This is a genomic window from Bryocella sp., assembly GCF_058498515.1.
Window position 1 is genome coordinate 1 of record NZ_JBMHYI010000020.1, and the last position, 107,014, is coordinate 107,014.

Genomic DNA, 107,014 nt, shown 5'->3' on the forward strand with positions numbered 1-107,014 from the left:
GAGTTCCGCAAGGCCATCGCCGAAGATCCGAAGCTGCCCGGCGTCCACTACGCGCTCGCGGTCGCGCTGCTCGCCACCTCGGGCAACTCCAAGCTAGCTGAAGCCGAGACCGAACTGCGCAAGGAGATCGCGGATAGTCCCAAAGATGCGGCATCCTACGCTGCTCTTGGGCATCTCCTCGCCACCAACAGCCAGTCTCCTGCCGACCTCACCGAAGCGGAGACCGATCTCAAGCGCGCGACTCAACTCGATCCGACGAATCCTGATGCGTTCCTGTACCTCGGCCAGTTCTACTCCGAGCAGAAGCGTGTGCCCGAAGCCGAGGCCTCGCTTCGCCAGTCGATTGCTCTTACTATGGATGTCTCTCGTAATGCTTTCCAGGTCCAGAAGGCTCACTACCTACTTGGCCGCTTGCTTATGCAGTCAGGCGACAAGGCCGCCGCCGACCAGCAGATTGCCACGTCGCAGGCCTTGATGGAGCAGAGCCGAAGCCGCGATCAGAGTCGCCTGACCGACTACCTGCAGGAGAAGAAGCAGGCGGGGATGGGCTCTGATCTCGCACCCTCGATGCAGCGGGACCCGGCCAAACCTCCCGCCGAGCACAAGTCAGCCGCGGCTGTAGAGGCATTTGAAAAGCAGATCACGCCCGCGGTCGCCGATAGCTACAACAACCTCGGCGCGATCGCTGCGAGCCAGCATAACTACTCCGCCGCTCTCACGTACTTCGCTCGCGCCGCCGAGTGGCAGCCATCGCTGCCTGGGCTTGACTTCAACTGGGGTCGCGCTGCCTTCGAGGCTGGTGCCTACACGCAAGCCATTGGACCGCTCTCTCGCTTCCTCAAGGCCAATCCGAAAGAAGAGGGAGCTCGTCGCGTCCTCGGGCTCAGCCAGTTCCTGGCGCATGATTACTCCGCGGCCCGCGCCACACTCGCGCCCTTCGCGAACAGCGCTGACGAGGCACCACAGCTTCAGTTTGCCTATGCCGACTCGCTGCTGAAGACGGGGGATCCGAACGAGGCCATCTCACGTCTCGAAGCGCTCGCTAAGACGAACCCCGCGCTGCCCGATCTCTCTGCCGCGCTGGCGGAGGCTCACGCCGCCGCCCAGACGAGTACGCATAACTAACCACTAGATTTGGGAGAAGACGTCGCGGAAGTCGTAGATGCCGGTGTGTGTGCTCAGCCACTCGGCCGCCCGAACCGCACCTTCTGCAAACGCACGGCGGCTGAAGGCTTCGTGCTTCAACGTCAGTCGGTCTGCATCCGAGGTCGCGACCAGGATGTGGAGACCGGTCTCGTCGCCTTCACGGCTGGCGGTGATGGGAACCGCCGTGCTGGTGGAGCGCTCGATCGCCTGGCCGATGCTGATGGCGGTGCCGGATGGCGCATCGACCTTCGAGGCATGGTGGGTTTCGGAGATCTCGAACGTGTAGCCAGCGTCCTTCAGGGTAGAGCCCATCTCGGAGGCGAGGCGCAGCATCACCTGCACTCCGACGGAGAAGTTGGTGCCATACAGCAGGCCAGCGCCGCGCCGTTCCGCGAGCTGTCGCATGTCGTCTAGCTTGTCGTACCAGCCGGTGGTGCCAATCACCATCTTCGCGCCGGTGGCGAGGCATGCGCGCATGTTCTGCACGACTGCTTCGGGCGCGGTGAAGTCGATGACAACGTCGAAGCCTGCCACGAACGGTGCGGTCAGGCCCGCGGCATCCTTGTTTTCCTTCGCGTCGAGTACGTGCACACTGTGGCCGTGTTCGGCCGCGACCTGTGCGACCAACTTGCCAGTCTTCCCGACGCCTAAAACTAGAACTCGCATGATCTCTCTTTCTCGTACGCCTTAGACAATAGATGCAGCGGGCGCCGCGACAATGTCGAAGACATTCTCGTCGGGTTCAGCGAAGAACACCTGGTGCAGCGAACGTACAGCCTCATCAACATCTTCTTCGTCGATCATGAAGCTCATGTTGATCTCGCTTGCACCCTGCGAGATCATCCGCACGTTGACGTGGCTAATCGCGGAGAACACCCGGCCAGCGATGCCGTTATGACCGCGAATATCCTCGCCGACGAGACAGACGAGAGCCTTGCGGCCTTCGTACTTTACGTCGGCGATCTTGCCGAGCTCGGCGCAGATCGCGGGCAGCTGCTCGTTCGAATCGACAGTGAGCGAGATGCTGACCTCGGAGGTGGAAACCATGTCGATGGCGCACTTGTACTTGTCGAATACGTCGAAGACGGACTTGAGGTAACCGTGCGACATGAGCATACGGCTCGCGACGATGTCGATGATGGTGAGTCGCTTCTTCGCGGCGATGCTCTTGAAGGGCGACCGGCAGTGCGGAGCCATCGCCTCGATCTTGGTGCCTTCGTTGGACGGGTTGCGAGAGTTCAGCACATAGACCGGGATCGACTTCTGCACGGCCGGCAGGATCGTGGCGGGGTGCAGGACCTTCGCGCCGAAGTAGGCGAGTTCCGCCGCCTCTTCGAAGCTGATGGTTTTTACACGCAGGGCCTCGGGAACGATGCGCGGATCGGTCGTCATGATGCCGTTGACGTCAGTCCAGATCTCGATGGCTCCGGCATAGAGACCGCCGCCGACCAGCGCTGCGGTGTAGTCGCTGCCGCCGCGTCCGAGCGTGGTGGTGATGCCAGCGGCGTTTGAACCGATGAAGCCGCCGAGGACGGGCGTCTTGCCGTTTTGGACGAGCGGCAGAATGTGCTCGTGAAGCCTGGCTTCGATGGCCTCTTCGTTCGGCGCTGCCTTGCCGTAGTTGGAGTCCGTGATGATGCAGGTCCTAGCATCAACGTGCGCGCCTTCGAGGCCGAACTCATGGAAGCAGGCCGCGACCATGCGGCTCGACAGGCGCTCGCCGAAGCTGACGACGAGATCGTTGGTGCGTGGCGTCAACTCGCCGACGGCGGCGATGCCGCGGAGCAGGTCGTCGAGCGCGTCAAAGTCCTGGTGGAGCTTCGCGGCAAGCTGCATCAGGCGCTCGCCAGTGACGAGCTGGGTTGCGGTCGACAGGTGGCGCTCGCGTAGCTTGACGGCGAGACCAATGGCGCCTACGCGGTCGTTGTTTCCGGCTGCGGCTGCTGCGGCGAGAAGCTGGTCGGTGACCTTCGCCATCGCGGAGACCACGACGACGGGCTTGAGCTTGCGCTCGCGGCGTCCGGCGACGATCGATGCAGTGCGCTTGATGGCGGCTGCGTCTTCAACGCTGGTACCGCCGAACTTCATGACTACGATGTGCGGGCGTCCCGCGTGAACGGCTCCGCTGATGTCGACGTCTACGCTCATGCGTTGCCTGCCAGGACTGCCTTCTGGGCAGCCCAATTCTTCCAGTCGAGTTTGCCGAGCATGGCGAGGATCTCCGCGTTGAGGACGGCCGCGCCAGCGGCGCCTCGGATGGTGTTGTGGCTGAGGACGACGAACTTCCAATCGAAGAGCGAGCAGGGGCGCAGGCGGCCGACCGTGGTGGTCATACCGGCTCCGCGAAGCTTATCGAGCCTGGGCTGAGGGCGGTCGATCTCGTGCGCGTACTCGATCGGCTGATCGGGCGCGGAGGGCAGCGAGTGGCCTTCGTGGATGCCTCGGAGCGGGGCGAACTCGGACCATGCGGCGAGGATCTCCTCGTGCGTGGCGGGCTTTGAGAACTTCACGCTGACACACTCGGTGTGACCGTCTTCGACCGCAACGCGGTTGCAGTGGGCGCTGAGCTTGAGGTCGGCGAAGGTGACGTGATCGCCGGAGAAGGTGCCGAGGAGTTTGGCGCATTCTTCCTGCAGCTTTTCCTCTTCGTTCTTGATGAAGGGGACGACGTTGCCGAGGATGTCGAGCGAGGCGACGCCGGGATAACCGGCTCCGCTGACGGCCTGCATGGTGCTGACGAAGAGCTTTTCGATGCCGAAGCGCTCGTGCAGGGGCGCGAGGGCGAGGACGAGGCCGATGGCGCAGCAGTTGGGGTTGGTGACGATGTAACCACCAGACTCCTTCCGCCAGGACTGGCGCTCGATGAGATTGAGGTGCTCGGCGTTCACCTCGGGGATGACGAGGGGGACGTCACTCGTCATGCGGAAGGCGCTGGAGTTCGAGATGACGGCGCAGCCCGCTGCCGCGAACTTGGGTTCGAGTTCGTAGGCGACTGCGGCGTCGAGGGCCGCGATGATGATCTTCGGCAGATCGCCTTCGGGAGTGCCTTCGGGGACGTTCGGCATCAGCGTCATGTGGGCGATGCGTTCCGGAAGAGGAGTGTCGAGCTTCCAGCGGCAGGCATCGTGGTAGTGTTTGCCTGCGCTGCGATCGCTGGCTGCGAGCCATGTGATCTCAAACCAGGGGTGATTGCTGAGCATCTGAATCAATCGCTGGCCGACCATGCCGGTCGCACCTAAAACTCCTACTTTTCGCCGTTCCATCCAAGCTCCTCAGTATCACAACAGGATACCGCGCCGAGGGAGACAGCGTGGTTGCGTTTATAGTCAAGGACACGATGATGGAACCGCTCGAGACCAGTCCTATGCCGACGCGCGCTGCGCTGATCGGGATCAATACGGCGAACAGCTGGCAGGCGGGACCGGTACAGCAGCCGGTGCGCACGGCGTATATTGCGACGAACTCGACGCAGCGGGTGGCGTTCATTTCGTTGCAGAATGCGAAGAATCCACACCAGGTGCTGCACGTGATTACAAGGCCATCGTACTTTCCCGATATGCCTTATGGGCTGGTGGTTGAGCTGCATCTGACGAACGATCTTGCGCCTGGAGAGACGATTTATCTGTCGCTCGCGCAGGCTGGGGCGACGGCTTACTACCCGCCGCAGCCGATCGATGATGCGAAGTAGAGGGGTACCCCTCCCCCCCTTGTTTTCGGTAAAGTATTCAAAACAAATGCTTTATTCGTAAAATATTGAAACGAAAGGACTTAGTCTGTTCTGAGGCTTAAGCCTCCGCGATACCCAGGTGTCAAAACGAGACCTGGGGCACCCAAAGTGTGCTGCAGCCAGTCTCCTGGGACTCTGCTAGAGGAAGAGTTTCGGAGCTTTTCTTTTCCACTGCTTCTATTTTATCGGATCGGACAGGGTGGATAGGACAAGTTATTAATCGTCGTAAATAGTTGATTAGAAATAGGATACGGGATTTTTGGAGATGAGAACCCCTTGACAAAAATTTCCACAGTCAGGGCTGGCGTTAGTTGGCGGTGGGCTTGTCGATGTGGTCGACGATCATGACCTGGACGTTTGCCTTGGCGACGTCCATCTTCAGGCCGAGCTGCTCCTGAAGGGCAGTGTAGAGGCTAGGCAATGGGTTGGGGTCGTTGGGATCGGGCGTCGGGATGTGGACGCCGAAGGAGCTGAACTGGGACTGGTCGGGCGTCCAGCTGAGGTTGAAGTCGTAGCGGTCGGTTAGTCCGGTGTGGTCCACGACGGGCTTGTCCATGACGGCCTCCTGCATGCCGTGACAGAAGTCCTTCATGGTTGAGTTGGTCACCATGAGTTTGCCGAGGCCGCGGAAGATGAAGTTCCCGGGTGAGCCTGGCTGGTCGGAGGTGAGGGTGAGCTTCGGGGTTCCCCTGGCGACGGTGAGGACGTAGGCTGTCATCTCGCGTTCCTCGTTGTGGAACTTCAGGCCAAAGCGCTCGACGAGCGCGTCCTGGAGGAGGATGCGCATCTGCTGGATGTTGGGCTGGCCTTCGATGTCCGGCACGCCCGCGACGTCGTACTTCTCTTCCATCCAAGGGGGTGCGTTGAGGATCTCCTTGGTTTGCAGCGAATAGGCGAAGGTAATGAGGTCATTCACCGTGGTGTTGATGGTCATGACCTGGCGTCCGCGGATGGTGAAGAGCTTTCCGGGAGTGTTTGGATTGCTGGGTTTGACGGTGACCACGTCGAACTTAGGCTTTGCGTTGGCCGGCATGGACTTGGGCGGCTCCGGGATGGCCCACGCATTTTCTGCCGTGGGACGCGTCAGGTTGAGTGGATGGGTCTGGCCGTTCTGGGTTGCGTTGCCGACGATGGCGGTGTGATCGGCGTTCAACGTTCCCGCGTAGGTGACATCGAGGGACTTGATGGTGAAAGCGACGTTCAGCTTATCCTCGGTGACCGAGGAGACGGTGATGGGTCCGCCGCCCTGGTCGATGCTGTACATCACGGCCCTGTATGCGCCGGCGTCGTCTTTCGAGATTTTGAGGATGGTCCGAAGGCCTTTCCCGACCTCCAGGGTGCCCTGCCAGTTGCCGGTGAGATCGGGCGCCTGCGCATGCAGCACCCCGATCGCGAACAACAGGATTGCGATAAGTCGAAGTGCGGCGGCTTTCATGCGTGGATTTTCCTTTTGTGAGGTGCGCCCAAGGTATTACGGCCCTGGGTGAATGGCAAGATTAAAGCGTTGTACTGGACTGATTGCTTTGCGGTAGGACCGCTTCAGGAACTTTCCTACGGCCGCGAGATGTTCTGGTAAAGTCTGCACATGCTTCGGAGACTCCTCTTTGCCGCTCTTGTTTTCTGCGCTTCCACCGTCCATGCCCAGACGCCTGCCGCTCAGCCTGCGAACGAAGGAATCTGGGAGGGATACGACGGCGAGTGGCGGTATGTTTCGCGGCTCTTGATCTCGATTGCGGATGCGATTCCGGCGGAGAAATATGGTTGGCGGCCGGCGCCGGGTGTGCGGTCGGTGAGCGAGGTGATCATGCATATCGCGCAGGCGAACTTTTACCTGCTCAGCGTGACCGGGCCGAAGATGCCGCACGCGCTCGAAGGGGATGATGTGGAGAAGAGGATTGTGTCAAAGCCGGAGGTGATGGCCTACCTGCGGCAGTCGCTCGATGCGGTGAAGAGGGCGCGAGCGGCGCTGAAGCCCGGCGAACTGCAGCGCAAGGTAAAGATTCAAGGGACGGCCGCGGACGTTGACGGGATGTATCTGCGGATCATCTGCCATGACAACGAGCATATGGGGCAGTTGATTGCGTATGCGCGGGAGAACGGGATTGTGCCGCCGTGGTCGGCGGGTGTGGTGCTGCCGAAGTAGCGATTGCGGCGGGTTAGGGTGCGTGGTAGTTTGAATTTGATTTCGGAAGAGTTCCCTATGGATGTACAACGATACCGCCGGCTTCACGTTGCGCTGAGTCTGTCGTTGTTTGTCGCGTGGATGACGAGTCGGTGGTCGGGGACGATGGTGAGCGGACTGTCGGCGTTCGCGGGTCTGTTGATCTTTTCGAGTCTCGTCCTCTTTCTTGTTAGCTCGTCGTCGGCGCTTCATGAGGCGATTGTTGCGAGTCTGAGTGGGCTCACGGGGGTGCTCTTTGCGCCCGGATCGTACCGCCAGGTCGCGAGACGCGTTGTCGCTGCCGGTCTGCCAACTCCTACGCTGGTTCTACCTTTCCGCTTTCAGCTTCCCCCGCCGGATTATCTAAGCTAGAGCGGCTTGCCTTTTGCTGTTGTGCAGCTACAGCAGCAGATCCCCTGCCGGGGTGACAAAAGGCTTGTGTCCTGACGGGCGGCGCGACGGGCTTATGCCGTCTGCGTAGCTCGTGGGGAGCTGATGACTTACAGCACATTGAGGATGCGTTGCGCGGCCAGTGATTGGCTGCGTGCGATGCGTGCTGCAATGGCGCGGAGATTTGCGATGGCTGAGTTTAGGAAACCAGAGTTGGGAAGTTCAAATAGCAGTCGGTGGTTGGTTCTGTTGATGGTGTTGTTGGCTCTCGCGTTCTTTGGTCCTAGGCCGATCGTGAAGTTGAACGGTAGTGCCTTCTTCCATACGGAGGCGGCGAAGGCACAGGTCGCGCGAGAGCCAGGCGCTGTCGGGCGTGGGTCTATGAATGTCTTCGAGGAGAAGCTGTTTGTTGTGCTTGCGTTCGTTCAGTCGCGCCTGGCTGCGCGAGGTGAGGGCTCGTGGGGTTGGGCAATTGTGTTGCTGACGGCTGGGGTCAACGGGCTGCTGCTGCCGTTGCGCATCATCAGTATGCGGAGCGGGGTGAAGATGCAGCGGATTCAGCCGGCGATTGGCGTGATCAGGGAGCGGTACAAGGGCGTGCCGCTTACGGATTCGCGCCGCGGCCAGATGTCGGCTGAGATTGCGCAGGTGCAGAAGGAGAGCGGGGTGAATCCTTGGGGCGGGTGTCTGCCTTTGCTGGTGCAGATGCCTCTGCTGTTTGCGTTCTTCGGGATGCTGCGCAAGGCGCCTGCGCTGCATGGTGCGGAGTGGTTATGGCTGCATGATTTGTCGGCGGCCGATCCATATCATGTACTGCCGGTGCTGATGGGAGTTTCGCAGCTGATGGTGCAGTGGATGACGCCTTCGCCGGGGGTGGACGCGAGGCAGCAGAAGGTGATGGCGTGCCTGACGACGATTGGGTTCGGGTATGTGAGTTGGCATTACGCGTCGGGGTTGGCGCTGTATGCGCTGACAGGTAGCGTCCTCTCGCTTGCAACGCAGGGGGTGATGAGCCGGTTCGTTCTGGGCGGGGCTGCGGAGGGGCATCACAACTGAAAGGCAAGGTGAAGGACCGCGAGAAGCGGAGCTGGGTTCGAGTGTAGGGACCCAGGTCTCAAAGGCGAGACCTGGGGCACCCAACCCCGGCGCCCGGCCACCCAGGCGAAGTGGCGTGCCGGCGGCAGACTACCGTTTTCCCGAGGCGTCGTAATCGGTGGATATCGTGGCATTTGCTTCATCTTCCCCTTTGGAGCTGCTACGACTTTTAGAAGGTAAAGCGGCCGCCGATGGTGGGTGCGAAGTTGCTGTTGTGGAGGTAGGGAACGCCGGGGCCGTGGGGGATGGCGATGGCCGCGCCTCCGTAGACGAAGGAGTAGGCGAGGCCGACGAAGGCATCGAAATGCCGGGTGAAGTGATGGTCGGAGTAGAGGGAGCCTTCGTTGAGGGCGCCAGCGCAGGAGGCGCGGAATCCGGCTGTGGCGGAGCAGGTCTGCGGAGAACGGAAGTCGTTCTGCAACTGCTCGTACCAGGCAAAGGTAATGTCGGTCTTGGCGTCGTAGGAGTACTTGACGCCGGTCCACCAGATGCGGAGGATCTTTTCGGTGTCGAGATTGTTGTCTTCGACGCCGCTCATGAAGTAGCCGCCCTGGTCGGAGGCTCCGACGCCGAGGGGGTCGTGCGGGTTGTTCTGCCAGATGTACTCGAAGCCGCCGTAGACCTTGAACTGGTCGCCGGTGTACTTGGCGGAGGCGAGGAAGGCGTTGTTGTCGGTGACGATGCCGTAGAGGGTGTCGTCGGTGGAGATGAGGTTGGCGCCGGTGATGGGGTGCTCGTTTACGCTGTCGGTGGTGTTCTGGTAGGAGGCTGAGGGCGCGGCGCTTTGGGCGCCAAGGAGTGGATTGAGGACGCTGATGGCCTGGTTGTAGTGCTGGTAGAGGAGGTCGCCGGAGAGGCGTTTGTTGTTTGCGCCGATGCCGCCGCCGTAGGCATTGTTGTGCGCGGTTTCAGGCGTGCAGGTGGCGGCGGTCCAAGTTGCGGAGGCGGAGAAGCAGCCGCCGTTGCCGTCGGCGAGCTTGTACATGGCGGAGAGACGGGCGTGGCCGTATTCAACTTTGTACTTGACGGCGTCGTCCCAGCGGCTGTCTTCGGTGTCTCCGCCGCCGGCCATGGTGCCGTTGTAGCCGATGTAGGAGAAGGCATAGCTGCCGCTGGCGGGGTCGTATTGCAGCATGATATCGGTGCCGAGGGAGCGCTGGCGGCCGAAGGTGAGGGTGCCGAAGCGGTCGGACGAGACACCGCCGTAGTACTCGTCGTTGAGCGGCTGACCGGCGCGTGCGCCGTCGATGGCCTCGGAGTAGCTGCTGCGGGGAAGGCCGTTGTTGATGATGTCGGTTTTTGAGGCGTTGGCGAGGAGGCCGGACTGCGGATTGATGCCGGTGGAGGCGTTGAAGACGGCGTACCAGCCGGGCGTGAACTCGATCTTGCCGCGGACGCCGAACCCTGTCTGCTGCAGATTGTTGGGGGCTACGACGAAGCGAGCTTGATAGCCGTTGCGGTTGACGAGCGATTCGCCCTCGTAGTTGTAGCCGTTTTCGGGAAGGCCGTGGCTGACCCAGCCGAGGCCGACGTCGTACGCGCCGTAGAGGGTGATGCCGTGCCAGGTGAGCGGGTCGGGGCCGGTGGGTGCGGTCGCGGGCTCGCTGGTCTGGGGCTGGGCAGGGGATTGCAGGAAGTGCGGTGTGGCGGTGAAGGTGTAGGGGATGGCCGCGGGTGGGTTTGTGGTTGCGACGGGTACGTCGGGGAGTGCGGTGGTGCTTGGGTCGGGGATGGCGCCGGAGTGGCTCGCCGGGGTCTGGGCGCAGATCGGAATGGCACCGATCGCAAGCCAGAGAAGAGATAACTTTGCCTGGTTCACACTACCTCCAAAGGAGAGCTGTTTTTTCGTCTGTTTTTTTGAACTGGGAATTTTTCTACGATTCTATGCGGATCAGCATATCGAATTTTTCGGATGTTGCGATAGATGCAAGATCGGTGGTTGGGTCCCTGGTTTGTTTCGCGACGCGCGTGTCTTGCCTCGCCGGTGCATGGGCGAGGGCCGCGATCGGCTTGAGGTCAGGCGGGTGTGGCAGGTCTGGCGTTTGCCCGAGCATCGTGGGGAGAAAGGGAGAAAGTTCCGAGGCGGTCCTTCCTCGTCGGGGTCGTGCGACTGCGGCTCTTGCGGTAAAGCTCCAAGAGCCTTCGCTCAGGATGACGGTTTATGGGCGGCCGATGAGGGGATCACGCGATGGCTGTGGCCTCTCCTACACCTGAGAGGCCAGAGACCGGCGTCACGAAACTGCGCCAGGACTATTCGTTGCGCAGGGCGTTCATGGGATCGACGCGCGAGGCACGGCGCGCGGGGAGCCAGCTTGCGAGGAGCGCGATGGCGGCGATGGCGAGGGTGATGGAGGCGAAGACGGTGGGATCGTCGGGGCGGACCTGGTAGAGGAGGTTGGCGCTGCCATGCGCGCGAGGCCGAACGCCAGCACGAGCCCTACACAGATGCCGATGGCGGTGAGTTGGCCGGCACGGCCGAGGATCATGCGCAGGACGTCTTCGCGGCGGGCGCCGAGGGCGAGGCGCACACCGATCTCGCGCGTGCGTTCGCCGACGAGGTTCTCCATGGCGCCGAAGATGCCGATGGCGGCGAGCAGAAGCGCAAGGAAGGCGTCGAAGGCGAGGGTGCCGGAGATGTAGAAGAGGCCGGTGAGTTGGAGGTGCAGGAACTGCGCGTAGGTCTGGACGCGATCGAGTGGGAGTGTGGGATCGAGGGTGGCGAGGGCCTTGCGGGCTGCGGGCGCGAGGGTGGAGGGGTCGCCGGCGGCGATGATGGAGTAGTTCATGCTGCTTTGCGGAAGCTGGGCTGCGCTCATGTAGACGGCGGCGGGGTGAGACCGCTCCCAGAGCTCGTACGAGGTCTCGTCGACGATGCCGACGATGGTGAGCCACGGGGTCTGGTTCTGGCCGGGACCGCCTATGCGAATGCGGTGTCCGAGCGGGCTTTCCTGGGGGAAGTAGCGTGTGGCGAATTGGCTGCTGATAACGGCTACGGGTTCGGATTGGAGGGTGTCGCTGGCGGTGAAGGTGCGGCCGCCGTTGGGTAGGAGGGGGATGTGGAGGGTGTTGAAGTAGGCGTTGCTAACGGTGATCCGCAAGGCGTTTGGCTCTTTGCCGGGGATGAGGGCGCGGCCTTCGATCTGCGCCTGGTCGAGCCAGCCATCGTCGCTGTAGGGGAGGGTTGAGGTGGCGGAGGCCTGCTCGACACCGGGGAGGGTGCGGAGGCGGGCGAGGCTCTGCGTGTACCAGGCGGCTTGTTTTTCGGGCGTGTCGTAACGGGCCTCCGGTAGGTGGACGTTGAAGGTGAGCATGCGGTTGGGCTGGTAGCGGTCGCCGAGGTGCAGCATGCCGAGCATGCCCTTGCACATGAGCGACGTCCCGATGACGAGGGCGACGGCGAGCGAGATCTGCGAGACGGCGAGGATGTTTCTGAGGCGGCTGGTGCGGATGGAGCCCGAGACGGAGCGGGAGCCGGCTTTGAGTTGATCCGTGAGGTTGACGCGGAGAGCTTCGAGCGACGGGGCGAGGCCGGAGACTAGGCCGGCGATGATCGCGAGGAAGAGGCTGATCGCGAGGGCTCGGCCGTTGAGCGAGATGTTGGACCAGCCGGCGACGAGGCGGGCGACTTGATCCGGCATGGTGACCTTGCTGATGTGCATCTGCAGCACGGCGAAGAGCAGGCCGCCAGAGCCGCCGAGCATTGCGACGATTAGGCTCTCCGTGAGGAGCTGTCGCAGGAGGCGCCAGCGGCTGGCGCCGAGGGCGATGCGCAGGGCGACCTCCGGCCGGCGGGCGAGGCCGCGCGCGAACTGCAGGTTGGCGACGTTTGCGCAGACGACCATGAGAACGAGGAAGGTTGCGCCCTGGCTCAGAGCGAAGAAGAGCGGGGTGAGATCGCCGTTGACGCCTTGCAGTAGCGTCTCCACTTTGATGGAGGAGTTCTCGTTGGTGGCTGGGTAGGCGTGGGCGAGGCGGTCGGCGATGAGGTTGAGCTCGGCCTGGGCCTGCGTGAGGGTGACGCCCGGGCGCAGGCGTCCGAGGACGAGGAAGTTGTGCTCGGTGCGGTTGGTGAGCTGCGCGGGGAGGGGTGCGAGGGGGAGAAAGAAGTCGGTGGTGGCGGGGTACTGCGTGGTCTTTGGCATGATGCCGATGACGGTGTAGGGCTGCTGGTTGAGCTCGAGCTTGCGGCCGAGGATGGCGGGGTCGCTGTTGAGGTGCGACTTCCAGAAGCTATAGCTGAGGACGGCGACGTTGTTGCGGCCGGATTGGGCGTCGGTTGCGTTGAAGACGCGGCCGAGGAAGGCTTCGGAGCGCAGGACTGTGAAGAAGGAGGGGGAGGCGTAGATGGCTTGTACGCGCGTGGGGTCGCCGGCTCCGGTCATGCTAAGGTCGGCGTTGGTGCGGACGGCGAGCTGCTCGAAGGAGTGGCTTTGACGCTGCCAGTCTTCGAAGTTGGCGAGCGCGGCGGGGCGTGCGACGCCGTCGGCACGCTTCTCGTAGATGGTGACGACGTGATCGAGATCCGGGATTGCGAGCGGCCGCAGGACGACGGCGTCCATCATGCTGAACGAGGCGGTGTTGGCGCCGATGCCGATCGCGAGCGTGAGGACGGCGGTGAGGGTGAAGCCGGGGGATTTCCGCAGCTGGCGGAGAGCGTAGCGAAGATCTTGCAGGAAGGTCGACATGCGTGGAGTCCCTCGTGTGTGCCGCCAGCGTTGCGTCCTTAAGTATTGCCGTTATGTAAGCACGTTGCGGACCGAAAGGCACAAGCGCAGATCTTGATGGAACGGAGTTTCTGCTGGCTGGGATGCTGATCTTGCTGTCCACCGGCGACGATTGGTGTCCGCAACTGGACGCTGCCTAGAGGAGCTTACCTCTGCGGCAACGATGTTCTGCTCTAACGCATGGCGCCCCGACTAGGATGAGGAGGGTAGATTCCGAGGGAGGAAGGCGAGTGCGATGTCGGAGAAGACGCTGAGTTTCTATGACTCGATGGCCGAGTGCTACCACCTGATCTTTGAAGATTGGGACCGGTCGATTCAGCGCCAGGCGGGGATCTTGAACGCGGTGATGGCGCGGGAGCTGCCCGGCCCGCAGCTGAGGATTTTGGACTGCGCGTGCGGTATTGGCACCCAGGCGCTGGGGCTCGCGGCTTCGGGACACCGAGTGGTTGGATCCGATTTGAGCGCGGCGGAGGTGACGAGGGCGCGAAGAGAGGCTCGGGAACGTGGGCTGGTGATTGAGTTTTATGTCTCGGATATGACGGATCTGCGTGAGATTCCCGAAAGCGGATTCGACGTCGTGGCAGCGTTCGACAATGCCTTGCCTCACCTTAGCCCGGCGGAGCTGAGCTCAGCGGTGGGTGCGATGGCGGGGAGGCTAAGGCCGGGTGGACTGTTTATGGCGAGTATCCGCGACTATGACTTGCTCGTTGAGCAAAGACCCGCGATGCAGGAACCCGCCTTTTTCGGCGAAGCTGGGAGCCGCAGAATCGTCCACCAGGTGTGGGACTGGAAAGAAGCTGCGGGATATACACTCCACCTCTACCTGACCGTGGAAGAGGAAGGAAGCTGGGCCACACGGCATTTTGTGTCGGAGTATCGCGCCTTGAAACGGCAGGAACTGACTGTAGCGCTGCGCGCGGCGGGATTTGCAGAGCCCGTGTGGCTTATGCCTGCGGAGAGTGGTTACTACCAGCCTCTTGTCCTCGCGAGACGCCCGTGATCAGTCCGACGAGCTACTGGGCGGCGAAGGTGAAGCTGGCTTTGGCGGTGCCGGTGGCGGGAACGGCGAGAGGGATGTCCTTTTCGCCGAGCTTTTCGTGGACGGCGGCGAGGACGTAGTCTCCTGCGGGCATGCCGGTGATGGTGAAGTGACCCTGGGCATCTGAGACGGCGAAGAAGGGGGTGGGCGCGACGTTGATGAAGGCGTTCATCCAGGGATGGTTGTTGCAGCGGACGGGCATCATGAGCTCGGGTTTCATGAACTGCTTCGTGACGGGAATGCCGCGGGGGCCTTGGGAGATGTCAATGGGTTGATTGCCGACGGTCGTGGGCATGGTGTGGATGTTGTGCATGGTGATGTCGGAGTTCATGAACTGGACGGAGCCGCCCTGGACGACGCCGATGACGTGCGGGATGTACTGGCAGCCCTTCTGGTCGAGCACGACGGGTGCGGCGACGACGCCGGATTGCATGGCGGCGGGTGGGCCGCTCTTGACGTAGACGAAGACGTTGGCGAGATGGCCGTTGTTGACGACGTACTGCTCGGTGTAGACGGGGCCGGTGGATGGGCCCATGGCGCAGGCGGGGTCCATGGTGGTGTCGATGAGGACCTTGGCGGGCGGCTTGCCGGTGAAGTCGACGGTGCCGGTGACGGTGGACTGGCCGACGGGGACGGAGGTGCGCGGGGACTCGGCGCTGTTGGGGACGGCAGCCTTGTCGATGGATTCGGCGGAGTGGGTGGCGGAGTCGGCTTTGCAGCCAAAGAGGAGGGTCAGGGTGGTGAGGAGGATAAGGGAGCGGGGGGTCATTGGGACTCCTTGGGTGGGAGCTTGATGGCTGTTGGCTTGGAAGCTCTAGTGAGAAAGCCTGAGTGTTAGTGCCGGGCTAAAGGGCTTCGGGCTCCTTCGACTGCGGCACTTGCCGATGAAGCTGGCAAGTGCCTTCGCTCAGGATGACGGGGTGTTGTGGGGATGCAACTTTCGAAAGCTTTGACTTCGTGAGTTGAGAGTTTCGAGTTCGCCAGTTCAGAGTCAGGCCAGGGCGTTGATGATGGCTGCGGCGAAGGCTGTTGTGCCACTGGTGCCGCCTACGTCCTTGGTGAGGGTTTTGCCTTCCGTGTAGACCTGTTCGAGGGCCTTCTGGATGAGCTCGGCGGTGGCGGTTTCGTCCAGGTGATGGAGCATCAGGACCGCGCTTTGGAGGAGTGCGGTTGGGTTGGCGAGGTCCTTGCCAGCGATGTCCGGAGCGGAGCCGTGGACGGCTTCGAAGATTGCGGCTTTGACGCCGAGGTTCGCGCCGGGAACGAGGCCGAGGCCGCCGACGAAGGCGGAGCAGAGGTCGGAGAGGATGTCGCCGTAGAGGTTGGAGGTGAGGAGGATGTCGTACTGGTAGGGGTTCATGACGAGCTGCATGCAGGTGTTGTCGACGATGTGCTCTTTGTACTCGATCTCGGGGTATTCGGCGGCGACCTTGCGCGCGCACTCGAGGAAGAGGCCGTCGGTGAGCTTCATGATGTTCGCTTTGTGGATGGAGTGGATCTTCTTTCGACCGTGCTTGCGGGCGTACTCGAAGGCGGACCGGGCGATGCGGGTGGAGCCTTTTTCGGTGATGATCTTGAGCGACTGCGCGACCCCGGGGACGACCATGACTTCGAGTCCGGCGTAGAGGTCTTCGGTGTTCTCGCGGAAGATGATGAGGTCGACGCCGGGGTAGTTGGTCTTGAGGCCGGGAAGGTTCTTGATCGGGCGGAAGTTGGCGTAGAGGTCGAACTTCTTGCGGAGGGTGACGTTGATCGAGGCGAAGCCTCCGCCGATGGGGGTGGTAACGGGGCCTTTGAGCGCGACCTTGTTGGCTTCGATGGACTCGTAGAGCGCCTTGGGGATGTACTCGCCGGTGGCGGCGAAGGCGTCGGCGCCGGCGTCGTGGCGGTGCCATTCGAAGGTGCAGCCGGTCTTGGCTCCGGCGGCTTCGAGGATCTGCACGACAGCGGAGGAGACTTCGGGGCCGATGCCGTCGCCGGGGATGAGGGTGATCTTGTGGGGCGTTTTCGCGATATCTGACAAAGCTTGGTTATCCTTTCAAGGGCTTGCGGGGTTCTTTGCTGCTGAGCAGCTCTTCGAGTTCGGCTTTGAATTCACGGACGTCTTTGAAGTCGCGGTAGACGCTGGCGAAGCGGATGTAGGCTACGGTATCGATCTGCTTGAGGCGCAACATGATGAGCTCGCCGATGGCCGTGGTCTGGCGTTCGCGTTCGGGGGAGTCGACGACGAAGGCCTCAGTCTCATCCACGATCGCCTGCATCTGCGCGGCGGAGACGTTGCGCTTCTGGCAGGCCTGGAGAAGGCCGTTGAGGATCTTTTGGCGGTCGAAGCGCTCGCGGCGGCCGTCCTTTTTGACGACCATGTAGGGGATTTCATCGATGCGTTCGTAGGTGGTGAAGCGCTTGTTGCAGCGTTCGCACTCGCGCCGGCGCCGGATGGAGTCGGCGTCTTTGCTCTCGCGCGAGTCGACGACACGATCCTGGGCAAAACCACAGTAAGGACACTTCATGCTTTTACTGATTGTACTGCGTACGCCGGGAGCTTCGCGTTGTCCTCCCGTTGGTCGGCACAATCATCTGTGCCGACCAGCGGGAGGAGCGACGCGAAGCCCAAAACAGCACGAAGTGCCGCCCGTCCGGCGTTAGGACGTACTTGTCTCTACTTCTTCTTCGCTCGTAGTCGCCACTTGCCGAAGTGAGATGCCTTCGATTCTTGCGTAGATGAGGCCGAAGGGGATGACGGACATGGACCCGATGAGCCAGACCATGAGGCCGGCGCCGGCGGCGATCTCCGACGGGACGTGGAAGAGCTCGGTGAGCGCGAAGACGTTGCCGGCCCAGGCGCCGCCTCCTCCGGGGATCGGCAGCGCGGAGCCCGCGATGCTGAAGCCCATGAGCACGATGACGGAGCCGACGCTGAGCTCGTGGACGGGCGAGGGAAAGGCGCGCAGGACCAGGACGTAGGTGACGACGATGATGGCCCAGGTGGCAAGCGAGAGGAAGGCGAGTTGCAGGAACTCGGAGAAGCCGGTGATGACGTCGAGGCCCTGGTGGAAGGAGCGGATCTTATCGGCGACGGAGGCTGCCAGGGGCTTCGAGAGTCGGCCGAAGAGCTGTTCGGTGAGTTGCGCGACGTGCTCCCCGGCGAAGCGGACGACGACGACAAAGAGGCCGATGGCGACGGTGAGGCCGGCGATAGTGTAGCCCGCTTTGTGGATGAACGGCAGGGTCTGCAGGCCGGAGGCGAGCAGCAGGTTGAGCGAGAAGATGAGGCCGAAGGCGCCGAGGTCGAAGACGCGTTCGACGGCGACGACTGCGATCTGCGAGGCGAAGGTGAGGCCGGTGCGGCGGGAGACGAGGAGCGGGCGGATGAGCTCGCCGATGCGGCCGAAGATGGCGAGGCCGGTGAAGCCGACGAACTGCGGGCCGACGAGTGCGCGCCAGGAGACCGCAGGGCGTCCGGAGGTGCGGAGGATGGGCTTGAGGAAGACGGCCCAGCGCATGGCGCGCGTGGCGTAGTTTGCCTGGATGAGGAGGGTGGCGAGGAGCAGCAGGCGGAGATCGGCGGTGCGGCAGCTTTGGGCGAAGCCGGCCCAGTCGAAGTGCGAGGTGTGGAGCTTCCAGCCGATGAAGCCGACCAGGACGACAAGCACGAGCCAGGGTGCGACCTTGCGCAGGGTGGGTTTTGCCATGGGTTTATTGAGCCTTGGCGAGCAGATTTGTTTTGGAGCTGGATTTCGCCAGGCGGACGGCTTCGGTTTTGCGGCGGTTGAACTCGCGGATGACGCGGGCGACGTAGGCTCGGGTTTCGCGGAAGGGTGGCACGCCGTGGTACTTGTCGACGGCGCCGGGGCCGGCGTTGTAGGCGGCGAGCGCGAGGGGGATGTTGTCGTGGTAGCGGGTGAGCAGGGCGTCGAGGTAGCGGGTTCCGCCTTCGACGTTGTCGGCGGGGACGAAGGCGTCCCTTACCCCAACCGCTGACGCGGTTGAAGGCATAAGCTGCATGAGGCCCTGGGCGCCGGTGCGCGAGATGGCGTGGGCGCGTCCGCCGGATTCGGCGTGGACGACCGAGGCGAGGAGCGCGGCGTCGATGTTGTGGGTGGCTCCGGCGGCGGAGAGGAGGTGGCCGAGTTCGGCGATGGAGGGCTGGGCGGGGAGAGCGAGGTTCGCCGCGACGGGACCAACACGGGTGGTTGTGGGCGGCGGTGGGTCGGGGACGCTCTCGACGAGCGCTATGGATGCGGGTGCGACGTCGGTGTAGCCGGGGTCAGCGCCGGGGGTGGTGGGTTCGAGATAGAGGCGGACTTTGCCGTCGACTGGCTCGTGCCGCACGCAGTCGAAGGTGGAGCCGTTGTGGAGCGTGATGCGCTCCATGGCGTGGGCGAACGGGGCCGCGAGCGCAAAACTGAGCGCGGTGAAGCCGAGAGTTCGCAGGAAAGGCATTTGCAAAGAGGTTACCAGATGTCCTGCCGGACGGGCCCGCTTGTCGCGCGGGGCGAGCACTTCGTGGGGTGATTGCTTCGCGTGGTCCTCCCTTTGGTCGGAAAAGAGGCTTGTGCCGACCACCGGGAGGACTAACGCGAAGCCCAAGACGGCCCGAAGGGCTCCGGCGGGACATGTGTTTACAGGCTGTTGGACAAGACTGGGGTGGTTTGCGTTAGCAGTTCGATGGCGTCGGCAACGCCGTCTTCGAGGTGGTGCGCGGTGATGTGCCAGCTGCGTGCGGCGGCGATGAGTTTCAGGTCTTCGGGTGCGTTGCCCATCAGGACGGGGTGTCCGGCGATCTCAAGCATGGAGAGGTCGTTCCAGTTGTCGCCGATGGCCATGATCTCGGAGGGGCGGATGTTGCGCGCGGCGGCGAGGCGCAGGAGCGCGGCGCCCTTGGCGCAGCCGGCGGGGAGGATGTCGACGATCGAGAGATCGCGCTCGGGGTACTCGGTGCGGTTGAGGGAGATCTTGATCTCGGGGTTAGGCTGGCTAGCGTGGGTGTCGCCTACAGGCGCAATCCAGGGGTGCGCGATCATGTGGGCTTCGGCGCGGCGCATGCGCTCGACGGTCCCGCAGAGCATCATCTGGATGGGCGCGTCGACGTCGAGGCAGTCTTCGATGGGGCGGACGGTGGCGATGTAGGGTGCGTTCGCGATCATCCACTTGTCGATGGAGGCATGCAGGTCTTCGAGCTCTTCGACGACGAGCGCGCCGCGGGTGTCTTCGCCGTCGAGGCCGACCTTGTCGAAGGTGATGACGAGCGCGTTGCGGAACTCGGCGAGGTGGCCGCAGAGCCAGCGGGCGACGGGTGTCTCCATGTGCATGCGCTCGATGAGCGCGGAGGCGAAGGTGCGGACGACGGCGCCGTTGGAGCTGACGAGGAGGGTTTCGGGGGCGAGCGCGAGCGGGCGCAGGACCTTGAGGGCGTAGGAGTGGCGGCGGCCGGTGGCGATGACGACTTCGATGCCGGCGGCTTGTGCGGCGCGGAGGGCGGCGAGGTTGCGGCGGGAGACCTGGGTTTCGGCGCCGAGCAGCGTGCCGTCGAGGTCGATGGCGATCATGCGGATTGGAGAATCTAGCATCTGTTTGATTCTCTCATCGGCACAAGGCGAAGACTTAACACGGATCAAATGGATTGAACGGATCAACACGGATCTAAGAACAAGATCTTGATTGGATCTGTTCTTATCCGTGTGATCCGGGTTAAGCCGTGGTGAGTTTTTGGCGTGGGGTGAATCCGGTAGCATTGAGGGATGGCACAAATCGCTTATCTGGAATCGGCCCGGTCAAAGAATCGGATGACTGCGGATACGCCGCAGACGCTGGACCCTGCGACGCAGGAGAGCTTGTACGTTCGGTATGACATGGACGCGCTGCGGAAGACGGCGCGGCGCGAGAGCCCGGCGAAGTACGCGGCGGAGTCGGCGCGGTCGCTGGGGATGTGGCGGTATAAGGACGTGCTGCCGGATGTGGAGCCGGTGACGCTGGGCGAGGGTTGGACGCCGATGCTGAAGAGCAAGCGGTACCCGGGGCTTTATATCAAGGAAGAGGGTGCGAATCCTACTGGGAGCTTCAAGGCTCGGGGGCTTGGGCTGGCGGTTTCGATGGCGAAGCACTACGGGTTGAAGCACCTTGCGGTGCCTTCGGCGGGCAATGCGGCGGGAGCGCTGGCGGCGTATGCGGCGGCTGCGGGGATTACCGCGCATCTCTGTATGCCGCAGGATGTGCCGTTTGCGAACTATCTTGAGGGCATTGTGTACGGGGCGGATGTGCACATGGTGGATGGGCTGATCTCGGACTGCGCGCGGATGGTGGGCGAGGAGATCAAGGCGCAGAAGGCGGCGGGCGCGGCGGCGAGTGAGACGTGGTTCGACATCTCGACGCTGAAGGAGCCGTTTCGGGTTGAGGGTAAGAAGACGATGGGGTACGAGCTCGCGGAGCAGCTGGGGTGGGAGTATCCGGATGCGGTGTTCTATCCGACTGGCGGCGGCGTGGGGCTGATCGGGATGTGGAAGGCGTTTGAGGAGATGGAAGAGCTGGGCTGGATTGCGAAGGGCAGCAAGCGGCCGAAGATGTTTGCGCTGCAATCGACCGGCTGCGCGCCGATTGTGACGGCGTATGACGCGGATAAGCCGGCGAGTGAGTTCTTCCAGAATGCTTCGACGTTTGCGGCGGGTTTGCGGGTGCCGAAGCCTTATGGGGATGCGATCATTCTCGACATCGTGCGGGAGTCGGGTGGGCAGGCGATTGCTTCGACCGATGAGGAGATCCTGGCGAGCATTCTGGATTATGCGAAGCACGAGGGAATCTTCCTTTCGCCCGAGGGTGCGGCGGCTACGGCGGCTTATGATCGGCTGATTGCGGCTGGTGAGTTGAAAGCTTCGGATCGGGTGGTGCTGTTCAATACGGGTGCGGGGTTGAAGTATACGGATATGACCGCGGAAGCGATGAAGTTGCGGAGGCCGGGTGGGTTGCCGAAGTCGTTGCCGGTGGGCGGAATTATTACGCCGGTCTAGGGGCGGGCTGCGGCTCAGTCAGGAAGGGACGGGCGGTTGTGGCGGTGCAGAATGCTTCGGGGTCCTTCGACTGCGGCTCTTGCAGTCTCACCGCAAGAGCCTTAGCTCAGGATGACGAGTTTCTTGTTGAGCGTAAATTTATGAGCGAGCGGGTAGTGCAACTCGATATGGCTGGCGCGGGAGCGGCGTTTCGTCGCGAGATGCGGCCGATGCTGCGGATTGCGCTGCCGCTGGTGCTGGCCGAGGTGGGCTGGATGTCGATGGGGCTGGTCGACACGGTGATGGTGGGGCATCTGCCGAATGCGGCGGTGCCTCTGTCTTCCGCGGCGTTGGCGCAGGTGCTCTACAACACGTTTGCGTTTGGCGTAGGCGGGATTTTGCTGGGGTTGGATACGACCATCTCGCAGGCGCACGGTGCGGGGGATTACAAGGCGGCGCATCGGTGGTTGTTCCAGGGCATTTTGCTGGCGGGGGCGATCTCGGTGTTTTTGATTGCGCTGTCGCTGCTTTCGCCTTTGGGGTTCGCGCATCTGCATGCGGATCCGGCGGTGGTTGCGGGAGCGATTCCGACGCTGCGGGCGCTGTCCTGGGGGACGTTTCCGCTGCTGCTTTATTTTGCGCTGCGGAGGCATCTGCAGGCGTTCAACCATGTGCGGATTATTGCGGCGACACTGGTTTCGGCGAACCTGGTGAACGTGCTGTTTGATTGGCTGCTGATCTTTGGGCACCGGTGGGAGCTTGGTGGGCGGGTGGTTGGGTGGAGCGCGATGGGGGTGGTGGGGTCGGGGATTGCAACTTCGCTGGCGCGCGTGTACCAGGCTTTGTTTTTGATCGTGGCGCTGCTGATGGTGGATCGGAAGAGGGAGTACGGGCTGTTGGCGGGGGGGCTTTGGCAGAGCCTGCGGCCACACTGGGCGAGCCTGAAGCGGCTACTGGAGCTGGGCGGGCCTTCGGGGGCGACGATCCTGGTGGAGATTATGATCTTCGCGGTGGTGACGAGCATCATCTCAACGCTCGGGCCGGTGCCTCTGGCGGGGCATGAGATTGCGCTGAACTGTATCTCGTTTACGTTTATGGTGCCGCTGGGGATCTCGGCCGCGGCGAGTGTGAGGGTGGGGCAAGCGATTGGGCGGGGCGCGCCGGTGGAGGCGAAGGCCGCGGGCTGGGCCGCGATTGCGCTCGGCGCGTGCTTTATGACGGTGAGCTGTGGGGTGTTTCTGACGATGCCGCGGGTGATCTCCTCGGCCTTTACGCATGACGCGGGCGTGATTGCGGCGGCGGTGCCGCTGATGCTGGTGGCGGCGATCTTTCAGTTTTGCGATGGGCTGCAGGTGACCGCGATTGGAGCGCTGCGCGGTGCGGGGGATACAAAGTCCGGCCTGATTACGCACCTGTGCAGCTACTGGCTGCTGGGGCTGCCGCTGGGGCTGGTTCTTTGCTTCGGGGAGAAGATGGGGGCGCGCGGTTTGTGGCTGGGGTTGTCGGCGGCGCTGGTGGTTGCTGGGATTGTGCTGCTTTTGCGGTGGAGAGGTAAAGAGATCAAAGCACGCTAATCGCGGGCGGCGACCACGCGGCCTTCGGCAGGACCTCCGTGGGGTATTGGGGCTTCGCGTGGTCCCTCCCGTTGGCCGGGGGGTTATTCGATGTTCGGCTGGAGGGTGGACTTCAAGGCTTGCTCGCCTACTGTTGTTTTGGAGTGCAGGGTGAGGGTGATGGCGGCGGCCAGGATCAGGATGGCTCCGGTGTAGGCGCTCGGGCCCAGGATCTCGCCGAGGGCGAAGACGCCGAGTAAAGAACCGATGAGGGGCTCCATGTTCAGCAGGATGCCGGCCTGCGAGGCCGGAACCTGGGTGAGGCCGTAGTTCCAGAGGAAGGTGGTGGTCGCCGTGCAAAGGACGCCGGCGGCAGCCGAGGCGGCCCACGCCTTCAACGAGATGTGATGGATCGGCGGCAGGCCCCAGCCGATGGGGACGATCACGGCGAGCATGAGGGTTCCGGCGAAGAGGCCGTAGGCAGTGACAACGATGGCGGAGTGCCGCTCCATCAGCTGCTTGTTGAGAAGGATCCAGCCGAGCGCGATGACGAGGGAGACGACGCAGAAGAGGTCGCCGGTGAGCGTGGGATGGCCCGGGGCGGAGAGGTTGTGGCGTCCGCCGAGCGCGATGAGGGCGGCGCCCGAGGTGGAGGCGGCGAGGGCAAGCCAGCCGATCTTGTCCATGCGTTCGTGCGCAAAGAGGGCGGCGCCGACGGCGAGGATGACGGGCATGGTGCCGACCATCAGCGAGGCGTGCGAGACGGTCGTGAGCGAGAGGCCGTAGAACTGTAGGAGGAACTGCAGCGGCACGCCGAGGAAGGAGGCTATGAGGAGCGTGCGCCACTCGCGCGGAGTGAAGCCGGGTTTGTGGGTGACGAGGACGGGGAGCAGGATGAGCGAGGCGAAGAGGAAGCGGTAGAAGACCATGGCGCCGACGCTCATCTCGTTGAGCGCAATGCGGCCGAAGTAGAAGCCGCAGCCCCAGAGGGCGCTGGCGAGGAAGCAGGCGGCGAAGCCGAGGGTGCGGCGTTTTGGCTTATTAGGCATGAGGGTCAGAGACAACGGCTAGTGCGTCCTTGCGCCGGACGGGCGCTACTGCGTAGGCGGGGAGCTTCGCGTTGTTAGGAGCGAAGGTTTGGTGGCCTTCGCTCCGGGGAATTCGCGAGTTCGGAGTAGAGAGTTGAACAGGGGAGAGTGAGTTACCAGACGCGGCAGGAGTTGGTGGGGACCATGGGGGAGCCGACCTTGCAGCTGAAGGCGCCGGCGAATCCGGGCTGGTTGACGATGGGGCCGTTGGAACGGAACTGGTCGGGCGAGTGCGGATCGGTGAGGGCTCCGGTGCGCAGGGACTCGGGGCGATCGTTCGAGCACCAGTTCTGGGCGAAGGCGATGTAGAAGCGTTGCGGGCCGGTATAGCCGTCGATCTTGGCGGTGGTGTCGAGATGCTCCTGCTTGGCGCGGTCGAGATAGGCCATGAAGGCCAGGACGAGGCCGCCGTTATCCGCAGTGTTCTCGCCGAGGGTGAGCTTGCCGTTGACGTGGACGTCGTCGACGGGGACGAACTGGTTGTACTCGTTGACGAGGCAGTCGGTCTTCTTTTCGAAGGCGGCGGTGTCGGTTGGGGTCCACCAGTCGGAGAGATTGCCCTTGGCGTCGAACTTCTTGCCCTCGTCGTCGAAGCCGTGGGTGAGCTCATGGCCGATGACGGCGCCGATGTGGCCGTAGTTTACGGCGAGGTCGGTCTTGGGATCGTAGAAGTTGGGCTGCAGGATGCCGGCGGGAAAGTTGATGTCGTTCATGGAGGGGTCGTAATAGGCGTTGACGGTGGGCGGCGTCATGCCCCATTCGTTGTGGTCGACGGGCTTGCCGATCTTGTTGAGTTGGCGATCGTTTTCGAAGGCGGTGGCGCGCATGGTGTTGGCGACGGCATCGGTCGGGGTGACGGTGAGGGTGGAGTAGTCGCGCCACTTGTCGGGGTAGCCGATCTTGTTGGCGATGGCGTGGAGTTTTTCTTTCGCGCGGAGCTTGGTGGCGGGGCTCATCCAGTCGAGGGTGTCGATGTCCTTGTCCATGGCGTCTTCGATGTCGTGGACCATGACGAGCATTTTGGCCTTGGAGTCGCCGGCGAAGTACTGCTTGACGTAGACCTGGCCGAGCGCCTCGCCGAGCGCGTTGTCGACCTCGCCGGAGCAGCGCTTCCAGCGGGCGCGCTGTTCGGTGGAGCCGCTGAGATCGTGGCCGTAGAACTCGAAGGACGCCTGGTCGAAGGCTTCGGGCAGGTTCTTGGCTTCGGTCGAGATGAGGTGGAAGCGCATGTAGGCGCGGACGGTTTCGATGTCGGTGTCGCGCACGGTGGAGACGAGGGCGGGGATGAACGCGGGGTTGGCGTTGTTGATCTCGGTGACGTGCGGCGCGTGGACGGCGTCCTCGAAGCGGCTGAAGGTGCCCATGGGGAAGTACTTGGTGACTTCGGCGATGGGGACGAGGTGGTAGACCTTGTCGGGATCGCGGCGGTCGGTAACGCTCATGCTGGCCTTGGCGAGTTTGGTCTCGAACTCCATGATGTCGTTGGCGTCGGTTGCGGCCTGCGCGGCGGGGATGCCGCTGAGGGTGAGGATCTTGGTGATGTAGGCCACGTAGTCTTTGCGGAGCTCGATGTCCTTGGCGCCGGTGCGGAGGTAAAAGTCCTTCTCGGGCATGCCGAGGCCGCCCTGGTCGATGGAGGCGATCTGCTTGGAGGCGTCCTTGTAGTCCTGCTGCTCGCCGAAGCCGAAGAGGACGTTGACGCCGATGCGCTGGAGTTTGCCGGTGACAGTGGCGATCTCGAGCTGGTTCATGGTGTCGATCTCGCTAAGCAGAGGCTTGAGGGGCTTGAGGCCGTCGGCGTTGATGGCGGTGGTGTCCATGCAGGCGTGGTAGAAGTCGCCGATCTTCTGAGCGTCCACCGAGCGTCCGGCTCCGCCTGCGGCGGCGGTGTCGAGAATGCCCTGGAGCTCCTGGGTGTTGACGTTGAAGAGGTTGTAGAAGCCGTCGGTGGCGGCCTGGTCAGCGGGGATGGGGTGGTTGGCGGCGTAGTGGCCGCAGGCGAACTTGTAGAAGTCGTTGCAGGGGTTGGCGGAGGGGTCGATCGAGGAGAGATCGAAGCTCGGGGTGGGGGTGTAGGTGGTGGTTGGTTTGGTGCTGGTTGTCTGGGACAAGGCGGCGGTACAAAAGGTCGCAGTGGCGAGGGTTGCGAAACGGAGGCAGGATTTGATTGGGGCGGTCATCGGATTATCCTTCAAGTGGAGAGGCAACGTCGTTGTCTTTGGGGTGATGTAGTCTCTTTGGTTATACCGTCGAAAGTGCCGTTGATGCGAATGCTGTCGATAGCCGGTTGACAGCTTGCAATTTGGGTGGCTAGCGATATAAAAGAGGTGAGCCGGATTGGGCGAGCTGGAGTTTCTGACATCAGACGCTTCAGCCGTAGCTCGACAGCTTGGGCGAGAATTCCTGTTACGCAGCATACGCGGCCATGGTGATGAAGGTTCCGGGGATGAGATACAGGATGAGGGACGTCGGGCTTGTAGGTTTTGGGGCGCGGGTGTGCGCCGGATGGCTTTTAGCGGGGGCCCTCACGGCTACGGCTTTCGGCGGGAGCAAGGGTAAGCCTGATGAGAGACCGGTAGTGATTCCTCTGGATCCGCTTGGGTTTTCGCTCACCTCCCCACACTTTGTTTCGCCGTTGGCGACCAACTTTACGATTCATTTTGTGGACGAAAACCATCTCTTGCTGACGTACACGGCGCGGACGCTGCTGGCTCGTCTGCCGGATCGCCAGGAGGATGACGACGATCGCAACGTTGCGGCGTTGCTGCTTGAACTGCCGAGCGGCAAGGTGCTGGCAAAGACCGAGTGGAGAACGCGGGATCGCGACAAGTTTCTGTGGCCGCTGGGACATGGACGATTCTTGCTGAGGGTGCGGTCGCGCTTGAGTGTGATCGATCCGGTGGGCAACCTGGCGGAGGGTGGGGCCGAGCGGGCGTTTCGCCAAGAAGAGTTTCTGGATGTGAAGCGGAGGATCGGGTACGTGGCGATCTCGCCTGAAAAGGATCTGATGGGGGTGGAGACGCTCTCGCCGAGGCCGAAGGTGAAGGCTGTGGATGCGGACGCAGCCGCGCTGGCCCGGGCAATGGCGGGCACAGGCGACGCCGGCAGTCCGGCGAAGGTGGAGATCGTGGGCGAACCGCGGAGGCCAGCGGTCGAGATCTACTTCTTCCGGCTGAAGATGGAGAACGCACACGGGACCGGGAAGATGCTGGCGCAGTCGGCTGGGATTGTGGGGTCGCCGACGTTGATCAATCTGCCGACGACGGGGGATGGCTACCTGGATATGAAGCGGGAGACGGGGCAGACGTGGGATATCGACTTCGTCTCGCACGCGGGCAAGCGGCTGGAGCTTGCGGCCTACACCACGACCTGTGTACCGCGTCCTTACTTTTTGAGCCGCAGCGAGTTTGTGGCATTTGGATGCCGCGGGGCGGAGGATCGGGCGGAGTTGAGCTACTTCAACCTGAAGGGTGAGGAGCCGTGGCTTTCGGCGCTCGGTGGGCAGCAAGTTTCGCCGGTGATTGTCTCGGCCCCGGAGGCCGGGCGCTTCGCGGTGAGCCGGACGCTGGTGAGTGCGAGTGCGATGGAGCTCGAAAGCCTGACCAGCAGCGACCTGACCGCGCAGGAGATCACCGTGATGCAGAATCACGACGGGCGCCAGTTGCTGAAGGTGCAGGCGTCGCCGATTCAGCGCTCGGGGCAGAACTTCGATCTGTCGCCGGCAGGCTTGCACTTCGCCGTGGTGCGCAATGGAAATATCGAGGTGTATGCGCTGCCGGAGTTAACGGGCGCGGATAAGAAGGCTTTGGAAGAGGTACGCAAGATGGAGCCGGAGCCGAGCGAAGGGCCGATCAAGTTGAACTCCGTCGCGGTGTCGGTGGCTTCGACGGAGCAGGTTGATTCCGAGTCTGCGGGAGGTGCGCCAGCTTCGGCGGCTCCTGCGGCGCAGACAAGGGCGAGCGGGGTGGCGGCGCTGCCGGCTGGGGAGAGCTCGCAGAGCGCGGCGGTGGCGAGCGGAACGACGGCCGTGGGGCAGGTGACGAGCTCGGAGGGGCAGTTGGGCGACACGGAGGGTGCTTCGCGGAAGAAGCCTTCGCTGTATTCGAGCGAGTACCCGAAGGGAGATTCGGACGGGGCTCAGACGGCTAAGCCGCAGTGAATTGGTGCGGCAATGACTGATCTGTCGGTTTTCAGTTGTTAGTTAAAGGCAAAGGCCAGCCTCTTGGGAGGCTGGCACTTTTTGCTACGAACTTTTATGCGGCCTTCTTGGCGAGGATGGCGGTCTTGACGCGCGCATTCAGGCGGGACTTGTAGCGGCTGGCGGTGTTCTTGTGGAGCACACCCTTCTGGACGCTCTTATCGAGGATGGAGGCGGTCTCGGAATAGATCTTGCGCAGGCCTTCTGCGTCGCCCTTGACGATGGCTTCACGGAGCGAGCGGAGGGTTCCACGGAGCTTGGACTTGTTGGCGCGGTTGTTGGCGGTTTTGCCGACTGTCTGACGGGCGCGCTTGAGGGAAGAGATGTGATTTGCCATGAAAGCTCTTTTCTTTGTTGCCCGCTGAGGGCGAAATGGGTGCGGGGGTCAGGATCTTGCGATCCGGGTCGTAAGATCGTGCCAAGCACACACGCTCGCCACACTCCCTGCAAACCCTAAGTCTATGCGAGTCGGGGGCTGGGGTCAAGGAGGGAAGTGGGGTGGAACCAGTTTAGGGCCTGGATTGAGTACCGCGAAATCCTCACTTGACTGCGGTGGGGTGACGTTCTAATCTCGTCGCATCATCGGCACCCGTTTGGTAACCTTCGCCAGCCCGGTCGCAGTCCGAGCACACCGTCCAGGTGATGCTGAGGTAGCGAATGTCGATGCCACGCCTGCGTTCCCCCCTTGCGCAACCTCCAGGAAACAAGTGAATCCAATCTTCAGCGGATTCCCCGGCTTTCAACCCAGCAGCACCCTGACGGAGGTCAGATACCCGATTGACTAAGCGAGCACTGGAAATCACCCCTGGAATCGAACCTTTGTATGGCTCTCGCGATGAGAACCTACGGCTGTTGGAAGATGGACTTCATGTGCAGATCGATCTTCGATCGGACGCAATTCATGTGACCGGCGAAGAAGCTGCAGTGGGTCGAGTCGCGCAGGTGTTTGCGGACTTCGACACGCTGCGGAAGAGCGGCGTGACGCTGCAGAACGGTGAGCTTCACGCCTTGTTGAAGCTGGTGGTGGCCGATCCGAAGAGCACGTTGAAGGGGTTGGTCGAGACGGGCAAGCAGCGTTCCGCGGGCGTCAAGCGGATGGTGCAGCCGCGCAGTGGCAACCAGAAGAAGTATGTGGAGGCGATCGAGGCGAACGATATGACGTTCGGTATCGGGCCTGCGGGTACGGGCAAGACGTACCTGGCGGTGGCGATGGCGGTGTCGGCGCTGATGGCGAAGAAGGTCTCGCGGATTATCCTGGTGCGTCCGGCGGTTGAGGCGGGCGAGCGACTTGGGTTTCTACCGGGCTCGTTGCAGGAGAAGGTCGATCCCTATCTGCGGCCGCTCTATGACGCACTGTATGACCTACTCGATCAGGAGAAAGTCGACAAGCTGCTGGAGCGCAATGTGATCGAAGTTGCGCCGCTTGCGTTTATGCGCGGACGTACGCTGAGCGATGCCTTCATCATCATGGATGAGGCGCAGAACACGACGATGGAGCAGATGAAGATGTTCGTGACGCGTCTCGGGAACAACTCGAAGGCGGTGATCACGGGCGATCTGACGCAGACTGACCTGCCGAATCCGAAGAAGAGCGGCTTGCTGGAGGCACTGACGGTGCTCGATGGGGTGGAAGGGATCAAGTTCTGCCACTTCGAGGATGTCGACGTCGTAAGGCACCACCTGGTGCAGCGGATCGTACGCGCGTATGACAGCCACTCTCGGGCGCAGCAGTTGCCTCTGCCGATTGGCGAAACGACGCTGCCGGATGCTTCGGCGACAGGACGCGGCAGCATGTCGCAGCCGGTTCAGAAACCGCAGTAGGAGTGAGAGCTTGAGCACGGAGGCGGAGCGACAATCGATTACGAGGATCTTCTATCGATTTGTCGCTGCGCTTCTGTGCTTTGGCTTCGTGGTTTACCTCGCTGGTAATTCGACACCGCCGTGCGTTGGCTGCGGACGCGAGCACGGATGGCCCATGGTCTACTACCGTGAGGCTGGGCTCGTGGGCGGTGGCAAGTGGCTTTTGACAGGCCTGATCGGCGATATCGCGATCTGCTGTTTGGTTTCGATGGTGTTTACTTTGCTTTGGAGCATGGTCGCGCAGTATGCCAAGGCCAGGGTGGATGAAGGCTCGCGGTAAGATTGTAGGAGTTGGTTTTTGTTTTGCATTCGTTGCCCTTACCGATGATCAACATCGACCCTCCAAGTAGTTCTCTCGCGCTCGACGCACTTTCTACGATCAGTTCATCTGGACTTGCGCGTTTTGTTAATCGCGCGCGGGCGGCGGTGCGCCTGGACGGTGAGGTCGAGGTGTTGCTGACGTCGGACGCGGAGATCAAGCGGCTGAACAAGGCGTTTCGCGGCAAGAACAAGGCGACCGATGTGTTGAGCTTTCCGGCGCCTGAGGAAGCAGAAGGGCTTGCGGGGGATCTGGCGGTGTCGCTCGATACCGCGGCCCGACAGGCTGCGGAGCATGGGCACGCACTGCGGGACGAGGTACGAATTCTGTTGCTGCATGGGCTGCTGCACCTGGCCGGTGAGGACCACGAGACGGACACGGGAGAGATGGCGGCGCGCGAGCGAGCACTTCGCAAGGAGTTGAAGCTGCCGTTGGGGTTGATCGAGCGGGTTGAGGGTGCGCAGGCGGTCCAACCCAGGGGCAGGAAGCGATGAACGAGCTGATGTGGCTCTCGCTGCCGCTGTTGGCGATTCTGTCGGTTGCGGCTTATGTCGACCGCGTCTACTCGGAGATGGGCAAGTTTCTGGCGCGGGAGTACCAGGACAACATCGACTCGTGGGAGGACAGGGTTGAGCCGCGGTTGAAGCTGGGCAGGGAGTCGATTGCGCAGTCGGCGTCGGTGCTGCGGCAGCTTTCGCTGGCGAGCATTGCCCTGATCGCCGGGGTGCAGTTGATGGGAGAGATTGCGTGGTCGCCGGGTGCGGACTGGCAGAAGGTGCTGGTGACGCTGGCGGAGCTTGCGCTGGTGATCCTGATCTTCGACCGTCTGGTGCCGCAGGTGTTGTTCTCGCGTACGCGCGGACGCTGGGTTTTGCGGATTCGCTGGATGCTGCAGGCTCTTTTCTTCCTGATTCTGCCGATTACGCTGCTGCTTGGGCTGCTGCTTTCGATTGCCGCGCTGGCGGAGCCGGAGGACGCTGAAGAAGAGGAGCATCCGAGCGAGGCGATGGACGCGCTGCTGGAGGCGGGCGAAGAAGAAGGGATCCTAGAAGAGTCGGACCGCGAGTTGGTGCGGTCGGTCGTTGAGTTTGGCGACAAGGTGGTGCGCGAGGTGATGACGCCGCGGCCGGAGATCTTCGCGGTGCCGTACACGCTGACGCTGAAGGAGTTTACGGCGGAGATTGAAGAGCATGTATTTTCGCGGGTGCCGGTGTATCGCGAGACGCTCGATAACATTACGGGCATTGCGTTCGCGCACGATCTGCTGCAGGTGACGGACGAGGACGCGGCGACGAGGACGGTTGCGCAGATTCAGCGGCCGGCTGAGTTCGTGCCCGAGACCAAGATGGTGGCGGAGCTGCTGCGCGAGATGCAGAGCGAAAAGCAGCACATGCGCATGGTGATCGACGAGTACGGCAGCGTCGCGGGCGTCGTGACGATCGAAGATCTGCTGGAGGCGATTGTTGGGAGCATCTCGGACGAGCATGACGAGGTGGAGGCCGACGATGCGCCGGTGCGCGAAGAGAGCGGCGCGTATGTCGTCACCGGGACGTTCGAGGTTTCAAGGCTGCGCGAGCTGTTTGCCGACCAGTTTGTGCCGCGCGAGGACAGTGAAGGCGACGGGGATGAGACCGACGATGCCACGGCCCTGAGACTGCCGGAGCACTATGAATCGACCACGGTGGGTGGGCTGGTGAGCGAGATTGCGGGGCATATCCCGCTGCCGGGTGAGGTGGTCGAAGAGGATGGTCTGCGGCTGGAGGTTCTGGCGAGCACGGATCGCAGGATCGACCGTATACGGGTGAGCCTGGCTGCAGCTGAAGGGTAAGGCATTGTGCTTGCGCACAGGTGGTTAGGTCATGCTCTATGAGCTATGCTCTGTGAGCTATCAGGCTGATGTTGCTCAGTCGAGCTTATTGCTGAGGAGGGTGAAGACGGAGAGTGGGGCGACGGTGGGGGTGTCGATGGACTCGCCCGGGATTTCGTGCAGGTGGCGGCGCATCCTGCGGGAGGCGGAGCGCACGATGAGCGAGATGCCGGTGAGGAAGGCGACCATCATGAGCAGGAGGATGATCCCGAAGTCGACGGGCGGCAGATCGCCCTTGAGGAACTCATAGACGCCACCCGATAGGCCAGCCAGGAGACCGGTGCCGAGGAACAGGATGCGGCGCAACGCGAGTTGACGGATATTCTCCAGGGCTAAGTCTTTCAAAAAGGGAGTTCTGGGAGAGCGGTCGAGCGTGCCTGATGATTTTGGTGTCGGTGGCTTCTATTATGCTTCAACTCAGGTAAGTTGGGCGATGTCTTTTTGAGTTTGATTGCGGCGGCAGAGTTCGCCCTTCCGACGCGCAGGCGCCAAGGGGACTTGGGAAGGACCTTCTTGGGTTTTGGACGGCTTCGCCGTGCGGGACGGCGCATAATCATAGGATGGCTTTTCGTTCAGGATTTGTAAGTATCATCGGGCGCCCGAATGCGGGTAAGTCGACGTTGTTGAATGCGCTGCTCGGACAGAAGCTCGCGATTGTGACGCACAAGCCGCAGACGACGCGTACACGCATCCATGGCGTGCTGGAGATTCCGGCCAAAAAGAAGACCGCCGAGGCTCCGGGGCACCCGGCGGCGCAGTTGGTTTTGGTGGATACGCCGGGGATTCACAAGCCGGATACGCAGCTGGATAAGCGAATGATGCAGGAGGTTCACGACGCTCTCGAGAGCCGCAATGCTGTGCTGTTTATCGTCGATGTGACGCACAAGCTGCCGCGTGCCGAAGGGGACGAGAAGAAGATTACGGGGCGTATGCAGCTTTCGGCCGCGGAGGACGATTTCTCGTTGCAGCTGATCCAGAAGCTCGATTGCCCGGTGATCCTGCTGCTGAACAAGATCGACCAGATCTCGCCGGCGGAGATTATGCCGCTGATCGCGCATTGGGCTTCACTGTACAAGTTTGCCGAGATCATCCCGATCTCGGCGCGGAAGAAGATCAACCTGGAGCTGCTGCTGGATAAGACGGTTGCGCATCTGCCGGAGGGTCAGCGCTACTTCCCGAAGAACCAGTTGACCGATCAGCCGGAGCGTTTTCTGGTTGCCGAGCTGATTCGCGAGAAGATCCTGATGCTGACCGGCGAAGAGGTTCCGTATGCGACGGCTGTCGTGATCGAGAAGTACGAGGAGCCGGCTTCGCTGAAGAAGTTCAAAGATGGGCGGCTGCCGGTGACGAAGATTGCGGCGGCAATCTTCTGCGAGCGGACTGGGCAGAAGGCGATCCTGATCGGCAAGCAGGGCGGCATGTTGAAGGAGATTGGGTCGGCGGCGAGGAAGGATATCGAGTCACTCCTGGGGACGCGGGTGTTCCTGGAACTGTTTGTGAAGGTGCAGGAGGATTGGCGGTCGAAGGCCGGGTTCGTTGAGGACCTGGACTGGCGGCGGCAGATGGAGCAGATGGCAGAGAAGCAGGCTTTGGAAGAGAAGGAGTAAGCGCGCCCTGGCGCCGGGCGGGCGGCACTTCGTGCGGTATTGGACTTCGTGTCACTCCTCCCGTTGGTCGGCACGGGATCGGTGCCGACCAATGGGAGGGCCGCGCGAAGCAATTACGGCACGAAGTGCTCTCCGCGCAGGATGAGCGCGCCTTTAGCTCAGTTCAATCAAGATAGGCGTATGGTCGGAGGGCTTTGTCTGAGCGCGTGGCGTCTTGTCGATGGTACATGCCGTGAGCCGCGCGGCCGCGGCGGATGAGAGCAGGAAGTGGTCGATTCGGATGCCGCGGTTGTGCGCGAAGGCGTCACGGAAGTAATCCCAGAAGGTGAACTGGCCGGGCTCGCGAGGGTGCAGGGCGCGGAAGGCGTCGGTGTAACCAAGTTCCAGGTAGTCTCGGTAGCGCGAACGCGTCTCGGGCTGGAAGAGGGCGTCCTTGATCCAGGACGCGGGCTTGTGGCAGTCGATCTCTTCGGGGATGACGTTGAAGTCGCCGCCGATGATGGTGGGGATCTCGGAGCGCAGCCATGCATGCATTTGGAGCGTGAGGCGGTCCATCCAGGCGAGCTTGTAGTCGAATTTCTCAGTGCCGATCGGGTTGCCGTTGGGCAGGTAGATGTTGACGATGCGCAGGCCGTCGATGATGACTTCGAGAAAGCGCGCGTGGCTGTCGGCTTCGTCGCCGGCGAGGGTGGTCGAGACCGTCTGGATGGGCGTGCGCGAAAGAATAGCGACGCCGTTGTAGGCTTTTTGCGCGACGGCCGCGACCTGGAAGCCAAGGTCCTCGAAGACGGCATTGGGGAACTCGGGGGTTTTGAGTTCCTGGAGCAGCAGCACGTCGGGCGAGTGAGCCTGCAGCCACGTAGTGACGTGGTCGATGCGCGCGCGAATGGAGTTGACGTTCCAGCTTGCGATTAAGATTTTGCTTTCCTCGCTTTCGGCTTGGCAACGGCTTTGGACCGGGCAGGCGCTGCTTTGGTGCGGAAGGTTTTGCGTGCCACGGACTTCGGCTTCGATGATAGCTTCTTTGCGGCGCTCGGGCGGCGTGGCATCTCGATGGCTGCGCGCACGGCTTCGAGGTCTTGCACGTACTCCTCGGCGGGTATGCGCGCGAGAAGCGCCTGGAGTTCCTTCGCGAGCTGGGGCGGCAGCTTGTTGGCGTGCTCCGCGGCGTAAAGCAGGGTGCAGAGTTCGTCCTCGAAGTGGGCGATGGCTCGCACGGTGTGGAGCAAGGTGTGGAGACTATGCGAGAGGTTGGTCTGGGGTGGTGGGGGTGCGGCCTTCGTTGGCATTTAGTTGGCGCTCCTGCGGATTCTCTCCGCGCGTTTGGCTTGCACCATTTTTGATGCAGCGAACGGCGGAACGGAGCACCTATGGAACTGGTGAGGTATTCGATGCGTATGGCTGAGGCATAATGGCTGTTCAGGAGAATCTCATGAAGGCGAAGCTTTGGCTTTGTATGTTGGCGTTAGCGGGAGTGTGCGCGGCGGATGGCGCGGCGCGTGCGGAGACGAACAACTGCGATGGCGCGGGCGAGACCCCCTACGGATTGAAGCCGCAGACGGGTGACGTGGTCGAGCCGCGGCATATGAGCCTGACGCGTGCGTTCGCGGGCACCGGCAAGCTGAGCGTGAATCTCTGCAACGCGGAGGTGCGGCTGGTGAACCGTCCGGACGTGCAGCAATTGGAGATGACGGTGCAGATGGATGGGTCGGACGGGTCACACAACGTTGCGGACTACGTGAAGACCTTCGCGGTGCAGCCCGGAGGCGGCGACGTGCAGATGAAGTTCTCGAAGGCCGTGCGCGCGCGCGTGACGCTGTCGCTGCCGATGAAGCATGGCGAGGACTTTGAGTTCAACCTGGGACACGGCGATCTGACGTTTGTTGCGGGCAATGGAGGCGGCGAGCGGCAGATCAACGTGGGGATGGGCAGCGTGAAGATGCTGGTTGGCGATGCGCCGTATGGATCGATGCAGGTGAATATCGGGTTGGGCTCGCTGCACGACCATCGGCCGGGTGGCAGCGATGGTCATTTCGTGGTGAGCAAGGAGTACCAGTCTAAGGGCGATGGCAGCTTGCAGATTAACGTCGGGATGGGGAGCATGGAGATTCGGCAGGATTGAAGCCTGTCGAGATGCTGGCCTACGTCCCGCCGTTTCGAACTATGGCTTGAAGCTGAGGCCGATCTTTGTATTCACTTCGACTGGTTGTCCGCCCACTAAGGTAGGCTCGTACCTCCACTGGCGGACCGCGTCGAGCGCTGCCGCGGACAGAGAAGCCTCTGGGCTGCTGACGATCTTGGCATCTTTGATCTTGCCATCCTTTCCGATTGTTGCAGCAATGACCACGGCGCCTCCGATTCGAGCTCCCGGGCTGCAAGGGGATAGACAGGTTCTACGCTTCTGATGGGGAGTGGCATCTTGATAACAGGAGAGATCACCATCGTTGGCTGAGCTGGCTCTTTTGCGTCAGCGGCTGGAGTGAACGCGTCATCTTGGGCATCAACATTCTGAGCGGCCGGAGCGATTCGAAGGCTTGCGCAGCCTGGTGTCGCTCTGGTGAGCTAAAGAAGTTGCAGGAGACAAAACGTTATTGCAACAGCGAGATGGCGACGGCGGTGAGGGATTTGACGCCGGTGGCGAGGGTGGGTTCGGGGTCGGGTTCGAAGTGGCTGGTGTGGGGGCCGGGCAAGAGCTTGCCTGCGGTCGTGGCGGCGGCGAAGCGGTCCGGGTACATCGCTCCGAGCCAGAAGTAGACGCTGGGGACGTGGGCTGAGAGGCCGAAGATGCCGACGTCTTCCGAGCCCATGGCGGGCGGATCGGAATAGACGTTCGCTGCGCCTAGCGTCTGCTCAAGGGTGGCGCGGACGCGGGCGGTCATCGCGGGGTCGTTGAAGGTGACCGGGGTGGATTCCGCTTCGTCGACTGTGACGGTGGGGAACTTGTCCTGCGGCAGACCGGCGGAGGTGGCGACGCCTTTGGCCATCTGGGCGAGGCCGTCGAGGATGACCTGGCGGCCTTTATCCGAGAAGGCGCGGGTGGTGAGCTCGAGCTTGACCTCGTTGGGGATGATGTTGCGCTTGGTGCCGCCGTGAATGTCCCCGACGGTAACGACGGCGGGGTCGCGCGGGTCTTCTTCGCGGGAGACGATGGTTTGGATCTGCAGGATGTACTCGGCGGCGAGGACAATGGGGTCGCGGCCAGCGTAGGGATAGGCGCCGTGGCCGCCGATGCCGCGGATGGTGACGTCGACCGAGGTGCTGGAGGCCATAGCCGCCCCGGAGGTGATGCCGACTGTTCCGGCGGCGTGGGCGTTGGTGTCGTGGAGACCAATGACCATGTCGGGCTTGCCGAAGCGGTCGAAGAGGTGGTCGGCGACCATGGCCTTGGCGCCGTCGATGGTCTCTTCGCTGGGTTGTCCGATGAGCATCGCTGTGCCATGCCAGGCTTGCTTGTTGGCGGCAAGCGTGCGGGCTACGCCGATCAGGACGGTGGTGTGTACGTCGTGGCCGCAGGCGTGCATGACGCCGACGTCCTGACCGGCTTTGTTCTTGGTCGTTACGTGCGAGGCGTAGGAGACGCCGGTCTCTTCGATGATGGGCAGCGCGTCCATATCGGCGCGAATGAGCACGGTAGGCCCCGGGCCGTTCTTGAGGATGCCAACGACGCCGAAGGCCTTGGCGCCGTCGGGGTAGAGACCGACGTGATCCGTGACGGTGTAGCCGGCTTTGCGGAGCTCGCCGGCGAGCAGCGCAGAGGTCGCCTCTTCGTTGTGGGAGAGCTCGGGGTGCGCGTGAATCTGCTTGTAGATGGTGAGGAGCGAGGGGAGTTGCTGCTGTTCGTAAGCCGGGATGGCGGCCTTCTGGGCGAGGAGCGGGGTCGTACAGAGTGCGGCGGCAACGCAAAGCTTGAGCATGAGTGGGCGGATCCTCGTTGAGCAGGGATACGCTACGATAACCCGGAAGCTTCAAACGAGGATAGGTCGCCTGAGGAGACTACTTGTCGGCCCAGACGTTGGGCGTTTTATCGATGACTTGCACCAGGCGACTGCTGATCGTCTGGTCGTCGGCGAGTGAGGGGTGCGAGTGGCAGCCGCCGAAGGTGAGGTGATCGATCGGCAGGAAGGTGAGCCGTGCGATGCCCTTGGCGTGGGCTTGCTGGACGACCTTTTGCACCTCCGATTCGATCTCGCCGTTGGCTATCTCGGTTGCCCAGTGGATGATGACCGCGTCGCGGTGGCTTGCGTGAAGAGTCTCGAGGAAGTGGACGTATGTGGTTTCGTAGTCAGTGTGGAGTTCTTCGCGGGTCTTCCACTTCTCGCCGGGATTGAGTGGCGTGGAGAAGTCGTTGGTGCCAAGCGCGATGACGATCACCTGCGGATGCCATGTGGGATCGTTGACCTTGCCGTGCTTGTCGAAGAGGACGTATGGGTAGGCTTCGGGAATGGTGTCTCCAGGGAAGCCGTTGTAGTTGCGCACGATGCCGCGACCTGAGATGGCGTTGACCTGGTAGTCGTCAGCGTAGTGGGCTGCTGTCAGTGCGCCGAAGGCCTGGGTGTCGTCGGTGTTGGCCCAGACTTCGTCGGTTGTGCACTCGTGCTTGGTAGAGAGGTTGCCGTAGCCGACGGTGTGCGAGTCGCCGATGAACTCGATCTGTCGCGAACTCTTGTGGGTGGGGAGCGCGTGTTCGTCAGGAGGGATGGCGAATCCGCCGAAGACGTTCGGGCCGTCCTGGCTTTCGGTCGCGATAAAGACGGCGACCTGGTGTGGACCGCTTTGTAAGTGCGCCAGCCTGTACGTGCCGGCATCAGGCTTCACGAGATCGATCGGCTTCTGACCGTCTACAACCACATGCAGAATCTCGTGACTCTTTCCAATGCGCAGGTAGAGCTGAGAGCCCTGGAACGCCGTCTTGAAGTAGGTGCCGGGCCACTGCGATACGTATTCATAGGGGAAGGCCGGGCTGATTTGTGTTGGGTCTTTCTGCACGCGTCCGCCCAACGTTGCGGGTAGCGATATGAGACCCGCTGGCGCGCTCACCTGCTCGATAAGCGGGGTTTGTGCTTGGGCGGCGACGCAAAGGAGCGCCATGGCAAAGGAGGCTTTCAGAGAAGCAGAGATCATAAATTGGACTATTCCTTGACGCTGACGCCGAGCGTCTTCATCTTGCGGTAGAGGTGCGAGCGCTCGAGTCCGAGGGCTTCGGCGGCGCGGGTGACGTTGCCGTGGCACTCGTCGATCTTTTTGAGGATGTAGTCGCGTTCGTAGGCTTCGCGGGCTTCGAGCAGGGTGGAGAACTCTTCGGGACGCTGGTTCTTGGCGGCTTCGCGGGGCTCGCGGTAGACAAGCATGGGCAGGTGCTTGCGCTCGATGCGCTGGGCCTTGGGGTTGAGGATGATGAGGCGCTCGATCAGGTTGCGCAGCTCGCGCACGTTGCCGGGCCAGTGGTATTGGCGCAGGGCGGTGAGGGCGTCGTCGGCCATCTCGATGCGGGGGCGGCCATACTGCGCGCCGAACTCGGCGAGGAACTCCTTCACCAGCAGCGAGATGTCTTCTCGGCGATCGCGCAGAGGCGGGACGAAGAACGGGATGACGTTGAGGCGATAGAAGAGGTCTTCGCGGAAGTTGCCGCGGGCGATCTCTTCCTCGAGATCCTTGTTGGTTGCGGCGATCACGCGCACATCGACGTGGACGGGGTGCGAGGCGCCGACGGGCAGGAAGCGCTGCTCGTCGAGCGCGCGCAGGACCTTGGCCTGTGTCTTAAGGCTCATGTCGCCGACCTCGTCGAGGAAAAGCGTGCCGCCGTCGGCGCGTTCGAAGGTGCCGCGCTTTTCGCCTGGGACGCCTGTGCCGCCGCCGCCTGGCGCTGCTCCATGGCGATAGCCGAAGAGCTCGGTCTCGATGTAGTCCTCGGGGATGGCGGCGCAGTTGAGCTCAACGAAGACGCGGTCTTTGCGAAGGCTTTGCGCGTGCATGGTGCGGCCGATGAGTTCTTTGCCGGTGCCGGACTCACCGAAGATGAGGACGCGTCCGTTGGTGGGGGCCATGAGGGCGATCTGCTGGCGCAGGGCCTTCATGGGTACGGAGTTGCCGGTGATTGTCCCGTGGCTGGCGAGCTGCCGCTGGAACTCGGCGTTGTCCTCGCGCATCTGGCGCGTGTGCATCGCGTTCTTGACGACGATGAGGGTGCGGGCGAGCGAGAGCGGCTTTTCGAGGAAGTCGTAGGCACCGAGTTTTGTGGCCTTGACCGCAGCTTCGATCGTTCCGTGTCCGCTGATGATGACGACCTCGGGAACGGAGGCGGCGTCCATCTGGCGGATCTCGCTGAGGGCCTCCAGGCCGTCGCGGTCGGGCAGCCAGATGTCGAGCAGGACGACGTCGTAGATGGCATCGGAGAGGAGCGCAAGGGCTTCGGCGGCGGTACCGGCCGAGGTGACGATATAGCCTTCCTCTTCAAGGATGCTCGAGAGGGAGTTGCGAATATCGGATTCATCATCGACGATCAGGACGTGATTCATGAAGGCAGGTGCCAGCTCTCAGTTGTAGGTTGTCTGGGGTTCGACGGCCTGGGGTTCGAGGTCGCCGGCGATGGATGCGGGGCGGAGTTCGACGATGAACTTCGCGCCCGCGGGTTCGTTCTTCTCGGCGCGAATGCTGCCGCCGTGCTCTTGAATGATCTTCGCAGCGATGGCAAGGCCGAGGCCGGTACCGCGCTGCTTGGTCGAAAAGTAGGGTAGGAAGAGGCGCTCGCGCATCTCGTCGGTGAGGCCTGTACCCGTGTCGGCGACGGTGAGTTCGATCATGCCGGAGTCGAGCAGAAGGGTCTCGATGCGCATCTCGCGCAGCAGTGCGTGCTGCATGGCTTCGACCGCGTTGTCGACCAGGTTGCCGAGCGCGCGCTTCATGGATTCAGGATCGACTAGGACGAGGGGAAGGTCGTTTGCCATGCGGCGCACGATGCGAATGCCCTGGGTGCGGCCGGCGAAGAGCGCGAGCGAATTTTCGATGATGGTGTTGAGATCGGCTGGGCGAGGTTGCGCGGTAGGGAACTGCGCGAGCGAGGCGAACTGATCGACCAAGCCGCGCATGCTCTCGACCGAGGTGGAGATGACCTCGGCGCAACGGCGGATGACGGCGATCGAAGGGGACTGGAGCCGGGATTCGGTGAGGGTGTCGTCGAGGCGGTTGATGTGGCGTTCAATCTGTTCGGCCGAAAGCGAGATGGGCGTGAGCGGATTCTTGATCTCGTGCGCGACGCGGCGGGCGACCTCCTTCCAGGCGGATTGCTTCTGGGCGCGGAGGAGTTCGGTGGCGTTCTCAAGCACCAGCACATAGCCGAGGTGCTGGCGGATGCCGGCAGGCGTGTCGTGGACGATGTGACCTTCGAGGAGGGCGACAGTGACGAGTAGGTTGAGCGTCGCGCCGTTTACCGTCATCTCCATCTCGGCCGACGCGGAGCCCATGCGATGGCTGCGGCGCATGATGCGATCGATCGCCTCCATTACCTCTGCGGGGAAGACCTCGGCCATGTTATGGCCGATGAAGGGGCGTTGACCGCCGGGATCGAGCATCTCCGAGAGCGCGCGGTTGGCGAGCGCGATATCTCCTTCGGCGGTGATGGTGGCGACGCCGTTGGGGATGGTTTCGAGCATGGTTTCAAGCTCGCCGCGACGAGCTTCGAGTGTGGCGTTGGCGGCCGAGAGCAAGGCAGTCGAGGCCTCGACCTGGGCGCGGCTGCCTTCAAGATCTTCGGCCATATGGTTGAAGCTGCGAACAAGTTCGCCGAGCTCTTCAGTCGCAGACTCCTGCACACGATGGCCGTAGTTGCCGGCGGCGATCAGTGCCATTGCGTCGGCGAGGGCTTCGACGGGTTTCGTGACCTGCTTGGACAGGTGCAGGGCGAGCCAGGTGGAGGCGAAGAGCGCGACTGCCGTCATCATCAGCAGGAGCAGCATGTAGGTGCTGCGATAGGCACGGCGTCCGCGGTAGAGAGTCCAGTAGTTGTCGGTGGCGGTGCGTAGGCGAGCCATGGTGGCGGACATGCCGTGCGGCAGAGGCACCCCGACGACGACGTTTTCGACGACTCCGCCCGGCTTCGCCGAGGTAGCGAGGCCGAGCGCGTAGTCGGCGCCGGCGAGGGTGAAGATGGGCGAGTCGGCCTGTCGTGCGGTGTTGAGCACAGCGGTGTCGGCTGGATCGGCGGGGTTGATGGGCTCGGTTTGCAGATCTTCGATGGGCCCGGGCTCAGGATCGCTCGGATTCGACGACGCCGACTGCGGGAGCCAGCGCTTGACGGCCGTGGCCTGGCCCGCGCTTTGTGGCATATTGATCGCGGCGACGGCGCGGTTGTCACGGTAGACGACGGCGAATCCGCCCTGCAGGGTGATCTCGTGGTTGTGCAGGATATGCTGGACGGCCTCACGGTTGAGCAGTCCGGCAGAGGCATCTTTGCCGAGCGCAAGCGATGGCAACGCGGAGTTGATGGATTCGGCTTCGACGCGGGCGTTCGCAGCGGTGTACTGCGAAAGCGCAAGTGCGAGGGAGTTCGAGTCGTCGCGCATCTGCGTCACCGGCTGCGAGAACCAGCGTTCGACCGAGCGGTTCAGCAGCAGATAGCTGAAGCTCGACATGGAGGCGATGGGAAGCAGGCTGATGAGGATCGCGCCCCAGAGCATGCGGGTACGGAGCCGGCTGCCCATAACGCGGCTCTTCTGGTCGGCGTACAGCTTCAGCACGTTGCGGACGAGCATGAGGAGCACGCCGATGAAGAGGATGAAGGTCGCGGCCGAGATCGCGCCGAAGAAGAGGATCTCGCCGGATGTTTCCGGATTAAGGAAGGCGGGTTTGAAGGCGTTGAGCGCGGCGAAGCCAAGGAAGAGCAGCAGGGAGCCGAGGCCGAGTGAGATGATCCAGATCTTCCGCTGCTGCGCGCTCTTGGTCAATGAAGTGACACCTCAAACCAGGGTGTAGGGATATCCTGCCGTTTCCTAATGTACTCCGGTGCTATCCCTGCACGCCTGTTGCTGCGGTCCGCGCTTAGACGAGCGACGCGATCGGCTTCCACTCGCGGTTCTGCGCCTGGGCCACGGCGGCGTAGGTCAGGGCGCCGTCGAAGGTGTTGACGCCCTCGGCGAAGCCTGGATCGGACTTGATGGCTTCCTTCGCCCCAAGCTTTGCAAGCTTCAGCAGGTACGGGAAGGTCGCGTTGGTGAGGGCGAGGGTCGAGGTGTACGGCACCGCTGCGGGCATGTTGGTGACGCAGTAGTGGACAACCCCGTCGATCACGAAGCTGGGATCCGTGTGGGTGGTCGGACGCGCGGTTTCAATGCAACCGCCCTGATCGATGGCGACATCGACGATGACCGCGCCCTTCTTCATCTTCGAGACCATCGAGCGGGTGACGATCTTCGGAGCCGCGGCGCCGGGGATGAGGACGCCGCCGATGACGAGGTCGGCATCGCAGACAGCGCGCTCGATGTTGTAGGAGTTCGAGGCGAGGGTGTGGACGCGTCCGCCGAAGATGTCGTCGATCTCGCGCAGGCGGTTGAGGTTCAGGTCGACCAGCGTGACGCGTGCGCCCATGCCGAGGGCGATCTTCGCGGCGTTGGTGCCGACGATGCCTCCGCCGATGATGCAGACGTGGCCGGGCGTGGTGCCGGGGACGCCGCCGAGCAGCACGCCGCGGCCGCCATGCTCTTTTTCGAGGTAGGTGGCGCCGACCTGAACGGACATGCGTCCGGCGACTTCAGACATCGGGGTGAGCAGTGGCAGGGTGTTGGCGCGGTCCTTGACGGTCTCGTAGGCGATCCCCGTGACCTTGTTGTCGAGCAGAGACTGGGTGAGTTCGTTGAGCGGAGCGAGGTGCAGATAGGTGAAGAGGACGAGGCCTTCGCGGAAGTGCTTATACTCTTTCTCGACCGGCTCCTTGACCTTGACGATGGTCTCGGCCAGGCGCCAGGTGTCGTAAGCGGAGCCGACGATTTCGGCGCCAGCGTTCTGGTATTCGTCGTCGACGAACGCGGAGAGCGCGCCCGCGTTGGTCTCGACGAGAACCTTGTGGCCTGCCTCAACGAGGGCTTTGACGCCTGCGGGCGTGACGCCGACGCGGCTTTCGTGATCCTTTACTTCCTTGGGTACACCAATAATCATCTGAACCCCTTTTCAGCTTTCATCCTACCGAAGTGAGCCTGTTTCGCCCAAGTTTCGGGCGGCGTTTTGCCTTTGAATTCATGGAAGTGCGGCAGGCCGTACAATACTGTAAAGCCGCTCCGTATCTCGCTTAGTCAGGATTGAAACATCCCAGATGTCGTCAAATAACTTCCAGATGCGTTATTCGCGTGTGCACAACATGCGCTCCTTGTTCAGCCTTTTTTCGTCCGATCTTGCGATCGACCTTGGTACCGCCAATACGCTGGTCTTTGCCCATAACAAGGGCATCATTGTGAACGAGCCGTCGATTATCGCGGTCAATCAGGTGACGGGCGAGGTTGAGGCGGTGGGGCGTGAGGCGAAGGAGATGCTCGGGCGTACGCCGGGCAACATCGTCGCGATCAAGCCGATGAAGGATGGCGTGATTGCCGACTTCAAGCAGACCGAGAAGATGCTGAACTACTTCATCCAGAAGGCGCACAACCGGAAGATGATGGTGCATCCGCGCATCGTGATCGGGGTTCCGAGCGAGATTACGCAGGTGGAGAAGCGCGCGGTGATGGACTCGGCGTATCGCGCCAAGGCCTCTGAGGTACACCTGGTGGAGCAGGCGATGGTTGCGGCGATCGGCGCAGGCTTGCCGATTACCGAGCCGGGCGGCAACATGGTCGTCGATATTGGCGGCGGAACGACCGATATTGCGGTGATCTCGCTGGCCGGGATCGTGTACTCGCGCTCGGTGCGGATGGCCGGCAACCAGATGGACGAGGCGATCATCACGTACATCAAGCGCAAGTACAACCTGCTGATCGGCGAGCGTACGGCGGAGATGATCAAGATGGAGCTCGGTTCGGCGTATCCTCTGGACAAGCAGCTGACCAAGACGATCACCGGGCGCAACCTGATCGAGGGCGTGCCGAAGACGATTACGATCGACGACTCGGAGATCCGCGAGGCGCTCGGCGAGTGCATCTCGACGATCATCAACGGGATTCGCGTGGCGCTCGAGCGCACCCCGCCGGAGCTTTCTGCCGACATCTCCGATCGCGGAATCGTGCTCACGGGCGGCGGCGCGCTGATCAAGAACCTCGACAAGCGCATTCGTGAGGAGACGGGGCTGCCGGTTTCAGTGGCGGATGATCCGCTGGCGTCGGTTGTTCTGGGAACTGGCCAGATGCTCTCGAACTTCAACCTGCTGCGGAAGATCTCGATCGACTAGTTTGCCGTGAAGATTGGTCTCCCCATCGTTCTGCGGAAAGATTCAAAGGAGTAAGCTTAGGTCCGGACCACAGGGTTCGGACCTAATGTTGTAGGGAGTAAGTAGCATCTTCGCAATTTGCGCAGCCTGAATGTCGACGCGCTTCCGCCCACGGTTATCGGTTACGAGCGACACCCATTCCCCCTGCGCCGAAGCCCGCAGCCGCCGACGCGTACTGCGCCAGCGAGCCGTCCGTTCCAATGCGAAAGATCGTGACCGACGCCGTATCTTCGTTCGAGACATAGGCAAGCTGACCGGATGGGTCTACCAAGATCTGCCATGGATCGCCCAAGTCGGAAATCTGAGGAACGCTCATCGGCCTGAGACTACCCCCTGCGCCAACAGTGAACTGCGAGATGGACTGGCTTTCGCGATTGACAACATAGAGAAACCTGCCGCTTGGATCAAACGCTACGGACGAGGCACCGTCGCCGACAGGCACCGAGGGCACGGCAGCCGGACTGAGCGCACCCGTTACAGGGTCGATGGCCACCACCGACAGGGTGCTGTCATTGGAATTCGGAACGTAAAGAAACGTTCCTGTCGGGTCGACAGCCGGCGGCCACTGCGCGCCAACCAAGGCAATCTGGAGCGAGCCTGGGATGAGCAAACCTGTGGCTGGGTTGATCGCGTAGGTATTCACTATGTTGCTGCCCTCGACATAGACGAACCGGCTCAACGGATCCACGACGAGTCCTGTCGGGGCGCCCCTGCCGGAAAAAGTGTCAAAGGGGACCGTTGCTGGGACTGTTGCGTGCAACGCTCCACTCGTCTGGTCGATGGTGTACATCGAAATCGTGCCGTCCTGTGTGTTGGCGACATAGAGAAAGCGGCCGAGCGGGTCGGTCGCGAGCCATTGCGGGGACGCGCCTGTGGGCACGGTTGTCGGCTGGTTGGGGGTCAGCGCTCCAGTTTTCAGGTCGATGACGTACTGCGAAACCGTGTTGTTATCTGCGCTTGCAACGTAGACGAAGCGGCCGGACGGCTCGGCGACCAGGCTTTCAGAGAACTTCGCTATAGGAATGTATGCCGGAGAGATGCTGGTCCAAATTCCTGCCGGCGAGATCTGAAACTGAGAAAGCGTGTTGCTAAAAGAACTTGCGACGTACCCAAAGGCAAGATTGGAGACAGGAGGAGACACAGGCGGAGAGACTGGCGGTGTGTAGGGAAAGCTGATGGTGACACAGCCGGCGCAGCAGAGCAAAGCCGCTGCCATTGCGGTTGCACTCAGCCGAACAAGAGAGGTGGATTCTATCCTTGTCACCGGCCGGGTTCACCTCCAGCATAGGGGTAAGTTGATTTGCGTCTCACTACTGGCTAACCCCGATCACCTGGAACTTCTCTGTCTTGCCTCGAGCGCCTCCGGATACAGACCGCATCAATGCTCCAGCAAATCATTGGAGAGTCAATAAAGCTTAGATTCTAAGATTGTGTGGACTTGTTTGTTGCTGGTGCGGTTGCTGAAGTGACGGAGGGAAACTGAAGCTAGGCATTTTACGCATGACAAGAAAACTCCACATAAGGATGTCAGGTGCGTGCACTAATCTGCGGTTGATGGAAGAGTAGGTGAGGTGTCGTCTTTGGTCAACGTAATTCTTTTCAGCGGGTAGGCCAGTGTGGCAGCGGCCTCGACCGATCTACGCTTCATGCCCTTCAGCGATACCGTTTCTCACTCCTACAGGTTTAGCGAGTTCCTCGCTACCATGCTCAGCCCTACGGTTTGGGTTTCATGGAGTGTGTTCCTGCACTGAGATGAGCATCGTCCTCTTGACGCCCCCAGAAGAAGCAGCCGCCTCGAAACGTACATCTTGTTCGCCGGTTGGCCGGATGCGCTAGTATCTCTCTCATGCGATTTGTGTGTGGAGTGCTGGTCGGGTGTTTGGCGTTTTCAGCGTGGGGACAACAGGCCGTTCAGCAGGGTGCGCAGCGGGCTACGCCTCCGCCACCGGCGCCACCGGCGAGCCTGGCTCCGGACCCGGTCGTGCACGCGGACCGGACGGTGACATTTACGTTTCGCAATGCGACCGCGCACGAGGTCGCGTTGGCGCTTGAGGGCGTGGCGCACCCGATCCCGATGAGCAAGGGCGCGACGGGCGATTGGACGCTCACCACCGAGGTGTTGAAGCCGGAGATCTATGGCTACCACTTTGAGGTCGATGGGCAGTACACGGTCGACGCGCACAATGTGCTGGTGAAGTCGGGCGTGCTGACGGTTGGAAGCAACGTGCTGGTACCGGGCGCAGCGCCGGAGCCTTGGGAGCACACGGATGTTCCTCACGGCGAGGTGCACCAGGAGTTCTTCACGACCAAGGTGGCGAAGGGGCTGGAGCATGGGCAGGATCAGTTCTTCGTCTACACGCCCCCGGGGTACGACGCGCGCGCGAGCACGAAGTATCCGGTGCTTTATCTGCTGCATGGGTGGAGCGATACGGCGGCCGGCTGGAGCTCGACGGGGCAGGCGAACGATATTCTCGACAACCTGATTGCGGCGGGAAAGGCGAAGCCGATGATCGTGGTGATGCCGCTGGGATATGGCGAGATGAGCTTCGTCTACAACGGCTGGGGGGAGTGGCAGAAGCCAGTGGATATCGACCGGAACACGAACCTGTTTCAGGAGTCGCTGCTGACCGAGGTGATGCCGCGGGTGAATGCGGAGTATGACGTTGCGACGGGGCATGAGAATACGGCGATCGCCGGGCTTTCGATGGGTGGGCTGGAGGCGCTGAGCATCGGGCTGAACCACACCGGGATGTTCGCGTATGTGGGCGGCTTCAGTGCGGCGGTGCATAAGCTGGAACCCGCGAATCTGAGCGGGTTGAAGGCGAAGACCGCGGATCTGAAGGAGCTTTGGATCTCGTGCGGGACCGAGGATGGGCTGATTGAGGCGAACCGGAAGCTTTCGACTTACCTGAAGGGTGAGGGGTTGGCGGTGCAGGAGGTTGAGACTCCGGGGATGCATACGTGGCTGGTGTGGCGGGATAACCTGGTGAACTTTGTGCAGTTGCTGTTTGCGAAGTAGTTCCGCCGCGGTTGATATGATCGGCGGATGCCGAATTTTCGTTTTGCCACGATGGAGGATGCTGCGCTCATCGCAGCGCAGCGTCACCAGATGTTTGCCGATAACGAGCTTGCGAATGAGGCTCGCTACGGCGAGATGGACGTGGCGTTTGAGCCCTGGGTGCGCGAGCGGTTGGCAGATGGGCGGTACGTGGGCGTGTTTCTGGAAGAAGATGGCATCGTGCTTGCGGCTGCGGGGATCTTCCTGATGGACTTTCCGCCGCATTGGATGGATGTCGCGCCGGTGCGGGCGTACCTCCTGAATTTCTATACGGCTCCGGAGGCGCGCGGGCGCGGGCTCGCGACGGAGTTGTTAGGGCGTTGCGTGGAGGAGTGCAGGGAGCGGAAGGTTGGGGTGGTGACGCTGCATGCTTCGAAGTTCGGGCGGCCAGTTTATGAGCGGTTTGGATTTACACAGCATAACGAGATGGTGCTGCGGCTGAATGGATGAAGACAATTGCTTGGGTAGGATGCGGGTCCAGACGCAGACTCATTGAGAGCACAAAAGAAAGAGCCCTGTAGGATCGGACTTCACGAGTTAAGAGTGAGGAGTTGCCCATTTGAGAGTTCGTCGACCTCATCTCGCGAAGAAGTGACTGGTGCCACCAGGAGTTCGACCGGATCGGTCGGGCGGATGGTGAATTTGGGTGTGATGGGGAGAGTGCGGACGTCAGGGTCGGGCAGGCGCAACTCGCGTTGTTGGAGGACGGTGGCAAGCATGAGGACGCCTTCCATCCAGGCGAAGCCTTCGCCGATGCAGTAACGCGCGCCGCCGCCGAAGGGGAAGTAGGCGAACTTGGGGCGTGTGGCTTTGGCGGCTTCGAGGAAGCGGTCGGGGTCGAAGCGAAGCGGGTCGGGCCACCAGCGGGGGTCGTGGTGGACGACGAGTTGCGAGGCGATGAGGTGAGCGCCCTTGGGGATGAACTCACCGGTGCGCATGGTGTACGGGCGGACTGCGGTCCGGGCGACGACCCAGGCTGGCGGGTAGAGACGCATGGATTCGGCGAAGACGCGCTCTATATAGGAGAGGCGGCGAAAATCGGCGGCCTCCGGGGCACGGGTTCCGCAGACGCGGTCGACTTCATCGCGCATCTTCTGCTGAATCTCCGGGTATTTGGCGACGTTCCAGAGCGCGAAGGTGAGGGCGTTGGCGGTCGTTTCGTGTCCGGCGAGGAGGATGGTGAGGGCCTCGTCGCGCACCTGGCGGTCGGACATGGTGCCGGATTCGTCTTCAGCCTCCAGCAGCATGCCGAGGAGATCATCGCCGAGCCGACCTGAGTCGCGGCGCTCGCGGATGATACCGAAGATGAGCTCGTCGAGCGAGGCGAGGGCACGCTTCATGCCGGGCATGGGGCCGATCGGCAGGCGCTCAAGCAGCGCGGCGCCAGGGAGGAGCGCGAATGGTAGATAGTCGTTGAAGATCTGCATCGAGTCGACGAAGGTTTGCACGGAGTCGTGGACGTCGGCGCCGAGCAGGCAGCGTGAGGTGATGCGGAGGGTGAGGCGGACCATCTCGGAGTGAGCTTCGACAGAGCCGGATTGGTCGCTGCGAGGCGACGGCCAGGCGGCTAGCATCTCGTGGGTGAGGCGGACGATCTCGGCGCCGTAGTTTGCGAGGCGGGCGCGATGAAAGGCGGGCTGGGAGAGGCGGCGCTGACGCAGATGCAGGGGCTCTTCGCTGGTGAGCAGACCGTCGCCGAGGATGCCGCGGGCGCGGCGAAGGACGACGCCCCGAAGATGATGCGGGGCGTCGCGCACCAGCATGTCCGCGATCGCGTCGGGGTGGTTGAACTGGAACTGGCGAAAGCCGTTCGGTGTGAGGAAGGAGCAGACATCACCGTAGCGGTCGGCGTTCCGCTGGTAGAACGCGGGCGAATCAATGTTGAAGAGGGTTCCCGCAGCGATACGGCTGACGAGACTGGGCCCCAAGGGATACCTACTGCGTTTTGTGTCTACCAACCAGGCTCCTGACAGCATGAACAAGTGTTCAGATTCACATCAGGTTCTCAGATGCGGCGATAATGGGAAGGACACAACGATCCATGGAATCCTTTTTTAGCCGCTTCAAAAATCCGCTCGTCCTTATCGCCATTCTGTTGGTGCAATCGCTTGCGCTGGCGACGCAGGTCGGCCGGACGGTCGATGCACAGCGCCCTGACGGGCAGCATGTGCGGCTGGTGCGGCTTTGGGCGAATGCGCTGGTCTCGCCATTTGAGAAGATCTCCGCGTTTAGCGGGCATGGTGTACGCTACGCCTGGTCCGACTATGTGGATCTGCGGCACGTGCGTCAGCAGAATGCGGATCTGCAGAAGCAGCTTGCGCAGTTGCGACTGGAACGCGCGGCGATCTCCGAAGACGCAGTCGAGGCGCATCGGCTGAGGCAGTTGCTGGATTTCAAGCAGCACTATATTACGGCGACGGTGGCGGCGCAGGTGATCGGGACCTCGGGGTCGGACCAGTCGAGGCTGCTGATCCTCGATAAGGGGTCGGACGCCGGGTTGAAGCCTGGGATGGCGGTGGTGACGCCGGACGGGGTGGTTGGGAAGCTGCGCGATGTCTTTGCCGCGACCTCGCAGTTGCTGCTGCTCAGCGATCCGACCTCGGGCGCTGGCGTGTTTCTCCAGTCGACGAGGATTCGGGCGATTCTGAAGGGATCGTCCACGGGTCAGATTGTGATTGGGAATCTGACGCCAGACGACCGGATCAAGCCGGGCGAGAAGGTGCTCACCTCCGGCGGCGATCTGGTGTTTCCGCGCGGGCTGGCAGTCGGGACGATCGAAAGCATCAAGCTGGACCCGGAGCACCAGCCGTATACGCTGATTACCTTGAAGCCGGCGGCGAATTTGAACCAGTTGGAAGAGGTTCTGGTGGTGACGGCGACCGGGAACAACCTGGATCCGAAGACGGAGCAGGAGCTGGCTTCCGAGGCCACGACCCATGCGGCCGATATCAGTGCAGAGCGTCTGCCAAGCCTGCATGACAAGGACGAGCCGTCTGCCGATCCAAAGGCGGCGACCGATGCGGCGCCTCCTCCGAATAACTCAACGCAGTTGGTGCCGAAGCCGAAGCCGGTGATCCATCCGGATAAGTACAGCCCGGGGTCGGCGCCGCCGGCGAGCGATTTGCAGCCCGGAGGCTCGACTCCAGGCACGTCTTCGCCCCCGCAGCCACCGCAGTAGACAAGGAAACGATGCCAGACCATAGCTACACATCGCGGCGGGAGCTCGAAGAGTACCGGTTTAGTCCGTTAGTGGCGATCGCCGTTCCGCTGCTGTTCATCTTGCTGCAGGCGTACGTGCCGAAGATCTTTCCGCGCTTTCTGATTCTGGATCTTCCGCTGCTGGCGGTGATCTTCTTTGCCGTGGCGCGGCGAAATCCGATTATTGGTGCGCTGACGGGGGCGGCGATCGGCCTGGTGCAGGACGCGCTGACCGGGCAGCCGATTGGAATCAATGGCATCGCGAAGTCGGTGATCGGGTACATCGCGTCGAGCATCGGGGTGCAGGTGGATGTCGAGAACCTGGTGACGCGGGTGCTGATGATCTTTGGATTTTCGATGTTGCAGTCGGTGATGCTCTTTGTCATCAACCGAGTGATGCTGGGGAACCAGGAACTGCACCTGCTGTGGTTGCATGAGGTGATTCGCGCGGCGATCAATACAGCGGTGGCAATCCCGGTATTTCTGTTCCTGGATCGGTTCAAGCTGCGGGATTAGTCACCGATCTGGAGTCGAGCTCGGCTTCCCGATTCGGACTAAGCCGTTATGGAAGATGACGCGGCTCCATCTTGTCGTGGCCGAGCCCTGATTTGCTGCGTTTGATTGGAACGTCGCTACAATAAAGAGGGAAGGCAAAGCTGTCTGATGATCCCTGATGCCCCTAGTCCGTTGATCGGCCGCGAAGAGAAGCTATCGCCTGGGAAGTTGGCGGCTGCGCAGTATGTTGTTGTCGGCATCCTGGCTGCGCTGACGCTCGGGCTTTGGAATCTGCAGGTGCTGGGTGCGGATAATTACCGGGTGCAGGCAGAGCAGAATCGCATCCGCAAGGTGCCGGTGCTGGCGCCGCGGGGACGCATCTTCGACCGGGAAGGGCGTTTGCTGGTCGATAACTATCCTTCGACCACGTGTTATCTGTTGCGGGACCAGATCAAGGATCCTTCGGTGGATTTGCCTCTGATTGCGGAGGGTCTGCACATCCCGATCGAACAGCTGCAGGCGACGCTCAGGCACTTCGGCAGCGCCCCGCGCTACCAGCGCATTCCGCTGAAGCAGGATATTACGCCGGACGAGCAGGCGTTCGTCGAGGCGCACCGGAACGAGCTGCCGGAGTTGGAGACGCTTGAAGAGCAGCGGCGGCTCTACCCAAAGGATGGTTTTGCGGCGCACGTCATTGGTTACGTGGGCGAGGTCTCCGAGCAGATGCTCGACAACGATCCGCGCTATGCGGCGTACGAGCCGGGCGACGTGGTGGGCAAATCGGGTGTCGAGGAGACGTACGACGGGTTGCTGCGCGGGGTTAATGGCTCGCGCGATGTGATCGTGAACTCGCACGGCAAGGAAGTGGGCGTGCTGGGCCAGGAGCTCGCGACACCTGGCAAGGATCTTCACCTGACGATCGACCTTGACCTGCAGAGGGTTGCGGAGCAGGCGCTTGAGGGCAAGAACGGCGCGATTGTCGCAATGGACCCGCATAACGGCGAGATCCTGGCGATGGTTTCGCGGCCGAGCTACGATCCGAACCAGTTTTCGGTGAAGCTGACCAAGGGGTACTGGTCGCAGATTCTGGATGATCCGAACCATCCTCTGTTGAACAAATCCATCCAGGCGCAACTGGCGCCGGGCAGTACGTTCAAGATCATCATGTCGGTGGCTGGGCTGCAGGAGGGCATCGCGCAGAATCTTAAGGTGGACTGCGAGGGTGGCGCCTCCTTCTTTGGGCACTTCTATCATTGCGATCTTCACCATGGTTCGGTGACGATCTATAACGCGATTCCATACTCCTGCGACACGTTCTACTACACGCTGGCGAACCGGCTTGGGATCGAGAAGATTGCGCAGTATGCGCATGCGGTCGGCCTGGGACAGAAGACGGGTATCGATCTACCCGACGAAGTCTCGGGTACGGTGCCTTCGGAAGAGTGGAAGTTGAAGAATTATCACGAGAAGTGGTTTGCGGGGGAGACCATCTCGGTGGGCATCGGCCAGGGTGCGTTGACGGCGACTCCGCTGCAGTTGGCGCGTGCGCTCAGCGGCATCGCGAACGGCGGCGTCTTTCGCCGGCCGCACGTGATCATGCCGGGCGACGTGCCGGCGGAGTTTGCGAGCGCGGTGAAGGACACGTTCCCGGGCAGCGGCGACGCGACGATTCCGCTGTCGACGGAGAACTGGCAGATAATCACCGACGCGATGGCGAACGTGACCTCCAGCCCAATTGGCACGGCGTATGCGGCGCATCTGGATGGGATTGACTTCGCGGGCAAGACGGGTACTGCCGACATCGTGAGCGGACGGCAGAAGAACAGCAGCAATAAAGCGACGCTGCCGAATGCGTGGTTCGTCGGGATGACGCCACGTCGCAATCCGGACATTGTCGTGGCGGTGCTTTGGGAGCATGGTTACTGGGGGAATAACTCGGCGAAGCTGGCGTCCCAGATCATCGACGCGTTCGTGACCAAGCAAAGGAAGGCCGAGCACAATCTGAAGATTGCGGACGCCCCGATCACGCCGACGGTTCCGGCGGAGGCTGCGCCGGCGAGCGATGACGCGGGAAAGCCGGAGGCTCCGGCGACGAAGGCTCCGAAGGGCGAGGCACCGACGGCCAAGGGTGTCAGCACCCCGGTTGATCCCGCGAAGTAGTGGTTTACGCTCCGCTCGCGCGAAGCCGTTAGACTAGCCACAGACACGATGCAAAGGTTTTCTTCTTATCGCGATTTTGATTGGCCTCTGCTGGGCCTGCTGGGGACCCTGTCGGTCTTCAGCGTCCTGGAGATTCGTTCGGCCACGGCGATGACCAAGTTTCACGGCTTCGACCACAAGCAGATTCAGTTTCTGCTTCTTGGCGTGGTGCTGATGTTCCTGATCTCGCTGATCGACTACCATCGGCTGCTCGACATCACCAACTGGGCGTACGCGGTTTCGATCGTCTCGCTGGTGGCGGTGAAGGTGGTCGGGACGAAGGTGCTGGGCGCGAGGCGCTGGATCAAGCTACCCGGCGGAATTCACTTTCAACCTTCTGAGTGGGTGAAGCTGGTGCTGATCCTGGCGGTGGCACGCTTCTTCTGGGCTCGAGCTGGGCGTCCGCTCACCTGGGGCGACATCTTCAAAGTGGGAGCGCTGGTGGGTGTGCCTCTGCTGCTTGTGCTCTCGCAGCCGGACTTGGGCACGTCGCTGACGTATGTGCCGGTGCTGCTTGCCGGGCTGTTTCTGGGTGGGATCTCGTGGAAACAGACGACGATTCTGGTGGTGACGTTCGGGCTGCTGGGGGTGGCCGTGGTGAAGTCGGGCAAGGTCCTGAAGCCATACCAGGTGGCCCGGCTGACCAGTTTTATGGACCCAGGGAATGACCCGCGCGGTGCGGGATATCAGATTCTGCAGTCGAAGATCGCCGTGGGTTCGGGCGGGATCTGGGGCAAGGGCACGAATCGTGGAACGCAGACGCAGGGAGACTTCCTGCCCATTCCGTATACCGACTTCATCTTCGCGGCACTGAGCGAGGAGCATGGATTTATCGGGGCGGTGGTTGTCCTGTTGCTCTACTTCCTCGTCCTGATGCGGCTGATCCAGAATGCGCAGACGGCGAAAGACGTGCCGGGCAGCCTGATCGTCATGGGCGTTGTGGCGGTTCTTGTGTTTCAGATTGCCGTAAATGTGGGGATGGTGGTGGGGCTGATGCCGGTGACGGGGATTCCGCTGCCGCTCTTGAGCTATGGCGGGAGTTCGGTGCTGTTTACGTTTCTTGCGCTTGGGATCGTGATGAATATCAGGATGCGGCGGTTCGTGAACTAAGGCGAAGCGGAGGCTCCAGGCAGCGAACAGCCCGCTATAAAGGTCAACGTTAGGTTACAATTTAAGGGAAGCCCGCCCTGCAGTTGGGGTAGGCTGGTGCATACTATAGCAAGAGACTGGTCGGCCAGATGCCGATTGGAGCACGTCCCCGCACCGTTTGAGCGCCAGGCGCTACCGGGCGGCAACGAGTCAGGTTCTTCAAGTTTTTGCTGTATCGAACGTTTGTCGTTTACCAGATTTTCGAATCTACAGATAAGGCCGGCCAGGCATGAGTTCGACTCCGAAGGCCGGACAGGATTGGGAATGAACACATACGGAAGGCAAACGGCCCCGCCTCTGACAGAGGTTGTCTCGGTCACCTTCCGCGTTTGGGTTCAAGAGTTTGAAGCAAGACCCCGTGGCACCGATGTCTCCTGTAAATCCCCCCGTCTGAACTCTCATCCGATGAGAGGCTCAGGCGCCCGGGCCGAAGTGTATTCCCGCTTCGCGACAGAGTTCGAAGCCGCAGCTTCCACATCCCGCATCCCGTCCGTGTTTTTGGTGGGCAGCACCTAGAGAACGATCTCGCATCGCTGGGACAGCCCCCGAACTTTCGCCGTGTCTGCCCGCCGCGCGCTCCAAGGAGCCCGGCAGAAAGAGCAGAACAAAGCATGTCGAAAGAAATTTATATCTCTTCTACGCCGCATGAGACGCGGCTTGCCATTGTCGAAAACGACGCACTCGCGGAGATTTACTACGAGCGCGAGAACGAATACACGCTGGCCGGTTCGATTTATAACGGCCGCGTGACGCGCGTGCTTCCGGGCATGCAGTCTTCGTTCGTGGATATCGGCCTCGAGCGCGATGCGTTCCTCTACATCACAGACTTTATGGAAGAGGCCGGTGATACGGCCGACTTCGAAGCCAGCGCCAACTCTGGCGATGCCGGACGTCCACGCAACGCAAATAACGATCGCGGTGCGGAACGCAATGGACGGGGTGATCGCGGAGGCCGCGAGGCTCAGCCGCGTTTGGCCGAGCCCAGCGATTCGGATCTTTTTGTGCAGGCAGTCTCCGGGCTCGATCCTTCGCGGCCGGTGATTGAGGGCGAGCGCCCGGAGCGGACCGATCGCGGAGATCGCGATCGTGGCCGCCGGGGTGGGCGCAATCGCGGAAATCGCGGGGGAAATCGCGATGCCAAGCCGGACGACGTGCGTACACCACGCGCAGAGGTTGAGCGTGCGCCGATTGCTGAAGCGGCAGCTCCGATTGCTGGCAATATCTCGATTCCGGACAGCCATGATGAAGTAGGCGAGGGCCTGCCCGGAGCCGATGGCAGCCGTCGCTGGCGCGGACGTCGCGGACGCCGCGGTAATCGCGGGACGCGGCCCGAGGGTGCGGTGCTGGTTGCGAATGAGAATTCGGCCACCGGGCCGGTGGCCGATGCGTATGCCTCGGAGCCGGTGGAGTTTGAGCCGGGAGCCAACGAGTTGGATGAGTCGATCTTCGAGGCAGCGGCGACCTTGCCGACGGTCTCCGAGCAGGCGGCCTTCCAGGAGCGTATCCCCTCTGCGGATCGCGGGGATCGTGGGCCACGGAGTGATCGTGGCGACCGCGGTGGGCGTGGAGACAGGAACGATCGTGGAGATCGCGGGCGTCGTGATCGTGGGCCGGCGGGTGCGCCCCGTGTGCCGCGCGGTTTTGCGCCTTCGACCAGCCTCTACAAGGTCGATAAGGACGAGACACAGTACGGCGTCGAGCCGGAGATGGAGGCGCCGCTCGAGCCTGTGATTCTACCGGGTGAGTCGCTTTCAAAGTACCGTGCTTCGAGCGAGGGGCAGGCTGCGGAAACGCCGGCTGCGCCCGCTGCAGCCCCGGTTTCAGAGTTTGTCGCCGAGGGTTGGGATGGCGGACTTGTGTTGCCGGGTGAGACGTTGCGCCCGCGCACGGGTGCTCCGGCCCCCTACCGGAACGATGCGCCGCGCGAGTCGCGTGGTCGTGAAGGCCGCGGAGATCGCGACCGTGGTCGTGGAGATCGGGATCGCGGCCGGGGCGATCGCTCCGACCGTGGGCCGCGTCATGAGTTCAAGCAGACGCCGGATGTCCAGGTCACCGAGCCCGCTTCGGCTATGGAAGCCCCGGCCTATCTGAGCGATCCCGAGCATGCGGCAGCCAGTCATTCGGTCACGCCGATGAACTCGACGTTTGTTCCGCCGCCGCCGTTCCCGGTTGAGGCGCTTGAGGTTGTGGAAGCTCCGCCTATGGTCGACGAGCCGACTTTTGCGGCAGGACCTTCGGTCGAGACGCCCGAGGTGATCCCGGCGGTCGAGGTGCCGGTGTTGGAGTATGAGCCGGAAGAGGCTTCGGCCTCGTACCGCGTCGACCCGGTGCCGCCGCGCGAGTTCCGCCAGTCCGCCCCAGTGCTTGACGAACCGGCTATTCAAGAAACTGCTGAGTTGCGGCCGGAGCCGGAGTTTGTTCCCGCGGTCGAGGTTCCGGTCGAACTGGTGCACGAGTTGCACCACGAGGCCCATTCCGAGCCTGCCGTCGAGATGCACGAGATGACCTCGATCTCCGACACCGGCAACATGCACTCGGAGCCCGCTGCGGTGAGTGAGCGCGAGCTTCCGGCGTACGAACACGCTGAGCCAAGCTCGCCGATCGAACATGAAGCGGTTGTCGTAGACGGGATTGCTCCCGCCCCTGTACCAATGATGCCCGCTGCACCTTCCTTCGAGCCAGGTTCCGGTCTGCTCGAGGAAGAGGTGCTCGAGGAGGACGACGATGCCGGTGTGATTCATGCGATTGATGCCCACTCGGCTGCGGAGTTCGAGCAGCAGGAGCAGGAGACGCTGGAGAACGCGGCGGATCTCGGGACAATGATCCGCGAGATGTCGATCGACCAGCGCACGCGGACGGAGCCAGTTCTCGACGAGGAAGACGATGAGGAAGACTTCGAGGAGGACTTCCTCGAGGAAGACCAGGACTTCGAGTCGGAAGATGCGGACGAAGAAGAAGCGGGCGATGAAGTCGGCTTTGGTGAGATCGGCAACGAGTCCGAGCTCGAGAATGGCGAGTTGGGCGAGCCGGGCGGCGTGTTTGAGGATGCGTTGCCTCGCGAGGTAGCGGAGGGCTCCGAGTCCACGAAGACGGCCGGCCGCGAGCCGCGGCGTGAGGGTCGAGGCGACCGTGAGCGCGGGCGCGGGCGGGACTCGCGTCGTGACGGACGTGGCGGGCGCGATCGGCGACCAGCATCGGGCGAACGCAGCTCGAGTTCGGGCTCTACGGATCGCGGACGACATGACGGACGTGGACGGCAGTCGATGCAGGCAACGAACCTGCCTGCTATCTCCGACTTGTTGAAGCCTGGGCAGGAGATCCTGGTGCAGATCGCCAAGGAGCCAATCGCCAAGAAGGGCGCGCGCATCACGTCGCACATCGCCCTTCCCGGACGCTTCCTGGTGTTTATGCCGACGGTCTCGCACACCGGGGTCTCGCGCAAGATCGAGTCTGACGGCGAGCGCCGCCGGTTGAAGGAGATTCTGCTCTCCGAAAAGGGCGATGCGCAGGGCGGATTCATCGTGCGTACGGCGGCTGCCGGCGCGAGCGAAGAGGAACTCCGTTCCGACCTCCGCTTCCTGCTCAACCTTTGGGCGGATATCAAGACGCGGTCGGAGTCGTCGAAGTCGCCGGCCCTGATCTACCACGATCTCAACCTGATTGAGCGCGTGCTGCGTGACCAGGTTACCGATACCTTCTCGGCCATCTGGGTCGATACGGAGACCGAGTATGAGCGCGTGTTGCGCTTCCTGCAGCGCTTCCAGCCGAGCTTGATTCGGCGGGTGAAGCTCTACACGAAGGAGACGCCGCTCTTCGAGCAGTTCGGCATCACCGAAGAGATCAACAAGGCACTGCGGTCGAAGGTGTGGCTGAAGTCGGGTGGATCGATTGTGATCAACCAGACCGAGGCGCTGGTCGCGATCGATATCAACACCGGCAAGTATGTCGGCAAGACCGCGCGGCTTGAAGACACGATCGTCAAGACGAACCTCGATGCGATCCCCGAGATCGTGCGGCAGATTCGTCTGCGCGACCTCGGCGGCATCATCATCATCGACTTCATCGACATGGATGAGCGCAAGAATCGCAACAAGGTGATGATGGCGCTCGAAGATGAGCTGAAGCTTGATCGCGCGCCGTCGAAGGTGCTGCAGTTCAACGACTTCGGCCTGGTCGCGATTACGCGCAAGCGGGTGAAGCAGTCGCTTGAGCGCACGCTTTCGACCACCTGCGGCGTCTGCCAGGGTACGGGCATGGTCAAGTCGCCGGTAACGGTGTGCAACGATATCTACGTCGAGATGCGGAAGATGTCGAAGCACATGGACCGCGGCGATGTGATGCTGCGTGTGCATCCGGATGTCGTCAAGCAGTTGAAGGCGCCGAGCACCCACTGGCTGCAGGAGATGGAAGAGATGTGCGGCAAGACAATCCTGGTGAAGAGCGACCCGAGTTTGCATCCGGAGCAGTTCGATATTCACTAGAGCGCTGGTCGTCTGATGTATGTTGTGGAGGTGTAAGAAAGGCCAGGCCCCGGAGCGATCCGGGGCCTGGCTTTTGGTGAATACTAGACCTGTGACAAAGTTTCAGCGTCCTACCGCAACAAGAGTCTTTTCGCCGGGTTAACCGTCAGAAGATGCAGCACTTTCAGGGAGTTCCAAAAGATGCCAAGCTTTAATTTTGATTCGTTTCGCCCCTCCTCTTTCATGTTTCGCGGCGCCGCCCTGGCGGCTGTTGCCGGCGCTCTGACACTGGGAGCGCACGCCCAACAGGTCGTGCAGCCGACGACCGCCGTTGCGGCCCCCGCGCCTTTGCTCGCCGGGCTCACCTCGCGTCCGATGGATCTTGCGTCGCTGGCCGGTGTCGACTATAGCTCTTCGTCCGATTCGCTTTCGCCGGAAGACGCGACCGCTGCGGATCCCGCGTCACTGACCTTCCCGGGCCTCGACCCGGCGATGCAGCCGCCTCCTCGCCGCCGTTACGGGCGTCCGCGGTACAACGACAGCTCGCACAACTCGGATGGGTCGAGCAAGTGGGCATTCGAGGCGGGTGTCGGGTTGACGCTGCCGACAGGTGATACGTACCACTATTTCAATACGAGCTATGGCTTCTCGGTTGGTGGCGGTCGTCGTTTCAACAAGCACTTCGCTGTTTTGCTTCAGTTTGACTACGATCACTTCGGCATCAACGGACGGACCCTGGATAACCAGTTGAGCCTCTATAACGATGGCTGCTCCGGGGCGGCGGGAAATTGCCTCGGCTCGCTCGATGGAAGCAACCACGTGTGGTCGTTCACGATTGATCCCCAGTACACGTTCATCCAGGGCGACAAGGTGGGAGCCTATGTGGTTGGCGGCGTAGGTTTTTACCACAAGGTGACGAACTTCACGACGCCTGAGACGGGCGAGGTCTGCTACTACTTCTGCGAGGAGGTCGAGGAGAACGCTGTCATTGACCATTACTCGTCGAATGCACCGGGGTTCAACGGCGGCTTCGGGCTGACGTACAAGTTCTCGCGCTTTGCCGACGAGAGGTTCTTCGCCGAAGCGCGTTACGTCTTCGTCGCAAACTCACAGCGCTACGGTTACGTGTATGACCCCACGACCGGAGTGGTCTCCGGGCCTGCGAATGCAGATCCGAATAACGCCTTCCCTGCGAACAGCAACCGAACCACCTACATTCCGATCAAGGTCGGCATTCAGTTCTAACATTAGCAAGTTGCAGAATAGAAGGCCCGGCGTCACTGCCGGGCCTCTTCTTTGCGGATCAAGCGTTCCAGGGTTTGGTGACCGGGAGTGCAGACTGCGAGGAATGGCGTCGTGTCGCAGGGGGCCACAGCTTAGCCGCGACCAACTCCTCAGGCCCCTGTGACGCCAGCCCTGCAGAGCCTAGACGCCGACCGGGTAGGGCTTTTCGTGGGGTTCGGCTGTGGGTTTGAAGCGGTCGAAGCGTCCCTGAAAGAGGCTGAGCAGGCCGGTGTACCAGTAGCCGAAGACGAACAGCAGCAGAAACGGGACAGTAAAGTAGTTCTCCGTGCTGCAGGCGTACCAGACCGTGAAGGCAAAGTAGCTGCCGATGGCGAGCTCGATGATGGGGATGAAGCCCAGGCGCTTGCGGTACTTAGTCGCCTGGCTTTTCTCGCCCTTCTTCTTGACGGCAAACTTCGGGGTGCGCGCGAAGGCCGACTTGATGCCGAAGAGGGCTTCCATCACGGCTTTGGTGTTGGTGACGGTCAGGCCGACACCGAGCGCCATCAGGCACGGCAGGTAGATGAACGTCCTGTACCAGCGACGCGGGTAGAGCTCCTTCTGGCTGACCAGGTAGAAGGACGAGACCGACATGGTGCTCGCCATGAAAAGCGGGAAATCGATCAGCATCATCTGGATCCAGCCCTGGTAGCTGCGGATGATCATCGCAGGCAGGAGGAGGGTCGAGAGCACGATCATCAGCGGATAGCTGAGATTGGCGGTGAGGTGGTACCAGGCCTCGAGCTTGGTGTGGAAGGGCGCATCGGACTTAAGAATGCGCGGCAGGATCTTCTTGCCGGTCTGTACGAGGCCTTTGGCCCAGCGTGCCTGCTGGGTTTTGAAGGCGGTCATCTCGATGGGAAGCTCCGCCGGGCACTCGACATCCTGAAGATACTTGAACTTCCAGCCGATAAGCTGCGCGCGGTAGCTGAGGTCGGTGTCTTCGGTGAGGGTATCGTGCTGCCAGCCGCCGGCTTCGGCGATGATCTTGCGCCGCCACATTCCGGCTGTGCCGTTGAAGTTGAAGAAGACGCCGGCTCGGCTGCGTCCGCCGTGTTCGAGCACGAAGTGCCCGTCGAGCAGGATGGCTTCGACCTGGGTGAGGAAGCTGTAGTTGCGATTCAGGTGGGTCCAGCGGGTTTGGACCATGCCGATGCCGGGCTCGGCGAAGTGGTGGATGACCTTCATGATCCACTCGCGCGGGGGGACGAAGTCGGCGTCGAAGATGGCAACAAACTCTCCGCGCGCGGTGTTGAGGCCGGCATCGAGAGCACCGGCCTTGAAGCCGTAGCGGTTTTCACGGTGAATATAGATAATCGGCTGCGGGTCCATGCCGGAGAAGCCGTTGGCGTAGCGGGCGACGATCTGCTCGGCTACCTGTGTGGTCTCGTCGGTGGAGTCGTCGAGAACCTGGATCTCGAAGCGGTCGCGTGGATAGTCGAGCCGGCAGCAGGCGTCGATCAGGCGGCCGATAACGAACTGCTCGTTATAGATTGGGAGCTGGATGGTGACGAAGGGGAGTTCGCCCTCGGCAAAGCGCGCGGGCGATTCACTCCACTTGGCGGCGTTCTTCTTGTTGCGGTAGTAGAGCCAGACGAGTTGGTAGCGATGGATCCCGTAAAACGCGAGGATGACCATCACGATGAAGTAAGGGGTGAGCAGCCAGTAGTCGAAGGCGGTGAGCTGATAAAGATGCTCGAAGGTCTTGTCGGCGTAGTGGGAGCGCCAGTAGTGGCCCAGGCCCTTGGGGGCGAGGAGCAGCAACGCCAGACCGGCGAGGCTGTTGAAGGTTGTCGTCGGCAAAATCATGCGTATTAGTCCCACGGAGAGTGGGCAGGGTACCTTTCTCGGAAGGTCTCAGGGAGTCCGATGAGGACTCCATGTACCTGCTTGCCATAGTAGATGGCAAAGTGGCGCTTGTCGCCGGTGATGAGGATGTCAGCTTTCGCAGCGATGGCTGAGGCTTGGATAGGTTGGTCTTTCGCGGGGAGCTCGACGATTGATTCGATGACCGCTTGCGGCGCTTCGGATACGAGATGAATGACGTAGATCAACTGCCACAGGTTCCTGCTCACTTCACCGATGGAGTCCTGGGACGTCAGAATCTCTACTCCGGGTAAGGTCCATAGGGCCTCGAAGCGATTGGGGCGCTTTCTCGCAGCAGAAAATAGGACGTTCGAGTCGACGAAGGCGCGCAGAGGGGCGGTCACGAAGTTTGCTTGGCGCGGATGGTCTGGAGGTGAAGCTCTGAATGCCTCCAAGGTCTGTCACCGATGACGACGTGAGCGGGATTCAGGGAGGTGGGGTGTATCCCCATTGCAAGGACCTCCGCGAAGGCTTCGCGGTAATCCTCTTCGCCCATCGCATGGTTCAAAAGGAACTCCGCAATCGTCTTGTTGGACCAGATCTCGGGTTCGGGTAGCGTGTTCATCGACTGGACCATCCCTTTAAGGTAAGCCTAGTTCAGAAACAGGGTGCGGTAAAGGGTGTCGCGCTGCGCGGGGCGGAAGCCGGCGTCGCGGATGATGCGGCGAACCTCCTCCTCCGACGCATCCTGCGAGTGCTTGGAGACGGCGATCGGGTAGACGGAGCCGGCATCGTTGCCGCCGAAGCGGAGGCTCATCTGCAGCACCTTGAGTCCCTGGTGGTGCGCGCTGGTCTGGATGTGCGGGATGTTCTCGAGAACCATGCGGCAGATGGCGAGCGTCTTGAGGTACTCGACGGCGGTTGGATCGTCGAGATCGCGACCTGTGGCCGACGGTGCGGAAGTCAGGGTGAAGGCGAGAAAGCCATTGGTCTCCGACTGGAGAGTGCGGAGAGCTTCGAGGAAGGCGACGCGCTGCGGCATGGATTCGCCGGAGCCAAAGAACATTCCGGCGGTAGTAAGGATGCCGGCGTTGTGGGCCGCACGGTGGACGGCGAGCCAGGCCGCCGAGTCCGTGGGCAGAGCGCCGGTGCCGGGGAGGATATCGAGGCCGGCGGTCTCGAGGCGTGCGAGGACGTCCTCCGCGGTCGAGTTGGCGCTCTGGGCGAGGGTCAGGATCTCGGCAGCGGAGAGCGCCTGGATGCGGAGCGAGGGGTTGGCCTGGCGTATGGAAACAATCACGGACTCGAGCTCTGAGAGGTCAAGGTACACCGGCGTGCGCAGGATGATGCCGGTCGCTCCACCCTCCGCGGCGGCTTCAACCTGGGGCAGCATGGGCGCGGCGGGGTCGATGAGGGCATCGACGGTATAGGTGACCACGGACTCAGGGTGAAGGCGCCGGCGGACGGAGTCGGCCTCCATGCCGATGCCGATGAGGTCGTCGGAGGCGAAGCAGTCGAGAGCTTGTTCGGGGCTGATGGGCATGTTCTTCCTTAGATACAACTACAAGTGCGTCCTAGCGCCGGACCGGCGCCACTTCGTGGAGTGGGAGCGCTGCGCGCCGGTGGAGGATGAGGGCGGCGAAGGTTGCCAGGACGATCGCGGTCACGATGCCCTGGGACCAGAGACAGTAGATGCACCATTTTTCGATGACAAAGGCTTCCAGATAGGTGAGGAAACAGGCTGCGCCGAAACCGATCTCCGCCAGTTGCAGCAGGAGCCACCAGCGGCCAAAGGCTGCGGCAAGAAACATCGCCGCATAGCCGACGATCCCGATGGTCGCGACCGGAATGTGCAGCTTGTGGCTGGTGGCATCTTCGTCAAAGGTCTTGGGCGGGAAGACGGCGAAGCGCGAATGGTTGACGGCTCCGCAGTCGAAGTGGTCGTCAACCGCGCAGGGAGGAGCCTCGCCCGGCGCCATGTTGTGGACGTGCAGGGCAAGTACGCTGACGGTCATGCCGGCAAGGGTGAGCGCGGCGATGAGGAAGCGGAAGATCGTGTTGCGCATAATTTGATTTTATCCGGGGCTGTAACGACTGTTTTGTTCCGACGAATTAGGATGGCGAGATGAGCGGGATGAATCGGCGCGGTTTTCTTTCGATGATGGGTGGTACGGCGGCTGCAGCGGCTCTGCCGTGGGGTGATCGTGCGTTTGGTGCAGGGCCGGCTAACGAGTTCAGCTTCATCTTTCTGACGGATTGCCACGAACAGCCGGAACTGGAAGGTGTCCACGGCACCGACCTTGCGATGCAGGAGGCTCGAAAGATCAAGGCCGACTTCGCGATCCAGGGTGGAGACCATGTCTTCGACGCATTGGGGGTGTCGAAGGATAGGGCCACACAGCTATTCGATCAGTACGGCAAGACGGAGCAGGATCTCGGTCTGAAGGTGCACCATACGATTGGCAACCATGACTGCTTCGGCGTCTACACCGCGAGCGGCGTGCCGACCACCGACCCCGCGTATGGCAAGAAGATGTACGCGGATCGCTTCGGCCCGACCTACTACTCGTTCGAGCACAAGGGCGTGCACTTCGTCATCCTGGATTCGATCGGAATTACCCCGGATCGCTTCTACGAGGCTCGGATGGACGACGATCAGCTTGCCTGGCTTGGCAAGGAGCTTGCCGGCGTTCCCACGGGGCAGCCGATCGTCGTCGTGACTCACATCCCGCTCGTGACGGCGCTGCCGAGCTACACCATCCCAACCCCGCAGGCTGCGCACGGAAACGGATTTGTGAACGGGCCGGCAGCGATTAAGCTCTTCGAAGGGCATAACGTCCTGGCAGTGCTGCAGGGGCATACCCACGTGAACGAAGAGGTGGTGTGGCACGGCGTGCCGTACCTGACCTCGGGAGCCGTCTGCGGCAACTGGTGGCATGGCATACGGATGGGGACGCCGGAGGGCTTTACGGTCGTGACGATCGCGGGCGGCAAGCTGTCGACGCGGTATGTGCCGACGGGGTTCAAGTCGGTCGCGCCGCAGAATACCTGACGGTGCGACTCAGGCGCTCGGGAATCTGGCCTGATGCGCGAAATGCTGCTTGACAGCAAGGGGATCGGCACGGATGATGGGTGGGCCATCCGAACAATCTTGTTGTGGAGCGAACCATGGGTCGTTGGGCGCGCCTTATTGTCTTCGCCGGAGTGGGAACGGCGCTCTGTGCTGGATCGACAGGGTGTCTTCGCGTTGCGCCAAAGATGCCGCAGTCGCTCTCTTCAGCGGCGCCCATCAATTACTCGGCGACGCAGTTCAATCAGGATGTGAAGGCGTACCAGGACGCAGTCGATGCGGGTTCGATGGATCTCGCAAAGACTAGGCGGAACCAGGTCGTCTTTCGCACAATGGCGCAGATTGACAATGCGTACGGCAAGTTTGAATTGCAGATGAGCATGCGGCGGGCAGGCGTGCAGACAGCCGGCGATGCGGCGAACCTCGGCCTGACGGCGGCAGCGACCATCGTTGGGGCCTCGGCAGTCAAAGACATTCTGACAGCGACCTCGACGGCTTTGCAGGGAACGCGGCTTTCGTATGACAAGAATTACTTCGAGCAGAAGACGACTGAGTCGCTGATCTCGCAGATGCGCGCCTCGCGCAAGACGCTGCAGGCGCAGATGCTGCTGAGCGCGGCTAACCGGGATGTGGCGAGCTATCCGCTGGAGTCGGCGTGGGGCGACCTGGTGAACTACTACTATGCCGGGACGCTTCCCTCGGCGCTGGTGGATATCGCGAGTAAGACTGGGAGCGCAGCGGTTGCGGCGGACGACAATCTGCAGATGGTGGTCGGAGAGTTGGCCGCAACCACGCCGGAGCAGGCAAGAAGTTCGGAGAGCAACCAGGCTGTGTACACAAGGCTGTCGAAGCAGCTTGCTTCGGGCGACACGGCGGCAGTAACCCAGGCGACGGAGACGTTGCAGAAGATCTTGACGGCAGCCCAAATCTCTTATGCATCGGGCGCTTCGCCGGCTGAGTTGCTGGCGGCGTACAAGCTCGCGATCATCGCGACCAGGAATGACAATGCGAAGCTGGCGGCTTTGACGGCGGCAGTTAAAACGGCAACTGCGCGCTAGAAGAGCGGCAATTTGGAGGATAGCGAGATGGCAGGAACGGTGACTGCGCCAGGAAGCCTGACGATGCAGGACCTGAGCAATTGGCTGAATCGATTGGAGTCAAGCTTTCAACAGGTGACGGTGCTGGATGCGGACCCGACCGAGGTTAGAAATCTTGTCACGTCGGTCAGCGTGGATGCCCAGATTGGAGTACTCAGCGTTGTACCGCGCGGCGCCCCTGGAGTGGGAACGAAGATCATGTCGCCGACGATCTATGTTTCCGGGGCGAAGACGCCAGTGGACGTCTACCGGGGTGATCTGGCGACAGAGGAGTTGGATAAAGGCGCTTAGGCGGCCGGGATGAACAAAGAGCTTCGCTCACAGCAGTTCTCTGTGAACCCTCTTGTCGGTCTGTTTTCTCTGTGATTTGCTTTCAGAGCGCGAGGCGCTTCTGCATGATGGCGATGGCTTCGGGGGATTGGTCGATGAGGGTATAGGTGCGTTCGTTGCGCGCCGCGGCGAGGCCGGCGGTGCCGGAGCCTGCGAAGAAGTCGAGCACGTGGTCGCCGGGGTTTGAGTGAACGCGGATGATCCGTTCGAGGACGCCGAGCGGCTTCTGCGTCGGGTAGCCGGTCTTTTCCTTGCCTGTAGGGGAGACGATTGTGTGCCACCAGACGTCGGTGGGGGTCTTGCCGCGCGCGGCCTTCGTGGCTCCCACCAGGCCGGGAGCCATGTAGGGGATGCGGTCGGTCGCGGTGAGGTTGAAGGTGTAGCGGGTGGGATGCTTGGTATACCAGAGGATGTTGTCGTGCTTGGCGGGCCAGCGTTTCGTGGCGCGGGCGCCGTAGTCGTAGGCCCAGATGATCTCGTTCTGGAAGCAGGCGCGGGTAAAGATCTTGTCGAGCAGCACCTTGCAGTAGTGAACCTCCCGCGGGTCGATATGGAAGAAGAGCGAGCCATGCGGGGCGAGGATGCGGTGGGCTTGTTTGAGGCGAGGCCTGAGGAAGGCGAGGAAGTCGTCGAAGTGGTCGGCGTACCGGGGCGCAAGTGACTCGCTGCGCTCGGTGCGATAGCGGTGCCCGCCGAAGCCTGTGCGGTCGCCCGCTTCGTCGCGGATCGTCTTGAGGCGGGGACGCGTCTGGGTCGTGCCGGTGTTGAAGGGTGGGTCGATGTAGATCAGGTCGGCAGATGCGGCGGGCAAGGTCTTCAAGATGGCCAGGTTGTCGCCGAGCAGGATACGGTTCATGGATGGAATCGTACCGGATTGACCAGACCGGGGTCTCGATTTCGCTACACTGAAGCGATGGGCATGTTTCGCCGAGCGGTAGGCGCCGTGTATCGTTCTCGGCAGCGCTCTGCGCAAACACCAATGAACTTCTATCCCTTTCGCTGCGCGATGTTGACCCACCCAGGCCGAGTTCGTAAGAACAACGAGGACGCCTGCGCCTCGTCGACGGAGCACGGAGCATTCGTGGTGTGCGACGGCATGGGCGGCGCGGCGGCCGGCGAGGTCGCGAGCCGAGTGGCGGCGCAGACGTTCCTGAAGGCTCTGGAGCCACCGAAGGATCAGGCGGCGCGGCGGCCCACGCCGGACGTCAGGCTGGACCTGGCGATTCACGCGGCGAATAAAGCGGTATTCGAGCATTCGCGTCAATCTCCGCAGCTGCATGGCATGGGCACGACGCTGGTGGGTTTGCTGCTCGAGGTCTCGCCTGCCACGGTGGAGCGGCCGTCATTGACGCTGGCGCATGTGGGAGACAGCCGCTGCTATCGGTATCGGTGCGGCTCGCTGCACCGGCTGACGAACGATCATAGCCTCGTCGAGGAACAGATGCGGTTGGGCGAGATCACGGCAGATGAGGCGGAGCATCACCCGATGCGAAACATCATCACGCGGGCCGTTGGGTCGCACGCGGTGGTGGAGCCGGAGATCTCACAACTGGAGCCACAGAGCGGGGATATCTACCTGCTGGCCTCGGATGGGCTGACGCGGGAGTTGAGCGAAGGACAGATTGCACAGGCGTTCTCGCGGGCCGTTTCGAAGGCTTCGGATGGCAGGGTGAATCTTGAGGCGTTGTCGAAGGTCCTGGTGAACGAAGCCAATGATGCGGGCGGCGGCGACAATATTACCGTGCTTTTGTTGCAGCTGCCGTAGAAGCAGCTTGGGGGATCGATGGAAAAGATGGTTGGGGTTGTGGGTGCGGGGACGATGGGGAATGGGATCGCCCATGTCTTTGCCAAGGCTGGTTTTGACGTGTGGATGGCGGACGTTTCGGCCGCGACCGGGCAAGCCGGCTTGGTAACGATCAAGGCAAACCTGGCGCGCGAGGTCAGCAAAGGGAAGCTGACCAACGAGGAGGCTGACGCGGCGTTGGGAAGAGTGAAGATCACGGCGTCGTTGGACGATCTGGGTGGGTGTGGGTTGGCCGTCGAGGCCGCGACCGAGAGGTTTGTGGTGAAGGCCGAGGTGTTTCGCCGGCTCGACGAGATCCTGCCGCCAGACGCATTGCTGGCCTCGAATACAAGCTCAATCTCGATTACGAAGCTTGCGGGGCTGACGAAGCGGCCAGGGCAGGTGATCGGGATGCATTTCTTCAATCCCGTGCCGGTGATGCGGCTGGTGGAGGTGATTCGCGGTCTGCAGACCAGCGACGAGACGTATGCGCGGGTGAAAGCAATGGCCGAGCAGGTGGGCAAGCTGCCGGTCGAGGTGAACGATGCGGCGGGTTTTGTATCAAACCGGGTGCTGATGCCGCTGATTAACGAGGCTTGTTACGCCGTGATGGAGGGCGTTGCGAACGCTGAGGCTGTAGATGTGATCTTCCGCGAAGGCATGGCGCATCCGATGGGGCCGCTGACGCTGGCTGACTTTATCGGCCTGGATGTATGCGTCGACATTATGCGCGTCCTGGTTGAGGGGCTGGGCTCTGCGAAGTACGCGCCTTGCCCTCTGCTGGTCAGGATGGTGGATGCGGGATGGTTGGGACGGAAGTCGGGCCGTGGTTTCTATAGGTACTAAGAGCAAATGCAGGACATCCTTGTCGCGGGCGGGGACCACTTCGTGGGTTTTGGACGCTGCGCGTGGTGGGCTAGGATAGAGGGATTGAGGGCTCGGGACCGATGGCGCAAGAGATGTACTTTGAGGATTTCTATATTGGGCAGAAGATCAACTCTGCCGGGTCAATTCGCGTAGGCGCCGAAGAGATCAAGGAGTTTGCACACAAGTACGATCCGCAACCGTTTCACCTGGATGAAGCGGCCGGCGAAGGCTCGTTCTTCAAAGGGCTCGCGGCTTCGGGTTGGCTCACCGCGGCGATCGTGATGCGGCTGCGGGTAGAGTCGATCAAGGTCTTCGGCGGGATGATCGGCGCGGGTGTCGAAGAGATGCGCTGGACGTTGCCGGTGCGGCCGAACGATACGCTGCGGACGGAGATCGAGGTGGTCGGCGCGAGGCTCTCGTCCTCACGCAAGGACTATGGCATTGTGCGGACGCGGACGCTCGCGTTTAACCAGAATGACGAGGTCGTACTGCGGTCGACGGTGAACTTCCTGGCGCCGCTCCGGGGGGCGCTGTGACCCCGGAGGATCTCGACCTGCTCGAGCGGGCGCATGACTACGTGGTCGCCATCGAACTGCTGAGCGGCGAGAAGTTCTTCGCCGAGGTGGTGATGGTCGTTAACGAACAGCCCACCCCGGATGTCTTCCTGCTGCGGATGAACCGTGAGGAGGATGGTGCGTTTGTGCCCGCGGGCAAGTCGTCGGGGGAGTCGGTGCTGTTGAGCGAGATAAGCCGGGTGGCGGGCATTCCCGGGGTGCAGTACCCGGCCAAGTCATAAACAAGGAAGTACACGGGATAGGAAGGATCAGACGAGATCAAGGCGGGTAGTCAATCCGCCCTGATTCGCCTTTATCCCCTGTATCCGTGGAGGTACTCCAGTTTTGCAGAGCGAACAACTGGCGTATGTTAACTAGATGCGCATGACTGTTCTGGCCTCGGGGTCGAAGGGCAATTCGACTGTGATTGCGAGCGGGCGGACACGCGTGCTGGTGGACGCGGGCCTGAGCTGCCGCGAACTGCTTCGGCGGATGGAGATCGCCGGAGAAGACCCCGCGAGGCTCGATGCCATCCTGGTGACGCATGAGCATGTGGATCATGTGGCGGGGCTGGCGGTGCTGGCTCGGCGGTTGGGCGTCCCGGTGTACTTTACGGAGCAGACGCATCGCGCCTGGGTGCGGATGCTGACGCCCAAGACCACGATGACCTACGCCAAATGGCTGGACACGCTTGCTGCGGAAAAGGCTCGGAAGCTTGCTGCTGTGCCGGTTTATGGGCATGATCAGCCGCAGAACGAGGAAGCCGCGGAGGATGGCGGCGCATTGGACAGCGTATGTGCAAACCGCTCCGACGACCGCGATGCGGCGGAGATGCCGGTCGACCCGGAGGCTGACTGTGAGCCGGCAGGGAAGACGAAGGCTGATCCGGCGTCTTTGCCGGCGGTCGAGTACTTCCAGGCCGGGCGCCAGTTTTCGATCGGCGATCTCGAGATCTCACCGTTTACGATTCCGCATGACGCGGCCGATCCGTGCGGGTTTGTCTTTGAAGCCGACGGAATCCGCATGGCTCTGGCGACCGACCTGGGCTACGTTCCACCGAACGTCAAGGCCGCACTGAAGCGGATCGACGTGCTCTTGCTCGAGTCGAACCACGATCTGGAGATGCTGCGCGACGGGCCGTATCCGTGGAGTGTGAAGCAGCGTGTGCTCTCGCGGGTAGGACATCTGTCGAATGAGGCGACGGCGGAGTTTTTACAGCGGGACTATGACGGGGGCGCAGCGTATATTGTGCTGGGACATCTTTCGGAGTCGAATAACGCACCGGAACTGGCACGCATTACAGCAGAACGAGCGATCGGCGACCGCATGACCCTGCTGGGCAATAGGGTTGTGCTGGCGTTGCAGTCAGAGCCTTTAGCCCCGATCTGTTTATGATCACAGATCCTGTGCAGACCAAGCCTGGGCCATGAACGGCGTTCGGCAGCACATGAACCGAATCTTTGGGCCAGACCATCCAAACGAGATAGAATCGAGGGTGACCCTATGCCTAATAGCGCTAAAGCCTGCACCGATCCCATCGTTGGAGCAATTCTCTCCGGGTGGCGCTACGACATCTCCAGCATCTCGCCCGAGATGCGTACCGACTATGAGAACCATCTGGCCGAGTGCGTCGAGTGCCGGCGCCGTCAGACCAAGGCGCGCACCATTGATGTGCTTTTGCTGCTTGTAACGACGCTTTCGATCGCCGCGTTTCTCCTCGCAGCCGGAGTGTTGCATCGGATCGAGATGTTCCGGGATATCCCGGCCGTTCATATGCGCCTGCACCAGATGCCCGCAACGATCTCTCTTTGGGCGGTTGTAATCGCAGGCCTGGTGGTCTCGGTGGTGCTTTGGATTCTGGTTGCGATTGCAACGCCGGTTCCGAGTTTCCTGGGCGATGTCGTCGTGAAGCGCTTGCCGCCGGATCTGAAGCAGAGGATCGCGCGCCGCCACGCCTGAGTGATGTCTTCTCCCCATCAACCCGACTTTGATTATGCGCGTCCCATCGGCGCGCCGACTCCTGTTTCCGTCGAGCACGCGCCCGACATCGCCAGGACGCATGGGCCGGAGTTTAGCGAGTGGGACCCGCGATCGGCACCGGGAACGTACATCCTGCTCGCGATCAACATCGCCGTGTTTCTGTGGATGACGCTCAAAGGCGTCCCTGTCGTGAAGGGGCCAACGGCGGATCAGCTGCTGCACTTCGGCGCAAATAGTGCGGGCCTGGTACTGAACCAGGGAGAGTGGTGGCGTCTGCTCTCAGCTATCTTCGTGCACATCGGGGTGATCCACATTGCCACGAATATGTGGTGCCTATGGAACCTGGGACTGCTGGGCGAGCCGCTTCTGGGGCCTTGGGGAATGGTCGCGGTCTATGTGCTGACGGGCGTCGCGGGGAATCTACTATCGGTGGGGTGGGACGTCCTTACGGTGCCCGCGCAGTATCTCGATCAGATGGTCGGTGCGGGTGCTTCCGGGGCCGTCTTCGGCATCGCGGGCATTCTGATTATTCTGCTTTCAAACCGCAAGCTGCCAATTCCGTGGGTGGAGTTGAAGCGCCTGCGCACGAGCGTGATGCGCTTTGCGCTGATCAACCTGGTCATCGGTGCTTCGACGATTTTGCCGATGCTCGGAAGCTTTGTGCGCATCGACAACTCAGCGCACATCGGCGGATTCTTATGCGGGCTAGCGCTTGGACCGGGTCTTGTGCCGCGTATGACGGCCGGCCGGGCGAAGTATCTATCGCGGCAGCGTCTCGTCTTCTTTGGGGCGGCGTTTGTGCTGGCGCTGGTCGGCTACTGGGTCGCCAACTTCAAATAAAACGTAACCACGATCCTTCTGCATCCTGGTTACGCCTTGTCTTAGCTCACTGCGGTTGATGCAAACTTGCGCACCATCGCGAGTAGCAGCCGGCGGTCAGATTCAGAGAGGTTCGCGGAGTAGCGCTGGATCTGCGTGAGAAAGCGGATCTCGTCTTCGGAGAGGTTGAGCGAGGAGACCTCGCGCGAGACCGGATCTTCGGCGAAGAACTGCGAAAGCTGAAGATCGAGGGCACCGGCAATCTTCTGAAGGGTTTCGAGCGACGGAACCGTATGGCCGTTCTCAACGCGCGAGAGATAGCAGCGGAGCAGACCCGTGCGCTTCTCGATATCTCCCTGAGACATGCCCCGCTGGAGACGAAAATCACGGATCGTCGTGCCGATGTTATTGGAGATCGACTTCACTGGAGGAGCCGCCTGCGTTAGGGGAACTATTTGCATGTCACTCATTAGCCGTAAAGTAACGTCCTCAGATGGTGCAAGCAAGGGCAAAGTTTGAAGAGTGCTCGATTTGCGTACCGCTGTTGGTTCCAAGGGTCAAACCCTCAACCAACGCTTGAGCTAAGTCGTAGCAGGAACCCAGGTTGATGATAACTCGGAAGGTAACAGTCTGTGTATCTTCCCTCGTCAGGACGGTGAGGGCAATCCGCGAACGCGAAGAAGAATTCGCTCAGGACGCGAAGCCGGGCATCGCATTCTTGCGGATACACTGCGTTCTCTGCGCATCGCTCTTTGGAGCTGCGCGCCTACGCCATGTGCATGCCGCCGTTGACGTCGAGCGTGTGCCCGGTGATGTAGCCTGCGTCCTCGGACGCCAGGAAGACGACGGCGGCGGCGATCTCGGCGTCGGTGCCCGGGCGTCCAAGCGGAATGTGCGCGGCCATCGCAGCCTTCTGATCGTCGGTGAGCACATCGGTCATCGCGGTCTGGATCATGCCCGGCGCGACCGCGTTGACGGTGATGGCGCGCGTCGCGAGTTCACGGGCGAGCGACTTCGTCAGACCGATGAGGCCGGCCTTCGAGGCCGCGTAGTTGGCCTGACCAGCCTGTCCTGTCTGTCCGACGACGGAGGTGATGTTGATGATGCGTCCCCAGCGTGATTTCAGCATGGTGGAGATGCAGGCCTGCGAAAGCAGGAACGCGCCGGTGAGATTGGTGGTGAGGACGTCGTCCCAGTCGTGGCGTTTCATGCGCAGGGCGAGGATGTCGCGGGTGATGCCGGCATTGTTGACGAGGATTTCGATGCGGCCGAAGTGGGCGATGACCGCCCTTGTGCAGGCTTTGATGGAGTCTTCGCTGGCGACGTCAAGCTGGAAGGCGCAGGCGGTGTGGCCCGCGGCGGTGATCTCAGCCGCAACAGCTTCCAGCTTGTCGAGTGAGCGAGCAGCGAGTGCGACGTGATAGCCGGCGGCGGCGAGGCGGAGGGCGGTGGCGCGGCCGATGCCTTGGGAGGCTCCGGTGACGAGGGCGATGCGGGGCGATGTCGAGGGCAACGGAAGCGAACTCCTGCAGATGTAGCGGATGCTGCACTTTTTTATGTTTTTCAGTGCAACGTTAACCATACGACGAATTAGGCCTCGTGTCGGTCGGAAGTGCATGAGGAGTCCGTGGTAAATGTTGCTAGTAAGCCGGCCCTGGCGTGCAGTTTCGGCGATCGACGGGCTCACCCGGGCGGCCTATGTGCAGCATGAATGAGCACGACACGTGGGAGTCCCCCTGGGTGACCGCAGGGTAGACGTAGAGCGTGTGTTCGGACGGACTGTAAACCGTCAGCGCAGTGGCGTTCGCGATACCGCTGAGCTGAAAGGCGAGCTCGCTGTTTGGATCTTCGTGCTTCTGTGACGGGCGCGATTGAGCCTCGACGACGGCAAGCTGCGAATGAAGAAACGCGTGCGCGCAATAGCCGACGAAAAGGGCAGCGCAGACGAGGACGGAGGTGCGGAGATTCTGAGGCGTGGCGGGCATGGTTTCTCCTTCGATGAGTGTGAGACTCACCTGACAGGCGTTGGTGAGAGCCTGACGGCGTGAGTTGCCACCGCAAACCCCTTAGAGCGCCTTGTCGGCCTCAAGCCCCCAGAGAAGCACCTGGAGGTGGCGTGAGAAGTGAAGGATGGGTGGCGTGTCGCGCAGGGTGATGCCGTGTGCGCGCGGAATCTGGTTGAGGCGGATCTCGGCCTCCGCCGGCTCCAGTGGCCACGGGAGATGGTGGATATGTCCGATGAGCATGCGGCCGAAGCTGGGGGTGAAGAGGCAGTAGCGCTCGGTGAGGAAAGCCGTAAGGCCAGGGCGCCCTGATGCCGGGCCGGCGTCACTTTGGGCGGTGTTGGACGCTTCGCGTGGGCCGTATACCGCTTCGTAGTTGGTGGGTCGGGATGCCAGTTGGCGGTGGCTTTTGTAGAGGGTTTGCTGGTCAGGCAGCGCGGTGCGGGACATCTTTGCAGGGAAGTAGGGCAGGTGAAAGAGGGTGCGCGCGCCGAAGACCGCGAGCGGACTCGCACAGTCGAGCGAGAAGAAGTAAACCCCGGCAACTCCGGAGACGCGGGAACGGACGTAGGTGCGAAGATTCAGCTCCGGGAAGGCCGTCGTGGTGGGCACAGCGATCGTTTGGTTGCCGACCATGCGCGTGCGAACCCGGTCCATCCAGAACGGGATGACGCCGATGTACGCTTCACCCTCGAAGGTATCGACCTCCAGACCGGGGGGGAGAAGATTCTGGATGACAGCCGGCGCAATCGGCCAATGGCAGAAGAGCAGGTCGTTCCAGCGCTGGCGCAGCCGCCACAGGCCGCTGGGAAGTGGGAAGGGCCGGTGAGCGGTGGTCGCGAGGATTGTGTCGAGTTCAAGTTGCGAGGCGTCGGTCATGCTTGTTCTATCCTGATTGGACCATGAGTGAACAGGCAGCGACGAAGAAGAACGAGACGGATGTGTACGCGAGCGGGACGGATGTTTATGCGGTGCAGGGCGCAGACCCCGAGGTGCTCGCCTATGCCATGGCAAAGTACTCGCGCTCCTCTTTGACCCTGAAGGAGTCGCTGAAGGAGATCAGCGCGCAGCGTGCCGAGCAGTTTCTGAACACATTTTACTTCCAGTATGGGCACCGGTCCATCGCCGACCTTGCCCATATCCCGATGGCGATCGAACGGCTGAGCCTGCTCGCGGCGATCTGCCTGGTGGACGAGCAGCGTTGGGACGGCCAGGAGCGGTCAACGCGGTACCAGGACTTCCGTAAGTCCGGCTGGTTTACGCCTGCGGACTTGGAAGATCAGGAGCCGGGCTATACGGCTGCGGCCTCGGCCTTGTTTGGGGCATACGACGCCGTGAGCCAGGGCATGCTGGCGGCGTTGAAGCAGCTGATTGCCAGGCCCGAGGAGATGAAGACAGACGCGTACGAGCGGACGCTGAAGGCTCGCGCGTTCGACGTGGCGCGATACCTGCTACCGCTGGCGACAAATACGTCCCTGGGGCAGATTGTGAATGCGCGGACGCTCGAGACGCAGGTTTCGCGCCTGCTGACGAGCGAGTTCGCGGAAATTCGGGAACTTGGCGAGAAGCTGCGCGCTGCGGCCATGGGACCCTCGTGGGATGTGCGGCACGAGGCCGGCAAGGCCCTGATGGAGGAGCTGGAGGCGGCCTCGGGCACGCGTGACGCTCGCGTTGAGGGAATGGTGCTGCGCGAGGTCAAGGCGGCTCCAACTCTGGTGAAGTATGCGGTGGCGAATGACTATCAGCGGGCGACGCGCGAGGCTTTGACGCAGGCTGCGGCGGAGTTGATGGGCGGCGCAGCGATCGAGGACGCGCCGGTGGTGGACCTGGTGGAGGGCGTGGAATCGATGGAGATCGAACTCGCGACCTCGCTGCTGTATCCGCACTGTCACTACTCGTACCGGCAGCTGCGGGGGGTAGTTGCGGCCTCGGGTAATGCCCGCTTGACGGAGCTGATTGAGCTCGGAACGCGGCATCGGGGACGCCATGATGAGCTGCTGCGGGCCTTCCACGTCGGCGCCGCGCTCAAGTTCGACATCCTCATGGATGTCGGTGGGTTCCGGGATATGCACCGGCATCGTCGCTGCACGCAGCTGCTCCAGGGGTTCACAAACGTCCATGGATGGGAGGTCCCGGACGCTCCCGGGCAGCCTACGTTGCAGGAGGCCGGCCTGGCGGAGGCGTATGAGGGAGCGATGTCGTCGGCGTTTGAGAGCTATCGCTCGCTGCGGGATTCTGGGGTGACGGAGGCTGCCGAGTCGGCGCAGTATCTTCTGCCGCTCGGGACCCGTTGCCGGTCGATGTTCAAGATGGACTTTGCCGAGGCTCTCTACATCGCTGAGCTGAGAAGCGGTGTGGCAGGGCACTATAGCTACCGCCGGGTGGCGTGGGAGATGTATGAGGCGGTCAAGCGGCAGTATCCGGGAATGGCTGGGATGTTTCGTATCGAGGATGTACGGGTGCCGGTGGATCTGTTGAAGAGGTAAGCGTCCGTAAACCTGCGATTCCCACTTTGGGGCGGGTTGTTCAAAGGTTTCGCTTTTTATTTGCTTTAATGCGATTTGGTGCTAGACTTCGAATGGGCTGGTTTGCGATGGTTTGAACCAGCTTCACCCGAGGAGATGCAATTGGCAGACGAGCGCGGTAAGGCGGTAGAGGCGGCAATTTCGCAGTTGGAGAAGCAGTTCGGCAAGGGTTCGATCATGCGGTTAGGATCGAAGGAAGCGATTGTGCCGATCTCGGTCATCTCGACCGGTTCGATCTCGTTCGACGCCGCCCTGGGGGTTGGGGGAGTACCGCGTGGACGCGTGATTGAGATCTTTGGACCGGAATCCTCAGGTAAGACGACCATTACACTGCAGATCATCGCAGAGGCGCAGAAGGCCGGTGGGCTGGCTGCGTTTGTGGATGCGGAGCACGCGCTCGACCCGGGATACGCCAAGAAGCTGGGAGTCGACGTCGACAATCTGCTGGTCTCGCAGCCGGATTACGGTGAGCAGGCGCTTGAGATCGTAGAGGCGCTGGTGCGGTCAGGTGCGATCGACGTGCTGGTGGTTGACTCGGTTGCGGCGCTTGTGCCGAAGGCAGAGTTGGACGGCGAGATGGGCGACTCGCACATGGGATTGCAGGCTCGGCTGATGTCGCAGGCATTGCGCAAACTGACCGGAACGGTCGCCAAGTCACGTACATCACTGATCTTCATCAACCAGATTCGCGACAAGATCGGCGTCATGTTTGGCAATCCGGAGACAACGACCGGCGGGCGCGCGTTGAAGTTCTACGCCTCGGTTCGCATCGATATCCGGCGCATCGGCGCGGTCAAAGAAGGCGATGTAGTCGTCGGATCGCGAACCAAGGTCAAGATCGTCAAGAACAAGGTCGCCGCACCATTCCGCGATGCCGAGTTCGATATTCTCTACGGTGAGGGAATCTCGCGCGAGGGCGACACGCTGGACTTGGCGGTGCTGCACACGATCGTCGATAAGAGCGGCGCGTGGTATAGCTTCCAGGGTGAGCGGATCGGTCAGGGCCGCGAGAATGTACGGAACTTCCTGAAGGAAAACCGCGAGATCTTTGGGCGGATCGACACGGAGCTGCGGAAGAAGATGGGGATTTCAGCTTCGAATCTGCCCGTTCCGGAGATTCCGGAAGATGGTCTGGAAGTCGCGGCAGTTGCCGTAAAGGGCAAGAAGTAGCACTCAAACCTCGGTCTCACCGTTGGTCGGCAGCAGAATCTCTGTGCCGACCAACGGGAGGAGCTACACGAAGTCCAAGACGGCACGAGTGCTTACTCGTTGCCGGATGGCGGCGGAGGACCGTTCGGCGAGTCGGGACCGCCTTGTGGTCCGCGGCGCCAGTTGCTGGCGCCAGGTCCACGCCGACCGTCCTGCCCTTCGCGGTGGGTGCGACGCTCCGTCTGGAGTTTGGTCCACTGATCCGCTGAGAGAACACCGCGCAGGCTCAGCAGCATCTTCGCATTGGTCTTTTCGAGATCAGCGCGCAGGTCAGCGATGTGCGAGATCTGGGCCAGGGCGCGTGACTGGTCGAACGGGTTGGCGTTCAGAATCGGCTCCAGCTTGACCTGCTCTTCCTCTAGCGTGGCGTGCATCTGTATCAACTGCAAGCGGCTATCGAGGAGAATCTTGTCGAGTTGCTTCTGCTGATCCGGGCTGATGTTGAGATTCTTGATCACGTCCGGGTTCTTCCACCACATTCCATGAGGAAGCATTCCCATCCCCGGACCACCGGGGCCGCCATCGGGGCCTCCGCGCATCTCGCCGCGGCGCGCGAAGTCGGGCTGTCCGGGTGCACCGGGGTTCTGTGAGAAGGCCAGAGGAGCGGCAAGCAAGAGGGAGCAAGCGAGCGATAGCGCACGAGAGCGGTTCATAGGATTCCTTCGGGGAAGAGTTAGGCTAGTTGCTGGTTGAAATTGTGGTTTGTTCAGTGCCCGCGCTGGTCGTGTCGAGCGGCTGCAGTGAAGGAGGAACGGAGGTCGAAAGGTCGGAGTCAATGTCCTGGAGGAGCGCTTCGTCGGAGACAGGCTGCCCGGTCGTCGCGGTGGTGACGTTCGGAGTGACCGCGGCAGGTTTGTGCAAGTTGGATACGGTTACGCCGGTGACGGCGAGGACGGCAGCAAGGGCGCCGGCCCAGACAAGCCTGGGGACGGCGAAGAAGCTGCGCTGGACCGTGGTTCCGACGACCGGGCGCGGCGGCGTATGAAGAAGAGAATAATTGCTGGCCGCGAGACGGAAGCTCGAAAGCGACTGCCGGAGCGTGCTGAACTCATTTGCACACAGGGAGCACTCCGCGAGATGAGCGTCGGCAGACGCGCTTTCGGGCGTGGTGGAGAGTAGATCGCAGAGTTGGGCTTCGGTGAGGTGCGAATTCATTTGGATTCCTTTGCTGAGACGCGGGCCGGAGCGGGCTGTTGGACGCGGATGGCGGCGAGTCCCCGGTAGAGGTGAGTCTTGACCGTGCTGATCGGCATGTTGGTGATCTCGGCGATGCTGGCGAGGTCGAGTTCTTCGACGAAGCGGAGAATAAAGACGGTGCGCTGCCGTTCGGTGAGCGTATCAACCGTCTTCCAGAGTTGCTCGACCTGCTGGCGGGCGATCAGCGAGGATTCGGCCGAGGTGGCCTGATCCGGGATAAAGCCCGCGAACTCGTGCGCGTCGACCGCTGTGCCGGCAACTTTTTTCCAGAACCGGAAGCGGTTGGTCCGGGTGTGGTCGCGGACGAGATTGAGTGCGATGCGCGTGAGCCACGTGGCGGGAGCACAGTCGCCACGGAACTGGTCGCGGGCCGCCCAGGCGCGGATAAAGGTGTCCTGGGTGAGCGATTCGGCGAGATCGCGGTCACGCAGCGAACTCAGAAGGAAACGGAAGATGCGCTGCGAGTAGAGCGCGTAAAGATTATCGATCGAATCCAGTGTGGAGGTCCGTCCTTGCGACTGAGCCGTCGCGGAGGCGGCGGTTGCGGGGAGGGTCTGCGCGTTGATCAGGGCTGAGGTCATCTTTTTCCGCAAACGGTTCACCCCAATGGACGTGCGATTTGTGTGGAAGACTACAAATTCCTTGAGTTTTCTTGCATGGTAGGAGATTAGGCCCCAAGCAGGTATGCTCTTGGGGTTATGCATACGGTGAAGGCGATATACCCGGGAACCTTCGATCCACTGACTAACGGTCATCTGGATCTGATTGCACGCGGCGCGAAGATTGTCGACGAGCTGGTGGTTGCGATTCTGCGCAACTCTGAAAAAGGAACACCGCTGTTCTCGGTGGCGGAGCGGTTGGAGATGATTACCGAAGCCGTTTCCCCCATGCAGAATGTCTCGGTGACCACGTTTGACGGCCTGCTGGTGGACTTTGCGCGGCGTGAAGGCGCGAAGGCCGTACTGCGCGGAATTCGAGCGATCTCGGACTATGAGTACGAGTTCCAGATGGCGATGATGAATCGCAAGCTCGACCCGGAATTGGAGACACTGTTTATGATGCCAGCGGAGAAATATACGTACGTCAGCTCGCGACTGATCAAGGGTGTTTTTCGCCTGGGTGGAGACGTGACGGCGCTTGTGCCACCGATGGTGGTCGAGCGGCTCAAGGGAAAAACCGCGTCAGGCTGCTAGCTTCTTAGCGAGAGGCCAAAGGGATGACGTTGCAGGAAGAGTTCGGCCAGATCGATATTTATGTGTTTGACCAGCTTCTCCGGGGCAATATCGCCTCCGGAATGCGGGTCCTCGACGCCGGGTGCGGGTACGGCCGGAACCTGGTTTATCTTCTGCGGGCCGGCGTGGAAGTCTTCGCGCTGGACGCGAATGCGGAGGGTGTGACCCATGTGCGGGAGCTCGCACGCGAGCTTCAGCCTGGGCTGCCGGATGGAAACTTCCGCGTGGGCACGATTGAGGCGATGCCGTTTGCAGATGGCTTGGCGGATGTGGTGATCTGCAACTCGGTGCTACACTTCGCCCGCGACGAACAGCATTTCCTGGCGATGGTGACCGACCTATGGCGCTGTCTGCGGCCGGGTGGAATGCTCTTCTGCCGTCTTGGCTCACGCATCGGCATGGAATTCGAGCAGGTAGGCGGGGGCTTGTACCGAGTGGGCGACGGCCAGGACTGGTTCCTGGTGGACGAGCGGGAGCTGCTCGAGATGACGCGGATGATGAGAGCCGTCCTGGTGGATCCGCTGAAGACGACCGTTGTTCAGGATTTTCGGTGTATGACGACCTGGGTGGTGAGGAAGCCGCTCTCGGCTTGAGCTGCTTTCTGCGCCGCGGACTTTATCTCACGGCGCATTTCTGCAAAACTCTTTGTATGAGCACAGCGACTGCAACGAAGGTTTTGACGGACCGGATCAACCGGATTGAAGTGTCTGCCACGATGGCGATTACGGCGGAGGCCCTGCGGCTGAAGGCAACGGGAATCAAGCTCTCGGACTTTGGGGCGGGCGAGCCGCACTTTGAGACGCCGCAACATATCAAGGACGCGGCGATCGAGGCCATTCAGAAAGGCTTTACGCGCTACACGGCAGTGGCCGGCACGCCGGATGTCCGCAAGGCCATCGTGCAGCGTCACGCCGAAGACTTCGGCACCGACTATGCCGTGGATGAGTGCGTCTTCACCACCGGCGGCAAACTGGCACTCTTCAACGCCATCCAGGTGCTCGTCGACCATGGCGATGAGGTCATTCTGCCGGTTCCGTATTGGGTCTCCTACAAGGACATCATCCAGTACGCGGGCGGCGTGGTGAAGTTTGTCGAGAGCCGTGAGGACGAGAACTTCCGCGTGACCGCGCAGATGATCGAGGCTGCGATGACGGAGAAGACCAAGGCGATCATCCTTTGCTCGCCGTCCAATCCGAGCGGCGCCGTCATGGATCAGGCGGATGTCGAGGCCATCGTGCGGCTCGCACACAAACGCGGAGTGTTTGTGCTGCTCGACGAGTGCTATGCCTACCTGAACTTCGCGGGCGAACCGGTGAGCGGAGCCTCAGTGACGGAGGCCAAGGAGCACGTCATTGTGCTCGGTTCGCTTTCGAAGACCTACGCGATGACCGGCTGGCGCGCGGGCTTTGCGCTCGGGCCGAAGCAGGTGATCGGCGCGATCTCGAAGCTGCAGTCGCAGTCGACCTCGAACGCGGCCAGCATGGTGCAGAAGGCGTCCATCGCCGCTGTTACAGGCTCGCAGGAGTGCGTGAAGGAGATGCGCGCCGACTACATCAAGCTACGCGACCGCATCCTCGAAGGCTTCAAGACCATTCCGGGGCTGACCTGCACGGTGCCGCAGGGCGCGTTTTACGTCTATCCGAATGTCTCAGCGTTCATCGGCAAAGGCGGAATCAAGAACACGACGGACCTCGCGGCAAAGTTGCTGAACGAGGCGCACGTGGTGGTTGTGCCGGGTGAGGCGTTCGGCACCGAGGAGCATATTCGCCTGTCCTACGCCGTTTCGGGCGATGTGATCGACGAAGGCGTCAAGCGGATGCGGGAGTTTTTCGCCGGCCTTTCGCAGTAGCATCGGCTTCTGAGCGTCCCGCTCTCGCGATAAGCCGCGAGGGCGGGACACCGGAATCAGCCGAGCCTACGACTTTTCGGTCATCGTTCGCGAGGTGACGGTTTGCTGTCGCGTCGCATCGTATTCTCGAAAAAAGGATAGCCAGGGCCTACGAGTCGTTGAGCGCCGCGGCTGGTTTCGCTTTACGATGGTGACTATGGCTGATAAGCAAGTTCGGTTTGCGCCGGTAATCCTGGCAGGTGGAAGCGGTACGCGGTTCTGGCCGAGGAGCCGACGGGCCCGGGCGAAACAGGTTCTTGCGCTGGACGGCGAAGAGACCATGATTCAGCAGACACTGACCCGTCTCATGCCGGTGGCAACGGCGGATGACGTCTGGATCGTTACCAACCACTGGCTTGACGAGACGATCTCGGAACAGATGCCCACGGTGAGACCGGACCACATTCTGAGCGAGCCCGTGGCCCGGAACACAGCGCCCGCCTGTGCTCTCACTGCCTTCATGCTCGACAAGACCGAACCTGACACGGTCATCGGAATCTTCCCGTCGGACCACGTGGTTGCGAGCATTCAGCGCTTCGCCAAGGTTCTGGCTGCTGGTATCCGGGTAGCTTCGGCCGGAGAGAATATCGTTGTGCTCGGCGTTCCTCCGACACGACCCGAGACAGGCTACGGCTACATCGAAAAGGGTGCCGAGGTTCCGGAGTTTACCGAGGTTCCTGTCCATCGCGTCAAGCGTTTCCGCGAGAAGCCGGACCGGCATACGGCCGAGCGCTTCCTCGCTGAGGGGAACTTCGCCTGGAACGGCGGCATCTTCCTGTGGACGGCGCGGACGCTGGTGAACGCGATCAAGGAACATGTGCCTGATATGGCTCCGATCCTCGAAAAGATCGCGGCGGCCCACGGAACCGATGACTTCGAGCAGGTCTTCGCCGAAGAGTATCCGCAGTGCGAGAACATCTCGATCGACTATGCGGTGCTCGAGCGGCGCTCGGCGAAGGGTGAGGCTCGCTCAAATATCTACTGCCTGCCAGCTGACTTTGGCTGGAACGACCTCGGTTCATGGGCCTCACTGCACGATCACCTCGGATCCCACGAGGACGATAACGTGATCGACGGCAAGACCAACGGCCTCGTGGCGATCGAGTCCGAAGGCAACTACGTCTATGCGCCGGGCAAGATGGTCGCGTTGCTTGGCGTGGAGGGACTTGTCGTAGTCGAGACCGAAGATGCCTTGTTGATCACGACGCGCGAGCGTTCTCAAGATGTGAGCAAGGTGGTTCGCCAGGTGCATGAAGGACTGAAGCGCGAAGATCTGATCTAAAAGCAGCTTCTAGCTTCTTGTGGTTGCTGTCGCTTTCGGAGTACGCACTTTGAACTGAGGTAAGGCTGCTCGCTCAGGCATCCGAGGAGCTAGCAGCCAGGAGCTGGACGCAAATGGCTGTAGTGAAGTTTGGGACCGATGGCTGGCGGGGCATCATCGCCGATGATTTCACATACGAGAATGTCCGCGTGGCGTCGCGGGCTATCGCTCTCTATGTGTTGAAGCACGAAGATCCGGCTAAGGGTATTTGCATTGGGTGGGATACGCGTTTTGGCTCGCAGGCCTTTGCCAAGGTGGTGGCGGAGGTTCTTGCCGAGGCGGGCATCCCGGTGCTGTTGGCGGACCGCGTGACGCCCACGCCTGCCCTTTCATTCGCGGTTCGCGAACGTGGTGCGGCTGGCGGCGTGATGATCACGTCGAGCCATAATCCCGCGCAGTGGAACGGTGTGAAATACAAGGCAAGCTACGGTGGGTCGGGCAAGCCCAGCATCATCGCTCAGATTGAAGGCTACCTGGAGCAGCCGTACGAGCTCTCCGGCGAGCCAGCCAGCATCGAGGAGGTCGACTTTCTACCGCCGTACGTCGAGGCGATTCAGAAGTTCGTTGATCTTGGCGAGATCAAGGCCTCGGGGCAGAGGCTGCTGATCGACGTGATGTATGGCGCAGGCCGCGGTGTGATCGCGGGTATCTTCTCGCAGGCCGGCATTCCGTTTGTGGAGATGCGGGCGGAGATCAACCCGGCGTTTCCCGGAATCAACCCCGAACCCATCCTGCCACATATTGCTGAGACGCAGAAGCGTGTCGTGGAGGAGAATTGCGGCGCCGGGCTCGTCACGGATGGCGATGCCGACCGGATCGGCGCAGTTGATGAGCATGGCAACGTCGTTGACGCGCACAAGATCTTCGCGATCCTGCTGAACTGGCTGCTCGAGCGCAAAAAGTGGCCGGGCGATGTCACGCGTGCGTTCAACACGACCTTGATGCTCGACCGCATTGCGAAAAAACATGGGCGCACGCTGCACGAGCACGGCATCGGCTTCAAGTATGTGTGCGACCTGATGCTCGAGAAGGACATCCTGATCGGCGGCGAGGAGTCGGGCGGCGTTGGTATCTCCAAGCATCTGCCGGAGCGCGACGGGCTTTTGAACTCGTTGCTCTTGGCGCAGGTGATGGCGGACGAGAAGAAGACGCTTGGCGGCCTTGTGGCGGCGTTGCAGGAGGAATTCGGCGAGCACCAGTATGGGCGAATCGACATGCATATTGACGAGGCTCTGAAGCAGTGTGCGATCGCCCGCGCCAAGAGCACCAAGGCCGGCGAGACGTTTGCCGGGCTGAAGGTGCTGCGCGTCGAGACGCTTGATGGCATCAAGTTCTTCCTTGAGAACGAAGCCTGCACCGGAAAGAAAAACGCGGCCGAGACCTGGCTTCTGCTGCGCGCCTCCGGCACTGAGCCGCTGCTGCGCGTCTACTGCGAGAGCTGTTCGGTCGAAAGTGTGAACGCCGTGTTGAAGGCCGCGGAGCGCTATGTGCTGGAGGGCGCGTGATCGCTCCCTCCAGGCTGTTGCGTGACGCAGCGATCGATGGGGGCAAGGCTTGACCGTCGAGGTGCGCGGACTGCTGTTCGACATGGACGGCGTGCTGATCGATTCGACGGGAGCAGACGAGCACGCCTGGATCAGTTGGGCGCACTTTCATGGCATAGAGAACTTTCCTTTACGAGCCACGCATGGGCGCCGCGCCGTTGATACGCTGCGGCTGCTGCGGCCCGATCTGGATGAGGGTGAGGAGTTGGAGCGGCTGGTAGGATTCGATCGCGAATCGGTCGCGCCGGTAGAACTCCTGGCCGGGGTGGAGCGGCTGATCTCCGGCCTGCCGATGGGCTCGTGGACAGTGGTTACGTCTGCTCCGGAGGCCCTCATGAGGCGGCGCCTGGCCAAAACGGGGCTGAAGCTGCCCCCAGTGGTGATTACCGCGGATAAAGTTCTGCACGGTAAGCCGCATCCCGAGCCCTACCTGGCAGGAGCGAAGGTGCTGGGCCTCGCGCCTGCGGATTGCCTCGTGATTGAAGATGCGCCAGCAGGCGTCAAAGCGGGCAAGGTCGCTGGCTGCAAGGTGCTCGGAGTTGTCGGATCGCATCGCGCTGAGGAGTTGATGGAGGCGGATTGGCGGGTGCGGTCGCTTGAAGAAGTTTCTGTCGAGATCTTGGCTGGCGGCTGGATTCGTGTGAGTTCTTAGTGTCGCAGCGGATGGGCTGGCCTAATCCGGATTGTTGATGAGGTGATGTGGATGGGACGGGCATCGCCTATTCTGAAAGAACGTTGTCTTTGGGAGATCGTGTGAACGTTGAAGCAAGGGGTTTGTTGTTCGATATGGACGGGGTCCTGATCAGCTCGATCGCCTCGGTGAATCGCTGCTGGCGGCAGTGGACGAAGCACTATGGAATCGCAGGCTGGGAGACGTACGTGATTCCGCACGGGGTCCGCGCCGTCGACATTATGCGCAGTCTGCGGCCCGACTTTACGGACGCCGATCTAGCTGAAGGGCTCCGGCGCATCGAGGATCTCGAGATCGCGGACACAGCGGACCTGAAGGTGCTCGACGGAGTCCGCGAACTGCTCAACTCGCTGCCGCCGGAGCGCTGGACGATTGTGACCTCCGCGACCCGCCGCCTGCTGCTTGGGCGTTTGAAGGCGGCCGGGCTGCCGTACCCCGAGGAGTTGATCGCGGGCGATGACGTCGTCAACGGCAAGCCGCATCCGGAGCCTTATATGAAGGGCGCGAAGATGCTCGGTTTTGCGTCTGCCGAGTGCATCGTCGTGGAAGATGCGCCGAGCGGCGTGGGCAGCGGCGTGGCTGCAGGGAGCCGCGTGCTGGGCGTCCTTGGCACACATACCGCGGAGGAGCTCTATGCCGCGGGTGCAAGCTGGGTGGTTCGCTCGCTGGCTGGCGTGAAGGCGACCGCGACAGAAGCCGGCTTGTCACTGGAGTTCGAGCAGGTTTAGGCGCTAGACTCGAACTTTGGGGGTGGGCTTGGTTCGAATGACTTTATGGCTGATGGCGATGGGGATCGCAGCACAGACGGCTGCGGTGCCGCCGCAGACCGCTGCGCCCGTGGCTGAAAAGGCTTCGGTGTGCGAGGTGGCGCGTTCAGGAGCGGTCTACTCCGGGCGTTATCTCGCGCTGAGCGGGACGGTTGCGGGGCGCGACCCGGCGCATCTGCTGCTCACCTCAGGAGATTGCATCCTCGGGATCAAGATGGTGTTTTCGCCCGAGGTGCAGACGCACGAGGACATTCGCGTGTTGTTTGCAGCGGTCAAGCGGAATGCCGCTGCCGGCGCCGCGGGTGGAACCGACAGCGGGATTGCCGGCATCTTCGAAGGCAAGTTCACCTACTCGCAGGATGCCGCGGGCGGCCAGTTCGCGGTGGACGGGATCGACCAGCTGAACTTCCCTAAGCGCTAACGCCCGCGCTCAAGCAGGATAGCCTCTACCCGCTGCAGGTCCTCTTCGGTGTCGACCCCGATGGTATCGTGCGGCGTTTCGGCGACATGAATGGGCACATCGTGCTCAAGGAAGCGCAGTTGCTCAAGCCGCTCCGTGAGTTCGAGCGGGCTCGGCGCGAGCGAGTGAAACAGGTTGAGTGCGGCCGCTCGATACGCATAGAGCCCAAGGTGTTTGAAGACCGGCGCGCCCGTCTCATCGCGATCGTACGGGATAGTGGCGCGGGAGAAGTAGAGCGCGCGGTTCGCCGGGGTGGTGACGACTTTAACCGCATTGGGGTTTCCTAAACTCTCAGCAGTGCAACGCGTCTTGAGCGTCGTCACCTGGACTGCCGGATCCGTGAAGGGCTCAAGCAGGGCCGTGATGTGGCTGGGGTGCAGCAGCGGCTCGTCAGCTTGGATGTTGACGTAGATATCGGCCGGATGGAGCTGCGCAACCGCATGTACGCGGTCGGACCCGCTCGGGAGCTCCGGCGAGGTCAGCATTGCGGGCCACCCGTTGGCTTCGCACAGGCGCAACACCTCGTCTGAGTCGGTGGCGATCAGCACCTGGTCGAGCGTGGAGCAGGCGCGAGCGGCTTCGTAGACCCACGCGAGCATGGGCCGACCGGCGATCTCGCGCAGCACCTTGCGCGGCAGGCGGGTGGAGGCAAGACGGGCAGGAAGGACGGCGAGTGTAGTCGGTTTCGGCACTGCCCTATGGTATGCCGTGCCGAGCCCGGGGCGCATCTTCGATTGACCTTGGCTAGCTGCGCACTTATGATGGAAAGAGCGGCCCTTGCGTGGAATCCCTCGCGCACGAAGACAAAGGCGCGGCTCTTTTCTCCTGTTTCCTGCCCCACACCTGGCGGTGTAGCTCAGATGGTTAGAGCGACGGACTCATAACCCGTAGGTCGACAGTTCGATTCTGTCCACCGCCACCACATCATCTCTGTACTCCTGAAGAAGTAGGATCGAATCGTCTGCGCTTGGTCAACATCCGCTCTGGCGCAGGCCGTTCGTCAACCGCGATTTGAAACCCGGAGGAGGACACGATGCAGCCAGACGATAACGAGATCTCTCATCTCATGAGCGCTCACTCTGCCAAAGACGTGCTGGCCCGACTTCTGGCACTCCTGCAAGCAAAAGAAGTCACCGTCTTTGCCGTCGTCGATCATAGTGGAGAGGCTGCAAAGTGCGGCTTCGAGATGCGCGATACGAAGCTCGTCATCTTTGGCAATCCCAAGGCTGGTACGCCGGCCATGCTCGCTGAACCAGACTGCGCGCTGGATCTGCCGCTCAAACTTCTGATCGCAGAGACGACAGATGGTTTGACCAGGATCAGTTACAACGCTCCTGCCTACCTGCAGTCTCGGTACGGACTGGACTCAACCCTCGCGACACCCCTGGCTGGAGTCGAGCAGATCGCAGCAGCGATCGCCAGCTAAGCTACCGCGGACTCAGAAGCGGGTTGCAATGATCTGCGAGCCTGGATCGATGGCTCCGATGCTGCTCGTCTTAATCAGCAGTTCGAACGGTCCCAGCGTTCCATTCGGTCCGGTTGCCTCCTTCAGGATCGGCTTCATCACATCCGCGCGAAAAAGCGTATCCGCAGCGGCTTGGGTCGCTGCCATATTCAAGCCCTGGATGATCAGGACGTGGCCACTGCCGTCTAGATTCGGTAGATAATCAATGACCCCAAACGTCTGGTTCGACGAATCGCTATTCCCGTTAACGTACTGTTTCTGTTCGTCGCCAACCGGATGCTCGTTGAGCACAAAGGACTGATTCACCTCAGGCCTGTACTTGAGCTTGAAGTTGAGCTTGTCTTCAAAGAGAGCCACCCACGGATTCGAGTGAACAGACCCCAGCAGAATCACGTCGGAGGCCTTCAGATCCTCGGTCGTGATGCTTCGCGCATATCGTATCTGTGTCCGACTCCCGGAGATCTCCGGCAACTGCATAAGCCTGGTCGTAATATCGAGGTCGACCACGCTCGTATACCGCTGCTGGCGAAGGTCAGCCAGGCCTCCCGGATTGATGCCTCGTTGCAGCTTCGTATCCGTCAAATAGGAACCGTCCGCATACTCCTGCAACGGAACGGTTACGCCGGAAAGGTTCTGCAGGATCCCCAGCCCGCTATCGGCGGGCACGATCAAGGTGTTGAGGTTTTGCCGGAACAACTCCGCCCAGAGAGGGTGGGATGCGGATTGCGCACGGTCGAGCCGGCCCGTCCGGAGCACCGCCCAGACACTTGCCGTCACCACTACACCAGCCAGAAACCCAAACAGCACCATCATCCAAGACGATCTCGAAGACGATCGAGACCGGGGCCTCACGTTGTCCCTGTTGACCTCAGCCACGGCGAGGAGAGCTCCCTCGATCGGTGGTGCATCTCGTGGACTCACGATCGCGACCGCTTCAGAAGTCACCCGTTCGAAAGTAGGCACGTAGCCGCCGCGAGGAATGACGAGACGCATCGGCTCATCCCTGCCTTCGGTCTCGAAGTACTCGTCCAATCGGCGTCTCAACGTGCGTGCATAGCTGCGAACGATGTTGTCATCGCCCGGGTTATAGTCCGGCGCTCGATTGAAGATGACTGTGCCTATCCTTTGTTCAGTCAGCTGTCGGGAGTTTCCCTGGAGACTCTGCTCACAGATATAGAGGAGGAACTTAGGCAACAGCGAGGACTTGGACAGCCCTTTGCTGGCAGCGACGCGGCGTGCCAGCAGCCATTCCTCGCTGACCGAGATCTCGTCTTCAAGAGGACCGCCCTCTTCTTTAAGCATTGGCCCCGGACCACAGTGTGAAGAAAGCGGGCCGGAATCCGTCTGGTACAGCGCTTCTTCAATGGTCAGCATTGCCTCTATCGTAGAGTGGCCATATGAAAGTTCTGTGAATGGAATTTCCGGAAAGCAGCGAAAACCCTTGATTTATAGGGGGGTGGACAGGGGTAAGAGGGGGTGTAAGCCTGGCGTGCACACAGAATTACCCTTGGCTTGACGCAGAACTCCAAGCATCATCAGCATGGCCACCAGTGGATGCAAGCAACCTTTCGATTGCAGAGGGTTCAGCCCCACGGGTTCCTTGTACGGTCAAAACTTTGGAGCGATCAGTGAAACGTAATTTATTAGCATTGTCAATCGGTTCCTTACTCGCCTTAGGCGCAACCCAGGCCTACGCGCAGTTTGAAACGGCAACCGTCCTGGGCTACGTCCATGACTCATCAGGCGCAGCCATCCCGAACGCGGATGTCACGCTGATTAACGAAGAGACGAAATCGCGCGTCGTGGTCCACACCAACGCACAGGGCGCCTACGAGTTCACGGACGTAAAGGTCGGCCATTATCATGTGACCTCATCGGCCGGCGGCTTCGACATCAGCGACACCGAGTCCTTTGGCGTCCAGGTTAATGCACGCCAGCGCGTCGACGTAGCCATGAAGGTCGGCTCCGTTGCCGACACCGTTACCGTGACCGGCGCTGCCGCCCTGCTTGAGACCGACTCCAGCGAGCGTGGCCAGGTCATCGGCGCCCGCGAAGTCCAGAACCTGCCGCTCAATGGTCGTGAGTACGCCGATCTAGCCGCGCTCGTCCCGGGCGTTCGCCGCAACGTCCTTGAAAACTCCAGCGACTCCAGCCGCGATGCCAGCTTCGACGTCAATGGACAGCGCAGCGAGTTCAACAACTTCATGCTCGACGGTCTCGACAACAACGCCTACGGCACCTCGAACCAGGGCTTCTCGAACCAGGCCATCCCCCCGTCCCCGGATGCGATCGACGAGTTCAAGGTTGAGACCGACAACTACAGTGCGGAGTATGGCCGTTCGCCCGGCGCTGTCGTCAACGTTTCGATCAAGAGCGGTACCAACAAGTTTCACGGTATCGGCTACGACTACATCCGTAACACGGATTTCAACGCCATCGGACCCTTCGCCGCACCCACCAACGCAACCACCGGTAAGTCGCAGAAGCCCACCCTCCAGCGCAACCAGTTCGGCGGCACCTTCGGCGGACCCATCTTCAAGGACAAACTTTTCTTCTTCGCCGACTACGAAGGCACCCGCCAAGTCGTGCACGGCATCCTGAACGCGACCGTGCCTGACGCCGACCAGAACGGCACCAGCGCTCTCGCTCTTGCCAACGGTGGTTACACCTTCCTGACCACCGCGGGCGTAGCGGTTCCGATCCAAAATCCGCTCACCGGCGCCACCTACAAGAATGGCATTATTCCGTTCAGCGATCCCTCCGTCTCCACCTTCGCGAAGGGTGTCCTGACGGCCCTTCCGGCTGCTAATATCGCCGGCATCGTGGCGAATAACTATGTTTCGCTGCCCTCTGACACCATCACCGACGATAAGGGCGATATCCGCGTCGACTACAACATCAGCCCGAAGAACACGATGTTTGCCCGGTACAGCGAGCACCAGGGAGACATCCTCTCTCCGCCCGTTATCCAGGGCTCGGCGGGTGGTAACAGCAACGGCCACGTGTATATCTTCAACCAGCAGATCGCTGGCGGCCTGACGCACATCTTCAACGAGCGCTCCATTCTCGATGCGCGCTTCGGCTTTACCCGCACCGACGGTGGCAAAGGCCCCTACGGCGCAGGACTTCCAAGCCTCGAGACTGGCATTGTCGGTCTGCCCACGACCGGGCCCGCGGTGACCAGCCTGAATGCGCAGTCTGTCGCCAACTTCTCACAGTTCGGCAATCTGAGCAGCAACCCTCAGTTTCAGGATCCCTACGTCTTCAATCCGAAGATCAACTTCACCTACCTCAAGGGGCGCAGCTCCTACAAGGTTGGCTACGAGTACCAGGCCATCTTTACCACCGACGACGACTTCAACCCGGCCTATGGCGAAGATACCTACAACGGATACTTCAGCTATGGCGCAGCCAAGTCGCCAAGCTCGCTCGATACCGGAACCAAGGAAGGCGCTGCGCTGGCCGACTTCATCTTCGGTGCACGTGACACCTACCAGCTCAACAACTCGACCCTCGCGCACATCAACCAGCGGATGCACTTCTTCTACTTCCAGGACGATATCCGCTTCACGTCCAAGCTGACCGTCAATGCCGGTCTTCGTTATGAACTGGTCACGCCGCAGTGGGAGTCCAGCAACAAGCTCGCCAACTATGACCCAGACACCCAGTCGCTGATCACGGCCACCCCCGGTTCGATCTACAACCGCGCCCTGGTCAACATGCCGAAGCTGGACTTTGCTCCCCGCCTCGGACTGGCGTACTCCGTTGATAACAAGACCGTCATCCGTGCCGGCTACGGCCTGGTCTTCAACCAGTTCAACCGCGAAGGCGGCGAGAACCTGCTCGTCTACAACCTTCCCTACATCGTCAACACCACCCTCACCCAGGCTCCGGAGTTCGGCAACAATGCGACGAAGGGTGCTTCGACCCTGCTCGCTCCGTGCACAGCCGCCCAGGCCGCAGTCACCTATAGCTCGACCAATCCGAACCCTTGCTTCCGCACCAGTCAGCAGGGATATCCCACTGGCATGGCCGACCCGGCCAACGTCACCGCAGCCAGCAACGTCAACACCGAGGCCCGCTACCTTCCCAAGAACCTGCCCACGGGATACGTCCAGAGCTTCCATCTCACCGTGCAGCGCCAGATTGGCGCCTCGAACAGCTTCGAGGCCAGCTATGTTGGAGAGCACGCCGTCAAGCTCGAAGTCCTCGGCGATCTGAACCAAGCTGAAGCAAACCCCGTCACCGCGACATGCAATGCCACAGTGACCTCAGGCTGCCTCACGTTGGCTCAGCGTCGCCCCATTCAAACCTTCTACACCATCGAGGAGACCCTTCCCGATGGAATGCTGAGCTATAACGCGCTGCAGACGAAGTTCGAACACAAATCCACACACGGGCTCTATGTGCTGAACTCCTTCACGTGGTCGCGTGCGATCGACAATGCTGCCGGCCACCTCGAGGCAGTGGGTGGAGACAGCGGACGCATCAACCTCGCCAATCCGCTCGGCGACCGTGGAACCTCCGGCTACAACCAGCCGCTGAACGAGACGCTCTCGGTCGTTTACGACCTTCCCTATGGCCGTGGCCGCAGATTTGGCTCGGACGCGCCGCTCGCGGTGCAATATCTTCTTGGCGGCTGGCAGATTACCGCCATCAACGATATCAACAGCGGTCTTCCGTTCAACGCCAACTACTCGCCGAACGGCACCCAGGCGGTCAGCACCATCCTCACCCAGCGCCCCAACCAGAACGGTGTCGGCGTTCTTCCCAAGTCGCAGCGCGTCAAGACTGCTACCGGAGTTCAACTCCTCAATACGGCGGCCTTCTCGCTTCCTACGGCTAACCAGCCCTATGGCAACGAGGGACGGAACACACTTCGTCTCGATCCCTACTACAACACCGACATCGGTCTCCACAAGCAGTTCCCCATCTATCGCGACAATGTAAAGTTCGACTTCCGGGCCGAGGCCTTCAACATCGTCAACCACGTCAACTACGAGGGCCCCGCCGCCGAGACGGTTGGATCCAGCAGCTTCGGGATCGCCACCGCAGCATCCACCTTCCCGGCACGTGTCCTGCAGTTCGCCGGCAAGATCATCTTCTAACCACCAACCTGAACAAGGGACTACGCCATGAAGCTTGACCGCCGTCAGTTCGCAAACCTCGGAGCCGCCTCGGTTGCGGGTCTGCTCTCCCAGAATCTCTGGGCAGAGCAGGCCCGCATGGTGTCCCCTAACGAGAGCTTTTACTTCGCGATGATCGCCGACACCCACATCATCGATGACTTTTACGTGAAGGGCAGTGAGAACAGCGTCGAAGACAATACGACCATCCTGCAGACCACAGACCACCTCAAGTTCGCACGCTCCGTCATCAACGGCATCCAGCTCCCAAACGGGCAGAAGGTCGAACGCGCCTTCCTCGTTGGTGATGTCTTCCACAACTATCCGTCGGCCGACTACGACTTCTACTTCAAGAACCGTACGCGCCTGGATAATGCCGCTGATCTCCTGGCCGGCTTTGATATGCCCGTGCACATGGGTTGGGGAAACCATGACTACGAGGGCAATCCGACGCGCATGATCACGCGCGACTTCTCCCATCGACTCTTCGAAGCCAAGTTCAAGACCAAGCCCTATTACTCGATCGACTACAAGGGCTTTCGCTTCCTGCATCTGAACAACTTCCTCGGCACTACCTGGGATGAGAAAGGCGACCCACGCCAGCGTCAGTTCGGCTCGCTCGGTGAAGAGCAGCTCAACTGGGCTGAGGCCATGTTGCATGACCGCAAGCCGACTTTGGTCTTCGTTCACTATCCGCTCTGGACCGTCCAGCCGACCGAAATCAAGGACTACGGACTCCACCCTTTGCTCCGCAAGTACCAGGACAACATCCAGATCGTCATCGCCGGACACTGGCATAAGTGGATCGACTTCGCACACACCTACGGCCCGCAGCACACGGTCATGGGTTCCACACGATACGATCAGAACTCCTTCATGCTGATGCAGGCAGATCCCCAGAAGGGAACCGTCCGCTGGGTCGATGCCGCACGACCGGAGTGGTCGACGCACTACGCCACCCCGTACAAGTTGAGCTAACCCGCTTCTCCGGGACTGAAACTCAACGAGTCGACCTGGCCCCTGCTAGGTCGACTCGTCCGCCCGCGAGCGCCCGGCCGCTAAAACCTTTATCCTTGTCTTGAGACCAGGCTCCTCCATCCCACCAATCCTCATCAGAGAGAGTTGGGACCTATCTCCCAGGCAGGTGCGCACCGAAACATGCAGCAGACCCTCCCATATGCCAGCACCAGCCGGCGCAGTCTGATCGTCCACGATACCCTCGCCTTTCTTGCGCTGCTCGGCGCCTCGGTCGCGCTCTTTGGCGTCACGCTCCTCCTCTTCAAGTCATTTGAGGCGCACCGTACAGATCTGGCCCTGCGCTGGTCCGCCCGCGGACGCATGGAACTGAACCACCATCAGCCGGAGCAGGCAGTCAGCGCCCTGCGCACCGCACTCTCTTATATCTCCGCAGGCTCTGGCGAACGCGACGATCAGCTTCTGCTCGCCCAGGCGCTCGACGCCGCCGGTCACACCGAAGAGGCGACCAACTACTTCCTCAACCTGCACGACGCTACCCCCGGCGATGGCTCGATCAATCTCCAGCTCGCGCGCCTCGCCCGCCGCAGAGGTGATACGGCCGATGCCGACAACTACTATCGCGCAGCGATCTACGGAAGCTGGGAGGGCGATGCCGTCACTCGACGTCGCCAGACACGGCTTGAACTGGCCGACTTCCTCATCGAGCAGCACCAGCTCGCCGAAGCCCGCAACGAGCTCTTTACCGTAGCGTCCAACTACCCGAATGACGTCCAGCTCAATCTCGACGTCGCTCAGAAACTCGAGGCCGCCGGCTTCCTTCAGGATGCCCTCACCTTCTATCAGAAGGCCGCTGCGGCTAGCCCGCATGCGCGCCTGCCGCTTGAGCTCGCCGGCGCCGCTGCCTACAAGCTGGGCGACTACGCCGAAGCCGAACGCCTGCTCAATCACGCGCTGGTTCAACGGCCCACACCCAACCACACCCCCGAAGAACAGCACTCCGAACAGCAGCATCTGGAGTCGCTCGCCGACAACGCACGCAGAATCCAGCAGCTCAACCTCACGCGCGACCAAGCCGCGACCGAACGCGCAGACCACATCCTCAACGCGTCAAAGATCGCCCAGTCTCGCCTGCAGAACTGCCTGAAGTCGAACCCCTCAGCCTCGCTCTCCAGCCTGAATGCTCGCTGGGCCGCAGCTACCGCGGGCAACTCCGGCAACCGTCGCGCGCTGCTCCAAAGCGCCGCCGCGCAGGATAACTGGACCAACCTGGTCTACACCACCGAGCAAGATACGGCGCCGCCTCTGAACCCGGTCTGCGGCCAGCCCACCGGCGACGACGCGCTGCTGCTGCATCTCGCCAACGCATTCCAGCCTGTGACCGCGCCCGCGCCGCAATCCGTCGCTCCACCCGAGGACAACAATCGGCCGTCGCTGGTACGCCGCATCTTCGGTGCCGGCTCGAAGACAGGCACAAAGGAGCAGGCACCCAATGGCAAGTAGCGCCGCAGCCAGCATTCCGGGTGATACACAGAAGGAGACCATCTCCGGTGCCAACCCCGTTGCTCAGTCAGAGATCACCTCGCCAGCGCGCGAAGAGCGACTCTTCCTTCTGCTCTCCATCTTCATCGGGATCATCAGTGGTCTGCTCGTCGTCAGCTTCCGCATGGCCATCGAGTGGCTCACGGTCTTGCTCCAGGGCTCTGCGCCCGCGCCTCGTCAGCCCCGCCTCATCATCGTCCCAACGCTGGTCGGCATCGCCGTCGGCATCCTCACGCGCTATGTCTTCCCGGCCGTGCGCGGCTCCGGCGTCAACCAGACCAAGGCCGCGCTCTACATCCACAACGGCTACATCTCCATCCGCACCATGACCGGCAAGTTCCTGCTCTCTGCCCTCGGCATCGGCGCGGGTTTTTCGCTCGGACCCGAAGATCCCTCGCTGCAGATCGGCGCGGGCGTCGCCTCCTACATCAGCCGTAAGGTCGGCCTCTCACGCGAGCGCCTGCGCATCTTCGCTCCGGTCGGCGCCGCCGCCGGCCTCGCCGCCGCCTTCAACGCGCCCATCTCCGCCATCCTCTTCGTCATCGAAGAGGTCATCGGCCAATGGACCGCCGGCGTCCTCGGCTCGATCGTTCTCGCCGCCGTCTCGGCCGTCGTCATCGCGCGCTGGTTCTGGGGGTCGGAGCCCATGTTCCGCATCCCAGCCGTCACTCTCCGCGATCCGCGCGAGCTGCTCGCCTACGCCATCCTCGGGATCGTCGGCGGTGCGTTCTCGCTCATCTTCTCAAAGTCCCTCGGCTATCTGCGTCCGCTCCTGCGCAGCCAGCCTGCCTGGTCGCAGATGCTGCAACCCGCAGGCGCCGGCTTCCTCGTCGGCTGCATCGGCTACTTCGGCCTCCCGCAGGTGATGGGCGCGGGCTACGCTGCAATGGACCAGGCCATGCACGCGCAGTTCACCTTCAAGATCCTGCTTCTGCTCGCGCTCTTCAAGATCATCGCCACAACACTTTCGTTCTCAAGCGGTAGCCCCGGCGGCGTCTTCGCGCCCACACTCTTTGTCGGAGCGATGCTTGGTGCGGCAGTCGGCTCGTTCGAAAAGCTCATCTTCCCCCACTTCGTCACCGGCTCGATCGGCTCCTACGCGCTGGTTGGGATGGGGGTACTCTTCGCGGCCTTCCTGCGTGCGCCGCTCACCAGTGTCTTCATGGTGCTCGAGGTCAGCGGCAACTACTCCATTATCCTGCCGGTCATCCTCGCCAATACCATCGCGTACCTCTTCGCCCGCTCGCTCGAACCCATCCCGATCTTCGAGCTCTTCACCCACCAGGACGGCCTCTACCTTCCGTCGATGGAGGAGCAACGCGAAGAGTCCGAACTCCACTTCGAAGACGCACTGCTCCCCGTCAACACCCCCATCCTCCAGAGCAGCCAGTCCATCTGGAGCGCCAAGAACGCCATCCAGCAGGACGACAAGGCCGCAGCCTCGCCCGCCATCCTCATCCAATGCCGCGACGCCCAGTGGTACGCGGCGCGCCACTCCGAACTCGCCGAACTCTTCGCCATGTTCGAAAAGCAGGACGATCCCGGCGCCGCAGACAGCCTCGAATCCATCCTCCCGCCCGAGCGGACTCCGCTCATCTTCCCCGACCAGCCGCTCTCAGCCGCACTCCCATACTTCCGCCGCTGGCCGGTCGTACCGATCTCGAACCGCGCTACCCGCGGCGCCCTCGAAGGCGTCCTCTCACTCGACGATGTGCTGAAGCGCTACCAGCGTCAGTAGCCTTAGGACCTCCTGCGTCTACTTCGACGCCGCTTCTTCCAACCCGATCAGACCCAGCAGCGCGCCCCAGTGATAAAAGCGATCGCTACTGGTGACCGTGTCGCTGTTGTCCCCGACCGCGCTATAGTTCTCGTGGACATGGCCCTTAGTCCGCCACTCCAGCAGGAAAAGGTCCGTCGATTTGCGCGCAAGCTCCTGCCGCGCCTTCATGGCTGCGCGAGAGTCATAGTTCCGCAGCCCGAGATCAACCAGGTAGTTCATCGGTCCCCAGATCCTGCCGCGCCAGTACTCTTGATCTTGGAACGCCGGATCATTGCGTGCAATCGAAGGAAGCACACGCTCGCCCCAGAACTCATCTGGATTCAGGAGGTGTTTGCCAATCATCTCGTCGGCCTGGCGCGCATCCGGAGCCTTCGCCAGCAGCGGGTAAAAGTTCGTCGGAGAGATCCTCGCGCTCAACTCACCCGTCCGCAGATCCTTGTTGCGATAGATCCCTGTCTTCGCGTCCCAGAGCGTCTGCAGTTTCGCCCGGAAAACCGCCGCCTGGGCAGTCAGCCTCTTCGCTTCGTCGGGCTTCCCAAGCATCTCCGCAATCTGCCCGAGAGCATCGCTATCCGCCACAAACAGGCTCATCAAGCCGACGTCGGCGAGCAGCATCGTGTGCGTCTTCTCGTCGTACGAGGGCGTGTCGTACATCGGGCTGTTATCCAGGCCCGACTCGTACCGCGCACCCTGCATCGTCCCGCGGCTCGTATCGTCCGAGTTCACCGGCGCGTTGGTACCGTCGCTGCCCCACGCCATGTAGCCGTCCACCACCCGGTGTTCGGCCCACCATGCATTCCAACGCAGCAGTTTAGCGAACGTCTGCTCCAGCAGCCAACGATCGCCAAACTTGCGGTAGAGCGCCAGTACGGTCATCGCGCCTACCGGCGGCTCTGAGCGATCTGAGCTCTTCCACCCCCCGGCCCGTCCGTAGTTCGGAACGAAACCCTCCGCTGTTGTCTCATTCAGGATCTCCATCACATTCGCGTAGGCTAGGTCGCGATCGTCCACGGCCGCCAATGATGCCGCGAAGAACGTGTCCCAGTCGAACAACACATAGCCGCCCCAGCTCTCGTTCCAGATACGGCTTACCGGCGTAATCACCCGGCGTTTGGCCGGCTCGTAGATGGTGTCCCAGGCAATCGTCGTCTCGATCGCCTGCCGCACCTCCGAAGCCTGATCTCGCGTGTCTCCCATCTTTTTCTGGAAGGCCTGGCGCTGCTGCGCAACGATCTTCTGCACTTCGACCAGCCTGCGCGGCGAACCGGTACTTACCCCGGCGGGTCCATCCAGCAGGGCGGAGAAGTACGGCCCGGCCAAGGGCACATAACCATCCTCGGAACTCTTTCCCGCAAGGTAAATTGGTACGGTCAACCCCGCCATCGAGGCCACCAGCCGATCGCCGTCTCTGCCAACCGTGCCCGTGCGGTTCCACAGCATTCCGGCCGAAAAGGCTACCGTCAGCGGCTGGCTCTTGGCCTTCGGCCGGGAGATTGGAGTCACCAGCATGACCAGGTCGGCTCCCACGTGCGCCGACTCCACCTCCCACGTATATCCATGCCACGTCACCTGCAGCTCTGTGTAACTGCCGTCGTAAGCGTGCGGACCGGGATGGACCTCTTCTTCACCTGCTCCACGCCTTCCGATCAGAGCATTCGGCAGAAATGCGTCGGCATTCTCCGTCGTGTTCTGCTTGATTCCAACGCGGACTTCAAGCCCCTGTGGCAGCAGCACCTCGCCCATTACTGTGCTGTTATCCCACGTATTCCACCCCTGCTGCAGCTTCAGCTGGACCTTGGCGTACTCCGGCGAACGAGCCTCCGGAGGGGCCTGTCCCGCCGCTACTCCCCACCCGCCAAAGACAACCATCCCCACCAACGCAACAACTCGCCTCATCCGATCGCCCCCGAAGATCAACCCACCGAGTATGCCAGTCTCTAGCAAACTCCTGCACTCCCGCGCTAAAATTCTGCTAACTAATCATCTAGTTGCTACGTCCAAAGCTCCAGACGACGAAACGATGCCACCGCGCCCCTCCAACACGCTCACCCCCGCCGAACTCCGGCTCATGCGCGTCCTCTGGAGCCATGGCGAGTCTGCGGTGGCCGACGTTGTCAAGCACGTCGAACCGCTCGCCTACACCTCGGTCCTCACGACCATTCGTGTCCTGGAGACCAAAGGCTACGTCACGCACCGCCAGGAGGGCCGCGCCTTCCTCTACAGTGCCGCCGTACAAGAGCGCGAGGCCAGCCGCTCCGAGATCTCGCATCTGCTCACCCGTTTCTTCGGCAACTCCCGCGAGCGCCTGCTGCTCTCCCTGCTCGGCGACGCCGAGATCGACCCCGACGAGCTTCGCCGGCTCAAGCAGGCCATCGCCAACACGCCCGAAGACCCTGCCGCCGAATCCGAAGCCAAAACTCCCCAATCTATGGAGGAGAGCGCATCGTGAACCACCTCGCCGCCAACGCCGCTACCGCCCTCATCGCCGCCATCTGGCAGGGAGCGATCCTCGCCGCCGTCGTCGCCCTGACGCTGCGCCTTTTGCCCGCGATCTCCGCCGCCACCCGCTCGCTCCTCTGGACCGCAACCTTCGCCCTGCTCGTCGCACTGCACTTTCTCCCGTCGGTTCACCCGGGTCTCAGCACGCAGAAGCACCCGCTCCACGTCGCACCCATCTGGAGCACCGCCGTTGCAGCCCTCTGGCTTGCACTTTCGCTCTTCCGCGCCGTGCAGTTCCTCCTCAGCGCTCACCGCCTCCGTCAGATCAACCGCCGCGCCGTGCCTATCGCCGGCGATGATCTCAATGTGCCCACCACCAACGTTCGTGCTTACACCCTCTGCATCTCTCCCGACGTCGACCGCCCCTCCGTCCTCGGTTTCTTTCATCCGCGCATCCTGCTCCCAGCCGGCCTTCTCGAAACCCTCACCCCCGCCGAGCTCCAACAGATCCTCCTTCACGAGACCGAGCATCTCCGCCGCTCCGACGACTGGACGAACCTCCTCCAAAAGCTTGCCCTCGTCATCTTTCCGCTCAACCCCGTCCTCTTCTGGGTTGAGCGCCGTATGTGCCTCGAGCGCGAACTTGCCTGTGACCAGCGTGTCCTCTCCGCCGGCGAGAACCTCCGCAAGTCCTACGCCACCACCCTCACCCGCTTGGCTGAGCACTCGATCCTCCGTCGCGGCCTCACCCTCGCGCTTGGCCTGCTCGGCCAGCGCCAACGCCCGTCCGAGCTTTCAACCCGCGTCCACCGCATCCTGGCTCGCCCGGCAAAGACCCTCACCCGCAGCCAATCCCGCCTCGCGACCGCAACCGTGCTCGCCGGTGTTCTTACCCTCTCAACCACGCTCGCCCACGCTCCAAGCCTCATCAGCTTCACGCCGGATGCCCAACCTGAACAGGCGACGAACGCCGCTGTACCTGACGCCTGGGCTCCTAAGCTCGTACCCGCGAAGCTCGTTATGCGCACCTCTGCTCAGCCGGCCTACCGCACCGTTGAGACCGTCGCCCGCACCGCCGTCGCCGCAACGCACCGCGTGAAGCGGACACGTGCACCTCAGCCCGTTCCATCAGTCGCGCGTGTATTGAACACTACTTACCGCACCGCAAGACCGGAAACCGACCAGGAGCCACGGTTCACCCTCACCGTCGCCTCCGGCACCCAGGTTCAGCAACTATTCGTCCCCGCCGTCGCCTACGTTCCGGCCTACGCCGCAGTCCGTACGCCCGACGGCTGGATCATCTTCCAACTCTAACCACCAAACCAACTCCCAAGGAGTCGATCCATGCTCGCATCAACTAGTAAATTAGTTGCACTTGCCACCAAAGCTGCTCTCCCTGCCTCCGTCGCCTCCGCGTTCGTACTCGGCGCCGCACTCTTCGCCGGTCACGGCGGAGTCCATGCTGCCACGATTACCGACGGAACCCCGCTCGATGCCAACTCCGTCTCGGCGTTGACCGCGCTCGATCACGCCATGGAAGCTGTCACCTCCAAGGTCACGCCCTCTATCGTCAACATCGAAGTGACCGCCAAGGCGAGCGCCGATGAACAGTCGCAGAACCAAGGGCCGATGCCGCAGCTGCCTCCCGGCTTCGCCCAGTTCTTCGGCGGCGGCAACGGCATGCAGATGCAGCCGCAGCAGCCGCAGATCGAGCACGGCGTCGGCTCTGGCGTCATCATCTCGCCCGATGGCTACATCATCACCAACAACCATGTCGTCGCCGGCGCCACCAAGATCCGCGTCACCTTGTCTGACCGCCGCGTCTTCACCGGAAAGGTCGTCGGCACCGACAAGCTCACCGACATCGCCGTCGTGAAGATCGAAGCCACCAACCTCCGTCCTATCGCCTGGGGCGACTCCACCAAGCTCGAGCCCGGCCAGACGGTGCTCGCCTTCGGTTCCCCCTTCGGCTCGCTCCGTTTCTCGGTCACCCGCGGAATCGTCTCCGCGCTCGGCCGTCAGGATCCCTTCCGCGACGACGCCCGCAAGCCCGAGAACTTCATCCAGACCGACGCCGCAATCAACCCCGGCAACTCCGGCGGCGCGCTCGTCAACTCCTACGGTGAGCTCATCGGCATCAACCAGTCCATCATCTCGAACTCCGGCTCCTTCCAGGGCGCAGGCTTTGCCATCCCGTCGCAGATCGCGCAGTCCGTCGCCGGCCAGCTCATCGCGCACGGCAAGGTGGAGCACGGATACCTCGGCATCAGCATGAACGACGTGACCCCTGACAATGCGCACTTCTTCAACCTGAAGGACGCCTCCGGCGCCATCGTCGCTCAGATCACGCCCGACTCACCCGCAGCCCACGCCGGCATGCAGCAGGGCGACGTTATCATCGACTACAACGGGCGCACCATCCTCAACGGCAGCGACCTGCAGGTCGCGGTCAGCGAGATGAGCCCCGGTACGCCGCTCAAGCTCCAGGTGATGCGGAACGGCAGCCCGGTCAATCTCAACCTCACCGTCGGCCAGTACCACCCTGGCAAGCAGGTCGCCTCCAACGATCCGGCTGAGCAGGAGAGCGCACAGCCCGGTCACCCCGGCAAACTCGGCCTCGCCGTCGGCAACCTCGACGATCAGGCTCGCCAGCAGATCAACGCGCCCGATAATCTCCGCGGCGTGGTGGTCGAGAACGTTCGTCCCGACAGTCCCGCCGACGATGCCGGCCTACAGCCTGGAGACGTCATCCTGCAGGTAAACCGCAAACCCGCAACCGATGCCAATCAGTTCATCGGTGCGGTCCACGCGGCTCCGCAGAACCAGGACCTGCTCCTGCTCGTCTGGTCCAAGGGCAATGCAAGCTACCGCACGCTGCACCCGGCGAGCGCGGCCGACAACCAGAACGGCGAGTAGGCGCTTCCTGGCCGTTGGTCGCACAAAAACAGAGTGCCGACCAACGGGAGGAGACGTAAAGCCCAGGAGGGCCCGAAGGGCTCGCCTCCCGCGATCAGGGGGCAGTTGATTGCAAAGGAAAAAGCCAACCCGTCAGGGTTGGCTTTTTCACGAACAGGAAAGAGCTAGTTGCGCCGGGCTGCGGCAGCCGTGCGCGTGTTCCGGGCCTTCACGGTATCGTCGTCCTCTTCCAGCTCGCCGTCTTCGTCCTCATCTTCGTCGGCGTCATCATCCTCTAGGTCGTCGTCATCCGCGTCTTCGTCGTCCTCGTCCTCTTCATCCTCATCTTCGAGGTCTTCGTCTTCATCCTCTTCCTCTTCGTCTTCGTCATCTTCGAGGTCGTCATCCTCGTCCGCGTCGTCGAGGTCCTCATCCTCATCTGCATCATCGTCATCTTCCAGGTCATCATCCTTGCCCTTCGGAGCCACATCCAGGTTCTCGCTGCTGGCATGTTCGGTCGGGTTGCTGGGAGCGTTTGTCGGCTCAAAACCCGCGGTTGCGTCGGCACCTACTTTGCGGAAATCATCTTCAAATCCGGCGTCATTTTGAAAAGCCATGATGGTTTTCTCCTGTCCTGCGTATGTCTCCAGTTTGGATTCAGCGAGCCCAGGGAGGTTAGCCGTGGAAATCTATTCACGGTAGTTTTACGCGAACGCTTGCCGACGTGCAACCACTGGGTCTTCGTGGCAATCGTAACCCGTACCGGCGCGTTAATGATTTGGACAACGCCCTATGCGGAAGAAGCCAGATCAATCGATGCTGCCCCACGTTTCAAGACCCACTGTTGGAGGAATGCCTATGTCGCAGGCCGCACGAACATGCCTGCTTGGTTACACCCGTGGTGCTGCAGCCGGAGCTTTGCTCGGACTGCTTGCCATGGCTTCGCACGCCCAAGCCCAGTCTTCGGTCACGGCCTCTCGTACCGTCGCGCTCGCGGCCTTCGCAGGCGCTCAGGGAGTTCACCCAGAGTACGGCAGCTCGCCCAACCTTTACGGCTTCATGATCGGCGCCGACGCCACCCGCTACTTCCGACTTGCATCGCCTTCGCTTGAAGTACGTTTCAATGACGCATCCGGATCCGCTCTCAGCCAACGTACCTTCCTCGTGGGGCTCAAGGTCGAGCACGCATTCGGACGCTCCCAACGATTCCACCCCTACCTCGACGGCCTCATCGGATCGGGAACAATTCACTTTCCCAACCCCGTAGATCCCACCTACACGCACGATGAATCCTTGGTTCCAGATCTCGGCGCCGGCCTGGACGTTGACCTCACACGACACTTTGCGGTCAAGGGTGACTTCCAGATTCAGCACTGGCATCTCGGCAAGGAGCAGCCTGTCTTCTCTCCGGAGGTCGTGAGCGTTGGCCTGGTCTACCGCCCAACCTTTGGTAAGCTGAGTATTCGCTGATCCCACCCAGCGGTCCCACCCGGAACCTGTTAGAGGATATGGTGCGCCCGAGAAGATTCGAACTTCTGACCTACAGCTTCGGAGGCTGCCGCTCTATCCAGCTGAGCTACGGGCGCACTTACAAATCAATAACATAGCTACTTAGCGATTCCATCCCCGCAGCGCAGAAGATCGTCCAGAACGCGATTCATTGCCTAGGACGATGTCCGCATCGGGTGCGGCACTCGCGTAAATTAAGCATATCAGAGCGCGTCAATCATCCGGGGTGATAGAGAACAATCTGGATACTCCGGGTACTGCAGAGCTCGAAGATAAAGAGCCTAAATCGCTGACGCGCAAAGTAGACTCGGTCTAGATTCGCCGATATAGTAGCCCGAGCTATCAATGGCGCTTCGGAACCTCCTGCCGGTGAAGTGCATCGAACAGGCAGAGTCGAGGGATTATGCCTGTCATTCGGACGTGCGCACAATGTCATCAGAAAAATCGGGTATCCGCGAAACATCTGAGCAGCACAGGACGGTGCGGGGCGTGTAAGACTCCGCTTCCCCCGCTCGCTGAGCCGCTGGCGGTGGACGCGGCGCTGTTTGACGAGATCGTCCAAAACGCGAAAGTGCCGATTCTTGTAGATTTCTGGGCGGGGTGGTGTGGCCCATGCCGAGTGGCGGCTCCGGAGGTGGCACAAACCGCGGCGGACATGGCGGGGAAGGCCCTTGTGTTGAAAGTCGATACTGAGGCGAATCCTCAATTGTCTGCGCGCTTCCAGGTGCGTGGAATTCCGAATTTCGTTGTGCTCGCCGCCGGGCGCACGGTTGTGCAACAGGCGGGGCTGGTGGACCACCAACAGATGGAGCAATGGCTGCGATCCGCCGTGGCATGATTGGACGTTATGCCTAAGCGCAGCGCAGGTCTCTTGATGTATCGACGATCCAACGGCGAGATGCAGATATTCCTCGTGCATCCGGGCGGCCCCTTTTTTTCCAACAAGGACGTGGGCGCGTGGGGTATTCCAAAGGGAGAGTATGACGAGGATGAAGAACCGTTGGACGCGGCCAAGCGAGAGTTCACCGAGGAGACGGGATTCGCGCCGGTTGGAAAGTTTATCGAACTTGGTTCCATTCGTCAGAAGAGCGGAAAGATCGTAATGGCTTGGGCGTTCGAGGGTGATTATGATCCGG

At 61.8% G+C, this 107,014-nt stretch carries 97 protein-coding genes, 2 tRNA genes and 1 pseudogene; 56 read left to right on the forward strand and 44 right to left on the reverse strand.

Annotated elements, in window-relative coordinates:
• Positions 1-1,125: tetratricopeptide repeat protein (locus tag AC5E6W_RS05470; RefSeq protein ID WP_491751255.1), on the forward strand; the 1,125-nt coding region annotated here is incomplete at its 5' end.
• Between the two features lie 3 nt (positions 1,126-1,128).
• Here AC5E6W_RS05470 and AC5E6W_RS05475 read toward each other — a convergent pair.
• The 3 genes from AC5E6W_RS05475 to asd are packed head-to-tail and all read right to left on the reverse strand — an operon-like array spanning position 1,129 to position 4,409.
• A complete protein-coding gene (locus AC5E6W_RS05475) occupies positions 1,129-1,812 on the reverse strand; it encodes a 4-hydroxy-tetrahydrodipicolinate reductase (RefSeq protein ID WP_491751256.1) in 684 nt (227 codons plus the stop codon).
• A gap of 21 nt (positions 1,813-1,833) precedes the next feature.
• Positions 1,834-3,294 carry a lysine-sensitive aspartokinase 3 gene (gene lysC / locus AC5E6W_RS05480; protein ID WP_491751257.1) on the reverse strand — a complete coding sequence of 487 codons (1,461 nt, stop codon included), beginning with the start codon at positions 3,292-3,294 and terminating at the stop codon, positions 1,834-1,836.
• A complete protein-coding gene (gene asd / locus AC5E6W_RS05485) occupies positions 3,291-4,409 on the reverse strand; it encodes an aspartate-semialdehyde dehydrogenase (protein ID WP_491751258.1) in 1,119 nt (372 codons plus the stop codon). The genes lysC and asd overlap by 4 nt, the downstream gene beginning before the upstream one ends.
• 47 nt (positions 4,410-4,456) lie before the next feature.
• Between asd and AC5E6W_RS05490 the strand changes: the two genes are divergently transcribed.
• On the forward strand, positions 4,457-4,834 hold the full coding sequence (locus AC5E6W_RS05490; RefSeq protein ID WP_491751259.1) for a hypothetical protein: 378 nt from the start codon (positions 4,457-4,459) through the stop codon (positions 4,832-4,834).
• A gap of 346 nt (positions 4,835-5,180) precedes the next feature.
• Here the strand turns inward: AC5E6W_RS05490 and AC5E6W_RS05495 are convergent, their stop codons facing one another.
• On the reverse strand, positions 5,181-6,308 hold the full coding sequence (locus AC5E6W_RS05495; RefSeq protein WP_491751260.1) for a TIGR03435 family protein: 1,128 nt from the start codon (positions 6,306-6,308) through the stop codon (positions 5,181-5,183).
• A 150-nt stretch (positions 6,309-6,458) separates the two neighbouring features.
• Between AC5E6W_RS05495 and AC5E6W_RS05500 the strand changes: the two genes are divergently transcribed.
• Positions 6,459-7,016, forward strand: coding sequence for a DinB family protein (locus AC5E6W_RS05500; RefSeq protein WP_491751261.1), 558 nt, complete (start codon positions 6,459-6,461; stop codon positions 7,014-7,016).
• Between the two features lie 789 nt (positions 7,017-7,805).
• Complete coding sequence (locus AC5E6W_RS05505; protein ID WP_491751262.1) at positions 7,806-8,480, forward strand: membrane protein insertase YidC; 675 nt, start codon at positions 7,806-7,808, stop codon at positions 8,478-8,480.
• Between the two features lie 208 nt (positions 8,481-8,688).
• On the opposite strand, the gene AC5E6W_RS05510 is transcribed toward AC5E6W_RS05505, so the two are convergent.
• Positions 8,689-10,338, reverse strand: coding sequence for a porin (locus AC5E6W_RS05510; RefSeq protein WP_491751263.1), 1,650 nt, complete (start codon positions 10,336-10,338; stop codon positions 8,689-8,691).
• Between the two features lie 451 nt (positions 10,339-10,789).
• Positions 10,790-13,204 (reverse strand): ABC transporter permease, encoded by a 2,415-nt coding sequence (locus AC5E6W_RS05515; protein WP_491751264.1) that lies wholly within the window; start codon positions 13,202-13,204, stop codon positions 10,790-10,792.
• Positions 13,205-13,478: 274 nt separating this feature from the next.
• Here AC5E6W_RS05515 and AC5E6W_RS05520 point away from each other — a divergent pair, with 274 nt between their 5' ends.
• Positions 13,479-14,243, forward strand: a complete 765-nt coding sequence (locus AC5E6W_RS05520; protein WP_491751265.1) for a class I SAM-dependent methyltransferase — start codon at positions 13,479-13,481, stop codon at positions 14,241-14,243.
• Between the two features lie 13 nt (positions 14,244-14,256).
• On the opposite strand, the gene AC5E6W_RS05525 is transcribed toward AC5E6W_RS05520, so the two are convergent.
• The 6 genes from AC5E6W_RS05525 to AC5E6W_RS05550 all read right to left on the reverse strand — a co-directional run bounded on the left by AC5E6W_RS05525 (position 14,257) and on the right by AC5E6W_RS05550 (position 19,852).
• A complete protein-coding gene (locus tag AC5E6W_RS05525) occupies positions 14,257-15,051 on the reverse strand; it encodes a cupredoxin domain-containing protein (protein WP_491751266.1) in 795 nt (264 codons plus the stop codon).
• A 222-nt stretch (positions 15,052-15,273) separates the two neighbouring features.
• Positions 15,274-16,305, reverse strand: coding sequence for an isocitrate/isopropylmalate dehydrogenase family protein (locus AC5E6W_RS05530; RefSeq protein ID WP_491751267.1), 1,032 nt, complete (start codon positions 16,303-16,305; stop codon positions 15,274-15,276).
• 7 nt (positions 16,306-16,312) lie between these two features.
• Positions 16,313-16,792: a transcriptional regulator NrdR gene (gene nrdR, locus AC5E6W_RS05535; RefSeq protein ID WP_491751268.1), complete on the reverse strand. Its 480-nt coding sequence runs from the start codon at positions 16,790-16,792 to the stop codon at positions 16,313-16,315.
• 132 nt (positions 16,793-16,924) lie between these two features.
• Positions 16,925-17,974, reverse strand: a complete 1,050-nt coding sequence (locus AC5E6W_RS05540) for a lysylphosphatidylglycerol synthase transmembrane domain-containing protein (protein ID WP_491751269.1) — start codon at positions 17,972-17,974, stop codon at positions 16,925-16,927.
• 4 nt (positions 17,975-17,978) lie between these two features.
• Positions 17,979-18,725 (reverse strand): lytic transglycosylase domain-containing protein, encoded by a 747-nt coding sequence (locus AC5E6W_RS05545; protein WP_491751270.1) that lies wholly within the window; start codon positions 18,723-18,725, stop codon positions 17,979-17,981.
• A gap of 179 nt (positions 18,726-18,904) precedes the next feature.
• The gene (locus AC5E6W_RS05550) at positions 18,905-19,852 is read right to left on the reverse strand and encodes an HAD-IIB family hydrolase (RefSeq protein ID WP_491751271.1); all 948 of its coding nucleotides are present in this window, start codon (positions 19,850-19,852) and stop codon (positions 18,905-18,907) included.
• A 171-nt stretch (positions 19,853-20,023) separates the two neighbouring features.
• On the opposite strand from AC5E6W_RS05550, the gene AC5E6W_RS05555 reads away from it, so the two are divergent.
• Positions 20,024-21,286: a threonine synthase gene (locus tag AC5E6W_RS05555; RefSeq protein ID WP_491751272.1), complete on the forward strand. Its 1,263-nt coding sequence runs from the start codon at positions 20,024-20,026 to the stop codon at positions 21,284-21,286.
• A gap of 140 nt (positions 21,287-21,426) precedes the next feature.
• Positions 21,427-22,839, forward strand: coding sequence for an MATE family efflux transporter (locus AC5E6W_RS05560; RefSeq protein ID WP_491751273.1), 1,413 nt, complete (start codon positions 21,427-21,429; stop codon positions 22,837-22,839).
• 83 nt (positions 22,840-22,922) lie between these two features.
• Here the strand turns inward: AC5E6W_RS05560 and AC5E6W_RS05565 are convergent, their stop codons facing one another.
• Together AC5E6W_RS05565 and AC5E6W_RS05570 are read right to left on the reverse strand one after the other, a co-directional pair.
• On the reverse strand, positions 22,923-23,882 hold the full coding sequence (locus tag AC5E6W_RS05565) for a DMT family transporter (protein WP_491751274.1): 960 nt from the start codon (positions 23,880-23,882) through the stop codon (positions 22,923-22,925).
• Between the two features lie 137 nt (positions 23,883-24,019).
• Positions 24,020-26,086 carry a M13 family metallopeptidase gene (locus tag AC5E6W_RS05570; protein WP_491751275.1) on the reverse strand — a complete coding sequence of 689 codons (2,067 nt, stop codon included), beginning with the start codon at positions 26,084-26,086 and terminating at the stop codon, positions 24,020-24,022.
• Between the two features lie 398 nt (positions 26,087-26,484).
• Here AC5E6W_RS05570 and AC5E6W_RS05575 point away from each other — a divergent pair, with 398 nt between their 5' ends.
• The gene (locus tag AC5E6W_RS05575; RefSeq protein WP_491751276.1) at positions 26,485-28,065 is read left to right on the forward strand and encodes a hypothetical protein; all 1,581 of its coding nucleotides are present in this window, start codon (positions 26,485-26,487) and stop codon (positions 28,063-28,065) included.
• A gap of 94 nt (positions 28,066-28,159) precedes the next feature.
• Here the strand turns inward: AC5E6W_RS05575 and rpsT are convergent, their stop codons facing one another.
• The gene (gene rpsT / locus AC5E6W_RS05580) at positions 28,160-28,441 is read right to left on the reverse strand and encodes a 30S ribosomal protein S20 (RefSeq protein ID WP_491751277.1); all 282 of its coding nucleotides are present in this window, start codon (positions 28,439-28,441) and stop codon (positions 28,160-28,162) included.
• A gap of 440 nt (positions 28,442-28,881) precedes the next feature.
• Between rpsT and AC5E6W_RS05585 the strand changes: the two genes are divergently transcribed.
• Genes AC5E6W_RS05585 through AC5E6W_RS05600 form a run of 4 tightly spaced genes read left to right on the forward strand, consistent with a single transcriptional unit; the run spans position 28,882 to position 32,111 of the window.
• Positions 28,882-29,925: a PhoH family protein gene (locus tag AC5E6W_RS05585; protein ID WP_491751278.1), complete on the forward strand. Its 1,044-nt coding sequence runs from the start codon at positions 28,882-28,884 to the stop codon at positions 29,923-29,925.
• A 10-nt stretch (positions 29,926-29,935) separates the two neighbouring features.
• Positions 29,936-30,244, forward strand: a complete 309-nt coding sequence (locus AC5E6W_RS05590) for a hypothetical protein (protein WP_491751279.1) — start codon at positions 29,936-29,938, stop codon at positions 30,242-30,244.
• Positions 30,245-30,288: 44 nt separating this feature from the next.
• Complete coding sequence (ybeY, locus tag AC5E6W_RS05595; protein WP_491751280.1) at positions 30,289-30,777, forward strand: rRNA maturation RNase YbeY; 489 nt, start codon at positions 30,289-30,291, stop codon at positions 30,775-30,777.
• The gene (locus tag AC5E6W_RS05600; protein ID WP_491751281.1) at positions 30,774-32,111 is read left to right on the forward strand and encodes a hemolysin family protein; all 1,338 of its coding nucleotides are present in this window, start codon (positions 30,774-30,776) and stop codon (positions 32,109-32,111) included. Before ybeY ends, AC5E6W_RS05600 begins: the two co-directional genes overlap by 4 nt.
• 75 nt (positions 32,112-32,186) lie before the next feature.
• On the opposite strand, the gene AC5E6W_RS05605 is transcribed toward AC5E6W_RS05600, so the two are convergent.
• Positions 32,187-32,495 carry a hypothetical protein gene (locus AC5E6W_RS05605; RefSeq protein ID WP_491751282.1) on the reverse strand — a complete coding sequence of 103 codons (309 nt, stop codon included), beginning with the start codon at positions 32,493-32,495 and terminating at the stop codon, positions 32,187-32,189.
• Positions 32,496-32,710: 215 nt separating this feature from the next.
• On the opposite strand from AC5E6W_RS05605, the gene era reads away from it, so the two are divergent.
• Positions 32,711-33,757: a GTPase Era gene (gene era, locus AC5E6W_RS05610; RefSeq protein WP_491751283.1), complete on the forward strand. Its 1,047-nt coding sequence runs from the start codon at positions 32,711-32,713 to the stop codon at positions 33,755-33,757.
• A 153-nt stretch (positions 33,758-33,910) separates the two neighbouring features.
• Here the strand turns inward: era and xth are convergent, their stop codons facing one another.
• Together xth and AC5E6W_RS05620 are read right to left on the reverse strand one after the other, a co-directional pair.
• Positions 33,911-34,675 carry an exodeoxyribonuclease III gene (gene xth, locus AC5E6W_RS05615; protein ID WP_491751349.1) on the reverse strand — a complete coding sequence of 255 codons (765 nt, stop codon included), beginning with the start codon at positions 34,673-34,675 and terminating at the stop codon, positions 33,911-33,913.
• The gene (locus AC5E6W_RS05620; RefSeq protein ID WP_491751284.1) at positions 34,669-35,046 is read right to left on the reverse strand and encodes a hypothetical protein; all 378 of its coding nucleotides are present in this window, start codon (positions 35,044-35,046) and stop codon (positions 34,669-34,671) included. The genes xth and AC5E6W_RS05620 overlap by 7 nt, the downstream gene beginning before the upstream one ends.
• A gap of 143 nt (positions 35,047-35,189) precedes the next feature.
• On the opposite strand from AC5E6W_RS05620, the gene AC5E6W_RS05625 reads away from it, so the two are divergent.
• Positions 35,190-35,879, forward strand: a complete 690-nt coding sequence (locus tag AC5E6W_RS05625) for a hypothetical protein (RefSeq protein ID WP_491751285.1) — start codon at positions 35,190-35,192, stop codon at positions 35,877-35,879.
• Positions 35,880-35,918: 39 nt separating this feature from the next.
• Here the strand turns inward: AC5E6W_RS05625 and AC5E6W_RS05630 are convergent, their stop codons facing one another.
• The 6 genes from AC5E6W_RS05630 to ald form a co-directional block, all read right to left on the reverse strand.
• Positions 35,919-36,116 carry a TonB family protein gene (locus AC5E6W_RS05630; RefSeq protein WP_491751350.1) on the reverse strand — a complete coding sequence of 66 codons (198 nt, stop codon included), beginning with the start codon at positions 36,114-36,116 and terminating at the stop codon, positions 35,919-35,921.
• A 229-nt stretch (positions 36,117-36,345) separates the two neighbouring features.
• Entirely contained in the window at positions 36,346-37,671 is a 1,326-nt protein-coding gene (locus tag AC5E6W_RS05635) for an amidohydrolase (protein WP_491751286.1), read from the reverse strand.
• Positions 37,672-37,750: 79 nt separating this feature from the next.
• The gene (locus AC5E6W_RS05640; protein ID WP_491751287.1) at positions 37,751-38,878 is read right to left on the reverse strand and encodes an SGNH/GDSL hydrolase family protein; all 1,128 of its coding nucleotides are present in this window, start codon (positions 38,876-38,878) and stop codon (positions 37,751-37,753) included.
• Between the two features lie 8 nt (positions 38,879-38,886).
• Positions 38,887-40,272 carry a sigma-54-dependent transcriptional regulator gene (locus AC5E6W_RS05645; protein ID WP_491751288.1) on the reverse strand — a complete coding sequence of 462 codons (1,386 nt, stop codon included), beginning with the start codon at positions 40,270-40,272 and terminating at the stop codon, positions 38,887-38,889.
• Between the two features lie 18 nt (positions 40,273-40,290).
• Entirely contained in the window at positions 40,291-42,696 is a 2,406-nt protein-coding gene (locus tag AC5E6W_RS05650; RefSeq protein WP_491751289.1) for a sensor histidine kinase, read from the reverse strand.
• A gap of 94 nt (positions 42,697-42,790) precedes the next feature.
• Positions 42,791-43,903, reverse strand: a complete 1,113-nt coding sequence (ald, locus tag AC5E6W_RS05655) for an alanine dehydrogenase (RefSeq protein WP_491751290.1) — start codon at positions 43,901-43,903, stop codon at positions 42,791-42,793.
• Between the two features lie 154 nt (positions 43,904-44,057).
• On the opposite strand from ald, the gene AC5E6W_RS05660 reads away from it, so the two are divergent.
• The gene (locus AC5E6W_RS05660) at positions 44,058-45,122 is read left to right on the forward strand and encodes a rod shape-determining protein (protein WP_491751291.1); all 1,065 of its coding nucleotides are present in this window, start codon (positions 44,058-44,060) and stop codon (positions 45,120-45,122) included.
• A gap of 154 nt (positions 45,123-45,276) precedes the next feature.
• On the opposite strand, the gene AC5E6W_RS05665 is transcribed toward AC5E6W_RS05660, so the two are convergent.
• The gene (locus AC5E6W_RS05665) at positions 45,277-46,302 is read right to left on the reverse strand and encodes a lactonase family protein (RefSeq protein ID WP_491751292.1); all 1,026 of its coding nucleotides are present in this window, start codon (positions 46,300-46,302) and stop codon (positions 45,277-45,279) included.
• A 738-nt stretch (positions 46,303-47,040) separates the two neighbouring features.
• Between AC5E6W_RS05665 and AC5E6W_RS05670 the strand changes: the two genes are divergently transcribed.
• Together AC5E6W_RS05670 and AC5E6W_RS05675 are read left to right on the forward strand one after the other, a co-directional pair.
• Complete coding sequence (locus AC5E6W_RS05670; RefSeq protein ID WP_491751293.1) at positions 47,041-48,180, forward strand: alpha/beta hydrolase-fold protein; 1,140 nt, start codon at positions 47,041-47,043, stop codon at positions 48,178-48,180.
• A gap of 27 nt (positions 48,181-48,207) precedes the next feature.
• Complete coding sequence (locus AC5E6W_RS05675; protein WP_491751294.1) at positions 48,208-48,669, forward strand: GNAT family N-acetyltransferase; 462 nt, start codon at positions 48,208-48,210, stop codon at positions 48,667-48,669.
• A gap of 80 nt (positions 48,670-48,749) precedes the next feature.
• Here AC5E6W_RS05675 and AC5E6W_RS05680 read toward each other — a convergent pair whose 3' ends face one another.
• The gene (locus tag AC5E6W_RS05680; RefSeq protein ID WP_491751295.1) at positions 48,750-50,147 is read right to left on the reverse strand and encodes a cytochrome P450; all 1,398 of its coding nucleotides are present in this window, start codon (positions 50,145-50,147) and stop codon (positions 48,750-48,752) included.
• 113 nt (positions 50,148-50,260) lie between these two features.
• On the opposite strand from AC5E6W_RS05680, the gene mreC reads away from it, so the two are divergent.
• The 6 genes from mreC (at position 50,261) to AC5E6W_RS05710 (ending at position 60,965) form a co-directional block, all read left to right on the forward strand.
• Positions 50,261-51,397 carry a rod shape-determining protein MreC gene (mreC, locus tag AC5E6W_RS05685; RefSeq protein WP_491751296.1) on the forward strand — a complete coding sequence of 379 codons (1,137 nt, stop codon included), beginning with the start codon at positions 50,261-50,263 and terminating at the stop codon, positions 51,395-51,397.
• Between the two features lie 11 nt (positions 51,398-51,408).
• Positions 51,409-51,933, forward strand: a complete 525-nt coding sequence (mreD, locus tag AC5E6W_RS05690) for a rod shape-determining protein MreD (RefSeq protein ID WP_491751297.1) — start codon at positions 51,409-51,411, stop codon at positions 51,931-51,933.
• 147 nt (positions 51,934-52,080) lie between these two features.
• Positions 52,081-54,072 carry a penicillin-binding protein 2 gene (gene mrdA / locus AC5E6W_RS05695; RefSeq protein WP_491751298.1) on the forward strand — a complete coding sequence of 664 codons (1,992 nt, stop codon included), beginning with the start codon at positions 52,081-52,083 and terminating at the stop codon, positions 54,070-54,072.
• Positions 54,073-54,120: 48 nt separating this feature from the next.
• Positions 54,121-55,221 carry a rod shape-determining protein RodA gene (rodA, locus tag AC5E6W_RS05700; protein ID WP_491751299.1) on the forward strand — a complete coding sequence of 367 codons (1,101 nt, stop codon included), beginning with the start codon at positions 54,121-54,123 and terminating at the stop codon, positions 55,219-55,221.
• A 650-nt stretch (positions 55,222-55,871) separates the two neighbouring features.
• Positions 55,872-59,741 carry an Rne/Rng family ribonuclease gene (locus tag AC5E6W_RS05705; RefSeq protein ID WP_491751300.1) on the forward strand — a complete coding sequence of 1,290 codons (3,870 nt, stop codon included), beginning with the start codon at positions 55,872-55,874 and terminating at the stop codon, positions 59,739-59,741.
• 180 nt (positions 59,742-59,921) lie between these two features.
• Positions 59,922-60,965: a hypothetical protein gene (locus AC5E6W_RS05710; protein WP_491751301.1), complete on the forward strand. Its 1,044-nt coding sequence runs from the start codon at positions 59,922-59,924 to the stop codon at positions 60,963-60,965.
• A gap of 180 nt (positions 60,966-61,145) precedes the next feature.
• Here AC5E6W_RS05710 and AC5E6W_RS05715 read toward each other — a convergent pair whose 3' ends face one another.
• Genes AC5E6W_RS05715 through AC5E6W_RS05735 form a run of 5 tightly spaced genes read right to left on the reverse strand, consistent with a single transcriptional unit; the run spans position 61,146 to position 64,876 of the window.
• Positions 61,146-62,813: a cellulose synthase family protein gene (locus AC5E6W_RS05715; protein WP_491751302.1), complete on the reverse strand. Its 1,668-nt coding sequence runs from the start codon at positions 62,811-62,813 to the stop codon at positions 61,146-61,148.
• A 5-nt stretch (positions 62,814-62,818) separates the two neighbouring features.
• Positions 62,819-63,214: a hypothetical protein gene (locus AC5E6W_RS05720; protein ID WP_491751303.1), complete on the reverse strand. Its 396-nt coding sequence runs from the start codon at positions 63,212-63,214 to the stop codon at positions 62,819-62,821.
• Positions 63,211-63,435 (reverse strand): hypothetical protein, encoded by a 225-nt coding sequence (locus tag AC5E6W_RS05725; RefSeq protein ID WP_491751304.1) that lies wholly within the window; start codon positions 63,433-63,435, stop codon positions 63,211-63,213. Before AC5E6W_RS05725 ends, AC5E6W_RS05720 begins: the two co-directional genes overlap by 4 nt.
• A 27-nt stretch (positions 63,436-63,462) precedes the next feature.
• On the reverse strand, positions 63,463-64,353 hold the full coding sequence (locus tag AC5E6W_RS05730) for a radical SAM protein (protein WP_491751305.1): 891 nt from the start codon (positions 64,351-64,353) through the stop codon (positions 63,463-63,465).
• Positions 64,354-64,384: 31 nt separating this feature from the next.
• Positions 64,385-64,876, reverse strand: coding sequence for a vitamin K epoxide reductase family protein (locus AC5E6W_RS05735; protein ID WP_491751306.1), 492 nt, complete (start codon positions 64,874-64,876; stop codon positions 64,385-64,387).
• A 59-nt stretch (positions 64,877-64,935) separates the two neighbouring features.
• Between AC5E6W_RS05735 and AC5E6W_RS05740 the strand changes: the two genes are divergently transcribed.
• From AC5E6W_RS05740 to AC5E6W_RS05750, 3 genes are all read left to right on the forward strand, one after another.
• Positions 64,936-65,862, forward strand: a complete 927-nt coding sequence (locus tag AC5E6W_RS05740; protein ID WP_491751307.1) for a metallophosphoesterase family protein — start codon at positions 64,936-64,938, stop codon at positions 65,860-65,862.
• A 116-nt stretch (positions 65,863-65,978) separates the two neighbouring features.
• The gene (locus AC5E6W_RS05745) at positions 65,979-66,938 is read left to right on the forward strand and encodes a hypothetical protein (RefSeq protein ID WP_491751308.1); all 960 of its coding nucleotides are present in this window, start codon (positions 65,979-65,981) and stop codon (positions 66,936-66,938) included.
• Between the two features lie 27 nt (positions 66,939-66,965).
• On the forward strand, positions 66,966-67,268 hold the full coding sequence (locus tag AC5E6W_RS05750) for a hypothetical protein (protein WP_491751309.1): 303 nt from the start codon (positions 66,966-66,968) through the stop codon (positions 67,266-67,268).
• Positions 67,269-67,350: 82 nt separating this feature from the next.
• Here AC5E6W_RS05750 and AC5E6W_RS05755 read toward each other — a convergent pair whose 3' ends face one another.
• The gene (locus AC5E6W_RS05755) at positions 67,351-68,163 is read right to left on the reverse strand and encodes a DNA-methyltransferase (RefSeq protein ID WP_491751310.1); all 813 of its coding nucleotides are present in this window, start codon (positions 68,161-68,163) and stop codon (positions 67,351-67,353) included.
• 123 nt (positions 68,164-68,286) lie between these two features.
• On the opposite strand from AC5E6W_RS05755, the gene AC5E6W_RS05760 reads away from it, so the two are divergent.
• The 7 genes from AC5E6W_RS05760 to AC5E6W_RS05790 all read left to right on the forward strand — a co-directional run bounded on the left by AC5E6W_RS05760 (position 68,287) and on the right by AC5E6W_RS05790 (position 73,331).
• Positions 68,287-69,072: a PP2C family protein-serine/threonine phosphatase gene (locus AC5E6W_RS05760; protein ID WP_491751311.1), complete on the forward strand. Its 786-nt coding sequence runs from the start codon at positions 68,287-68,289 to the stop codon at positions 69,070-69,072.
• Positions 69,073-69,090: 18 nt separating this feature from the next.
• Positions 69,091-69,936, forward strand: coding sequence for a 3-hydroxyacyl-CoA dehydrogenase NAD-binding domain-containing protein (locus AC5E6W_RS05765; protein WP_491751312.1), 846 nt, complete (start codon positions 69,091-69,093; stop codon positions 69,934-69,936).
• 101 nt (positions 69,937-70,037) lie between these two features.
• Complete coding sequence (locus AC5E6W_RS05770) at positions 70,038-70,493, forward strand: MaoC family dehydratase (protein WP_491751313.1); 456 nt, start codon at positions 70,038-70,040, stop codon at positions 70,491-70,493.
• The gene (locus AC5E6W_RS05775; protein WP_491751314.1) at positions 70,490-70,753 is read left to right on the forward strand and encodes a hypothetical protein; all 264 of its coding nucleotides are present in this window, start codon (positions 70,490-70,492) and stop codon (positions 70,751-70,753) included. The genes AC5E6W_RS05770 and AC5E6W_RS05775 overlap by 4 nt, the downstream gene beginning before the upstream one ends.
• Before the next feature lie 136 nt (positions 70,754-70,889).
• Positions 70,890-71,906, forward strand: coding sequence for an MBL fold metallo-hydrolase (locus AC5E6W_RS05780; protein WP_491751315.1), 1,017 nt, complete (start codon positions 70,890-70,892; stop codon positions 71,904-71,906).
• 198 nt (positions 71,907-72,104) lie between these two features.
• On the forward strand, positions 72,105-72,470 hold the full coding sequence (locus AC5E6W_RS05785) for a hypothetical protein (RefSeq protein ID WP_491751316.1): 366 nt from the start codon (positions 72,105-72,107) through the stop codon (positions 72,468-72,470).
• 3 nt (positions 72,471-72,473) lie between these two features.
• The gene (locus AC5E6W_RS05790; protein WP_491751317.1) at positions 72,474-73,331 is read left to right on the forward strand and encodes a rhomboid family intramembrane serine protease; all 858 of its coding nucleotides are present in this window, start codon (positions 72,474-72,476) and stop codon (positions 73,329-73,331) included.
• 41 nt (positions 73,332-73,372) lie between these two features.
• On the opposite strand, the gene AC5E6W_RS05795 is transcribed toward AC5E6W_RS05790, so the two are convergent.
• The 4 genes from AC5E6W_RS05795 to AC5E6W_RS05810 form a co-directional block, all read right to left on the reverse strand.
• Positions 73,373-73,771: a helix-turn-helix domain-containing protein gene (locus AC5E6W_RS05795; RefSeq protein ID WP_491751318.1), complete on the reverse strand. Its 399-nt coding sequence runs from the start codon at positions 73,769-73,771 to the stop codon at positions 73,373-73,375.
• A 305-nt stretch (positions 73,772-74,076) separates the two neighbouring features.
• Complete coding sequence (gene fabG / locus AC5E6W_RS05800; RefSeq protein WP_491751319.1) at positions 74,077-74,823, reverse strand: 3-oxoacyl-[acyl-carrier-protein] reductase; 747 nt, start codon at positions 74,821-74,823, stop codon at positions 74,077-74,079.
• A 127-nt stretch (positions 74,824-74,950) separates the two neighbouring features.
• On the reverse strand, positions 74,951-75,295 hold the full coding sequence (locus AC5E6W_RS05805) for a hypothetical protein (RefSeq protein ID WP_491751320.1): 345 nt from the start codon (positions 75,293-75,295) through the stop codon (positions 74,951-74,953).
• Positions 75,296-75,376: 81 nt separating this feature from the next.
• On the reverse strand, positions 75,377-76,192 hold the full coding sequence (locus tag AC5E6W_RS05810) for a YqjF family protein (protein ID WP_491751321.1): 816 nt from the start codon (positions 76,190-76,192) through the stop codon (positions 75,377-75,379).
• A 23-nt stretch (positions 76,193-76,215) separates the two neighbouring features.
• Between AC5E6W_RS05810 and AC5E6W_RS05815 the strand changes: the two genes are divergently transcribed.
• Together AC5E6W_RS05815 and recA are read left to right on the forward strand one after the other, a co-directional pair.
• Entirely contained in the window at positions 76,216-77,799 is a 1,584-nt protein-coding gene (locus AC5E6W_RS05815) for an FAD-dependent thymidylate synthase (RefSeq protein WP_491751322.1), read from the forward strand.
• A 141-nt stretch (positions 77,800-77,940) separates the two neighbouring features.
• On the forward strand, positions 77,941-79,008 hold the full coding sequence (gene recA / locus AC5E6W_RS05820) for a recombinase RecA (protein ID WP_491751323.1): 1,068 nt from the start codon (positions 77,941-77,943) through the stop codon (positions 79,006-79,008).
• 92 nt (positions 79,009-79,100) lie between these two features.
• Here the strand turns inward: recA and AC5E6W_RS05825 are convergent, their stop codons facing one another.
• From AC5E6W_RS05825 to AC5E6W_RS05835, 3 genes are read right to left on the reverse strand one after another with little or no spacing between them, the layout of a single operon-like run.
• Entirely contained in the window at positions 79,101-79,700 is a 600-nt protein-coding gene (locus AC5E6W_RS05825; RefSeq protein WP_491751324.1) for a Spy/CpxP family protein refolding chaperone, read from the reverse strand.
• Positions 79,701-79,725: 25 nt separating this feature from the next.
• Positions 79,726-80,202 carry a hypothetical protein gene (locus AC5E6W_RS05830; RefSeq protein WP_491751325.1) on the reverse strand — a complete coding sequence of 159 codons (477 nt, stop codon included), beginning with the start codon at positions 80,200-80,202 and terminating at the stop codon, positions 79,726-79,728.
• Complete coding sequence (locus tag AC5E6W_RS05835; protein WP_491751326.1) at positions 80,199-80,825, reverse strand: RNA polymerase sigma factor; 627 nt, start codon at positions 80,823-80,825, stop codon at positions 80,199-80,201. Before AC5E6W_RS05835 ends, AC5E6W_RS05830 begins: the two co-directional genes overlap by 4 nt.
• 117 nt (positions 80,826-80,942) lie before the next feature.
• Here AC5E6W_RS05835 and coaD point away from each other — a divergent pair, with 117 nt between their 5' ends.
• From coaD to AC5E6W_RS05875, 8 genes are all read left to right on the forward strand, one after another.
• Entirely contained in the window at positions 80,943-81,437 is a 495-nt protein-coding gene (gene coaD, locus AC5E6W_RS05840) for a pantetheine-phosphate adenylyltransferase (protein ID WP_491751327.1), read from the forward strand.
• 23 nt (positions 81,438-81,460) lie between these two features.
• Complete coding sequence (locus AC5E6W_RS05845) at positions 81,461-82,069, forward strand: class I SAM-dependent methyltransferase (RefSeq protein ID WP_491751328.1); 609 nt, start codon at positions 81,461-81,463, stop codon at positions 82,067-82,069.
• Between the two features lie 56 nt (positions 82,070-82,125).
• Positions 82,126-83,325, forward strand: a complete 1,200-nt coding sequence (locus AC5E6W_RS05850; RefSeq protein WP_491751329.1) for a pyridoxal phosphate-dependent aminotransferase — start codon at positions 82,126-82,128, stop codon at positions 83,323-83,325.
• A 196-nt stretch (positions 83,326-83,521) separates the two neighbouring features.
• The gene (locus AC5E6W_RS05855; protein ID WP_491751330.1) at positions 83,522-84,646 is read left to right on the forward strand and encodes a mannose-1-phosphate guanylyltransferase; all 1,125 of its coding nucleotides are present in this window, start codon (positions 83,522-83,524) and stop codon (positions 84,644-84,646) included.
• Positions 84,647-84,759: 113 nt separating this feature from the next.
• On the forward strand, positions 84,760-86,190 hold the full coding sequence (locus AC5E6W_RS05860) for a phosphoglucomutase/phosphomannomutase family protein (RefSeq protein WP_491751331.1): 1,431 nt from the start codon (positions 84,760-84,762) through the stop codon (positions 86,188-86,190).
• Between the two features lie 49 nt (positions 86,191-86,239).
• Complete coding sequence (locus AC5E6W_RS05865) at positions 86,240-86,881, forward strand: HAD-IA family hydrolase (RefSeq protein WP_491751332.1); 642 nt, start codon at positions 86,240-86,242, stop codon at positions 86,879-86,881.
• 101 nt (positions 86,882-86,982) lie between these two features.
• Entirely contained in the window at positions 86,983-87,648 is a 666-nt protein-coding gene (locus tag AC5E6W_RS05870) for an HAD-IA family hydrolase (protein WP_491751333.1), read from the forward strand.
• Positions 87,649-87,685: 37 nt separating this feature from the next.
• Positions 87,686-88,108 (forward strand): hypothetical protein, encoded by a 423-nt coding sequence (locus tag AC5E6W_RS05875; RefSeq protein WP_491751334.1) that lies wholly within the window; start codon positions 87,686-87,688, stop codon positions 88,106-88,108.
• Here AC5E6W_RS05875 and kdsB read toward each other — a convergent pair.
• The gene (gene kdsB, locus AC5E6W_RS05880) at positions 88,105-88,875 is read right to left on the reverse strand and encodes a 3-deoxy-manno-octulosonate cytidylyltransferase (RefSeq protein ID WP_491751335.1); all 771 of its coding nucleotides are present in this window, start codon (positions 88,873-88,875) and stop codon (positions 88,105-88,107) included. The genes AC5E6W_RS05875 and kdsB overlap by 4 nt on opposite strands.
• A 117-nt stretch (positions 88,876-88,992) precedes the next feature.
• On the opposite strand from kdsB, the gene AC5E6W_RS05885 reads away from it, so the two are divergent.
• Both AC5E6W_RS05885 and AC5E6W_RS05890 read left to right on the forward strand, forming a co-directional pair.
• Positions 88,993-89,069, forward strand: a tRNA-Met gene (locus tag AC5E6W_RS05885).
• A 144-nt stretch (positions 89,070-89,213) separates the two neighbouring features.
• The gene (locus AC5E6W_RS05890; RefSeq protein ID WP_491751336.1) at positions 89,214-89,573 is read left to right on the forward strand and encodes a DUF302 domain-containing protein; all 360 of its coding nucleotides are present in this window, start codon (positions 89,214-89,216) and stop codon (positions 89,571-89,573) included.
• Positions 89,574-89,585: 12 nt separating this feature from the next.
• On the opposite strand, the gene AC5E6W_RS05895 is transcribed toward AC5E6W_RS05890, so the two are convergent.
• On the reverse strand, positions 89,586-90,986 hold the full coding sequence (locus AC5E6W_RS05895; protein WP_491751337.1) for a hypothetical protein: 1,401 nt from the start codon (positions 90,984-90,986) through the stop codon (positions 89,586-89,588).
• A 275-nt stretch (positions 90,987-91,261) separates the two neighbouring features.
• Between AC5E6W_RS05895 and AC5E6W_RS05900 the strand changes: the two genes are divergently transcribed.
• From AC5E6W_RS05900 to AC5E6W_RS05915, 4 genes are all read left to right on the forward strand, one after another.
• Entirely contained in the window at positions 91,262-94,720 is a 3,459-nt protein-coding gene (locus AC5E6W_RS05900) for a TonB-dependent receptor (protein ID WP_491751338.1), read from the forward strand.
• A 27-nt stretch (positions 94,721-94,747) separates the two neighbouring features.
• The gene (locus AC5E6W_RS05905) at positions 94,748-95,716 is read left to right on the forward strand and encodes a metallophosphoesterase family protein (RefSeq protein WP_491751339.1); all 969 of its coding nucleotides are present in this window, start codon (positions 94,748-94,750) and stop codon (positions 95,714-95,716) included.
• A gap of 180 nt (positions 95,717-95,896) precedes the next feature.
• Complete coding sequence (locus AC5E6W_RS05910; protein WP_491751340.1) at positions 95,897-97,216, forward strand: tetratricopeptide repeat protein; 1,320 nt, start codon at positions 95,897-95,899, stop codon at positions 97,214-97,216.
• Complete coding sequence (locus AC5E6W_RS05915) at positions 97,206-98,993, forward strand: chloride channel protein (protein ID WP_491751341.1); 1,788 nt, start codon at positions 97,206-97,208, stop codon at positions 98,991-98,993. Before AC5E6W_RS05910 ends, AC5E6W_RS05915 begins: the two co-directional genes overlap by 11 nt.
• A gap of 18 nt (positions 98,994-99,011) precedes the next feature.
• Here the strand turns inward: AC5E6W_RS05915 and AC5E6W_RS05920 are convergent, their stop codons facing one another.
• On the reverse strand, positions 99,012-100,931 hold the full coding sequence (locus AC5E6W_RS05920; protein ID WP_491751342.1) for an MGH1-like glycoside hydrolase domain-containing protein: 1,920 nt from the start codon (positions 100,929-100,931) through the stop codon (positions 99,012-99,014).
• 124 nt (positions 100,932-101,055) lie between these two features.
• Between AC5E6W_RS05920 and AC5E6W_RS05925 the strand changes: the two genes are divergently transcribed.
• Genes AC5E6W_RS05925 through AC5E6W_RS05935 form a run of 3 tightly spaced genes read left to right on the forward strand, consistent with a single transcriptional unit; the run spans position 101,056 to position 104,390 of the window.
• Positions 101,056-101,484 carry a BlaI/MecI/CopY family transcriptional regulator gene (locus AC5E6W_RS05925; RefSeq protein ID WP_491751343.1) on the forward strand — a complete coding sequence of 143 codons (429 nt, stop codon included), beginning with the start codon at positions 101,056-101,058 and terminating at the stop codon, positions 101,482-101,484.
• A complete protein-coding gene (locus tag AC5E6W_RS05930) occupies positions 101,481-102,788 on the forward strand; it encodes a M56 family metallopeptidase (protein ID WP_491751344.1) in 1,308 nt (435 codons plus the stop codon). The genes AC5E6W_RS05925 and AC5E6W_RS05930 overlap by 4 nt, the downstream gene beginning before the upstream one ends.
• A 30-nt stretch (positions 102,789-102,818) precedes the next feature.
• A complete protein-coding gene (locus tag AC5E6W_RS05935) occupies positions 102,819-104,390 on the forward strand; it encodes a Do family serine endopeptidase (protein ID WP_491751345.1) in 1,572 nt (523 codons plus the stop codon).
• 164 nt (positions 104,391-104,554) lie between these two features.
• Here AC5E6W_RS05935 and AC5E6W_RS05940 read toward each other — a convergent pair whose 3' ends face one another.
• Complete coding sequence (locus AC5E6W_RS05940) at positions 104,555-104,986, reverse strand: hypothetical protein (RefSeq protein WP_491751346.1); 432 nt, start codon at positions 104,984-104,986, stop codon at positions 104,555-104,557.
• 241 nt (positions 104,987-105,227) lie between these two features.
• Between AC5E6W_RS05940 and AC5E6W_RS05945 the strand changes: the two genes are divergently transcribed.
• On the forward strand, positions 105,228-105,839 hold the full coding sequence (locus AC5E6W_RS05945) for an outer membrane beta-barrel protein (protein WP_491751347.1): 612 nt from the start codon (positions 105,228-105,230) through the stop codon (positions 105,837-105,839).
• Positions 105,840-105,878: 39 nt separating this feature from the next.
• Here the strand turns inward: AC5E6W_RS05945 and AC5E6W_RS05950 are convergent.
• Positions 105,879-105,955 (reverse strand) — tRNA-Arg (locus tag AC5E6W_RS05950).
• 326 nt (positions 105,956-106,281) lie between these two features.
• On the opposite strand from AC5E6W_RS05950, the pseudogene AC5E6W_RS05955 reads away from it, so the two are divergent.
• The 3 genes and pseudogenes from AC5E6W_RS05955 to AC5E6W_RS05965 form a co-directional block, all read left to right on the forward strand.
• Positions 106,282-106,362: pseudogene (locus AC5E6W_RS05955) on the forward strand (thiol reductase thioredoxin); the annotation flags it as partial.
• A gap of 45 nt (positions 106,363-106,407) precedes the next feature.
• Positions 106,408-106,716 (forward strand): thioredoxin family protein, encoded by a 309-nt coding sequence (locus AC5E6W_RS05960; protein WP_491751351.1) that lies wholly within the window; start codon positions 106,408-106,410, stop codon positions 106,714-106,716.
• Between the two features lie 9 nt (positions 106,717-106,725).
• Positions 106,726-107,014 (forward strand): NUDIX domain-containing protein (locus AC5E6W_RS05965; protein ID WP_491751348.1); only part of this gene is annotated, 289 nt, incomplete at its 3' end.

Coding starts and splice junctions, on each gene's coding strand:
- AC5E6W_RS05725 (WP_491751304.1), bottom strand. CDS start 63,435: ATGAACACGCTACCCGAACCCGAGATCTGGTCCAACAAGACGATTGCG.
- AC5E6W_RS05570 (WP_491751275.1), bottom strand. CDS start 26,086: ATGACCGCCCCAATCAAATCCTGCCTCCGTTTCGCAACCCTCGCCACT.
- AC5E6W_RS05805 (WP_491751320.1), bottom strand. CDS start 75,295: ATGCCCGCCACGCCTCAGAATCTCCGCACCTCCGTCCTCGTCTGCGCT.
- AC5E6W_RS05830 (WP_491751325.1), bottom strand. CDS start 80,202: ATGAATTCGCACCTCACCGAAGCCCAACTCTGCGATCTACTCTCCACC.
- AC5E6W_RS05735 (WP_491751306.1), bottom strand. CDS start 64,876: ATGCGCAACACGATCTTCCGCTTCCTCATCGCCGCGCTCACCCTTGCC.
- AC5E6W_RS05770 (WP_491751313.1), top strand. CDS start 70,038: ATGGCGCAAGAGATGTACTTTGAGGATTTCTATATTGGGCAGAAGATC.
- AC5E6W_RS05915 (WP_491751341.1), top strand. CDS start 97,206: ATGGCAAGTAGCGCCGCAGCCAGCATTCCGGGTGATACACAGAAGGAG.
- mreC (WP_491751296.1), top strand. CDS start 50,261: ATGGAATCCTTTTTTAGCCGCTTCAAAAATCCGCTCGTCCTTATCGCC.
- asd (WP_491751258.1), bottom strand. CDS start 4,409: ATGGAACGGCGAAAAGTAGGAGTTTTAGGTGCGACCGGCATGGTCGGC.
- AC5E6W_RS05620 (WP_491751284.1), bottom strand. CDS start 35,046: ATGCCAACGAAGGCCGCACCCCCACCACCCCAGACCAACCTCTCGCAT.
- AC5E6W_RS05790 (WP_491751317.1), top strand. CDS start 72,474: ATGTCTTCTCCCCATCAACCCGACTTTGATTATGCGCGTCCCATCGGC.
- kdsB (WP_491751335.1), bottom strand. CDS start 88,875: ATGCGCCCCGGGCTCGGCACGGCATACCATAGGGCAGTGCCGAAACCG.
- nrdR (WP_491751268.1), bottom strand. CDS start 16,792: ATGAAGTGTCCTTACTGTGGTTTTGCCCAGGATCGTGTCGTCGACTCG.
- AC5E6W_RS05475 (WP_491751256.1), bottom strand. CDS start 1,812: ATGCGAGTTCTAGTTTTAGGCGTCGGGAAGACTGGCAAGTTGGTCGCA.
- AC5E6W_RS05745 (WP_491751308.1), top strand. CDS start 65,979: ATGGGTCGTTGGGCGCGCCTTATTGTCTTCGCCGGAGTGGGAACGGCG.
- mreD (WP_491751297.1), top strand. CDS start 51,409: ATGCCAGACCATAGCTACACATCGCGGCGGGAGCTCGAAGAGTACCGG.
- AC5E6W_RS05560 (WP_491751273.1), top strand. CDS start 21,427: ATGAGCGAGCGGGTAGTGCAACTCGATATGGCTGGCGCGGGAGCGGCG.
- AC5E6W_RS05780 (WP_491751315.1), top strand. CDS start 70,890: ATGCGCATGACTGTTCTGGCCTCGGGGTCGAAGGGCAATTCGACTGTG.
- AC5E6W_RS05660 (WP_491751291.1), top strand. CDS start 44,058: ATGTCGTCAAATAACTTCCAGATGCGTTATTCGCGTGTGCACAACATG.
- AC5E6W_RS05505 (WP_491751262.1), top strand. CDS start 7,806: ATGAATGTCTTCGAGGAGAAGCTGTTTGTTGTGCTTGCGTTCGTTCAG.
- AC5E6W_RS05710 (WP_491751301.1), top strand. CDS start 59,922: ATGCCAAGCTTTAATTTTGATTCGTTTCGCCCCTCCTCTTTCATGTTT.
- lysC (WP_491751257.1), bottom strand. CDS start 3,294: ATGAGCGTAGACGTCGACATCAGCGGAGCCGTTCACGCGGGACGCCCG.
- AC5E6W_RS05500 (WP_491751261.1), top strand. CDS start 6,459: ATGCTTCGGAGACTCCTCTTTGCCGCTCTTGTTTTCTGCGCTTCCACC.
- AC5E6W_RS05935 (WP_491751345.1), top strand. CDS start 102,819: ATGCTCGCATCAACTAGTAAATTAGTTGCACTTGCCACCAAAGCTGCT.
- AC5E6W_RS05760 (WP_491751311.1), top strand. CDS start 68,287: ATGAACTTCTATCCCTTTCGCTGCGCGATGTTGACCCACCCAGGCCGA.
- AC5E6W_RS05540 (WP_491751269.1), bottom strand. CDS start 17,974: ATGGCAAAACCCACCCTGCGCAAGGTCGCACCCTGGCTCGTGCTTGTC.
- AC5E6W_RS05750 (WP_491751309.1), top strand. CDS start 66,966: ATGGCAGGAACGGTGACTGCGCCAGGAAGCCTGACGATGCAGGACCTG.
- AC5E6W_RS05730 (WP_491751305.1), bottom strand. CDS start 64,353: ATGCCCATCAGCCCCGAACAAGCTCTCGACTGCTTCGCCTCCGACGAC.
- AC5E6W_RS05525 (WP_491751266.1), bottom strand. CDS start 15,051: ATGACCCCCCGCTCCCTTATCCTCCTCACCACCCTGACCCTCCTCTTT.
- AC5E6W_RS05555 (WP_491751272.1), top strand. CDS start 20,024: ATGGCACAAATCGCTTATCTGGAATCGGCCCGGTCAAAGAATCGGATG.
- AC5E6W_RS05715 (WP_491751302.1), bottom strand. CDS start 62,813: ATGATTTTGCCGACGACAACCTTCAACAGCCTCGCCGGTCTGGCGTTG.
- rpsT (WP_491751277.1), bottom strand. CDS start 28,441: ATGGCAAATCACATCTCTTCCCTCAAGCGCGCCCGTCAGACAGTCGGC.
- AC5E6W_RS05645 (WP_491751288.1), bottom strand. CDS start 40,272: ATGAATCACGTCCTGATCGTCGATGATGAATCCGATATTCGCAACTCC.
- AC5E6W_RS05795 (WP_491751318.1), bottom strand. CDS start 73,771: ATGCAAATAGTTCCCCTAACGCAGGCGGCTCCTCCAGTGAAGTCGATC.
- AC5E6W_RS05875 (WP_491751334.1), top strand. CDS start 87,686: ATGACTTTATGGCTGATGGCGATGGGGATCGCAGCACAGACGGCTGCG.
- AC5E6W_RS05675 (WP_491751294.1), top strand. CDS start 48,208: ATGCCGAATTTTCGTTTTGCCACGATGGAGGATGCTGCGCTCATCGCA.
- ybeY (WP_491751280.1), top strand. CDS start 30,289: ATGATCAACATCGACCCTCCAAGTAGTTCTCTCGCGCTCGACGCACTT.
- AC5E6W_RS05600 (WP_491751281.1), top strand. CDS start 30,774: ATGAACGAGCTGATGTGGCTCTCGCTGCCGCTGTTGGCGATTCTGTCG.
- AC5E6W_RS05765 (WP_491751312.1), top strand. CDS start 69,091: ATGGAAAAGATGGTTGGGGTTGTGGGTGCGGGGACGATGGGGAATGGG.
- AC5E6W_RS05845 (WP_491751328.1), top strand. CDS start 81,461: ATGACGTTGCAGGAAGAGTTCGGCCAGATCGATATTTATGTGTTTGAC.
- AC5E6W_RS05815 (WP_491751322.1), top strand. CDS start 76,216: ATGAGTGAACAGGCAGCGACGAAGAAGAACGAGACGGATGTGTACGCG.
- AC5E6W_RS05850 (WP_491751329.1), top strand. CDS start 82,126: ATGAGCACAGCGACTGCAACGAAGGTTTTGACGGACCGGATCAACCGG.
- AC5E6W_RS05825 (WP_491751324.1), bottom strand. CDS start 79,700: ATGAACCGCTCTCGTGCGCTATCGCTCGCTTGCTCCCTCTTGCTTGCC.
- AC5E6W_RS05895 (WP_491751337.1), bottom strand. CDS start 90,986: ATGCTGACCATTGAAGAAGCGCTGTACCAGACGGATTCCGGCCCGCTT.
- AC5E6W_RS05785 (WP_491751316.1), top strand. CDS start 72,105: ATGCGTACCGACTATGAGAACCATCTGGCCGAGTGCGTCGAGTGCCGG.
- AC5E6W_RS05755 (WP_491751310.1), bottom strand. CDS start 68,163: ATGAACCGTATCCTGCTCGGCGACAACCTGGCCATCTTGAAGACCTTG.
- AC5E6W_RS05945 (WP_491751347.1), top strand. CDS start 105,228: ATGTCGCAGGCCGCACGAACATGCCTGCTTGGTTACACCCGTGGTGCT.
- AC5E6W_RS05640 (WP_491751287.1), bottom strand. CDS start 38,878: ATGATCTCTGCTTCTCTGAAAGCCTCCTTTGCCATGGCGCTCCTTTGC.
- AC5E6W_RS05495 (WP_491751260.1), bottom strand. CDS start 6,308: ATGAAAGCCGCCGCACTTCGACTTATCGCAATCCTGTTGTTCGCGATC.
- AC5E6W_RS05545 (WP_491751270.1), bottom strand. CDS start 18,725: ATGCCTTTCCTGCGAACTCTCGGCTTCACCGCGCTCAGTTTTGCGCTC.
- AC5E6W_RS05940 (WP_491751346.1), bottom strand. CDS start 104,986: ATGGCTTTTCAAAATGACGCCGGATTTGAAGATGATTTCCGCAAAGTA.
- AC5E6W_RS05635 (WP_491751286.1), bottom strand. CDS start 37,671: ATGCTCAAGCTTTGCGTTGCCGCCGCACTCTGTACGACCCCGCTCCTC.
- mrdA (WP_491751298.1), top strand. CDS start 52,081: ATGATCCCTGATGCCCCTAGTCCGTTGATCGGCCGCGAAGAGAAGCTA.
- AC5E6W_RS05520 (WP_491751265.1), top strand. CDS start 13,479: ATGTCGGAGAAGACGCTGAGTTTCTATGACTCGATGGCCGAGTGCTAC.
- AC5E6W_RS05810 (WP_491751321.1), bottom strand. CDS start 76,192: ATGACCGACGCCTCGCAACTTGAACTCGACACAATCCTCGCGACCACC.
- era (WP_491751283.1), top strand. CDS start 32,711: ATGGCTTTTCGTTCAGGATTTGTAAGTATCATCGGGCGCCCGAATGCG.
- coaD (WP_491751327.1), top strand. CDS start 80,943: ATGCATACGGTGAAGGCGATATACCCGGGAACCTTCGATCCACTGACT.
- AC5E6W_RS05905 (WP_491751339.1), top strand. CDS start 94,748: ATGAAGCTTGACCGCCGTCAGTTCGCAAACCTCGGAGCCGCCTCGGTT.
- AC5E6W_RS05925 (WP_491751343.1), top strand. CDS start 101,056: ATGCCACCGCGCCCCTCCAACACGCTCACCCCCGCCGAACTCCGGCTC.
- AC5E6W_RS05890 (WP_491751336.1), top strand. CDS start 89,214: ATGAGCGCTCACTCTGCCAAAGACGTGCTGGCCCGACTTCTGGCACTC.
- AC5E6W_RS05835 (WP_491751326.1), bottom strand. CDS start 80,825: ATGACCTCAGCCCTGATCAACGCGCAGACCCTCCCCGCAACCGCCGCC.
- AC5E6W_RS05920 (WP_491751342.1), bottom strand. CDS start 100,931: ATGAGGCGAGTTGTTGCGTTGGTGGGGATGGTTGTCTTTGGCGGGTGG.
- ald (WP_491751290.1), bottom strand. CDS start 43,903: ATGATTATTGGTGTACCCAAGGAAGTAAAGGATCACGAAAGCCGCGTC.
- AC5E6W_RS05625 (WP_491751285.1), top strand. CDS start 35,190: ATGAAGGCGAAGCTTTGGCTTTGTATGTTGGCGTTAGCGGGAGTGTGC.
- AC5E6W_RS05860 (WP_491751331.1), top strand. CDS start 84,760: ATGGCTGTAGTGAAGTTTGGGACCGATGGCTGGCGGGGCATCATCGCC.
- AC5E6W_RS05705 (WP_491751300.1), top strand. CDS start 55,872: ATGTCGAAAGAAATTTATATCTCTTCTACGCCGCATGAGACGCGGCTT.
- AC5E6W_RS05740 (WP_491751307.1), top strand. CDS start 64,936: ATGAGCGGGATGAATCGGCGCGGTTTTCTTTCGATGATGGGTGGTACG.
- AC5E6W_RS05855 (WP_491751330.1), top strand. CDS start 83,522: ATGGCTGATAAGCAAGTTCGGTTTGCGCCGGTAATCCTGGCAGGTGGA.
- AC5E6W_RS05515 (WP_491751264.1), bottom strand. CDS start 13,204: ATGTCGACCTTCCTGCAAGATCTTCGCTACGCTCTCCGCCAGCTGCGG.
- AC5E6W_RS05550 (WP_491751271.1), bottom strand. CDS start 19,852: ATGCTAGATTCTCCAATCCGCATGATCGCCATCGACCTCGACGGCACG.
- AC5E6W_RS05910 (WP_491751340.1), top strand. CDS start 95,897: ATGCAGCAGACCCTCCCATATGCCAGCACCAGCCGGCGCAGTCTGATC.
- rodA (WP_491751299.1), top strand. CDS start 54,121: ATGCAAAGGTTTTCTTCTTATCGCGATTTTGATTGGCCTCTGCTGGGC.